This is a genomic window from Streptomyces sp. NPDC037421 (assembly GCF_055602105.1).
Genome location: NZ_JBVJWV010000027.1, coordinates 19,032 through 106,787, shown reverse-complemented (window position 1 = coordinate 106,787; position 87,756 = coordinate 19,032). Strand labels below are relative to the sequence as shown.

The 87,756-nt window shown below is 72.3% G+C and carries 78 protein-coding genes and 1 pseudogene; 53 read left to right on the top strand and 26 right to left on the bottom strand.

Annotated features, from left to right (window positions below; translation table 11 throughout):
* Positions 1–127: 127 nt before the first annotated feature.
* On the bottom strand, positions 128–991 hold the full coding sequence (locus ACZ7IF_RS29955; RefSeq protein ID WP_470977721.1) for a CAP domain-containing protein: 864 nt from the start codon (positions 989–991) through the stop codon (positions 128–130).
* Between the two features lie 132 nt (positions 992–1,123).
* Between ACZ7IF_RS29955 and ACZ7IF_RS29950 the strand changes: the two genes are divergently transcribed.
* From ACZ7IF_RS29950 to ACZ7IF_RS29935, 4 genes are all read left to right on the top strand, one after another.
* Entirely contained in the window at positions 1,124–1,405 is a 282-nt protein-coding gene (locus ACZ7IF_RS29950) for an acylphosphatase (RefSeq protein ID WP_470977718.1), read from the top strand.
* A 349-nt stretch (positions 1,406–1,754) separates the two neighbouring features.
* On the top strand, positions 1,755–1,970 hold the full coding sequence (locus ACZ7IF_RS29945) for a hypothetical protein (RefSeq protein ID WP_362457577.1): 216 nt from the start codon (positions 1,755–1,757) through the stop codon (positions 1,968–1,970).
* Between the two features lie 182 nt (positions 1,971–2,152).
* On the top strand, positions 2,153–5,872 hold the full coding sequence (locus ACZ7IF_RS29940) for an AAA family ATPase (RefSeq protein ID WP_470977715.1): 3,720 nt from the start codon (positions 2,153–2,155) through the stop codon (positions 5,870–5,872).
* 182 nt (positions 5,873–6,054) lie between these two features.
* Positions 6,055–7,488, top strand: coding sequence for a sugar porter family MFS transporter (locus ACZ7IF_RS29935; protein ID WP_470977713.1), 1,434 nt, complete (start codon positions 6,055–6,057; stop codon positions 7,486–7,488).
* Between the two features lie 44 nt (positions 7,489–7,532).
* On the opposite strand, the gene ACZ7IF_RS29930 is transcribed toward ACZ7IF_RS29935, so the two are convergent.
* Both ACZ7IF_RS29930 and ACZ7IF_RS29925 read right to left on the bottom strand, forming a co-directional pair.
* Positions 7,533–8,519, bottom strand: coding sequence for an LLM class flavin-dependent oxidoreductase (locus ACZ7IF_RS29930; protein ID WP_470977711.1), 987 nt, complete (start codon positions 8,517–8,519; stop codon positions 7,533–7,535).
* Positions 8,520–8,581: 62 nt separating this feature from the next.
* The gene (locus ACZ7IF_RS29925) at positions 8,582–10,069 is read right to left on the bottom strand and encodes a cytosine permease (protein ID WP_470977709.1); all 1,488 of its coding nucleotides are present in this window, start codon (positions 10,067–10,069) and stop codon (positions 8,582–8,584) included.
* 143 nt (positions 10,070–10,212) lie between these two features.
* Between ACZ7IF_RS29925 and ftsY the strand changes: the two genes are divergently transcribed.
* Positions 10,213–11,436, top strand: coding sequence for a signal recognition particle-docking protein FtsY (gene ftsY, locus ACZ7IF_RS29920; RefSeq protein ID WP_470977706.1), 1,224 nt, complete (start codon positions 10,213–10,215; stop codon positions 11,434–11,436).
* Positions 11,437–11,523: 87 nt separating this feature from the next.
* Here ftsY and ACZ7IF_RS29915 read toward each other — a convergent pair whose 3' ends face one another.
* Positions 11,524–12,192, bottom strand: a complete 669-nt coding sequence (locus ACZ7IF_RS29915; protein ID WP_470977703.1) for a bifunctional DNA primase/polymerase — start codon at positions 12,190–12,192, stop codon at positions 11,524–11,526.
* Positions 12,193–12,600: 408 nt separating this feature from the next.
* On the opposite strand from ACZ7IF_RS29915, the gene nsdA reads away from it, so the two are divergent.
* The 6 genes from nsdA to ftsH all read left to right on the top strand — a co-directional run bounded on the left by nsdA (position 12,601) and on the right by ftsH (position 22,224).
* The gene (nsdA, locus tag ACZ7IF_RS29910; protein ID WP_470977700.1) at positions 12,601–14,094 is read left to right on the top strand and encodes a transcriptional repressor NsdA; all 1,494 of its coding nucleotides are present in this window, start codon (positions 12,601–12,603) and stop codon (positions 14,092–14,094) included.
* A gap of 262 nt (positions 14,095–14,356) precedes the next feature.
* A complete protein-coding gene (locus ACZ7IF_RS29905) occupies positions 14,357–15,700 on the top strand; it encodes an ammonium transporter (RefSeq protein ID WP_470977697.1) in 1,344 nt (447 codons plus the stop codon).
* A complete protein-coding gene (locus ACZ7IF_RS29900) occupies positions 15,697–16,035 on the top strand; it encodes a P-II family nitrogen regulator (RefSeq protein ID WP_361610247.1) in 339 nt (112 codons plus the stop codon). The genes ACZ7IF_RS29905 and ACZ7IF_RS29900 overlap by 4 nt, the downstream gene beginning before the upstream one ends.
* A 16-nt stretch (positions 16,036–16,051) precedes the next feature.
* Positions 16,052–18,484, top strand: coding sequence for a [protein-PII] uridylyltransferase (locus ACZ7IF_RS29895; protein ID WP_470977695.1), 2,433 nt, complete (start codon positions 16,052–16,054; stop codon positions 18,482–18,484).
* Between the two features lie 89 nt (positions 18,485–18,573).
* Positions 18,574–20,148: a signal recognition particle protein gene (gene ffh, locus ACZ7IF_RS29890; RefSeq protein ID WP_470977693.1), complete on the top strand. Its 1,575-nt coding sequence runs from the start codon at positions 18,574–18,576 to the stop codon at positions 20,146–20,148.
* 153 nt (positions 20,149–20,301) lie between these two features.
* Positions 20,302–22,224 carry an ATP-dependent zinc metalloprotease FtsH gene (gene ftsH, locus ACZ7IF_RS29885; protein ID WP_470977690.1) on the top strand — a complete coding sequence of 641 codons (1,923 nt, stop codon included), beginning with the start codon at positions 20,302–20,304 and terminating at the stop codon, positions 22,222–22,224.
* Positions 22,225–22,236: 12 nt separating this feature from the next.
* On the opposite strand, the gene ACZ7IF_RS29880 is transcribed toward ftsH, so the two are convergent.
* Complete coding sequence (locus ACZ7IF_RS29880; RefSeq protein WP_470977687.1) at positions 22,237–22,917, bottom strand: methyltransferase type 11; 681 nt, start codon at positions 22,915–22,917, stop codon at positions 22,237–22,239.
* A 131-nt stretch (positions 22,918–23,048) separates the two neighbouring features.
* Here ACZ7IF_RS29880 and proS point away from each other — a divergent pair, with 131 nt between their 5' ends.
* The 18 genes and pseudogenes from proS (at position 23,049) to ACZ7IF_RS29790 (ending at position 37,560) form a co-directional block, all read left to right on the top strand.
* Positions 23,049–24,461: a proline--tRNA ligase gene (gene proS, locus ACZ7IF_RS29875; RefSeq protein ID WP_470977684.1), complete on the top strand. Its 1,413-nt coding sequence runs from the start codon at positions 23,049–23,051 to the stop codon at positions 24,459–24,461.
* A 203-nt stretch (positions 24,462–24,664) separates the two neighbouring features.
* Positions 24,665–25,261 carry a hypothetical protein gene (locus ACZ7IF_RS29870; protein WP_125594841.1) on the top strand — a complete coding sequence of 199 codons (597 nt, stop codon included), beginning with the start codon at positions 24,665–24,667 and terminating at the stop codon, positions 25,259–25,261.
* 225 nt (positions 25,262–25,486) lie between these two features.
* Positions 25,487–25,924 carry a 30S ribosomal protein S16 gene (gene rpsP, locus ACZ7IF_RS29865; RefSeq protein ID WP_125817063.1) on the top strand — a complete coding sequence of 146 codons (438 nt, stop codon included), beginning with the start codon at positions 25,487–25,489 and terminating at the stop codon, positions 25,922–25,924.
* 2 nt (positions 25,925–25,926) lie between these two features.
* Entirely contained in the window at positions 25,927–26,166 is a 240-nt protein-coding gene (locus ACZ7IF_RS29860) for an RNA-binding protein (protein WP_007266827.1), read from the top strand.
* Positions 26,167–26,244: 78 nt separating this feature from the next.
* On the top strand, positions 26,245–26,823 hold the full coding sequence (gene rimM, locus ACZ7IF_RS29855) for a ribosome maturation factor RimM (RefSeq protein ID WP_470977680.1): 579 nt from the start codon (positions 26,245–26,247) through the stop codon (positions 26,821–26,823).
* Positions 26,823–27,644, top strand: coding sequence for a tRNA (guanosine(37)-N1)-methyltransferase TrmD (gene trmD, locus ACZ7IF_RS29850; RefSeq protein ID WP_470977677.1), 822 nt, complete (start codon positions 26,823–26,825; stop codon positions 27,642–27,644). Before rimM ends, trmD begins: the two co-directional genes overlap by 1 nt.
* A 133-nt stretch (positions 27,645–27,777) precedes the next feature.
* The gene (gene rplS / locus ACZ7IF_RS29845) at positions 27,778–28,128 is read left to right on the top strand and encodes a 50S ribosomal protein L19 (protein ID WP_030227407.1); all 351 of its coding nucleotides are present in this window, start codon (positions 27,778–27,780) and stop codon (positions 28,126–28,128) included.
* A 44-nt stretch (positions 28,129–28,172) separates the two neighbouring features.
* Positions 28,173–28,913, top strand: coding sequence for a signal peptidase I (gene lepB / locus ACZ7IF_RS29840; RefSeq protein WP_470977674.1), 741 nt, complete (start codon positions 28,173–28,175; stop codon positions 28,911–28,913).
* Positions 28,906–30,012, top strand: a pseudogene (gene lepB / locus ACZ7IF_RS29835) (signal peptidase I); the annotation flags it as partial. The gene lepB (ACZ7IF_RS29840) and the pseudogene lepB (ACZ7IF_RS29835), both read left to right, overlap by 8 nt.
* Positions 29,984–30,883 (top strand): signal peptidase I, encoded by a 900-nt coding sequence (gene lepB, locus ACZ7IF_RS29830; RefSeq protein ID WP_470977672.1) that lies wholly within the window; start codon positions 29,984–29,986, stop codon positions 30,881–30,883. The pseudogene lepB (ACZ7IF_RS29835) and the gene lepB (ACZ7IF_RS29830), both read left to right, overlap by 29 nt.
* Positions 30,884–30,927: 44 nt before the next feature.
* Entirely contained in the window at positions 30,928–31,686 is a 759-nt protein-coding gene (gene lepB / locus ACZ7IF_RS29825) for a signal peptidase I (protein WP_470977669.1), read from the top strand.
* A complete protein-coding gene (locus tag ACZ7IF_RS29820; protein WP_470977666.1) occupies positions 31,676–32,176 on the top strand; it encodes an NUDIX hydrolase in 501 nt (166 codons plus the stop codon). Before lepB (ACZ7IF_RS29825) ends, ACZ7IF_RS29820 begins: the two co-directional genes overlap by 11 nt.
* 55 nt (positions 32,177–32,231) lie before the next feature.
* The gene (locus tag ACZ7IF_RS29815; protein WP_007266836.1) at positions 32,232–32,552 is read left to right on the top strand and encodes a DUF2469 domain-containing protein; all 321 of its coding nucleotides are present in this window, start codon (positions 32,232–32,234) and stop codon (positions 32,550–32,552) included.
* Positions 32,553–32,703: 151 nt separating this feature from the next.
* A complete protein-coding gene (locus ACZ7IF_RS29810; RefSeq protein WP_470977663.1) occupies positions 32,704–33,075 on the top strand; it encodes a YraN family protein in 372 nt (123 codons plus the stop codon).
* Positions 33,075–34,697, top strand: coding sequence for a YifB family Mg chelatase-like AAA ATPase (locus tag ACZ7IF_RS29805; RefSeq protein ID WP_470977661.1), 1,623 nt, complete (start codon positions 33,075–33,077; stop codon positions 34,695–34,697). The genes ACZ7IF_RS29810 and ACZ7IF_RS29805 overlap by 1 nt, the downstream gene beginning before the upstream one ends.
* Entirely contained in the window at positions 34,694–35,875 is a 1,182-nt protein-coding gene (dprA, locus tag ACZ7IF_RS29800) for a DNA-processing protein DprA (RefSeq protein ID WP_470977658.1), read from the top strand. Before ACZ7IF_RS29805 ends, dprA begins: the two co-directional genes overlap by 4 nt.
* A gap of 209 nt (positions 35,876–36,084) precedes the next feature.
* A complete protein-coding gene (whiG, locus tag ACZ7IF_RS29795; protein WP_470977655.1) occupies positions 36,085–36,921 on the top strand; it encodes an RNA polymerase sigma factor WhiG in 837 nt (278 codons plus the stop codon).
* An 81-nt stretch (positions 36,922–37,002) separates the two neighbouring features.
* Positions 37,003–37,560 carry a TetR/AcrR family transcriptional regulator gene (locus ACZ7IF_RS29790; protein ID WP_470977729.1) on the top strand — a complete coding sequence of 186 codons (558 nt, stop codon included), beginning with the start codon at positions 37,003–37,005 and terminating at the stop codon, positions 37,558–37,560.
* Positions 37,561–37,575: 15 nt separating this feature from the next.
* Here the strand turns inward: ACZ7IF_RS29790 and ACZ7IF_RS29785 are convergent, their stop codons facing one another.
* Entirely contained in the window at positions 37,576–38,127 is a 552-nt protein-coding gene (locus tag ACZ7IF_RS29785; RefSeq protein WP_470977652.1) for a M23 family metallopeptidase, read from the bottom strand.
* Positions 38,128–38,377: 250 nt separating this feature from the next.
* On the opposite strand from ACZ7IF_RS29785, the gene rpsB reads away from it, so the two are divergent.
* From rpsB to ACZ7IF_RS29740, 9 genes are all read left to right on the top strand, one after another.
* On the top strand, positions 38,378–39,262 hold the full coding sequence (gene rpsB, locus ACZ7IF_RS29780) for a 30S ribosomal protein S2 (protein ID WP_470977649.1): 885 nt from the start codon (positions 38,378–38,380) through the stop codon (positions 39,260–39,262).
* Between the two features lie 134 nt (positions 39,263–39,396).
* Entirely contained in the window at positions 39,397–40,233 is an 837-nt protein-coding gene (tsf, locus tag ACZ7IF_RS29775; protein WP_470977646.1) for a translation elongation factor Ts, read from the top strand.
* Positions 40,234–40,395: 162 nt separating this feature from the next.
* Positions 40,396–41,175 carry a UMP kinase gene (gene pyrH / locus ACZ7IF_RS29770; protein WP_470977643.1) on the top strand — a complete coding sequence of 260 codons (780 nt, stop codon included), beginning with the start codon at positions 40,396–40,398 and terminating at the stop codon, positions 41,173–41,175.
* Between the two features lie 94 nt (positions 41,176–41,269).
* A complete protein-coding gene (gene frr, locus ACZ7IF_RS29765) occupies positions 41,270–41,827 on the top strand; it encodes a ribosome recycling factor (protein ID WP_365156621.1) in 558 nt (185 codons plus the stop codon).
* Complete coding sequence (locus tag ACZ7IF_RS29760; RefSeq protein ID WP_470977640.1) at positions 41,827–42,903, top strand: phosphatidate cytidylyltransferase; 1,077 nt, start codon at positions 41,827–41,829, stop codon at positions 42,901–42,903. Before frr ends, ACZ7IF_RS29760 begins: the two co-directional genes overlap by 1 nt.
* Before the next feature lie 181 nt (positions 42,904–43,084).
* Positions 43,085–44,200: a dual-specificity RNA methyltransferase RlmN gene (rlmN, locus tag ACZ7IF_RS29755; protein WP_007266848.1), complete on the top strand. Its 1,116-nt coding sequence runs from the start codon at positions 43,085–43,087 to the stop codon at positions 44,198–44,200.
* A 253-nt stretch (positions 44,201–44,453) separates the two neighbouring features.
* On the top strand, positions 44,454–45,554 hold the full coding sequence (locus tag ACZ7IF_RS29750; protein WP_470977637.1) for a thiamine ABC transporter substrate-binding protein: 1,101 nt from the start codon (positions 44,454–44,456) through the stop codon (positions 45,552–45,554).
* Positions 45,555–45,604: 50 nt separating this feature from the next.
* Positions 45,605–47,221 carry an ABC transporter permease gene (locus ACZ7IF_RS29745; RefSeq protein ID WP_470977634.1) on the top strand — a complete coding sequence of 539 codons (1,617 nt, stop codon included), beginning with the start codon at positions 45,605–45,607 and terminating at the stop codon, positions 47,219–47,221.
* Positions 47,221–48,249, top strand: coding sequence for an ABC transporter ATP-binding protein (locus tag ACZ7IF_RS29740; protein ID WP_470977631.1), 1,029 nt, complete (start codon positions 47,221–47,223; stop codon positions 48,247–48,249). Before ACZ7IF_RS29745 ends, ACZ7IF_RS29740 begins: the two co-directional genes overlap by 1 nt.
* Before the next feature lie 10 nt (positions 48,250–48,259).
* Here the strand turns inward: ACZ7IF_RS29740 and ACZ7IF_RS29735 are convergent, their stop codons facing one another.
* The 10 genes from ACZ7IF_RS29735 to ACZ7IF_RS29690 form a co-directional block, all read right to left on the bottom strand.
* The gene (locus ACZ7IF_RS29735; protein WP_470977629.1) at positions 48,260–49,513 is read right to left on the bottom strand and encodes a cytochrome P450; all 1,254 of its coding nucleotides are present in this window, start codon (positions 49,511–49,513) and stop codon (positions 48,260–48,262) included.
* Positions 49,514–49,528: 15 nt separating this feature from the next.
* Entirely contained in the window at positions 49,529–50,923 is a 1,395-nt protein-coding gene (locus ACZ7IF_RS29730; RefSeq protein ID WP_470977626.1) for an NAD(P)/FAD-dependent oxidoreductase, read from the bottom strand.
* Positions 50,913–51,143 carry a ferredoxin gene (locus ACZ7IF_RS29725; protein WP_470977623.1) on the bottom strand — a complete coding sequence of 77 codons (231 nt, stop codon included), beginning with the start codon at positions 51,141–51,143 and terminating at the stop codon, positions 50,913–50,915. Before ACZ7IF_RS29725 ends, ACZ7IF_RS29730 begins: the two co-directional genes overlap by 11 nt.
* Before the next feature lie 115 nt (positions 51,144–51,258).
* Positions 51,259–51,876: a hypothetical protein gene (locus ACZ7IF_RS29720; RefSeq protein WP_470977620.1), complete on the bottom strand. Its 618-nt coding sequence runs from the start codon at positions 51,874–51,876 to the stop codon at positions 51,259–51,261.
* Between the two features lie 94 nt (positions 51,877–51,970).
* On the bottom strand, positions 51,971–52,876 hold the full coding sequence (locus tag ACZ7IF_RS29715; protein ID WP_470977617.1) for a DMT family protein: 906 nt from the start codon (positions 52,874–52,876) through the stop codon (positions 51,971–51,973).
* 115 nt (positions 52,877–52,991) lie between these two features.
* A complete protein-coding gene (locus ACZ7IF_RS29710) occupies positions 52,992–54,083 on the bottom strand; it encodes an LOG family protein (protein WP_470977614.1) in 1,092 nt (363 codons plus the stop codon).
* A gap of 26 nt (positions 54,084–54,109) precedes the next feature.
* Positions 54,110–55,192 carry a hypothetical protein gene (locus ACZ7IF_RS29705; protein ID WP_470977611.1) on the bottom strand — a complete coding sequence of 361 codons (1,083 nt, stop codon included), beginning with the start codon at positions 55,190–55,192 and terminating at the stop codon, positions 54,110–54,112.
* Positions 55,174–55,941, bottom strand: a complete 768-nt coding sequence (locus tag ACZ7IF_RS29700) for an ABC transporter ATP-binding protein (protein WP_470977608.1) — start codon at positions 55,939–55,941, stop codon at positions 55,174–55,176. Before ACZ7IF_RS29700 ends, ACZ7IF_RS29705 begins: the two co-directional genes overlap by 19 nt.
* 172 nt (positions 55,942–56,113) lie before the next feature.
* Positions 56,114–57,475, bottom strand: coding sequence for an aspartate aminotransferase family protein (locus tag ACZ7IF_RS29695; RefSeq protein ID WP_007266858.1), 1,362 nt, complete (start codon positions 57,473–57,475; stop codon positions 56,114–56,116).
* A gap of 3 nt (positions 57,476–57,478) precedes the next feature.
* Entirely contained in the window at positions 57,479–57,982 is a 504-nt protein-coding gene (locus ACZ7IF_RS29690; RefSeq protein ID WP_037686641.1) for an Lrp/AsnC family transcriptional regulator, read from the bottom strand.
* A gap of 170 nt (positions 57,983–58,152) precedes the next feature.
* Between ACZ7IF_RS29690 and ACZ7IF_RS29685 the strand changes: the two genes are divergently transcribed.
* The 3 genes from ACZ7IF_RS29685 to ACZ7IF_RS29675 all read left to right on the top strand — a co-directional run bounded on the left by ACZ7IF_RS29685 (position 58,153) and on the right by ACZ7IF_RS29675 (position 61,464).
* The gene (locus ACZ7IF_RS29685; protein ID WP_470977605.1) at positions 58,153–59,592 is read left to right on the top strand and encodes a gamma-aminobutyraldehyde dehydrogenase; all 1,440 of its coding nucleotides are present in this window, start codon (positions 58,153–58,155) and stop codon (positions 59,590–59,592) included.
* Between the two features lie 109 nt (positions 59,593–59,701).
* Positions 59,702–60,877: a polyamine ABC transporter substrate-binding protein gene (locus ACZ7IF_RS29680; protein WP_470977602.1), complete on the top strand. Its 1,176-nt coding sequence runs from the start codon at positions 59,702–59,704 to the stop codon at positions 60,875–60,877.
* A gap of 77 nt (positions 60,878–60,954) precedes the next feature.
* A complete protein-coding gene (locus ACZ7IF_RS29675; RefSeq protein ID WP_470977599.1) occupies positions 60,955–61,464 on the top strand; it encodes a hypothetical protein in 510 nt (169 codons plus the stop codon).
* Here the strand turns inward: ACZ7IF_RS29675 and ACZ7IF_RS29670 are convergent.
* The 5 genes from ACZ7IF_RS29670 to ACZ7IF_RS29650 all read right to left on the bottom strand — a co-directional run bounded on the left by ACZ7IF_RS29670 (position 61,431) and on the right by ACZ7IF_RS29650 (position 66,431).
* Positions 61,431–62,633 (bottom strand): serine hydrolase domain-containing protein, encoded by a 1,203-nt coding sequence (locus tag ACZ7IF_RS29670; protein WP_470977596.1) that lies wholly within the window; start codon positions 62,631–62,633, stop codon positions 61,431–61,433. The two genes, ACZ7IF_RS29675 and ACZ7IF_RS29670, sit on opposite strands and share 34 nt — an antisense overlap.
* A gap of 148 nt (positions 62,634–62,781) precedes the next feature.
* The gene (locus tag ACZ7IF_RS29665; protein WP_470977593.1) at positions 62,782–63,513 is read right to left on the bottom strand and encodes a response regulator; all 732 of its coding nucleotides are present in this window, start codon (positions 63,511–63,513) and stop codon (positions 62,782–62,784) included.
* A complete protein-coding gene (locus ACZ7IF_RS29660) occupies positions 63,510–64,679 on the bottom strand; it encodes a sensor histidine kinase (RefSeq protein ID WP_470977727.1) in 1,170 nt (389 codons plus the stop codon). The genes ACZ7IF_RS29665 and ACZ7IF_RS29660 overlap by 4 nt, the downstream gene beginning before the upstream one ends.
* Entirely contained in the window at positions 64,679–65,377 is a 699-nt protein-coding gene (locus ACZ7IF_RS29655; protein WP_470977590.1) for a glycerophosphodiester phosphodiesterase, read from the bottom strand. The genes ACZ7IF_RS29660 and ACZ7IF_RS29655 overlap by 1 nt, the downstream gene beginning before the upstream one ends.
* A gap of 28 nt (positions 65,378–65,405) precedes the next feature.
* Complete coding sequence (locus ACZ7IF_RS29650; RefSeq protein WP_470977587.1) at positions 65,406–66,431, bottom strand: adenosine deaminase; 1,026 nt, start codon at positions 66,429–66,431, stop codon at positions 65,406–65,408.
* 109 nt (positions 66,432–66,540) lie between these two features.
* Here ACZ7IF_RS29650 and ACZ7IF_RS29645 point away from each other — a divergent pair, with 109 nt between their 5' ends.
* Entirely contained in the window at positions 66,541–67,278 is a 738-nt protein-coding gene (locus ACZ7IF_RS29645) for a DUF4190 domain-containing protein (protein ID WP_470977584.1), read from the top strand.
* 28 nt (positions 67,279–67,306) lie between these two features.
* Here the strand turns inward: ACZ7IF_RS29645 and ACZ7IF_RS29640 are convergent, their stop codons facing one another.
* A complete protein-coding gene (locus ACZ7IF_RS29640; protein WP_470977582.1) occupies positions 67,307–67,720 on the bottom strand; it encodes an NUDIX domain-containing protein in 414 nt (137 codons plus the stop codon).
* Entirely contained in the window at positions 67,717–68,271 is a 555-nt protein-coding gene (locus ACZ7IF_RS29635) for an NADAR family protein (RefSeq protein ID WP_470977579.1), read from the bottom strand. Before ACZ7IF_RS29635 ends, ACZ7IF_RS29640 begins: the two co-directional genes overlap by 4 nt.
* Positions 68,272–68,451: 180 nt before the next feature.
* On the opposite strand from ACZ7IF_RS29635, the gene ACZ7IF_RS29630 reads away from it, so the two are divergent.
* The 7 genes from ACZ7IF_RS29630 to ACZ7IF_RS29600 all read left to right on the top strand — a co-directional run bounded on the left by ACZ7IF_RS29630 (position 68,452) and on the right by ACZ7IF_RS29600 (position 76,297).
* Positions 68,452–69,966 (top strand): gamma-aminobutyraldehyde dehydrogenase, encoded by a 1,515-nt coding sequence (locus ACZ7IF_RS29630; protein ID WP_470977576.1) that lies wholly within the window; start codon positions 68,452–68,454, stop codon positions 69,964–69,966.
* Positions 69,967–70,039: 73 nt separating this feature from the next.
* Positions 70,040–71,287, top strand: a complete 1,248-nt coding sequence (locus ACZ7IF_RS29625; protein ID WP_470977573.1) for a polyamine ABC transporter substrate-binding protein — start codon at positions 70,040–70,042, stop codon at positions 71,285–71,287.
* 73 nt (positions 71,288–71,360) lie between these two features.
* Positions 71,361–72,509, top strand: coding sequence for an ABC transporter ATP-binding protein (locus ACZ7IF_RS29620; RefSeq protein ID WP_470977570.1), 1,149 nt, complete (start codon positions 71,361–71,363; stop codon positions 72,507–72,509).
* Positions 72,506–73,438, top strand: a complete 933-nt coding sequence (locus ACZ7IF_RS29615; RefSeq protein ID WP_470977567.1) for an ABC transporter permease — start codon at positions 72,506–72,508, stop codon at positions 73,436–73,438. Before ACZ7IF_RS29620 ends, ACZ7IF_RS29615 begins: the two co-directional genes overlap by 4 nt.
* Positions 73,438–74,232, top strand: coding sequence for an ABC transporter permease (locus ACZ7IF_RS29610; protein ID WP_405978354.1), 795 nt, complete (start codon positions 73,438–73,440; stop codon positions 74,230–74,232). The genes ACZ7IF_RS29615 and ACZ7IF_RS29610 overlap by 1 nt, the downstream gene beginning before the upstream one ends.
* 22 nt (positions 74,233–74,254) lie before the next feature.
* Positions 74,255–75,673 (top strand): NAD(P)/FAD-dependent oxidoreductase, encoded by a 1,419-nt coding sequence (locus ACZ7IF_RS29605; RefSeq protein ID WP_470977564.1) that lies wholly within the window; start codon positions 74,255–74,257, stop codon positions 75,671–75,673.
* A 147-nt stretch (positions 75,674–75,820) separates the two neighbouring features.
* Entirely contained in the window at positions 75,821–76,297 is a 477-nt protein-coding gene (locus tag ACZ7IF_RS29600) for a hypothetical protein (RefSeq protein ID WP_470977562.1), read from the top strand.
* A gap of 62 nt (positions 76,298–76,359) precedes the next feature.
* On the opposite strand, the gene ACZ7IF_RS29595 is transcribed toward ACZ7IF_RS29600, so the two are convergent.
* Positions 76,360–76,920 (bottom strand): phosphatase PAP2 family protein, encoded by a 561-nt coding sequence (locus ACZ7IF_RS29595; protein WP_470977560.1) that lies wholly within the window; start codon positions 76,918–76,920, stop codon positions 76,360–76,362.
* Positions 76,921–77,282: 362 nt separating this feature from the next.
* On the bottom strand, positions 77,283–78,617 hold the full coding sequence (gene gabT / locus ACZ7IF_RS29590; RefSeq protein ID WP_470977557.1) for a 4-aminobutyrate--2-oxoglutarate transaminase: 1,335 nt from the start codon (positions 78,615–78,617) through the stop codon (positions 77,283–77,285).
* A gap of 239 nt (positions 78,618–78,856) precedes the next feature.
* On the opposite strand from gabT, the gene ACZ7IF_RS29585 reads away from it, so the two are divergent.
* The 3 genes from ACZ7IF_RS29585 to ACZ7IF_RS29575 all read left to right on the top strand — a co-directional run bounded on the left by ACZ7IF_RS29585 (position 78,857) and on the right by ACZ7IF_RS29575 (position 84,630).
* The gene (locus tag ACZ7IF_RS29585) at positions 78,857–81,238 is read left to right on the top strand and encodes an ATP/GTP-binding protein (RefSeq protein WP_470977554.1); all 2,382 of its coding nucleotides are present in this window, start codon (positions 78,857–78,859) and stop codon (positions 81,236–81,238) included.
* Positions 81,239–81,350: 112 nt separating this feature from the next.
* Positions 81,351–82,934 (top strand): PucR family transcriptional regulator, encoded by a 1,584-nt coding sequence (locus tag ACZ7IF_RS29580; RefSeq protein ID WP_470977724.1) that lies wholly within the window; start codon positions 81,351–81,353, stop codon positions 82,932–82,934.
* Positions 82,935–83,184: 250 nt separating this feature from the next.
* Entirely contained in the window at positions 83,185–84,630 is a 1,446-nt protein-coding gene (locus ACZ7IF_RS29575) for an aldehyde dehydrogenase family protein (protein ID WP_470977551.1), read from the top strand.
* A 75-nt stretch (positions 84,631–84,705) separates the two neighbouring features.
* Here the strand turns inward: ACZ7IF_RS29575 and ACZ7IF_RS29570 are convergent, their stop codons facing one another.
* Positions 84,706–85,347, bottom strand: a complete 642-nt coding sequence (locus tag ACZ7IF_RS29570; RefSeq protein WP_470977548.1) for a hypothetical protein — start codon at positions 85,345–85,347, stop codon at positions 84,706–84,708.
* Positions 85,348–85,572: 225 nt separating this feature from the next.
* On the opposite strand from ACZ7IF_RS29570, the gene ACZ7IF_RS29565 reads away from it, so the two are divergent.
* Complete coding sequence (locus ACZ7IF_RS29565; RefSeq protein WP_470977545.1) at positions 85,573–87,522, top strand: acyl-CoA dehydrogenase family protein; 1,950 nt, start codon at positions 85,573–85,575, stop codon at positions 87,520–87,522.
* Positions 87,523–87,756 lie beyond the last annotated feature (234 nt).

Below are 87,756 nucleotides of genomic sequence, written 5' to 3'. Positions count from 1 at the left end.
CCCCCCCCCCCCCCCCCCCCCCCCCCCCCCCCCCCCCCCCCCCCCCCCCCCACCCACCCCCCCCCCCCCCCCCCCCCCCCCCCCCCCCCCCAGGTCCGCGCGGGTCCGCGTAGGTCCGCCCGGTGCGTCAGAAGCCGAAGTCCTGGGTCCACCAGGGGCCGCCGGAGCCGAAGTGGACGCCGACGCCGAGGGTGCGGAATTCGCAGTTGAGGATGTTCGCCTTGTGGCCCGGGCTGTTCATCCAGGCCTGCATCACGGACTTCGCGTCCCCCTGGCCGCGCGCGATGTTCTCGCCGCCCATGCCGGAGATCCCCGCGTTCTGGGCCCGCTGCCAGGGGGAGTTCCCGTCCGGGTCGGTGTGGTCGAAGAAGCCCCGGACGGCCATGTCCTTGCTGAAGGCGCCGGCCAGCGCCGCGAGCGGCGGGTTCGCCCGTACCGGTACGCACCCGGCCTGGGCGCGCTCCTGGTTCACGAGTGCGAGCACCTCGGCCTCCTCGGCGGACTGCCCGTCGGCGGCCGTCGGGGCAGCGGGCTTGGGGGCCGCGGGCGGCTTGGGGGCGGCCGGCTTGGGGGCGGCCGGCTTCGGGGCGGCGCTCTTCTCCGGAGCCTGCGTGGGGGCCGCCGGCGACGGGGACGCCGAGGGCGACCCGGAGGGGGAGGGGGAGGCCGACGGGGAGGGCGAGGCCGAGGGGGTGCCGGGGGAGGCGCTGGCCTGCGGGGCGGCGGCGGAAGCCCGGCCCGACAGGTTGGCCAGGCCGTTCGGCTGCTCCACCGGCTTGCGGGAGGCCGTGGCGGAGGGCTCGGACCGGGCCTCCGTCTTCTCCCCGGCGCCCGTGCCGACGTACGGGAAGGAGCCGCCGACCGGGACGAAGCCGGTCGTCACGGCCGCCGTACCGAGGGCCACGGCCACGGACGCGCCGAGCAGCCCGGTGCGCACGGCGGTGCGCTTGGCGCCGCGCCGAGGTGCGGCGTGGAGTCGGTGGCGTCCCATGGGTGCCGTGCCTTCCCTTTGCAAGATCAACGTTTGCTCACCCGAAAGGGTGAGTCATTGGTGGGGGACTGTAGCCCATGAGGCAAGGGGGGCGATGGGCTCCGGAACCGTTTGCCCGGTTAGCGTTCATGCATGAACGAAGACGTGCGCATGACCGCCTGGGTGCGCGGCCGTGTACAGGGAGTGGGCTTCCGCTGGTTCACCAGGGCCAATGCCCTGGAGATCGGAGGGATGGCCGGCTTCGCGCTCAACCTCGACGACGGCCGAGTCCAGGTCGTGGCGGAAGGTCAACGTGAGAATTGCCACCGGCTGCTGGACTGGCTCCGCTCCGCCGACACGCCCGGACGGGTGGACGGGGTGACAGAGATCTGGGGCACACCGCGCGGTGGCTACGACGGCTTCGAGATCCGGTGACCAATCGACTGATCATGGACTGATCGGATCCCCGGAACGCCCGTACCTGGTCGGATCTGCGCATTCGCCGCCGACGCGTTGCCGCGGAGGCCGATCCGTGGAAGGCTCGGAGACGAGGTTGATCTCTCCGCCCCTTGCGCGGACCGGGCCGCCCGCCGATACGGGGCGTGATCGTGTTGACCGTCAAACTTTTTGGTGAGACGCTGGAAGCCCCGCGCACCTGAGCTGTTTGGCAGTGGTGGCACTAGTAAGCGCAGTGACTGACTGTCGCTGCCGGACATCCGCGGGTGCGATTCCCTCACGACCCACACCGCTTCGGTCGGTCACTCAGTGTGGAGGACCATCCATCATGGCAAAGGCGCTTCTCGGTTACGTCGGCGGTTCCGACCCGCGACTCCTCGCCGAGATGCGACGGCTTCAGCAGCGCGTCCAGGACCTCGAGTCCGAGCTCGGACGGATCCAGTCCGAGAACGACGCTCTGACGGCGGCCGCCGCTCAGCACGGAGACTCGCTGCTCGACAGCATCGAGATCGACGTACCCCAGGCGGAGCCTGCGCTCACCTGATCCGCGCTCACTCGTCGTTCGACTCCAGCCCCGAATGATCTGCAAGGGACGCCTCGGCGTCCCTTCTTTCTTTCCGCCCGCGCGTTGCGCATTGGGCCAGGTGGGGGGCTGATCCCTTTAACGTCTGATGTGCCCTGCACCTTCATGGGTGAAACCGAACGTGAAAGGTAGAGTCCGGCGGCGTGCACCTCAAGTCCCTGACCCTGCGTGGCTTCAAATCCTTCGCCTCCGCCACCACCTTGCGCTTCGAACCCGGGATCACCTGCGTCGTCGGCCCGAACGGATCGGGCAAGTCCAACGTGGTGGACGCGCTGTCCTGGGTCATGGGGGAACAGGGAGCCAAATCCCTGCGCGGCGGGAAGATGGAGGACGTCATCTTCGCGGGCACCACGGGACGCCCGCCGCTGGGACGGGCCGAGGTCTCCCTCACCATCGACAACTCCGACGGCGCGCTGCCCATCGACTACGCCGAGGTCACCATCACCCGGATCATGTTCCGCGGTGGCAGCAGCGAATACCAGATCAACGGTGACACCTGCCGGCTCCTCGACATCCAGGAGCTGCTCTCCGACTCCGGCATCGGCCGCGAGATGCACGTCATCGTCGGACAGGGGCAGCTCGACTCCGTCCTGCACGCCGACCCGGCGGGCCGCCGCGCCTTCATCGAGGAGGCCGCGGGCGTACTGAAGCACCGCAAGCGCAAGGAGAAGGCGCTGCGCAAACTCGACGCGATGCAGGCCAACCTCGCGCGGGTGCAGGACCTGGCCGATGAACTGCGCCGCCAGCTCAAGCCCCTGGGCCGGCAGGCGGCGGTGGCCCGCCGGGCCGCCGTGATCCAGGCCGACCTGCGCGACGCGAAGCTGCGGCTGCTCGCCGACGACCTGGTGGGGCTGCGGGGCGCGCTGGACGCGGAGATCGCGGACGAGGCCGCGCTCAAGGAGCGCAAGGAGTCCGCGGAACGGGACCTCGCGGACGCGCTGCGCCGGGAGGCCGAGCTGGAGGAATCGGTACGCCGCCTCGCGCCGCGGCTCCAGCGGGCCCAGCAGACCTGGTACGAGCTGTCGCAGCTCGCCGAGCGGGTGCGCGGTACCGCGTCGCTGGCCGAGGCCCGGGTCAAGAGCGCGTCCGCGCCGGCGGAGGAGGAGCGGCGCGGCCGCGACCCCGAGGAGACGGAGCGGGAGGCCGCGCGGATCCGGGAGCAGGAGGCGGAGCTGACGGCCGCGCTGGAGGCGGCCGAGCGGGCCCTGGAGGACACCGCCGCGCACCGGGCCGGGCTGGAGCGGGCCCTCGCGGAGGAGGAGCGGCGGCTGCGGGACGCCGCGCGGGCCATCGCCGACCGGCGTGAGGAGCTGGCCCGGCTGACCGGGCGGCTGGGGGCGGCCCGGTCGCGGGCGGGCGCGGCGCAGGCGGAGATCGAGCGGCTCGTGGCGGCCCGGGACGAGGCCGAGGCCCGGGCGGTGGCGGCCCGGGAGGAGTACGAGGAACTGGCCGGGGAGGTCGGCGGGCTCGAGGACCCTTCGGTGGAGGGGGAGTACGAGGCGGCGAAGGCCGAGCTGACCGGGGCGGAGGCCGCGCTGGGCGCCGCCCGGGAGGCGCTGGGCTCGGCGGAACGGTCCCGCGCGGCGGTGTCGGCGCGGCGGGAGGCGCTCGCGCTGGGGCTGCGGCGCAAGGACGGGACCGGGGAGCTGCTCGCGGTGCGGGAGCGGCTGGCGGGGGTGCTGGGGCCGGCGGCGGAGCGGGTGACGGTGGTGCCGGGGTACGAGGTCGCGGTGGCCGCCGCGCTGGGCTCCGCCGCGGATGCCGTGGCCGTGGCCTCGGCGGGGGCGGCCGCCCTTGCCATCCGGCACCTGCGGGACGCCGATGCGGGGCGGGCCACGTTCCTGATCGCGCCGTTGGCCGCCGCCGCTTCCGCTGTGATTCCGGGGCAGGGCCCCGCGGGCCCGGGCGGTGCCGGGCTGCCCGGGCAGGCCCAGGGCCCGGGAGACTTCCCCCACCCCGCCCCTTCCCACGGTGCCGATCAGCGGCTCCGCCGCGGGTGGGGCTCCGCCCCGGACCCCGCGCCTCAGTCGCCGCCCGGGCCGGAAGTGGCCGTTGCGGCCGCATACCTGGAGGCGGCTTCGCTCGTCCGAGGGGACGAGGAGGTGCGGCGGGCCGTGGGATGGGTGCTGCGGGAGCACGTCGTGGTCGGGAGCCTGGAGGAGGCCGAGGCGGTCGTCGCCGCGCGGCCGGACCTGGTCGCGGTGACCGCCGACGGGGACGTGCTCGGCGCCCGCCTCGCGCACGGCGGCTCGGCCGGCGCGCCCAGCCTGATCGAGGTGCGGGCCGCCGTCGACGAGGCGGCGGCGGAACTGGAGCGGCTGGACGGCGAGTGCCGGGAGCTGGCCGGGGCGAAGGAGGCCGCCCAGGGCCGCCGTGCCGAGGCGGCGGCCCGCGTCGAGGAGCTGGCGGAGCGCCGCCGGGCCGGGGAGCGGGCCCGGGCCGGGGCCGCCCAGCAGCTCGGCCGGCTCGCCGGGCAGGCGAAGGGCGCCCTGGGCGAGGCCGAGCGCAGCGCCCGGGCGGCGGCCACCGCCCAGGAGGCGCTCGAACGCGCGCGGGCCGACGTGGAGGAGTGCGCGGAGCGGCTCGCGGTCGCGGAGGAGATGCCGCTGGCGGAGGAGCCCGACACCTCGGCCCGGGACCGGCTCTCCGCCGACGGGGCGAACGCGCGGCAGACCGAGATGGAGGCCCGCCTCCAGCTGCGTACGCACGAGGAGCGGGTGAAGGGCCTGGCCGGCCGGGCGGACGCGCTCGACCGGGGCGCCCGCGCCGAGCGCGAGGCCCGGGCCCGCGCGGAGCGGCGCCGGCAGCGCCGGCGGTACGAGGCCGAGGTGGGCCGGGCCGTGGCCGACGGGGCCCGGCAGCTGCTGGCGCACCTGGAGGTGTCGATCGGCCGGGCGGAGCTGGAGCGGACGGCCGCCGAGCACGCCAAGGGGCTGCGCGAGCAGGAGCTCGGCGAGGCCCGTGGCCGGGGCCGCGACCTCAAGGGCGAGCTCGACAAGCTGACCGACTCCGTGCACCGGGGCGAGGTGCTCGGCGCCGAGAAGCGGCTGCGGATCGAGCAGCTGGAGGCGCGGGCGCTGGAGGAGCTGGGCATGGAGCCCGCCGCCCTGGTGGCCGAGTACGGGCCGGACCAGCCGGTTCCCCCGTCCCCGCCGGCCGAGGGCGAGGTCCTCCCGGAGGACCCAGAGCACCCCCGCAACCGGCCCGGCCCCTTCGACCGGGCCCGGCAGGAGAAGCGGCTCAAGGCGGCGGAGCGGGCCTACCAGCAGCTCGGCAAGGTCAACCCGCTGGCGCTGGAGGAGTTCGCGGCGCTGGAGGAGCGCCACCAGTTCCTCAGCGAACAGCTGGCGGACCTACGCAAGACCCGTACCGACCTCCTTCAAGTGGTGAAGGAGGTGGACCAGCGGGTCGAGCAGGTCTTCACCGAGGCCTACCGGGACACCGCCCGGGAGTTCGAGGGTGTGTTCGCGCGGCTGTTCCCCGGCGGCGAGGGCCGTCTGGTGCTCACCGACCCGGACGACATGCTGGCCACCGGCGTGGACGTCGAGGCCCGTCCGCCGGGCAAGAAGGTCAAGCGGCTGTCGCTGCTGTCCGGCGGCGAGCGGTCGCTGACGGCCGTGGCGCTGCTCGTGTCCATCTTCAAGGCGAGGCCCAGTCCGTTCTACGTGATGGACGAGGTCGAGGCGGCACTCGACGACACCAACCTCCAGCGGCTGATCCGCATCATGGAGGAGCTCCAGGAGAGCTCGCAGCTGATCGTCATCACGCACCAGAAGCGGACGATGGAGGTCGCGGACGCCCTGTACGGCGTCTCGATGCAGGGCGACGGGGTCTCGAAGGTCATCAGCCAGCGGCTCCGCTGAGGCCTACTGCTTCAAGAAGTGAAATCAAGGCCCCGACTCTGAACTTAATCCGACCTTCACATCACCTATTGACTTCAGGAAATGAACACATAGGCTCTGTGCTGCCTCCCGCCTTCCGGTGGTGCCCGATCTTGACCTGTGCGCCACTGGGAGAACGGACAGAACCCCCCACGGAGCACACCTTGACCAGCAGCACTGCGCAGGCACCGGCGCCCGGCGGCGGACGCGCGTCCCAGCCCGACCACCTCGGGCACGTCATCTTCATCACCGCGGCCGCCGCGATGGGCGGATTCCTCTTCGGCTACGACAGCTCCGTCATCAACGGCGCCGTCGTGGCCATCCGCGACCGCTTCGACATCGGTTCGGCCGCGCTCGCCCAGGTGATCGCCGCCGCGCTGATCGGCTGCGCGCTCGGCGCCGCCACCGCGGGCCGCATCGCCGACCGGATCGGCCGCATCCGCTGCATGCAGATCGCCGCCGTGCTCTTCACGGCGAGCGCCGTCGGCTCGGCCCTCCCGTTCGCGCTCTGGGACCTCGCCGCGTGGCGCGTCATCGGCGGCTTCGGCATCGGCATGGCGTCCGTCATCGGTCCCGCCTACATCGCCGAGGTGTCCCCGCCCGCCTACCGGGGCCGGCTGGCCTCCTTCCAGCAGGCCGCCATCGTCATCGGCATCGCCATCTCGCAGCTGGTCAACTGGGGCATCCTGAACCTCGCCGACGGCGACCAGCGCGGGAAGGTCGGCGGGCTCGAAGCCTGGCAGTGGATGCTCGGCGTGATGGTGGTCCCGGCCGTGCTCTACGGGCTGATGTCCTTCGTCATCCCCGAGTCGCCCCGCTTCCTGATCTCCGCCGGCCGCACCGAGGAGGCCCGCAAGGTGCTGGCCGAGGTCGAGGGGAGCCGGGTCGACCTGGACGGGCGCGTCGCCGAGATCGAGGCGGCCATGCGCTCCGAGCACAAGTCCACCTTCAAGGACCTGCTCGGCGGCCGCTTCGGCCTGATGCCCATCGTCTGGATCGGCATCGGCCTCTCGGTCTTCCAGCAGCTCGTCGGCATCAACGTGATCTTCTACTACAGCTCCTCGCTGTGGCAGTCCGTCGGCATCGACCCGACCAGCTCGTTCCTGTACTCCTTCACCACGTCGATCATCAACATCATCGGCACGGTGATCGCGATGATCTTCGTCGACCGGCTCGGCCGCAAGCCGCTCGCGCTGATCGGCTCGGCGGGCATGGCCGTCTCCCTCGGCCTCTGCGCGTGGGCGTTCTCGTACAAGAGCGACGTCGCCGGCGAGATCTCCATGCCCGAGGCGCAGGGCACGGTCGCGCTGATCGCCGCGCACGCCTTCGTCCTCTTCTTCGCCCTCTCCTGGGGCGTGGTGGTCTGGGTGCTGCTCGGCGAGATGTTCCCCAACCGGATCCGCGCCGCCGCGCTCGGCGTCGCCGCCGCGGCCCAGTGGGTCGCCAACTGGGTCATCACCGTCACGTTCCCGACCCTGTCGGACTGGAACCTGTCCGGCGCGTACGTCATCTACACGGTCTTCGCCGTGCTCTCGATCCCGTTCATCCTCAAGTGGGTGCCGGAGACCAAGGGCAAGGCGTTGGAGGAGATGGGGTAACAACTCCCCGCCACCACCCCTCTCCTCCGCGGTGCTGCCCCGGCTCAGTCCCTGAGCCGGGGCAGCACCTTTTCGCACAGCAGCCGGAGGCTGCGCCGGCCCTCGTCCAGCGGCATCCCGCCGCACAGCGGGTGCAGCACGAGGTTCCCCGCCTCACTGGCTCCGCGCGCGTACGCCACCGCCTCCTCCGGGTCGAGGATCCGGTAGACCCCCTCGGCCCGCAGCTCCTCGACCGTGCGCGCCCCGGACCGCACCGCCGAACGGATGTCCTTGGACTGCCACGAGGCGTACGTGCCGGCCTCGTGCAGGAAGTGCTTCCCGTAGAGCGCCCACGCCCGGTCCGGGTCCTCCGCGACGTGCAGCAGCGGGGTTTCCCGGGCCGGCATCATGCAGAAGCCCTCGGTGCCGTACTCCGCGAGCCGCTCCGCGTAGTACGCCTCCAGCTCCGGCAGGTGCGCGCTCGGGAAGAACGGCAGCCCCAGCCGGGCCGCCCGCCGCGCCGCCGCCTTCGAACTCCCGCCCACCAGCAGCATCGGGTGCGGCCGGGTGAAGGGCACCGGGGTCACCTTCACGGTGCGGCCGCGGAACTCGAAGGGTTCGCCGGTCCAGGCCTTCAGCAGGGTCTCCAGCAGCTCGTCCTGGAGCCTGCCGCGCCGCCCCCACTCCACCCCGTGCTGCTCGTACTCCTCGGGCCGGTAGCCGATGCCCGCCACGGTCACCAGCCGCCCGCCGCCGATGAGGTCCAGTACGGCGATGTCCTCGGCCACCTTCAGCGGGTCGTGCAGCGGACCGATGATCGCCGAGACGGTGACCGCGATCCGCCGGGTGGCGCCGAGGACGGCGCCGGCGAAGGCGAAGGGGGAGGGCAGCCAGTTGTTGTCGGTGCCGTGGTGCTCCTCGGTCTGGATCGTGTCGATCCCGTGCTCGTCGGCGTACCGGGCCATCTCCACCGCCGCCTGGTAGCGGGCGGCCAGCGTCTCGGGGGTGCCGTCGGGGTCGATCAGGTTGAACCGGGCCACGGTGATGGGCATGGGAAGTCCCCCTTCGCCGGATGCGGACGGGCGGGCGAGGGGGGACGTTAGCTGACGCAGCGTCAGTTGGACAGGGCTCCTGCGGCCTCCGGCTCCCGGGCGGACTCCGGGGCCGCCGGTGCGGGGGTGCGCGGGAGTACGGCGTACAGCGCGGCGGAGACCAGGATGCCGGTCACCCAGCCGAGACCGTTCTCGCCGATCCAGGTGGAGGCGAGCGGCCCGCTGAACCAGTCCACCTTGGTGAACAGCAGCCCCGCCACCAGGGCCGCGCCCCAGGCCGTCATCGCCTGCCAGGCGAAACCGCCCCGGTACCAGTAGGCGCCGGCCGGCGTGGTGTCCAGCAGCGCGGCGCCGTCGTAGGCGGGGCGGCGCAGCATGTCCACGCCGAAGACGCCGATCCACGCGGAGAAGGCCACGGCCAGCAGGGTCAGGAAGGAGATGAACGAGCCGAAGAAGCTGGTCGCGACCACCATCAGCAGGAATCCGAAGACCAGGCTGATGACGGCGTTGACGCTGACCGCCCAGGCGCGCGGCACCTTGATGCCCAGGGTCTGCGCGGTGAAGCCGGCCGAGTACATCGACATCGAGTTGATCAGCAGCATCCCGATCAGGGCGATCAGCAGGTAGGGCACCGCGATCCAGGTCGGCAGCAGCTCGCCGATGAAGGAGACCGGGTCCTGCGCGCTCGCCAGGTCCGGCGTGCCGACCGCCATCACCGCGCCCATCAGCACCATCGGCAGGACCACCACGCCCGCGCCGCCGATCGTCGCGCCGACCATCCCCTTGGCGGAGGCGGTGCGCGGCAGGTAGCGGGTGAAGTCCGGCCCGGACGGCACCCAGCTGATGCCGCCGGCCGCGATGGTGCCGATGCCCGCGACCATCATCGCCGTGGAGCCGGCCGGCTTGGCGAACACGGCCGACCAGTCGGTGGTGAAGAGCAGGTAGCCGAGGACGAGCACGCTGAAGCCGCCGAAGAGGTACGTCGACCACTTCGAGCAGACGCGCAGCGCGTTGATGCCCAGCCCCGAGACCACGAAGGTGCAGCCCACGAAGAAGAGCAGGGTGACGACGATGAGCGCGGTGTTGCTCTTCACGCCGAAGAGCAGGTCCAGGACGGTCAGCACGGCGTAGGCGCCGCTGACCGCGTTGATGGTCTCCCAGCCCCAGCGCGCCACCCAGATCAGGGCGCCGGGGAAGAGGTTGCCGCGCTGGCCGAAGACGGCCCGCGAGAGCGCCATGCCCGGTGCGCCGCCGCGCTTGCCCGCGATGGAGATCAGGCCGACGATCCCGTACGAGACGACGGGCGCGGCGAGCGCGACGACCAGCACCTGCCAGATGTTGAGCTTGTTGAAGATCACCAGCCCCGCGCCCATGGTGAGCAGCAGCACGCTGATGTTCGCGGCGACCCAGGTCGGGACCAGTTCGCGGACCCGGCCGGTGCGCTCGGCGTCCGGTACGGGCTCCAGCCCGCGGGTCTCGGCGGCGGTCTTGCCGGTGGCCTGGGCTGCGGTCTCGGCCGGTATTGCGCCGGTGGCGGGCTCGGCGGGCATGCGGTTGCTCCGTGGGGCGTGCGAGGACGGGAAGTCGTCCATCATCGTAGATTTGCGCTGAATTGCACAAATAGGGGCTTAGGGCCCGGTACGGGCGCCGAGGTCCGGGCTCCGGGGCCGCCGTGGCGGATACTGGGAGGGTTATGGAAATCCTCATCCTTGCCGTAGTCATCGCCCTGGTCGCGGTCGGCGCGATCAGCGGGCTCGTGGTCAGCAGCCGCAAGAAGAAGCAGCTGCCCCCCACGGCGCCGCCGAGCACGCCGACCATCACTGCCCCGCCCGCCGAACCGCAGGTGGGGGAGGACTCCGCACCGACGGTCGAAGAGCCGCGCCGGACCATCGAGGAGGTCGTGCTCCCCGAGGCGGAGGCCGCGGCCCCCGAGGCCGTCGAAGCGCCCGTCGCCGAGCCGGAGGCCCCGGCCGCGCCCGAGATCGAGGTGCCCGAGCCCACCGCCGGCCGCCTGGTCCGGCTCCGCGCGCGGCTCGCCCGTTCGCAGAACTCGCTCGGCAAGGGGCTGCTCACGCTGCTCTCGCGCGAGCACCTCGACGAGGACACCTGGGAGGAGATCGAGGAGACCCTCCTCATCGCCGACGTCGGTGTCGCGCCGACCCAGGAACTGGTGGAGCGCCTCCGCGAGCGGGTCAAGGTGCTCGGCACCCGCACCCCCGCCGAGCTGCGCACCCTGCTGAAGGAGGAGCTGCTGACCCTGGTCGGCACCGACTTCGACCGCGCCGTGAAGACCGAGAGCGGCACCGACACCCCGGGCGTCGTGATGGTCGTCGGCGTCAACGGCACCGGCAAGACCACCACCACCGGCAAGCTCGCCCGGGTGCTCGTCGCCGACGGCCGCAGCGTGGTGCTCGGCGCAGCCGACACCTTCCGCGCCGCCGCCGCCGACCAGCTCCAGACCTGGGGCGAGCGCGTGGGCGCCCGTACCGTCCGCGGCCCCGAGGGCGGCGACCCGGCCTCCATCGCCTACGACGCGGTCAAGGAGGGCATCGCCGAGGGCGCCGACGTGGTGCTCATCGACACCGCCGGCCGGCTGCACACCAAGACCGGCCTCATGGACGAGCTCGGCAAGGTCAAGCGCGTCGTGGAGAAGCACGGCCCGCTGGACGAGGTGCTGCTGGTCCTGGACGCCACCACCGGCCAGAACGGCCTGACCCAGGCGCGCGTCTTCGCCGAGGTCGTGGACATCACCGGCATCGTGCTCACCAAGCTCGACGGCACCGCCAAGGGCGGCATCGTCGTCGCCGTCCAGCGCGAGCTGGGCGTCCCGGTCAAGCTCGTCGGCCTCGGCGAGGGCCCGGACGACCTGGCCCCCTTCGAGCCGGAGGCGTTCGTGGACGCCCTCATCGGCGACTGAGCCACCGGGACCTCACCGAAGGATCTACGCAGACCAGTGCCCCCGTGTCCGTCCAGGACCCGGGGGCACTGCCGTGGGCGGGGGCCGTCAGCGGCGGAAGCGGTGACAGGTGTAGGCCAGGGTGCCGAGCAGCAGCCGGGCCTGCGGGGGGCCGCCCGCACTGTCCAGCGCGGGCCCGCGCAGCCAGGAGGCCGGGCCCAGGCCCGCGTGGTCGCAGGGCGGGGCGGTCAGGAAGGCGCCGCGGCCCAGGGCGCGCAGGTCCAGATCGGCGTCGTCCCAGCCCATCCGGTACAGCAGCTCCGGCAGCTCGGCGGCGGCCCCCGGGGCGACGAAGAACTGCGCCCGGCCGTCCGGGGTGGCCGTCACGGGCCCCAGCGGCAGGCCCATCCGCTCCAGCCGGACCAGGGCGCGCCGCCCGGCCTCGGCGGAGACCTCGATGACGTCGAAGGAGCGGCCGACCGGGAGCAGGACCGCCGCGCCCGGGTACTCGCCCCAGATCTCGGAGACCTCGTCCAGGGTGGCGCCTCCCGGGACGGTCGGAGCGAAGTCCAGCGGGTGCGCCCCCGGCGCACCGCAGTTCGTATGACCGCAGGAGCAGTCGCGGCCCGGACCCGCGGCACGGGCCCCGGGGACCGCGTCCCAGCCCCAGAGCCCGGTGTACTCCGCCACCGTCGTGCACTCCGAGGTCCGTCCGCGGCGCCGGACGCCGGAACGGAACTCCTTGGTGCTGCGGCTGCCGCCGATCGTGAAGCCCATGCCCATGCCCCCTCCAACGGGTCGGACGCGCCGGTGGTTACGACGTCGGCGAGACCTGTCGGAGGCCGGTCGGAGCTCGCCGTCCACCGGAGCCGCCCGGCGCACTCCTCGCCGCGCGCGCCCCGAGCGCACTCCCGTCCAACCACTGCCGTTTCGCCTTGGTGTCAAGTGAATCGCGCCTGGCCGGTGGCGAGTTCATTCGAAGGGGTGGCGAATGGTGGCGTTTCTGGAATCGACCTCGCCGACGGGGTGATCGTAGGATTACTTTCGGTGCACGAACCCGGACGGCGGACCCCAACCGTGGGTATGCCGGAGGCAATCGGTGGAGGACCTGTGAAGGTCCCAGGCGGAGTCGGCCGCCCCGGCCAGGGTTCCGTGTGAAGAGGCGATGCGGATGGGGGCGTTCCAGTGAGCGGCAACGGCGCAAGCGGAACGAGCGGCGACTCCGCTGTCCGGAACGAACAGCTGACCTCGTGGTTCGTCCGCAGCGGCTGGTCCAAGGGCGAACTCGCCCGCCAGGTCAACCGCCGCGCGCGCCAGATGGGCGCCCACCACATCAGCACCGACACCTCCCGCGTGCGCCGCTGGCTCGACGGCGAACAGCCCCGCGAACCCGTCCCGCGCATCCTCTCGGAGCTCTTCTCCGAACGCTTCGGCTCCGTCGTCGCCATCGAACAGCTCGGCCTGCGCACCGCCCACCAGACCCCCTCCGTCTCCGGCGTCGACCTGCCCTGGGCGGGCCCGCAGACCGTTGAACTGCTCAGCGAGTTCTCCCGCAGCGACCTGATGCTCGCCCGCCGGGGCTTCCTCGGGACCTCGCTCGCCCTCTCCGCCGGCCCCGCCCTCATCGAGCCCATGCAGCGCTGGCTCGTCCCGTCCCCGGCCGCCGACCTTGGACCGCGCCCCGAGACCGGGCCGTCGGGCGCGCTCGGCGGACACCGGCCGCCCCGGCTGTCCGAGCCGGAGCTCGACCTCCTCGAAGCCACCACCGTGATGTTCCGCCAGTGGGACGCCCAGTGCGGCGGCGGCCTGCGCCGCAAGGCCGTCGTCGGCCAGCTCCACGAGGTCACCGACCTGCTCCAGGAGAGCCACCCGGCCCCGGTCATGAAGCGGCTGTTCAAGGTCGCCGCCGAACTCGCCGAACTCGCCGGCTGGATGAGCTACGACATCGGCCTGCACCCCACCGCGCAGAAGTACTTCGTCCTCGCGCTGCACGCCGCGAAGGAGGCCGGTGACAAGCCGCTGGGCTCGTACATCCTGTCCGGCATGAGCCGCCAGATGATCCACCTGGGCCGCCCCGAGGACGCCCTGGAGCTCATCCACCTCGCCCAGTACGGCAGCCGCGACTGCGCCGGACCGCGCACCCAGGCCATGCTGTACGCGATGGAGGCCCGGGCCTACGCCAACATGGGCCAGCCCAGCCGCTGCAAGCGGGCCGTGCGGATGGCCGAGGACACCTTCTGCGACGTCGGCTTCGACTCCGAGCCCGAGCCCGACTGGATCCGCTTCTTCTCCGAGGCCGAGCTCAACGGCGAGAACTCGCACTCCTACCGCGACCTGGCCTACGTCGCCGGGCGCAGCCCCACCTACGCCTCCCTCGCCGAACCGGTGATGGAACGGGCCGTGGAACTCTTCGCCAAGGACGAGGAACACCAGCGCTCGTACGCCCTGAACCTCATCGGCATGGCCACCGTCCACCTGCTCCAGCGCGAGCCGGAACAGGCCACCGTCCTCGTGGACCAGGCCCTCGACGTGGCGAGAAAGGTACGGTCCGAACGGGTGAACACCCGGCTCCGCAAGACCGTCGACACCGCCGCCCGTGAATACGGGGACGTGGCCGAGGTGGTCCGGCTGACCGACCTCCTCGCCTCCCGGCTGCCCGAGGCCGCCGAGGCCGTCTGAGCCGCCCCGCGGCCCGGTCGCGCGCCTGACGTGCGCCCGACCCCGGCCTGACCCTCACATGACCCGGACCGGACCCGTACCTCACCGGTTCATGGAGGCGTAACACGCACGACCTCTTCGTCATCGGCGCGAAACACCCAGCGGCGCCGCCGGAAACCGTCCTGCGCGAATCTCAGGGCCAATAACCGGCCAGACCTTACGCCGCCGCTCAGGTTTCCCACGATCGCCCGCACGCGAACGTACCGACGACGAGGAGACGCCGATGGCATCAGCCATCACGACCCTCGCAGCAGACGCCCCGACCCTGTCTGCCGCGAACACCGGGTTCATGCTCATCTGCTCCGCCCTGGTCATGCTGATGACCCCGGGACTCGCCTTCTTCTACGGAGGCATGGTCCGCGTCAAGAGCAGCCTCAACATGCTGATGATGAGCTTCATCAGCCTCGGGATCGTCACGATCCTCTGGGTCCTCTACGGCTTCAGCCTCGCCTTCGGCACCGACTCGGGCTCGCTGATCGGCTGGAACTCCGACTACGTCGGCCTCAGCGGCATCGGCCTCACCGAGCTGTGGGACGGCTACACCATCCCCGTCTACGTCTTCGCCGTCTTCCAGCTGATGTTCGCCGTCATCACCCCCGCCCTGATCAGCGGCGCCCTCGCCGACCGCGTCAAGTTCAGCGCCTGGGTGCTCTTCACCGCCCTGTGGGTCACCGTCGTCTACTTCCCCGTCGCCCACTGGGTGTGGGGCGCCGGCGGCTGGCTCTTCGAGCTCGGCGTCATCGACTTCGCCGGCGGCACCGCCGTCCACATCAACGCGGGCGCCGCCGCCCTCGGCGTCATCCTGGTGATCGGCAAGCGCGTCGGCTTCAAGAAGGACCCGATGCGCCCGCACAGCCTTCCCCTGGTCATGCTCGGCGCGGGCCTGCTGTGGTTCGGCTGGTTCGGCTTCAACGCCGGCTCCTGGCTCGGCAACGACGACGGCATCGGCGCCGTCATGTTCGTCAACACCCAGGTCGCCACCGCCGCCGCCATGCTCGCCTGGCTCGGCTACGAGAAGCTGCGCCACGGCTCCTTCACCACCCTCGGAGCCGCCTCCGGCGCCGTCGCCGGCCTCGTCGCCATCACCCCCGCCGGCGGCTCCGTCAGCCCGCTCGGCGCGATCGCCGTCGGTGCCATCGCCGGTGTGCTGTGCGCCATGGCCGTCGGCCTGAAGTACAAGTTCGGCTACGACGACTCCCTCGACGTGGTCGGCGTCCACCTGGTCGGCGGCATCGCCGGCTCCCTGCTCGTCGGCTTCTTCGCCACCGGCGGCGTCCAGTCCGAGGCCAAGGGCCTCTTCTACGGCGGCGGCCTGGAACAGCTCGGCAAGCAGGCCGTGGGTGTCTTCGCCGTCCTCGCCTACTCCCTCGTCGTATCCGCGATCATGGCCTTCCTCCTCGACAAGACCATCGGCATGCGGGTCGCGGAGGACGTGGAGGTGTCCGGCATCGACCAGGTCGAGCACGCCGAGACCGCCTACGACTTCAGCGGCGCCGGCGGCGGGATCTCCGCACGGACCACCACCGCACCCGCCCCCGCCGCCGCGAGCAAGAAGGTCGACGCATGAAGCTGATCACCGCCATCGTCAAGCCCTACAAGCTGGACGAGATCAAGGAAGCCCTCCACGCCTTCGGGGTCCAGGGCCTCACCGTCTCCGAGGCCAGCGGATACGGACGCCAGCGCGGCCACACCGAGGTCTACCGCGGCGCCGAGTACACCGTGGACCTCGTACCGAAGATCCGCATCGAGGTGCTCGTCGAGGACGAGGAGGCCGAAGAGCTCATCTCCGTCATCGTCAGCGCCGCCCGGACCGAGAAGATCGGCGACGGCAAGGTGTGGAGCGTCCCCGTGGACTCGGTCGTCCGGGTCCGCACCGGCGAGCGCGGCGCCGACGCGCTCTAGAAGACGGGAGCCCCGGGTGACGAGCGTCGAACAGACCACGCAGGACGACCCGGCCGGCTCCGGACCCGGCGGCTACGCCGAGGCCCGGCTGCGACTCCTCCAGGAGGAGTCGCGGTCCGGGCCTTCCCGGCGTTCCGCCCTGTCCGGGCTGACCGACCAATGGCTGAACGCACAGTTCGCGCGGGCGGCGCGGGAGACCGGCGTACGGGGCGCCGCCCTCGTCGCCGTCGGCGGCTACGGCCGCGCCGACCTCTCCCCGCGCAGCGACCTCGACCTGCTGCTGCTCCACGACGGCAAGGCCCGGCCCGCCGACCTGAAGGCGCTCGCCGACCGCCTCTGGTACCCCGTGTGGGACCTCGGCCTGGCCCTGGACCACTCCGTGCGCACCCCCGCCGAGGCCCGCAAGACCGCCGCCGAGGACCTCAAGGCCCACCTCGGACTGCTCGACGCGCGGCTCGTCTCCGGCGACGCCGGACTGCTCGCCGGGCTGCGCACCTCGGTGCTCGCCGACTGGCGAAACCAGGCCGCGAAACGCCTCCCGGAGCTGCACGCCCTGTGCCGGGAGCGGGCCGAGCGGGCCGGGGAGCTGCGCTTCCTGCTGGAACCCGACCTCAAGGAGGCTCGCGGCGGGCTCCGCGACGCCACCGTCCTGCGGGCCGTCGCCGCGTCCTGGCTCGCCGACGCCCCGCGCGAGGGGCTCGCCGAGGCCCGGCGGCGGCTGCTGGACGCGCGCGACGCGCTGCACCTGGTCACCGGCCGGGCCACCGACCGGCTCTCCCTCCAGGAGCAGCCCCAGGTCGCCGCCCGGCTGGGGCTGCTCGACGCCGACGCGCTGCTGCGCGAGGTGTACGAGGCCGCGCGGGTGGTCGCGTACGCCGGCGACGTCACCTGGCGGGAGGTCGGGCGGGTGCTGCGCGCCCGGGCCGCCCGGCCGAGGCTGCGCGGACTGCTCGGGACCCGGGGCACGGCCGCCCCCGAGCGGGCGCCGCTGGCCGAGGGGGTGGTGGAGTCCGACGGGGAGGCGGTGCTCGCGCTCGCCGCCCGGCCCGACCGGGACCCCGTACTGCCCCTGCGCTTCGGCGCCGCCGCCGCGCAGGCGGGCCTGCCCGTCTCGCTGCACGCCGTACGCCGCCTCGCCGCGCAGGCCCGGCCGCTGCCCGTGCCGTGGCCGGCGGAGGCACGGGAGCAGCTGCTGACCCTGCTGGGCGCGGGCGAGCCGATGGTGGGGGTGTGGGAGGCGCTGGAGGCCGAGGGCCTGATCAGCAGGCTGCTGCCCGACTGGGAGCGGGTGCGCTGCCGCCCCCAGCACAACCCGGTGCACACCTGGACGGTGGACCGGCACCTGATCGAGACGGCCGTACGGGCCTCGGCGCTGACCCGCCGGGTGGGCCGCCCCGACCTGCTGCTGATGGCCGCCCTGCTGCACGACATCGGCAAGGGCTGGCCCGGCGACCACTCCGTCGTCGGCGAGACCATCGCCCGCGACATGGCCGCGCGGGTGGGCTTCGACGCCGAGGACACCGCCGTGCTGGGCACGCTCGTACGCCATCACCTGCTGCTCGTGGACACCGCCACCCGCCGGGACCTCGACGACCCGGCGACCGTACGGGCCGTCGCGGACGCCGTCGGCTCCCCCTCCACCCTGGAGATCCTGCACGCCCTGACCGAGGCCGACGCCCTGGCGACCGGCCCGGCCGCCTGGAGCACCTGGCGGGGCTCCCTGGTCGCCGACCTGGTGGCCCGGGCCGCCGCGGTGCTCCGCGGCACCCCGCCCGCCGCCACCGAGCCGGAGATCCCGACCACCGAACAGGAACGCCTGTCGGTCGAGGCGCTGCGCACGGGCGAGCCGGTGCTCGCGCTGCACGCGCGCCAGGAGGAGGACGACGCCGTCGGGGTGGAGCTGGTCGTCGCCGTCCCGGACCAGCCCGGGGTGCTCCCGGCCGTGTCCGGGGTGCTGGCCCTGCACCGGCTGACCGTACGGGCCGCCGACCTGCGCTTCCTGGAGCTGGCGGAGCTGCCGGGCGAGGTGCTGGTGCTGCGCTGGCGGGTGGCGGCGGAGTACGGGGCCCTGCCGCAGGCCGCCCGGCTGCGCACCGATCTGGTGCGGGCGCTGGACGGCACCCTGGACGTCCCGGCGAAGCTGGCCGGCCGCGAGGCGGCGTACCCGCGGCGGCGGGGCGTGGTCCCGCCGCCGCCCCGGGTCACCGTGGTCCCGGAGGTCTCCTCCCTGGCCACCGTCCTGGAGGTGCGGGCCCCCGACGCGGTGGGGCTGCTGCACCGGATCGGGCGCGCCCTGGAGTCTGCGGGCGTCCGCGTCCGCAGCGCGCACGTGTCCACGCTGGGCGCGAACGCGGTGGACACGGTCTACGTGGTGGACCCGGACGGCAAACCCCTGCCGCCCGAGGCCGCCGCCGCTCTGGCCACCCGGATCCAGTCGGCCCTTTCGTAGCTCTCCCCGGCCCCGCCCACGGGGGGTGGCGGGGCCGGATACCCTGGGGGACGACCGTCACGCCCCCGACCCGAGGAATCGCGACCACCGTGTTCGATACGCTTTCCGACCGCCTCAGCGCGACCTTCAAGTCCCTCCGGGGCAAAGGCCGCCTCTCCGAGCAGGACATCGACGCTGCGGCGCGGGAAATCCGTATCGCCCTCCTCGAGGCCGACGTCGCCCTCCCCGTCGTCCGCTCCTTCATCGCGAACGTCAAGGAAAGGGCCCGCGGCGAGGAGGTCAGCAAGGCGCTGAACCCCGGCCAGCAGGTCCTGAAGATCGTCAACGACGAGCTGGTCTCCATCCTCGGCGGCGAGACCCGGCGGCTGCGTTTCGCGAAGACCGCGCCCACCGTGATCATGCTGGCCGGTCTCCAGGGTGCCGGTAAGACCACCCTCGCCGGAAAGCTCGGCTTCTGGCTGAAGGGGCAGGGCCACGCCCCGCTCCTCGTCGCCTGCGACCTCCAGCGCCCCAACGCCGTCAACCAGCTCAGCGTCGTCGCCGACCGCGCCGGCGTCGCGGTCTACGCGCCCCAGCCCGGCAACGGCGTCGGCGACCCGGTCCAGGTGGCCAAGGACTCCGTCGAGTACGCCCGGACCAAGCAGCACGACATCGTCATCGTCGACACCGCCGGCCGCCTCGGCATCGACCAGGAGCTGATGCAGCAGGCCGCGGACATCCGCGACGCCGTCAGCCCCGACGAGATCCTCTTCGTCGTCGACGCCATGATCGGCCAGGACGCGGTCAACACCGCCGAGGCCTTCCGCGACGGCGTCGGCTTCGACGGCGTGGTGCTGTCCAAGCTCGACGGCGACGCCCGCGGTGGTGCCGCGCTCTCCATCGCGCACGTCACCGGCAAGCAGATCATGTTCGCCTCGAACGGCGAGAAGCTCGACGACTTCGACGCCTTCCACCCCGACCGCATGGCGGGCCGGATCCTCGACATGGGTGACATGCTCACCCTCATCGAGCAGGCCGAGAAGACCTTCAGCCAGGCCGAGGCCGAGAAGATGGCGGCCAAGCTGGCGAAGGGGCCGAAGGAGTTCACGCTCGACGACTTCCTGGCCCAGATGGAGCAGGTCCGCAAGATGGGCTCCATCTCCAAGCTCCTCGGCATGCTGCCGGGCATGGGCCAGATCAAGGACCAGATCAACAACATCGACGAGCGCGACGTGGACCGCACCGCCGCGATCATCAAGTCGATGACCCCGGCCGAGCGCCAGGACCCGCACATCATCAACGGCTCGCGCCGCGCCCGTATCGCCAAGGGTTCCGGTGTCGAGGTCAGCGCCGTGAAGTCGCTCGTGGAGCGCTTCTTCGAGGCCCGCAAGATGATGTCCCGCATGGCCCAGGGCGGTGGCATGCCCGGCATGCCCGGCATCCCGGGCATGGGCGGCGGCCCCGGCCGGCAGAAGAAGCAGATCAAGCAGGCCAAGGGCAAGCGCAAGAGCGGCAACCCGATGAAGCGCAAGGAAGAGGAGGCCGCGGCCGCGGCCCGCCGCGAGCAGGGCGCGCAGCCCGGAGCTCCGGCCGCGGGCGGCAACCCGTTCGGGCTCCCCGCCGGCGGCGGCCAGCCGGGTCAGGACTTCGACCTGCCGGACGAGTTCAAGAAGTTCATGAAGTAGCAGGTCGGAAAGCGGATGTGGAAGGGCCCCGGGCGCGTCATGCGGCCGGGGCCCTTCCGCGTCTGCGGCGGCAGTGGGCCGATTTGTCGCTTATGGTCGGCCGGGAGGACGGCATGACGGCATGACGGCATGACGGCATAAGGAGGCGCCCACGTGCCCAGCCCCACCCCCGTACCGCCGCGCGACCGGGCCGACACCCCCTGGCGCTCGGAGGGCGCCCCGCCCGCCCCGCCCGCCAAACGGAAGCTGCCCGGCGGGGGCTGGCGCGGACTGGTCCTCGCCGCCCTGATCGTCTTCCTGCTCACCAACCTCGTGCTGTCCTTCTTCAACGAGGGCGACGAGCCGACGATCTCCTACACGGAGTTCAGCAAGCAGGTCGCCGACGGAAACGTCTCCAAGATCTACTCCAAGGGCGACGCCATCCAGGGCCAGCTCAAGAGCAAGCAGCCCGTCCCCGGCGGCAAGGGCGACTACACCAAGTTCGTCACCCAGCGCCCCGCCTTCGCCGACGACCAGCTGTGGTCCAGCCTTGCCGCCAAGGGCGTGACCGTCACCGCCTCCCCGGTGGTCGAACAGCGCAGCTTCCTGGCCAACCTGCTGATCTCCCTCGCCCCGATGCTGCTCCTCGTCGGCCTGTGGCTGCTCATCGCCCGCCGGATGGGCTCGGCCATGGGCGGGATGGGGGCCCTCGGCCGCAAGGGTCCGCCCAAACCCGTGGAACTGGAGGCGGGCGCCCCGCGCACCACCTTCGACGACGTCGCCGGCATCGACGAGGTCGAGGGCGAGCTCAACGACGTCGTCGACTTCCTCAAGAACCCCCAGCAGTACCGCGACATGGGCGCCCGGATGCCCGGCGGCGTCCTCCTCGCCGGTCCGCCCGGCACCGGCAAGACCCTCCTCGCGCGGGCCGTCGCGGGCGAGGCCGGGGTGCCGTTCTTCTCCGCGTCCGCCTCCGAGTTCATCGAGATGATCGTCGGCGTCGGCGCCTCCAGGGTCAGGGAGCTCTTCGCCGAGGCGCGCAAGGTGGCCCCCGCGATCGTGTTCATCGACGAGATCGACACCATCGGCAGGGTGCGCGGCGGCGGCGCGGCCATGGGCGGCCACGACGAGCGCGAGCAGACCCTCAACCAGATCCTCACCGAGATGGACGGCTTCTCCGGCTCCGAGGGCGTCGTCGTCCTCGCCGCCACCAACCGGGCGGACGTCCTCGACCCCGCCCTGACCCGCCCCGGCCGCTTCGACCGCACGGTCGTGGTCGCCCCGCCCGACCGGGACGGCCGCGAGGCCATCCTGCGCATCCACACCCGCGACATCCCGCTCGCCGCCGGCGTCGACCTCGCCCAGGTGGCCCGTACCACCCCCGGCATGACCGGGGCCGAACTCGCCAACCTGGCCAACGAGGCCGCGCTGCTCGCCGTCAAGCGCAAGCAGCGCCAGGTCACCCAGGCGGACCTCTCCGACGCCCTGGAGAAGGTCCAGCTCGGCGCGGAACGCCCCCTGGTGATGCCGCTGGAGGAGCGCCGCCGCACCGCCTACCACGAGAGCGGCCACGCCCTGCTGGGCATGCTCCAGCCGGGCGCCGACCCCGTACGCAAGATCACCATCGTGCCCCGCGGCCGGGCGCTCGGCGTCACCCTCTCCACCCCCGACGCGGACCGGTACGCGTACACGGAGCAGTACCTCCGGGGCCGCATCATCGGCGCGCTCGGCGGCATGGCGGCCGAGCAGACCGTCTACGACGTGATCACCACCGGCGCCGAGAACGACCTCGAACAGGTCACCAACATCGTCCGCGGGATGGTCGCCCGCTGGGGCATGAGCGAGCGCGTCGGCAAGCTCACCGCCGTCCCCTCCGACGGGCAGGGCCCGTACGGCCTAGCCGCCGCCCCCACCACGCTCGACACGGTGGACCACGAGATGCGGCGGATCGTGGACGAGTGCTACGAGGAGGCCTGCCGCCTGCTGCGCGAGCACCGGCCGAAGCTCGACGCCCTCGCCGAGGCCCTCCTGGAGGCCGAGACCCTGGACGAGCAGGCGGCGTACGCGGCGGCCGGCATCCCCCGGCTCGCCAAATAGCCCGCCCTCCCGTTACGCCACCCGGGCGACGACGTACCGGAAGATGTTCGGCAGCCAGACGGCTCCGTCGGCCCGCTCGTACGGGTGAAGGGCCTCCGACAGCTCCTTCTCCGCCTGGGCGGGGTCCGCCGCACCGCCGTACAGCCCCGTCGACAGCAGGCCCCGTACCGCGCTGTCCACGTCCGCGTACCCGAACGGGCAGAACACCCGCCCCGACCCGTCGGGCACCAGCCCCGCCCGCGCCGCCAGCGCGTCCAGGTCCAGGGCCGCCGGGCCGCCGCCCAGCACCGTCGGCACCGTGCAGCGCTCCGGCGGACCCCAGCCGGCCAGCACCACCGCCCCGCCCCGCCGGACCGCCGGCAGGGCCGCCGCCAGGGCGCCCGGGGAGGGCGCGAAGGCGAGCAGCACGTCGTAGGGCCGCGCGGCGGGCACCGGGGGAGCCGCCACCACCTCCAGCAGCCGTTCCCGGGCCAGCGCCCGGCGGGCCGGATCCGCCTCCACGCCGGTGGCGGCGGCACCCCGCCCGCCGGCCAGCAGCAGGGCCAGCCCGGCCCCGCAGTCGAGGCCCAGCAGCCGGTCACCCGGCCCGATCTCCAGCCGGTCGTAGACCGCTTCGTACAGCGGTACCAGCATCCGTTCCTGGATCTCCGCCCAGTCCCGGGCGACGAGCGTCGCCGTCGGCGTCGGTGTCATCGAAAGAGCGCTCCTGATTCCGTGTCGCCCCCTTGCCCCCGTTGCCAGGGAACTCCCCATTCGCCCCCGCGTCCAGAGGAGCGCGCCACCCGATTCACGCTCGACCCGCCCGGCGCCGTACCATTCGCGCCATGGCAAAGGCACCCGTTCTCACCCCGCAGGCGGAGGATTTCCCCCGCTGGTACCAGGATCTGATCAACAAGGCCGAGCTGGCCGACAACGGTCCGGTCCGCGGCACCATGGTCATCCGCCCGTACGGCTACGGCCTGTGGGAGCGGATGCAGCAGGAGATGGACGCCCGCATCAAGGACGCCGGCGCCCAGAACGCGTACTTCCCGCTGTTCATCCCGCAGTCGTACCTGACGAAGGAAGCCGAGCACGTCGAGGGCTTCGCCCCCGAGCTCGCGGTCGTCACCCACGGCGGCGGCAAGGAGCTGGAGGAGCCGGTCGTCGTCCGGCCCACCTCCGAGACGATCATCAACGACTACTTCTCCAAGTGGGTCCAGAGCTACCGGGACCTGCCGCTGCTGATCAACCAGTGGGCCAACGTGGTCCGCTGGGAGATGCGCCCCCGCGTGTTCCTCCGTACGAGCGAGTTCCTCTGGCAGGAGGGCCACACCGCCCACGCCACGTACGAGGACGCCCGCGACTACGCGGCCCGCATCCACCGCGACGTCTACGGCGACTTCATGACGAACGTGCTCGGCATCGACGTCGTGCTCGGCCGCAAGACCGCCAAGGAGCGCTTCGCCGGCGCCATCAACACCCTCACCCTCGAGGGCATGATGGGCGACGGCAAGGCCCTGCAGATGGGCACGAGCCACGAGCTCGGCACCAACTTCGCCAAGGCCTTCAACACCCAGTACCTGTCGAAGGAGGGCCAGCAGGAGCTGGTCTGGCAGACCTCGTGGGGCGTCTCGACCCGCATGGTCGGCGGTCTGATCATGTCCCACGGCGACGACAACGGCCTGCGGGTGCCGCCGCGCCTGGCCAACGTCCAGGTCGTCGTGATGGCGATCAAGGGCGACGAGGCCGTGGCGAAGGTGCGCGAGCTGGGCGACCGGCTCAAGGCCGCGGGCATCCGCGTCCACGTCGACGACCGCGTCGACACCCCCTTCGGCCGCCGCGCCGTCGACTGGGAGCTCAAGGGCGTACCGGTCCGCATCGAGATCGGCCCCCGCGACCTGGAGGCCGGCACCGCGATGCTGGCCCGCCGCATCCCGGGCGGGAAGACCCCGGTGCAGATCGACGCCCTCGCCGACCTGCTGCCCAAGGTCCTCGACGAGGACCAGGCGCAGCTGCTGCGCGAGTCCCGCGAGCGCCGCGAGGCCCGTACGAGCGACGTCGCCACCATCGCGGAGGCCGCCGAGGCCGCCATCGCGGGCGGCTGGGCGCGCATCCCGTGGGCCGACCTGGGCCCCGAGGGCGAGGCCAAGCTGGGCGAGCAGGCCGTCTCGGTGCGCTGCCTGGTGGCCGAGGACGGGTCGGTCCCGGTGGCCGACGACGCCCCCGGTACGCTCGCGATCGTCGCGCGCTCCTACTGATTTCCCCATGGCGCCCCTGGCGTGCGGCTTCGGCCGCGCGCCGGGGGCGTCGGCGTCGATAGCCCTCGTTACGTACCGACTCCTCCTGGGATATGCGCACCCGTCCTCGTCAGGACGCATCAGAGTGAACTGACTGGTACGTGCAAAAAATTTGGAATGGCCCGGAATCGGAACACCGGGGCACCCCGGCTCGTTGTCACGACGTGAGCACGACACCACCTGTTCTCGCCGCAGAGCTGGCGCAGGCGTGGGCCGACATTCAGCGGTACCACCCCGAGCTGCCTGACCTTGCCGCGCCCGAGTCCCTGATCGGAGAGTCCTCGTCCGCCTGTGGCGCCGAGCTCTCCTTCGAGCGACTGCTGCACGAGGCAGTCCACGGCATCGCCGCCGCCCGCGGAGTGCGTGACACCTCGCGCGCCGGCCGCTACCACAACCGCAGATTCCTCGCGATCGCCGAGGAGATGGGGCTGGACCACTCCGAGGAGCCGCACGCCAGCAGCGGGTTCTCCCTGGTCACCCTCAATCCCGAGGCCAAGAAGCGCTACCGCCCCACCATCGAGCGGCTCCAGCGCGCCCTCAAGGCGCATACGGCGGCCACCGCGGCCGACACCAAGCGCAGCTTCCGCGGTCCGGCCGCCCGGCACGGCTCCTCGGGCGGCGGCGTACGGGTCAAGGCGGTCTGCGACTGCGGGCGCAACGTCCGGGTGGTCCCCTCCGTGCTGGCGCAGGCGCCGATCGTCTGCGGCGGCTGCATGAAGCCCTTCCGGATCCCCGAGGTCGCCACCGCGGCCGCCTCCTGACCGTGACCGCGCAGGGGCGTGGTGTGCGGCCTCCGCCGGGCGGTCGGGGTCATCCCTGCCGCTCGGAAGGGCCGCAGGCGTGTGGCACAATGGGCAGCTGTACTCGACAGTCGCATAGGACCCCTCTCTCCTCCGGCTGACGCGTCCATCGGGCATCCGAGTACCGCAACCCCACGTGGCATCTCAAAGTGCCCAACCACGTCAAGTTCAGGAGACACCACTCCAGTGGCAGTCAAGATCAAGCTCAAGCGCCTCGGTAAGATCCGCTCCCCGCACTACCGCATCGTCGTCGCCGACGCCCGCACCCGCCGGGACGGTCGCGCGATCGAGGAGATCGGCATCTACCAGCCGACGTACAACCCCTCGCGCATCGAGGTCAACGCCGAGCGCGCGCAGTACTGGCTGTCCGTGGGCGCCCAGCCCACCGAGGCCGTTCTCGCCATCCTGAAGCTCACCGGTGACTGGCAGGCGCACAAGGGCCTCCCGGCCCCGGCGCCGCTGCTGCAGCCGGCGACGAAGGAAGACAAGCGTCGTTCCTTCGACGAGTTCGCCAAGGCCCTCGAGGGCATCGGCGAGGGCAAGGGCGAGGCCATCACCCAGAAGAAGAAGGCCGACAAGAAGGCGGACGAGGCTGAGGCCGCCGCCGAGTCGACCGAGGCCTGAGCATGCTCGAGGAGGCTCTTGAGCACCTCGTGAAGGGCATTGTGGACAACCCCGACGACGTGCAGGTCGCCTCGCGCAACCTGCGCCGCGGGCAGGTGCTGGAGGTCCGGGTGCACCCCGACGACCTCGGCAAGGTGATCGGCCGCAACGGCCGCACCGCTCGTGCCCTGCGCACCGTCGTGGGCGCCATCGGCGGCCGGGGGATCCGCGTCGACCTCGTCGACGTGGACCAGGTCCGCTGAGCAGTTGAACACCGGCACGGGCCGGGGAGGGCAAATGTGCCCGCCCCGGCCCGTTGTCGTCCGAACAGGAGATACAAGGTGGAGCTGGTAGTCGCGCGGGTCGGCCGCGCCCACGGGATCAAGGGTGAGGTCACCGTCGAGGTGCGGACCGACGAGCCGGAGCTGCGGCTCTCGCCCGGCGCCGTGCTGCGGACCGAACCGGCGTCGGCGGGTCCGCTGACCATCGAGACGGGCCGGGTGCACAGCGGCCGGCTCCTGCTCCGCTTCGAGGGCGTCAAGGACCGCACCGCCGCCGAAGGGCTGCGCAACACCCTCCTGATCGCGGACGTCGATCCGGCGGAGCTGCCCGAGGAGGAGGACGAGTACTACGACCACCAGCTCATGGACCTGGACGTCGTGCTCGAGGACGGCACCGAGATCGGCCGGATCACCGAGATCTCGCACCTGCCCTCGCAGGACCTCTTCATCGTCGAGCGCCCGGACGGCACCGAGGTCATGATCCCCTTCGTCGAGGAGATCGTCGCCGAGATCGACCTGGAGGAGCAGCGCTGCGTCATCACCCCGCCGCCCGGGCTGATCGACGACCGCGCCGAGATCGCCTCCACGCGTGACGCCGAGGCTTCCCCGGAGGCCGAGAAGTCCGGGGACGACGCCTGATGCGGCTCGACGTCGTCACGATCTTCCCCGAGTACCTGGAGCCGCTGAACGTCTCCCTCGTCGGCAAGGCGCGGGCGCGCGGGCAGCTCGACGTACACGTGCACGACCTGCGGGAGTGGACGTACGACCGGCACAACACCGTCGACGACACCCCGTACGGCGGCGGCCCCGGCATGGTCATGAAGACCGACCCCTGGGGCGAGGCCCTGGACTCGGCGCTGGCCGACGGCTACGAGTCCGGCGCGCACGGCCCGGTCATGGTCGTGCCCACGCCCAGCGGCCGGCCCTTCACCCAGGAACTGGCCGTCGAGCTCTCCGGGCGGCCCTGGCTGATCTTCACCCCGGCCCGGTACGAGGGCATCGACCGCCGCGTCATGGACGAGTACGCGACGCGGATGCCGGTCTACGAGGTCTCCATCGGCGACTACGTCCTCGCGGGCGGGGAGGCGGCCGTGCTGGTCGTCACCGAGGCCGTGGCCCGGCTGCTGCCCGGGGTGCTCGGCAACGCCGAATCGCACCGCGACGACTCCTTCGCCCCCGGCGAGATGGCCAACCTGCTCGAAGGCCCCGTCTACACCAAGCCCCCGCAGTGGCGCGGCCGCGGCATCCCCGAGGTGCTGCTCAGCGGCCACCACGGCAAGATCGCCCGCTGGCGCCGCGACGAGGCCTTCCGCCGCACCGCGCAGAACCGCCCGGACCTGATCGAGCGCTGCGAGGCCTCCGCCTTCGACAAGAAGGACCGCGAGATCCTCAGCATCCTGGGCTGGAAGCCGTCCGGAGACGGCCGATTTTGGCGCAGGCCGCAGGCCGTGGAAGAATAGGCGGCTGCTGTGTGCTTCCGTACGCTCCTGCCACAGGGGGATCGCCGTACGGGGAGTGGCACGGCTCCCGAATTCTCTACGGAAACCCGCACCGGCGACCTGTGGCGTCGTGCGAAGAAAGCAGACGAACAACATGTCTCACCTGCTCGATGGCGTCAACGCCGCCTCCCTGCGCACGGACGTCCCGGCCTTCCGCCCGGGTGACACGATCAACGTGCACGTCCGCGTGATCGAGGGCAACCGCTCCCGTATCCAGCAGTTCAAGGGCGTTGTCATCCGTCGCCAGGGCTCTGGCGTCTCCGAGACCTTCACCGTTCGCAAGGTCTCCTTCAGCGTCGGCGTGGAGCGCACCTTCCCGGTCCACTCCCCGATCTTCGAGAAGATCGAGCTCGTCACCCGCGGTGACGTGCGTCGCGCCAAGCTGTACTTCCTCCGTGAGCTCCGCGGCAAGGCCGCGAAGATCAAGGAGAAGCGCGACCGCTGATCTCCTCTCCGGGTCCCGGGGGCGGGCGGATAGGCTCGCACCCGATGGACACCGAAGCAGAGCTCACACAGCGCGGCCACTCCTCCCCCGAACAGGGGGAGGGGCGGCCGCGTTCTGCTTTTTCCGGGTCCTGGCTGTCCGGCTCCTGGCGGCGGGCCGGACTGGTCGGCGTGCTCTGCGCCGTCTTCCTGCTGGTGCTGGCCAACTTCGTCGTCCAGCCCTTCCAGATCCCGAGCCGTTCCATGGAGCCGACCCTGCAGGTGGGGGACCGCGTCCTGGTCAACAAGCTGGCGTACCGTTTCGGCGCCCAGCCCCGGCGGGGCGACGTGGTGGTCTTCGACGGCACCGGGTCCTTCGTGCTCGAGTCCGCCGGCGGCAACCCGGTGGGTGACGCCGTGCACGGCGCGTTCTCGGCGCTCGGGCTCGCGGAGCCCTCCGACACCGACTTCGTGAAGCGGGTCGTGGGCGTCGGCGGGGACGACGTGGTGTGCTGCGACCAGGGCGGCCGGATCCAGGTCAACGGGGTCCCGGTGGAGGAGCCCTACCTGTACGCCGGGGACTCGGCCTCGAAGGTGCCCTTCCGGATCGTCGTTCCGCTGGGGACCCTGTGGGTCATGGGCGACCACCGCTCCCAGTCCCGGGACTCCCGGGACCACCTGGGGGAGCCTGGCGGGGGGATGGTGCCGGTGGAGAAGGTGATCGGGCGGGCCGACTGGATCGGCTGGCCGGTGTCGCGCTGGGGTTCGGTGCCCGGGGCGGGCACCGGGGACGGCCCCCATGGGTAGCCGCGGGCGCCCGCGGGGTGCGGGCCGCCCGGAGCCGGCGCGGGGGAGCGAACCGGAACGGCCCCGGCGGAGCCCGGAGCCGGGGCCCCGGCCCGCGCGGGAGCCCGCCGGAGCCGTCGCGCCGGAACCGCCGACCGGGGACGCCGGGGGTGGCGAGGGCGTGGAGCCCGTGGAGCCCGGAGGGCGGGCCGAGCGGCGACGGCTGGCGCGCAAGGTCCGCCGGCGCAGGCGTACCCGCCGCGTGGGCGAGCTGCCGCTGCTGGTGGCGGTCGCGCTGTGCATAGCCCTGGTGCTCAAGACCTTCCTGGTGCAGGCCTTCTTCATCCCGTCCGGCTCCATGGAGCAGACGATCCGGATCGGGGACCGGGTGCTGGTCGACAAGCTGACCCCGTGGTTCGGCTCGAAGGTCCAGCGGGGCGACGTCGTCGTGTTCAAGGATCCGGGCGGCTGGCTCAAGGGCGAGGCCGCGAGGTCCGAACCGGACCCGGCGGGCCTCAAGCAGATCAAGCAGGCCCTGACCTTCATCGGCCTGCTGCCCTCGGCGGACGAGCAGGACCTGATCAAGCGGGTCATCGGCGTCGGCGGGGACACCGTGAAGTGCTGCGACGCCCGGGGCCGGGTGACCGTCAACGGAGCGCCGCTCGATGAGCCTTACGTGTCACCCGGCAACGCCCCTTCCGAAATCCGATTCGAGGTGCGCGTACCGGCGGGGCGGATCTTCGTGATGGGCGACCACCGCGCCAATTCGGCCGATTCCCGTTACCACCTCGACGAGGCCTTCGAGGGCACCATCGACGTGAAGGGCGTGGTCGGGCAGGCTGTGGTGATCGCCTGGCCCTACGACCACTGGCGCGGACTCGACCAGCCGGCGACCTTCCTGTCCGTGCCGGACCCCGTACGGGGCGGTAGGCGGCGCGGGCCCCGTCGGCGCCGTCCGGGCACGCCGTTCGCATAGTGTGGCCCTGGTCTCCCGCGCCTTAGGGAACTCCCGCTCGTTAGGGGAGGGGAGGGCCCGTTCCTGATCCCGGTACGGGCAGCGGTTTTCCGAGTGAGGAGTGGATGTGGGGGACGTGGCGGTAGGCGCACGATCCGGACGCGATGAGGGCGAGGAGCGGCCGGACGACGCCGTCGGGCACGAGACCGAGGAGGAGGGCGCCGAGGCGGAGAAGCCGCAGCGTTCCTTCTGGAAGGAGCTCCCGCTCCTCATCGGTATCGCCCTGCTGCTGGCCCTGCTGATCAAGACCTTCCTGGTGCAGGCGTTCTCGATCCCGTCCGACTCGATGCAGAACACCCTGCAGCGCGGCGACCGGGTGCTGGTGGACAAGCTGACCCCGTGGTTCGGCTCGGAGCCCGAGCGCGGCGAGGTCGTGGTCTTCCACGACCCCGCGAACTGGCTGGCCGGGGAGCCCACCCCGGAGCCCAACATCGCGCAGACGATCCTGAGCAAGATCGGCCTGATGCCGTCCGCCGACGAGAAGGACCTGATCAAGCGGACCATCGCCATCGGCGGGGACACCGTGGAGTGCAAGAAGGGCGGACCGGTCGTCGTCAACGGCAAGGCGCTGGACGAGCCGTACATCTTCCCCGGCAACAGCGCGTGCGACGACTTCCCCTTCGGCCCGATCACCGTGCCCAAGGGCAAGATCTGGGTGATGGGCGACCACCGGCAGAACTCCCAGGACTCCCGTTACCACCAGCAGGACTCCACCCAGGGCTTCGTCCCGGTCAAGGACGTCGTCGGGCGGGCCGTGGTGGTGGCCTGGCCCATCACCCGCTGGTCCACGCTCCCCGTCCCGGACACCTTCGACCAGCCGGGCATCGGCAACCAGCCCCCGGCGCCGCTGCACTCGCCGCAGGCGAGCGGACCGGGCACGGCGGGGGTCACCCCGGCCGCGCTGGGGCTCGTCGGGGCCGTTCCCCTGGTGATGTGGCGCAGGCGGAGGCTGACCAAGGGGCGTACCGCCCGGTAGGGTGCCGCCCAGGTCGACGATCTCCGAGGCATGGGGGCGCTGCAATGGGCGGAACGCAGGCAATACGCGCGCGCAGGGATGGCCGCGGCGGCCTCGGCAACACGTTGTCGGGGATCGCCGTGGCCATCGGCTTCGTGCTCTTCCTCGGCGGCTTCGTCTGGGGTGCCGTGGTGTACCAGCCGTACACGGTGCCGACGGACTCGATGGTGCCGACGGTGCAGCCCGGTGACCGGGTGCTGGCGCAGCGGATCGACGGCGGTGAGGTGCGGCGCGGTGACGTGGTCGTCTTCACCGACACCGTGTGGAGCAACTCGCCCATGGTCAAGCGGGTCGTGGCGGTCGGCGGCGACACCGTCTCCTGCTGCGGCCAGGGCGGCCGGGTGACCGTGAACGGCGAGCCGCTGGACGAGCCGTACCTGGACCACGAGGGCAGCGGCGCGGCCGCCGCGGGCACGACGCCGTTCGAGGTGAAGGTGCCCGAGGGCAATCTCTTCCTGATGGGCGACCGGCGCGGCGGCTCGCTGGACTCCCGGTCGCACCTCCAGGACGCCGGCCAGGGGACGGTGCCCCGGTCGGCGGTCTCGGCCCGGGTCGACGCCCTCGCGTGGCCGTCCGTGAAGATGCTGGACCGGCCGCAGGTCTTCGCCGCCCTGCCCGGCGGGATCTCCGCTCCCGGACCGCTGCGGCTCCAGGTGACGGCGGTGCTGGCCGGCGCGGCCCTGGTGGTGCTGGGCGGCGCCTACGGGCCGCTCGCGCGGCTCCTGGGACGCGGGCGCGGGAGGGCGGGCACCGATGGCCGCTGAGCCGTCCGGGACGCCGCGGAAGGTCTCGCGGGTGATCCTGCTCGACCCCGAGGACCGGATCCTGCTGCTGCACGGCTTCGAGCCGGACGATCCCGCCGACGACTGGTGGTTCACCCCCGGCGGGGGCCTGGAGGGCACCGAGAGCCGGGAGCAGGCCGCGCTGCGGGAACTCGCCGAGGAGACCGGGATCACAGAGGTGGAGCTGGGGCCGGTGCTGTGGCACCGGTACTGCTCCTTCCCCTTCGACGGCAGGCGCTGGGAGCAGGACGAGTGGTACTTCCTGGCCCGTACCGCCCAGACCGGCACCGAGATGGGCGGCCTCACCGAGCTGGAGCGGCGCAGCGTCACGGGGGCCAGGTGGTGGACCTCCGAGGAACTTCTCGCGGCCCGTGAGACGGTGTACCCGACCAGACTGGCCGAGCTGCTCCGGACGCTGCTCGACGACGGTCCTCCGGGCGCTCCGGTGGTCCTCGCCCCGGAAATCGTTTAGGGGCGTACGGCGCTGGCGCACAATAGGGGGACGCACGGCTGAAGGGGAACATGCCATGAGCGCCGAGGACCTCGAGAAGTACGAGACCGAGATGGAGCTGAAGCTCTATCGGGAGTACCGCGACGTCGTCGGGCTGTTCAAGTACGTGATCGAGACCGAACGACGTTTCTACCTCACCAACGACTACGAGATGCAGGTGCACTCGGTCCAGGGCGAGGTCTTCTTCGAGGTCTCGATGGCCGACGCGTGGGTCTGGGACATGTACCGGCCGGCCCGCTTCGTCAAGCAGGTCCGCGTGCTGACCTTCAAGGACGTGAACATCGAGGAGCTCAACAAGAGCGACCTCGAACTGCCGGGCGCCGACCTGCCGGGCTGATCCGCCTTCCGCCGCACGGGCCCGCCGCCCGCTGACCCCTGGACCGGTTCACCCTCAGGGGTGAGCCGGCTGTCCACAGTGCCCTGGTTTTCCACCAAGATCCACTCGGTGCGCCGGAACGCGGGACCGTCGGCGGCGGAGGTGGTGCCGGATGAACGCGAAGGGCGTGGCACAGCAGGCATTGGGGCGGTACGGCGAGGAGCTCGCCGCGCGGAGGCTGACCGAGTCCGGGATGACGGTGATCGCCAGGAACTGGCGGTGCCGCGCCGGGGAGGTCGACATCGTGGCCCGCGACGGGGACGCCCTCGTCGTGTGCGAGGTCAAGACGCGCCGCGGGGGCGACTTCGAACACCCCATGGCCGCCGTCCGGGCCGGCAAGGCCGAGCGGCTGCGCCGGCTCGCCGGGCGGTGGCTCGCCGACCACGGGGGCCCGCCGCCGGGCGGGGTGCGGATCGACCTCGTCGCGGTCCTGCTGCCCCGGCGCGGGGCACCCGTGGTGGAGCACGTCAGGGGGGTGGCCTGATGGGATTCGCGCGGGCCTGCTCGGTGGCCCTGGTGGGCGTCGAGGGCGTACTGGTGGAGGTGCAGGCCGACCTGGAACCGGGGGTGGCGGCCTTCACCCTGGTGGGGCTGCCGGACAAGACCCTGGTCGAGAGCCGCGACCGGGTACGGGCGGCGGTGGCGAACTCGGGCGCCCCCTGGCCGCAGAAGAAGCTCACGGTCGGACTCAGCCCGGCGTCCGTACCGAAGGCCGGCGCCCATTTCGACCTGGCCGTCGCCGCGGCGGTGCTGGGCGCCGCCGAGGTCGTCGACCCCGGCAGGATCGCCGACCTCGTGCTCATCGGGGAGCTGGGCCTCGACGGCCGGGTGCGCCCGGTGCGGGGGATCCTGCCGGCCGTGCTCGCCGCCGCCGAGGCCGGGTACCGGCAGGTGGTGGTGCCGCAGCAGTGCGCTGCCGAGGCGACCCTGGTCCCGGACGTCTCGGTGCTGGGCGTGCGCAGCCTGCGGCAGCTGATCGCGGTGCTGACCGACGGGGAGGTGCCCGAGGAGGACCCCCCGCCGGAGGCCGGGCGCCCCGATCCGATGCTCGCCGGGCTGGTCGTGCCCGGCGCCGGGCTCGGGACGGGCCTCTCGGGCCGGGGCGACGCCGGGGACTTCCCCGACCTCGCCGACGTCGCCGGGCAGCACGGCGCCCGCCGGGCCCTGGAGGTGGCGGCCTCGGGGGGCCACCACCTCTTCCTCAGCGGGCCCCCGGGCGCGGGCAAGACGATGCTCGCCGAGCGGCTGCCCTGGCTGCTGCCGCCGCTCACCCGACAGGACTCCCTGGAGGTGACGGCCGTCCACTCGGTCGCGGGAATCCTGCCGCCCGGCGAACCGCTGGTCGGCAGGGCGCCTTACTGCGCCCCGCACCACTCCGCGACCATGCAGTCGCTGGTCGGCGGCGGGGCCGGGATCCCCAGGCCGGGTGCGGTCTCCCTGGCCCACAAGGGGGTGCTCTTCCTGGACGAGGCCGCGGAGTTCAGCGGCAAGGTGCTGGACGCCCTGCGGCAGCCCCTCGAAGCCGGGCACGTGGTCATCGCCAGGGCCGCCGGGGTGGTACGGCTGCCCGCCCGCTTCCTGATGGTCCTCGCGGCGAACCCCTGCCCCTGCGGCCGCCACACCCTGACCGGGTCCGGCTGCGAATGCCCCTCCTCGGTGATCCGGCGCTACCAGGCCCGGCTGTCCGGGCCCCTGCTCGACCGGGTCGACCTGCGGGTCGAGGTGGAGCCGGTCACCCGCTCCGACCTCCTCGGCCACGGCGGCCGCGGAGAGGCCACCGCCGCCGTCGCCGACCGGGTCCGCGAGGCCCGCGACCGGGCCGCCGCCCGGCTCGCCGACACCCCGTGGCGGCTCAACTCCGAGGTGCCCGGGCACGAGCTGCGCACCCGCTGGCCCGCCGGCCCCGGAGCCCTGGCCCTGGCCGAGCGGGACATGGAGCGCGGACTGCTCACCGCGCGGGGGCTGGACCGGGTGCTGCGGGTCGCCTGGACCGTGGCCGACCTGCGGGGCCGCGACCGCCCCGACGCGCTGGACGCGGCCGTCGCGCTGGAGCTGCGCACCGGGATCGCCCGGGGCGCCGCCCAGGCCGTGGGGGCGGGGTCGTGAGCGCGGAGGGGCGGCCCGATCCGGAGGTCCTGGCCCGGGCCGCGCTGACCAGGGTGCTGGAGCCGGGGGACGAGCACGGCGGGCGCTGGATCCGGGAGCTCGGGGCCACCACGGTCATGCGGCTCCTGACCGGCCCCGGCCCGGAGGCCGGGCCGCTGACCGGGGCGGGGCCCGAGCGGCTCGCCGGGTACCGCAGACGGGCCGCCGTCGCGGAGCCCCTGCGGGACCTGGAGAGCGCCGCCTGCTCGGGCGTCCGCTTCGTGTGCCCCGGCTCGGCGGAGTGGCCGACCCAGCTGGACGACCTCGGCGACGCCCGGCCCGTCGGGCTCTGGTTGCGGGGCCGCCCCCACCTGCGGACCTGGGCCCTGCGCTCGGTCGCCGTGGTCGGGGCCCGGGCGTGTACCCCGTACGGGGCCCACATGGCGCAGACCCTGGCCGCCGGGCTCACCGAGCGCGGCTGGGTGGTCGTCTCCGGGGCGGCGTACGGCATCGACGGCGCCGCCCACCGCGGGGCCCTCGCCTCGGGCGGAGCCACGGCGGCCGTACTGGCCTGCGGGGTGGACACGGTCTACCCGCGCGGCCACGCCGGACTCCTGGGCCGGATCACCCGTCAGGGGCTGGTGCTGGGCGAACTGCCGCCCGGGACCCACCCCACCCCGAGCCGGTTCGTGCTGCGCAACCGGGTCATCGCCGCCCTCACCCGGGGGACGGTGGTCGTGGAGGCCGCCCACCGCAGCGGCTCCCTGGTCACCGCCCGCCGCGCCCAGGAGCTGGGCCGCCTCACCATGGGCGTACCCGGCCCGGCCACCAGCGGCCTCTCGGCCGGGGTGCACGAGCTGCTGCGCGGCGAGGCGGTGCTCGTCACGGACGCCGACGAGATCGTCGAACTCGTCGGCGACATGGGCGAACTGGCCCCCGCCCGGCGCGGCCCGGTCCACGCCCGGGACCTGCTGGCCCCCGGCGCCGCGCGGGTACTTGAAGCGCTCCCCGCGGGCCGGGCGGCGAGCCTCGACGAGATCGCCCTCGCCGCGGCCGCCGGCACCGATGAAGTCATCGGCAGACTGTACGAACTTCACTCTCTGGGGTTCGTCGAACGGCAGGGCGACGGCTGGCGGTTGACCCCGCGGACGTCGCGAGAGGGGGTGCAATCCGGAGCCGACCGGCGAGGCGGTCGTTGACCTGGGGCGTTCCGGTGAAAGAGTGACGGCGATGACATACGCGGTCCTCCCGGTGGCAGTCGCCGGGACCGTGCGCGAGGCGCCGGTCCCGGGGCGCCCGCGCGAGGGCGGACGCCCCTGGGCCTCCGTGCCATCCCGTACTCTTCGCGCACCGCGACACTTCCGTCACGCTACGCTCCCAAGGAATCCCGCTCCGGCAAAGGCGAAGCATGCCCCAGCACACCTCAGGGTCCGACCGCGCTGCGGTGCCCCCCGCTGCCCGTGGCGGCGTGCGGTCCACCGCGCCCTCGTCCCTGGAGGTGCTCTGGCGCTCATACAAGGACTCGGGCGACGAGCGGCTGCGGGAGCAGCTGATCCTGCACTACTCGCCCCTGGTGAAATACGTGGCGGGCCGGGTCAGCGTGGGCCTGCCACCCAACGTGGAGCAGGCCGACTTCGTCTCCTCCGGCGTCTTCGGACTGATCGACGCGATCGAGAAGTTCGACATCGAACGCTCCATCAAGTTCGAGACGTACGCCATCACCCGGATCCGCGGCGCGATGATCGACGAGCTGCGCGCGCTGGACTGGATCCCGCGCTCCGTGCGCCAGAAGGCGCGCGCCGTCGAGCGCGCCTACGCGACGCTGGAGGCCCAGCTGCGGCGCACCCCGACGGAGGGTGAGGTCGCCGGGGAGATGGGCATCGCGGTGGAGGAACTCCACACGGTCTTCAGCCAGTTGTCCCTGGCCAACGTGGTCGCCCTGGAAGAGCTGCTGCACGTGGGCGGGGAGGGCGGGGACCGCCTCTCCCTGATGGACACCCTGGAGGACACCGCCGCCGACAACCCGGTCGAGGTGGCCGAGGACCGGGAGCTGCGCAGGCTGCTCGCCCGGGCCATCAACACCCTCCCGGAGCGGGAGAAGACCGTGGTGACCCTCTACTACTACGAGGGCCTGACCCTCGCCGAGATCGGCAACGTACTGGGCGTCACCGAGAGCCGGGTCAGCCAGATCCACACCAAATCCGTGCTCCAGCTGCGGGCCAAGCTCGCCGACGTCGGCCGCTGAGCCGGCGGCGGTCCCGGCGGGGCCGACACCCCTTGCGGGCCTCCGTACAGTGGTGACGTGCCCAGGATTCGAGCGGCCTCCGTGGCCGAGCACCGGTCGATGCAGCGCGGCGCCCTGTTGGACGCCGCACGTTCCCTGTTGTCCGAAGGCGGGACGGAAGCCCTGACCTTCCCCGCCCTCGCGGAGCGGACCGGGCTCGCCCGGTCGTCCGTGTACGAGTACTTCCGGTCCCGCGCGGCCGTCGTCGAAGAGCTGTGCGCGGTGGACTTCCCCGTCTGGGCCGCCGAGATCGAGGCGGCGATGGAGCAGGCGCCCACGCCGGAGGCGAAGATCGAGGCCTACGTCCGCACCCAGCTGGGGCTGGTGGGGGACCGGCGCCACCGCGCGGTGGTGGCGATCTCCGCCGGCGAGCTGGACGCCGGCGCGCGGGAGAAGATCCGCGCAGCGCACGGCGGCCTGGTGGCGATGATCGTCGAGGCCCTGGGGGTCCTCGGGCTGCCGGAGCCCCGGCTGTCCGCGATGCTGCTCCAGGGCGTCGTGGACGCGGCGGCCCGCCGGATCGAGCTCGGCGCCGCCGAGGACCCGGCCGTGATCACCGAGACCGCCGTCTCCATGGCGCTGCGGGGCGTCACCGCCTGATCCGCAGGACGCGGCCTAAGGAGCCGCCGGCAGCAGCCGGGGCGTGGGCGCGGGGAGCAGGGCCAGCGGGTTCAGGTAGGCGTCCTCGCCCGCCAGCAGGCCCCAGTGCAGGCAGGGGCCCGGGCAGTGGGAGCCCTCCGTGAGCACCGCCACCACCTGCCCCGCCGCGACCGCCTCCCCCTGCGCCACCAGCGGCCGCACCGGCTCGTACGTCGTGCGCAGGCCGCCCGGGAGGGTGAGCGAGAGCACCCCGCGCCCCGCCACCCGCCCCGCGTAGTGCACCCGCCCGGGCCCCACGGCCCGTACCTCCGCCCCGGCCGGCGCCGACAGGTCCACACCGCGGTGGCCGGCCGCGTACGGGGTCGGCTGAGGATCCCACCAGCGCGCCACGGACAGCGGCGCGGGCAGGGGGCGCGCGCCCCGCACCCCGCGCGCCGCGCCCCCGCCGCGCACCGGTGCGACGGGCGCCGAGGAGGCGGGTTCCGGGGCCGCGGGCCCGGGCGCGGGCGGCGGGCCGGGCAGCGGCCGGGGCAGTGCCAGGAGCAGGATGAGCAGCAGTTTCGTCATGCCCGGCAGGATCCCGCGCGGGCGGCCCGCCCGGTCCGCGCCTGTGGACGGCCGAAAGGGTGTGGACAACGGCGTCACCCGGCATACCGCCGGGTCCCGTACACTTCTTGTGGCGATCCGGGTCACCGGGTCGACTTCGCACGCCCCAGCGCCGACCGGTTCCGGTCAGGTGAATGCGTCTCTCGGTCCCTCAAGGGGCAGGGCGCGGCGGGGCGTCAGGAACCAAAACCGAGAAACCAAGGAGATGGCCATGGCCGTCGTAACGATGCGGGAGCTGCTGGAGAGCGGCGTCCACTTCGGTCACCAGACCCGTCGCTGGAACCCGAAGATGAAGCGCTTCATCTTCACCGAGCGCAACGGCATCTACATCATCGACCTGCTCCAGTCGCTGTCGTACATCGACCGCGCCTACGAGTTCGTGAAGGAGACCGTCGCGCACGGTGGCTCCATCATGTTCGTCGGTACGAAGAAGCAGGCGCAGGAGGCCATCGCCGAGCAGGCGACCCGCGTCGGCATGCCGTACGTCAACCAGCGCTGGCTGGGCGGCATGCTCACCAACTTCTCCACCGTCTACAAGCGCCTCCAGCGCCTGAAGGAGCTTGAGGCGATCGACTTCGAGGACGTCGCCGCCTCGGGTCTCACCAAGAAGGAGCTCCTGGTCCTCTCCCGCGAGAAGGCCAAGCTGGAGAAGACCCTCGGTGGTATCCGCGAGATGTCGAAGGTTCCCAGCGCCGTCTGGATCGTCGACACCAAGAAGGAGCACATCGCCGTCGGTGAGGCGCGCAAGCTGCACATCCCGGTCGTCGCGATCCTCGACACCAACTGCGACCCCGACGAGGTCGACTACAAGATCCCGGGCAACGACGACGCGATCCGCTCCGTCACCCTGCTCACCCGCGTGATCGCCGACGCCGTCGCCGAGGGCCTCATCGCCCGCTCCGGCGCCGCGACCGGCGACTCGAAGCCGGGCGAGAAGGCCGCCGCCGAGCCCCTCGCCGAGTGGGAGCGCGACCTGCTCGAGGGCGAGAAGAAGGCTGACGCCGAGGCCCCCGCGGCCGAGGCCCCGGCTGCCGAGGCCCCCGCGGCCGAGGCTGCGGCCGTCGAGGCTCCGGCCGCCGACGCCGAGCAGGCCTGACCCACTGAGAGCGCCCGGCGTTCACGCGCCGGGCACTCGCAGCACGGACGATGACGGCGGGGGAGCCGCGCCACGAGCGCGCTCTCCCGCCGTTCACCCGTAGATCTACGACTTCGAGAGAGAATCACAGACTCATGGCGAACTACACCGCCGCTGACGTCAAGAAGCTCCGCGAGCTCACCGGCGCCGGCATGCTGGACTGCAAGAACGCGCTCGTCGAGGCCGACGGTGACGTCACCAAGGCCAACGAGATCCTGCGCGTCAAGGGCCTGAAGGGTGTCGCCAAGCGCGAGGGCCGTTCCGCCGAGAACGGTGCCGTCACCTCCCTGATCGCCGCCGACGCCACCTCCGGCGTGCTGCTCGAGCTCAAGTGCGAGACCGACTTCGTCGCCAAGAGCCCGAAGTTCCTGGCCGTCGCCGACCAGCTCGCCGCCCACGTGGCCGCCACCACCCCGGCGGACATCGAGGCCCTGCTGGCGTCCGAGATCGAGGCCGGCAAGACCGTCCAGGCGTTCGTGGACGAGGCCAACGCCAACCTCGGTGAGAAGATCGTCCTCGACCGCTTCGCGCAGTACGAGGGCGCCTTCGTCGCCTCCTACATGCACCGCACCATGCCCGACCTGCCCCCGCAGATCGGTGTCCTGGTCGAGCTGGACAAGGCCGACGCCGACCTGGCCAAGGGCATCGCCCAGCACATCGCCGCCTTCGCGCCGAAGTACCTGACCGCCGAGGACGTTCCGGCCGAGGTCGTCGAGTCCGAGCGCCGCGTCGCCGAAGAGGTCACCCGCGCCGAGGGCAAGCCCGAGGCCGCGATCGCCAAGATCGTCGAGGGTCGCGTCAACGGCTTCTTCAAGGACGTCACGCTGCTCGGCCAGCCGTACGCGCTGGACAACAAGAAGTCCGTCCAGAAGGTTCTGGACGAGGCCGGTGTCACCCTGAAGCGCTTCGCCCGCATCAAGGTCGGCATCTGAGTCCGTCCGTACGCGACGGACACCGGACCCCGATAGGGTCTGAAGCAGTCGTCCGCGCTTGCGCAGGACGACCGCAGATCTGACGAGGAGGCCATTGCCGCAGAGGGAACCGCGAGGACCCACCGGCAATGGCCTTCTTCGTATGTGCACGAGGAGATCTCCATGAATCAGGGCGTGGACCCCCACACCGCATCCGACGACAAGAGCGACCACGAGCAGAAGGGTCGCCGCTTCATGCTGAAGCTGTCCGGCGAAGCCTTCTCCGGCGGCGGCGGACTGGGTGTCGACCCCGACGTCGTGCACGCCATCGCCCGCGAGATCGCGGCCGTTGTCCGCGACGGCGCCGAGATCGCGGTCGTCATCGGCGGCGGCAACTTCTTCCGCGGCGCGGAGCTTCAGCAGCGCGGCATGGACCGGGCCCGGTCCGACTACATGGGCATGCTCGGCACCGTCATGAACTGCCTCGCCCTCCAGGACTTCCTGGAGAAGGAAGGCATCGACAGCCGAGTCCAGACCGCCATCACCATGGGGCAGGTCGCGGAGCCGTACATCCCGCTGCGCGCCGTGCGCCACCTGGAGAAGGGCCGCGTCGTCATCTTCGGCGCCGGCATGGGCATGCCGTACTTCTCCACCGACACCACGGCCGCCCAGCGTGCCCTGGAAATCGACGCCGAAGCCCTCCTCATGGGCAAGAACGGTGTCGACGGGGTCTACGACTCCGACCCGAAGACCAACCCGGACGCGGTGAAGTTCGACGCGCTGGAGTACAGCGAGGTGCTGTCCCGGGACCTCAAGGTCGCCGACGCCACGGCCATCACGCTGTGCCGCGACAACCGGCTGCCGATCCTGGTCTTCGAGCTGCTCGCCGAAGGCAATATCGCCCGCGCCGTCAAGGGTGAGAAGATCGGCACGCTCGTGAGCGACCAGGGCACCCGGGCCTGAGCCCACCGAGCCGGGCCCGCAAGGGCCCGGTCCGGGCGGCCCGGACCGCCCGCGCCCGCCTGAACCATCCATATCTGACATGCAGGAGCACGTGGTGATCGAAGAAATCCTCCTCGAGGCCGAGGAGAAGATGGAGAAGGCCGTCGTCGTCGCCAAGGAAGACTTTGCCGCGATCCGCACGGGCCGTGCGCACCCGGCGATGTTCAACAAGATCGTGGCGGACTACTACGGTGCCATCACGCCCATCAACCAGCTCGCCTCCTTCGCCGTGCCCGAGCCGCGCATGGCGATCGTGACGCCGTTCGACGCCTCCGCGCTGCGCAACATCGAGCAGGCGATCCGCGACTCCGACCTCGGTGTCAACCCGAGCAACGACGGCCGCATCATCCGGGTGACCTTCCCGGAGCTGACGCAGGACCGCCGCAAGGAGTTCATCAAGGTCGCCAAGACCAAGGCCGAGGACTCCAAGGTCTCCATCCGCTCCGTGCGCCGCAAGGCCAAGGACGCCCTCGACAAGCTGGTCAAGGACAAGGAGGCCGGCGAGGACGAGGTGCGCCGCGCCGAGAAGGAGCTCGACGACACCACCGCGAAGTACGTCGCGCAGGTGGACGAGCTGCTCAAGCACAAGGAAGCCGAGCTCCTCGAGGTCTGATGAACGACTCTCCCTGGGCCGCTGAGCCGGTTCCGGCGGGTCCCGCATACGATGCGCTGGTGGGCCCGCAGACTGCGCCCATGTCCATCGTGCCCGATGCCGCCGGCCGTGCCTTCGACGACCGGGAAGCACGCGATCGGGGGGCCGCCTTCGTCGGCGGCCCCCCGTTCCGCGCCGAGACGCCGTTGCAGGAGCCCATGCCCAGCCCCCCGCCTCCGCCTCCGCAGGCCCCGCAGGACGCCTCGCCCCCGCCGCAGAAGAAGCGCGCGGGGCGGGATCTGCGTGCCGCCATAGGGGTCGGCGTCGGCCTCGGCGCGGTGATCTTCGCTTCGCTGTTCATCGTCAAGGCCGTCTTCGTCGGCGTCATCGTCGTCGCGGTCGTGGTCGGCCTGTGGGAGCTCACCTCCCGGCTCCAGGAGAAGAAGGGCATCAAGGCCCCGCTGGTCCCGCTCGCGGTCGGCGGCGCGGCGATGATCATCGCCGGGTACGTCCGCGGGGCCGAGGGCGCCTGGGTGGCGATGGCGCTCACCGCGCTGGCCGTTCTCGTGTGGCGGATGACCGAGCCTCCCGAGGACTACCTCAAGGACGTCACGGCCGGCGTCTTCGCGGCGTTCTACGTGCCCTTCCTGGCGACCTTCGTCGCGATGCTGCTGACCCCCGCCGACGGTCCGCAGCGCGTGGTGACCTTCCTGGTCCTGACCGTGGTCAGCGACACCGGGGCCTACGCCGTGGGCTGGCGCTTCGGCAAGACCAAGCTCGCCCCGCGCATCAGCCCCGGCAAGACCCGCGAGGGGCTCTTCGGAGCGGTGGCCTTCGCGATGGCGGCCGGCGCACTGTGCATGGAGTTCCTGATCGACGGCGGCGCCTGGTGGCAGGGCCTGCTGCTGGGCCTCGCGGTCGCGGTCTCCGCCACCCTGGGCGACCTCGGCGAGTCGATGATCAAGCGTGACCTGGGCATCAAGGACATGGGCACGCTGCTCCCGGGCCACGGCGGCATCATGGACCGACTGGACTCGCTGCTGCCGACCGCTCCGGTGGTCTGGCTGCTGCTGGCGGCGTTCGTCGGTACCGGCTGAGCCGTTGCTCCCGGGCCCTGAGGCCCTGGAGCGGAGCACCGGCTGACGGGTCGGGGCCGGGTTATCCTGGAGGGCGCGCCGTGTTCACGCGGCGCGCCCTTTCCGTCCGGCGGCCGAGTCGCCGCGGACCGGCCCTGCACGCGCGGGGTGACCCCCACCCCGTCGTACCGAGGAGTACCGCATGGCCCCCCGTCCCGTTCCGGGTGAGCTCACCTTCGTCGCGCCCCGCGGAGCGAAGAAGCCGCCCCGGCACCTCGCCGACCTCACCCCGGCCGAGCGCCGCGAGGCGGTGGCCGCGATCGGCGAGAAGCCGTTCCGGGCCAAGCAGCTCTCCCAGCACTACTTCGCCCGCTACGCGCACGACCCGGCCGAGTGGACCGACATCCCGGCGGCCTCGCGCGAGAAGCTCCAGCAGGAGCTGCTGCCGGAGCTGATGAACGTCGTGCGGCACATCAGCTGTGACAACGACACCACCCGCAAGACCCTGTGGAAGCTGCACGACGGCACGCTCGTCGAGTCCGTGCTGATGCGCTACCCCGACCGGGTGACGATGTGCATCTCCTCGCAGGCCGGCTGCGGCATGAACTGCCCGTTCTGCGCCACCGGCCAGGCCGGCCTGGACCGCAACCTCTCCACCGCCGAGATCGTGCACCAGATCGTCGACGGCATGCGCGCCCTGCGCGACGGCGAGGTCCCCGGCGGCCCGGCCCGGCTGTCCAACATCGTCTTCATGGGCATGGGCGAGCCGCTCGCGAACTACAAGCGCGTCGTCGGCGCCATCCGCCGCCTCACCGACCCGGAGCCCGACGGCCTGGGCCTGTCGCAGCGCGGCATCACCGTCTCCACCGTCGGCCTGGTCCCGGCGATGCTGCGGTTCGCCGACGAGGGCTTCAAGTGCCGCCTCGCGGTCTCCCTGCACGCCCCGGACGACGAGCTGCGCGACACCCTCGTCCCGGTGAACACCCGCTGGAAGGTCCGCGAGGTCCTCGACGCGGCCTGGGAGTACGCGGAGAAGTCCGGCCGCCGGATCTCCATCGAGTACGCCCTGATCCGCGACATCAACGACCAGGCCTGGCGCGGCGACCTGCTCGGTCGCCTGCTCAAGGGCAAGCGCGTGCACGTCAACCTGATCCCGCTGAACCCGACGCCGGGCTCGAAGTGGACCGCCTCGCGCCCCGAGGACGAGAAGGCCTTCGTCGAGGCGATCGCCCGCCACGGGGTGCCCGTGACCGTCCGTGACACCCGCGGCCAGGAGATCGACGGCGCGTGTGGCCAGCTCGCCGCCTCGGAACGCTAGATTCCGGTCACGGGCCGGCGTAAATCGGCCGCGGGGTACCCTGTGGCCGAACCAATTGCATATTCCGACAGGGGAGCGCCACAGCGCTGAGAGTGCGGTATCCGTCATCCGCAGACCCTCTGAACCTCGCCCCGGTCATTCGGGGTAGGAAGTTCGGTCACCACTCAAGCTGTTGCGCCCTGCCCGGCGTCCGCTCCCACAGAGCGCCGGGCGGGGCCGCGTCTTCTCCTGGTCATCCCAGGAGGAATCACCAGTGAGCACCACCAAGAAGATCGCGGGCGCGGCGCTCGCGGCCGCGCTCGGCGTCACCACGCTCGGCGCCTGTGGCGGCGGCGAGGCCAAGGACAAGCCCGCGGGCGCGACCGACGCCCCGAAGTCCAAGACGGTCACGCTCGTCTCCCACGACTCCTTCAACGTGACCGACACGGTCCTCAAGGAGTTCGAGCAGCAGAGCGGCTACACCGTCAAGGTGCTGAAGTCCGGCGACGCCGGCGCCGCCCTCAACCAGGAGATCCTCACCAAGGGCTCCCCGCGCGGCGACGTCTTCTTCGGCGTCGACAACACCCTGCTCTCGCGGGCCCTCGACAACGGAGTCTTCACCCCGTACCAGGCCAAGGGCCTGGACACGGTGAAGCCCGAGTTCGTCCTCGACAAGCAGCACCGCGTCACCCCGGTCGACTCCGGCGACATCTGCGTCAACTACGACAAGGCCTACTTCGCCGACAAGAAGATCGCCCCGCCGCAGACGCTGGACGACCTGGTCAAGCCGGAGTACAAGAACCTGCTGGTCACCGAGAACGCCGCGACCTCCTCGCCCGGCCTCGGCTTCCTCCTCGCCTCCGTCGGCAAGTACGGCGAGGAGGGCTGGAAGGACTACTGGAGCAAGCTCAAGGCCAACGGCGTCGAGGTCGTCGACGGGTGGGAGCAGGCCTACAACGAGCGCTTCTCCGGCTCCGCCGGCGGCAAGAAGGCCAAGGGCGACCGCCCGCTGGTCGTCTCCTACGCCTCCAGCCCGCCGGTCGAGGTCCTCTACGGCGAGCCGCAGCCGGCCGAGGCGCCCACGGGCGTGGCCACCGGCACCTGCTTCCGCCAGATCGAGTTCGCGGGCCTGCTCAAGGGCGCGAAGAACGATGAGGGCGGCAAGGCCCTCATCGACTTCCTGGTCTCCAAGAAGTTCCAGGAGGACATGCCGCTCCAGATGTTCGTGAACCCGGTGGTCAAGGACGCGAAGCTGCCGGAGCTGTTCACGAAGCACGGTGTCGTGGTCGACAAGCCGGAGAACGTCGCTCCGGAGGCCATCGCCAAGAACCGTGAGCAGTGGGTCAAGACGTGGTCCTCGCTCGTCGTGAAGTAGAGCGCCTTCCCGCGGGGGGCGGGCGCGCCACGGCCGTCAGACTCGCTCTGATGGCCGTGCCGCTCGCCTTCTTCGGACTGTTCTTCGCCTACCCCGTCGCCGCGATCGTCGGCCGCGGGCTCAAGACGGACGAGGGCTGGCAGTTCGGCCGGATCGGCGAGGTCCTCGCCCGGCCCGACATCGCCGGCGTGCTGTGGTTCACCACCTGGCAGGCGCTCGCCTCGACCGCCCTCACCCTGCTCCTGGCGCTGCCCGGCGCCTACGTCTTCGCGCGCCTGGAGTTCCCCGGCAAGCAGCTGCTGCGCGCGCTGGTCACCGTTCCCTTCGTACTGCCGACCGTGGTCGTCGGCAGTGCCTTCCTGGCGCTGGTCGGGCGGGGCGGGCTGCTCGACGAGCTGTGGGGCGTCCGGCTGGACACCACCGTGTGGGCGATCCTGCTCGCCCACGTCTTCTTCAACTACGCCGTCGTGGTGCGGACGGTCGGCGGCCTGTGGGCGCAGCTGGACCCGCGCCAGGAGGAGGCCGCCCGGGTGCTGGGCGCCGGGCGGTTCGCGGCGTGGCGGCGGGTGACGCTGCCCGCGCTCGCGCCGGCCGTGGCCGCGGCCTCCCTGATGGTGTTCCTGTTCACGTTCAGTTCCTTCGGCGTCGTGCAGATCCTGGGCGGGCCCGCGTACGCCACTCTGGAGGTGGAGGTCTACCGGCAGACGGCACAGCTGCTGGACCTGCCGACCGCCGCCGTGCTGACGATGGTGCAGTTCGCGGCCATCGCCGCCGTCCTCGCCGTGCACGCGTGGACCGTGCGCCGGCGGGAGACCGCGCTGCGCCTCGTCGACCCCTCGCGCACCGCGCGTCCGCCGCGCGGCCGGGCGCAGCGCGGCCTGCTGGGCGGGGTGCTGGTGTCGGTGGCGCTGCTGGTCGTGGCGCCGCTGGCGGTGCTGGTGGAGCGGTCCTTCGACGCGCCGGGCGGTTACGGCTTCGGCTTCTACCGGGCGCTGCAGGACGCGGGCGCCGGGGGCGGAACGTTTCTGGTGCCGCCGCTGGAGGCCATCTGGAACTCCCTCCAGTACGCGCTCGCCGCCACCGCCATCGCCCTGGCCGTCGGGGCTCTCGCGGCCGCCGCCCTGACCCGGCGCGGTGGCCGCTTCGTACGCGGCTTCGACGCGCTGCTGATGCTGCCGCTCGGGGTGTCCGCCGTGACCGTGGGCTTCGGGTTCCTGATCACCCTGGACGAGCCGCCGCTCGACCTGCGGACCTCGTGGATCCTGGTGCCGCTCGCGCAGGCGCTGGTCGGGGTGCCGTTCGTGGTACGGACCATGCTGCCGGTGCTGCGGGCCGTCGACGGCCGGCTGCGGGAGGCGGCGGCCGTGCTCGGGGCCTCGCCGCTGCGGGCCTGGCGGGAGGTGGACCTGCCGCTGGTGCGGCGGGCGCTGCTGATCGCGGCGGGCTTCGCCTTCGCGGTCTCGCTGGGCGAGTTCGGCGCGACCGTCTTCATCGCCCGGCCGGACCACCCGACGCTGCCGGTGGCCGTGGCGCGGCTGCTGGGGCGGGCCGGGGAGATGAACTACGGGCAGGCCATGGCCCTGAGCACGATTCTGATGCTGGTGTGCGCGGTGTCCCTGCTGGTGCTGGAGCGACTGCGACCCGACAAGACCTCGGGAGAGTTCTGATGACCCTGCTCCGGCTCGAAGGGGTGTCGGTCCGCTTCGGCGACCGGGCGGTCGTGGACGCGGTCGACCTGGAGGTCGCCGAGCACGAGACCGTGTGCGTGCTCGGCCCCAGCGGCAGCGGCAAGTCCACCCTGCTGCGGGTGGTGGCCGGGCTCCAGCCGGTGTCCGGGGGGCGGGTGCTGCTCGGCGGGGCCGACCAGGCCGGCGTGCCGGTGCACCGGCGCGGGGTGGGCCTGATGTTCCAGGACCACCAGCTCTTCCCGCACCGGGACGTCGCCGGGAACGTCTCCTTCGGCCTGCGCATGAAGCGATCCCGTTCGCGGAAGGGATCGTACGAGGCACAGGTCGCGGAACTGCTGGAGCTGGTCGGGCTCCCGGGAGCCCAGGGCCGGGCCGTCTCCTCGCTGTCCGGCGGGGAGCAGCAGCGGGTGGCCCTCGCCCGGGCACTGGCCCCCTCGCCCCGGCTGCTGATGCTGGACGAGCCGCTCGGCCAGCTGGACCGGGGGCTGCGCGAGCGGCTGGTGGTCGAGCTCCAGGGGCTGTTCTCCCGGCTGGGCACCACCGTCCTGGCCGTCACCCACGACCAGGGCGAGGCCTTCGCGCTGGCCGACCGGGTGGTGGTGATGCGGGACGGGCGGATCGCGCAGGCCGGGACCCCACTGGAGGTGTGGCAGCGGCCCGCGTCGGAGTTCGTGGCCCGCTTCCTCGGCTTCGAGAACGTGGTTCCGGGGACGGTGGCGGGTACCGCCGCCGCCACCGCGTGGGGCAGGGTGCCGGTCCCGGCCGGGACGCCCGAGGGGGAGCGGCGGCTGTTGGTCCGTCCCGCCGGGGTGGTGCTGTGCGAGGCCGGGCTGGGCTGCGTGGTGGAGTCCCGGACCTTCCGCGGCACGCACGTGGCCCTGCGGCTGAAACCCGCGTCGGGGCCCGTACTGGAGGCCGAATGCGAGCTGGCCACCGCGCCGGCCGTGGGGGACCGGGTCGCGGTGGCGTTCAGCCCGTCGGAGGTCGTCGTCCTCCCGGAAGACTGATCCCGGAAGGCTAGTCCCGGATGCCGTCGCAGGCGATCGGCAGGTGGCGCGGGCCGCGCAGGACCGCGTTCTGCCGGTAGGGCGGCGGGTCCTCCAGCAGCCGGGGGTTCTCCAGCCTGCGGGCCAGCTCGCTCAGCGCCAAGGCCGCCTCCAGCCGGGCCAGCGGCGCCCCGAAGCAGCTGTGGATGCCGCTGCCGAGGCCCAGGTGCTGGACGTCCGCGCGGTCCGGGTCGAAGCGGTCCGGGTCCGCGAACCGCTTCGGGTCGCGGTTCGCGGAGGCCAGGATCAGCCAGAGCGAGGAGCCCTTGGGGATGGTCACCCCCGCCACATCGATGTCTGCGAGCGTGCTGCGCTGCGGCAGCAGCTGCACCGGCGGCTCGTAGCGCAGCAGCTCCTCCACGATCGGTACGGCCAGGTTCGGCTCGGCGCGCAGCCGGGCCAGGTGCTCCGGATGCCGCAGCAGGGTGAGCATGCCGTTCGTGATCAGGTTGACGGTGGTCTCGTGCCCCGCGATCAGCAGCAGCGCCGCCGTGCTGAGCACCTCCATCGTGGTCATGGTGCCGTCCGGCCCCTGCCCGGTCGCCAGCTCCGACAGCATGTCCCCGGTGGGGCTCTTGCGCCGCTCCTCGATCAGCCCGGCCAGGTACATGCCGAGCTCCATCCGCGCGTCCGCCGTCTTCTTGGCGCGCTCGCCCGCATCGGCGTCGGGATCGGGGTCCAGACTCGCGGCGAGGGTGTCGGCCCAGACGTGGAAGCGCGCCTCGTCCTCGCCCGGCACGCCCAGCAGCCGGCAGATCACCGTGACCGGGAACGGGTACGAGAACTCCTCGACCAGGTCGATCCGCCCGGGGTCGCCCTCCTTGGCGATGGTGTCGACCAGCCCGGTGACGATGCCGCCCAGCTCACCGCGCATCTGCTCGACGCGGCGCGGGGAGTGCGGCGGCCCGAACGGGCGGTTCGTCATCCGGCGCAGCCGGTCGTGGTCGGGCGGGTCCAGCTTCAGGAAGGAGGGCGGCAGGACCCCGCCCTCCGCCTCCTCCTCGCCCGCCTCGCTCAGCGGGTCGCCGGCGGCCGCCGTCAGGTTGCGGGAGTCGGAACTGATCCGCGGATCGTGCAGCAGGCCCTTGATCTCGTGGTACGTGCTGAGGACGTACGGACCGTCCCCGTCGTGGAACACCGGGGTCTTGCGGAGCTCCGCGTACAGGGGGTACGGATTGGCCCGGCTCGAGTAGTCGAGGATCTGCCGCAGGATGCCTTCAGTCATGAGAGGTCCTCGTGCTCAGTTGTGCGCCGGCGTGAACGTCATCCGCCGGTCGGCCGGCGAGTAGCCGCTCAGGGTGATCGTCGGGCCGTGCGTGGGCACCGACGGGTCGGGGAAGTCCGCGTCCAGCGGCCTGTTCCCCTCGGGCCTGCGGTCCACCGTCTGGTAGGGCGGCGGGAACGGCGCGGTCTGCTCGATCTGCTGCTCGTAGAAGTCCAGCCAGCGGCACTGGTCGAAGGTGACGGCGCCGATGACCCGCCCCTGGTAGCCGTAGACGCCGACGAAGCGGCGCTCGGCGCGCGAGCCCTGCGTGATGACGATCTCGGTCCCCATCGAGGGGACCCCGACCGACTTGATGTTCACGCCGAACTGCGACGACCAGAAGGCCGGGACCCATACGTGCGGGCGGCGATCCGCGCTCTCGCTGAGCATGTTGTGCGCGGCCGTCCCGGCCTGGGCGACGGCATTGCCCCAGTGCTCCAGGGACAGGAACTGGTAGCCGAAGAGGGCGTGCGGCGAGCGGGCCACGTCGCCGGCCACGTAGATGTCGTCGGTGACGATGCCCCAGATGTCGAAGGCCCGGCAGCCCGCGTCGCAGGCGATGCCGCGCGGACCCGCGCCGAGTCCGGACCCGGCCAGCCACTCGGTGTTGCGCTGGGCGCCGAGCGAGACGACCACGACCTCCGCCTCCAGCGTGGTGCCGTCGGAGAGGTGCGCGGCGCGGACCCTGCCGGAGGAGTCGCCCTCCAGGCCCGTCACCGTGATCCCGGTGCGCAGGTCCACCCCGTTCTCGCGGTGCATCTCGGCCGCGACCGCGCCGACCACCCCGCCGAGCGCTCCGACCAGGGGCGCGTCACCGCGTTCCGCCACGGTGACGGCCAGGCCGCGTTCCCGGCACGCGGAGGCGATCTCGGAGCCGGTGAACCCGGCACCGATGACGAGCACCCTGCCGGGCCCGGAGGCGAGCGCGCGCTCCAGTGCCGCGCCGTCTTCCCGGGTGCGCAGGACGAAGACCCCGTCGAGGGCGCCCTCGTCGGGGTTCGGCCACGGCCGGGCGCGCACGCCGGTGGCGATCAGCAGCCGGTCGTACTCCACCTCGTCCCCGTCGGCGAGGCGGACCCGGCGGGCCGCCATGTCCAGACCGGCGGCCGGCACGCCGAGCCGCCACTTGGCGTCGATGTCCCGGCGGCGGGGGAGGGCCGTGCGGTCCGCGGTCGCCTTGCCGAGCAGGACCTGTTTGGACAGCGGGGGACGGTCGTACGGCTCGTGGGGTTCGTCGCCGATCATCGTCAGGGATCCGGTGAACCCCTTCTCGCGCAGGGTTTCGGCGGCCCGCAGGCCGGCCAGGGAGGCTCCCACGACGACGATGCGGCCTTCGCGCTTGAGCCGCTCCAGGGCTGCGTCACCGCTCACCACGCGCCTCCGCGGTCGAAAGGGACCCGTTCACGGCATCCAGCAGGATGGCCCGGACGGGGCAGGCGTGGACGGCGCGGACGACGTTCTCGCGGTGCTCCTCGTCGGGCTCCGGGTCGTAGAGCAGGGACTCGTCGCCGTGCATGGCGAAGACGTCCGGTGCGAGGAACGCGCACTGCGCGTAGCCCTGGCACCGGTTGAGGTCCACGACAAGCCTCATGGGGCATCAGCCTTTCCGTGACCTGTTGACCCCCACGGACCCCCGACACCCTCCCGACCTCCAGCATGCGCGCGAGACCCGCGCGCCGCCTGCGGGGAAGGACGGGGCCGGGGGCTCAGGCCGTCCGCCGCAGGTTGGTGCGCAGGACGTGCAGGCTGACGACGAGCACCCAGAACGGGAAGACCATCTCGGACCAGGGCACCCCGGATCCGAGGACGAGCAGCACCAGCCCGGTGGCGAAGCCCAGCGCGACCAGCGGGCGCGGGAAGAAGCCCAGGCGGTGCCCGATGGTGGAGGTCACGAAGACGAAGACGGCCGCCATGCGCATCGCGTACGTGGTGAGCACGGTGTACGCGAAGGGGCGGCCGAATCCGGACGGCGGGACGGCCTCCTGGAGCACGGTGCCGGCCGCGGCGGCGGCGACGAACAGGGTCCCGACGAAGACGTAGCCGCTGCCGAGGAAGACCGCCGCGACGAACCGGTCCTCGCCCCCGCCGGAGTGCGCGCGCAGGGCTCCCATGAACCAGAGGAAGAAGATCCCGGCGAAGGGGACGATCTCCAGGGCCAGCCGGACCGCCCAGCGGTCGGCGTCGGCCACGGGGGCGTCCGAGGGGCTCCCGGAGGGGACGGCGAGCCTCATCAGCACGATCGCCACCGCGAGCAGTACGGCGAAGACAAGCCCGGCCGTCCCGGCGGCCCGTGGCGTGCGCATCCGCGTGGTGGTCGACTCCATGCCTTCAGCAGGCGGCACCCGCAGGGCCCCCGCCACCGGGGGGACCCCACGGGAGTGAATCCGCGGCCCGGCACGCCGGGACCGCGGACCCGGGTCAGGCCACCGGTGCCGGAACCGGCTCCTCGGCGGGTTCCCCCGCCCCGTCGTGGTTGCCGAACCAGGCCACCGCGACGGCGCCGGCGACCGCCAGCACGAAGCCGGTCACCGCGAGCCAGGCCAGGCCCGGGCGGGAGGCGTCGCCGAGCCACAGGACGCCGATCGCGCCCGGCAGCACCGTCTCGCCGACCACCAGGGCGGCGGTGGCACCGTTCACCGAGCCGATCTGCAGGGCCACCGTGTGCAGGTACATGCCGCCGAAGCCCGCGATGAGGATGGCGTACAGCGCCGGGTCCGTGGCGAACGTGACCGGGTCGAAGGGGTCCACGCCGTCGAGGATGCGCACGCCGACGCCCAGCGCGCCGAACGCCAGGCCCGACAGCAGGCCCGCCAGGATCGCGGCCCGGGCGCCGAGGAAGCGTACGGCCACCGTGCCGCCGACGATGATCACCAGAGTCACGGCCAGCAGCCACCAGTGGGTGGACATCGGGGCGTGGTGGTCGCCCTCGTGGCCGGCGGCGGTCGCCAGCAGCACCAGCGCCGCGCAGACGACCCCGATCGAGGTCCATTCCTTGCGGGTCAGCCGGATGCCCAGCATCTTCACGCTGAGGACGGCGGTGATCACCAGGTTGGCGCTGATCACCGTCTGGGAGAGGAACAGGGGCAGCATGCGGGCCGCCAGCGCGCCCAGTCCGAAGCCCACGAAGTCCAGGATGGTGCCGACGATGAACTCCCAGGTCATCGCGGCCTTGGCGGTGGAGGTCAGGTTCGGTCCGCCGTGGGCGGTCACGCCGGCGGCGGCCGGGGACATCCGGGCGGCGCGGCGCGAGCCCACGGCTTGCAGGACAGAGCCCGTGCCGTAGCAGATGGACGCCGCGACAGCGGTCAGCAGGCCTATGAGCACAGAAGGCTCCGTTCAACGTCTGGCAGGTAAGGCGGTACCTCTGCCAGACGTCATAACGGGCCGGGAAGTTGCCTCCACAAGGGAGTTCGTTGACCGGTTCTTTGCCCTCGGGCGTTCAGACCATGGCCGCGAGCGCGTCCGGGACCTCTTCCACCGAGTCCACCAGCGCGATCCGCGACTCCATCGCCCGGCCCGAGGCCAGCGCCCGCAACAGCGGCCAGACCGGCAGACGCTCGGTCCAGTGGACGCGGCCGACCAGCACCATCGGGGTCGGCTCGGACCACGACTGGTAGTAGTTCGGCGTCGCGTTGTCGAAGACCTCCTGCACGGTGCCCGCCGCGCCCGGCAGGAAGACCACGCCCGCGTTGGACCGGGCGAGCAGCCCGTCCTCGCGGGTGGCGTTCGCGAAGTACTTGGCGATCTGCCCCGCGAAGGCGTTCGGCGGCTCGTGGCCGTAGAACCAGGTGGGGATCCCGACCGAGTCCCTGCCCCGGGGCCAGTGCTCCCGCACGGCGAAGGCCGCGCGCGCCCAGTCGGAGACGGACGGGCTGAAGGAGGGCACCTTCGCCAGCAGTTCCAGCGCCTCGGGCAGGGCATCGTCCGGCGCGGGCGCCAGGTAGGCGCCGAGGTTGGCGGCCTCCATGGCGCCGGGGCCGCCGCCGGTGGCGACCGTCAGCCCGGACCGGGACAGGGTCCGTCCCAGTTCTGCCGCGCCACGGTAGTCCGTACCGCCCCGGGCCATGGCGTGGCCGCCCATGACGCCGATGACGCGGGCACCCGCGAGGTGTTCGTCGAGGGCCTCGGAGATGGCGTCGTCGTGGATGGAGCGGAGCATCGAGGAGAAGACGTCGCCGTCGGACCTGGTCTCCTGGAACCAGGCGTAGGCCTGGGCGTCCGGAGTGGTTTCGTACCCTTCGGCCAGACCGGTGAAGAGCTCCTCGGCCGTGTACAGCAGACCCCGGTACGGGTTGAACGGCAGGTCCGGTACCGGCGGGAAGACGAGCGCGCCGTCCGCGCGGACCTTCACCGAGGCGTCGGGCTCCATCGCACAGCCCAGGAACACGGCCGCGGAGGTGTCGGCGGACAGCAGGGCGAAGGTCCGCTCCAGGAGGTTGACCGACTGGATCCGGTAGCCGCTCAGGGAGCCGCGGGCGACGACCCGGTCGAACTCCGCGAGAGTCTCGATCTCGATGTCTGCGTTGACCATTCGGCCCACCCTAAGGGCTGGCCGTCTCAGCGGGTCAGCGCCAGCGACGTCAGCTGCCCCACACCCCATCCGAGCCCCGCCGCGGCCGCGAGCAGCGCCGCCGCCCGCAGGGCCGCGGCCGTACGCAGCACCGTGCCCGGAGCGCCGAGGCCGTCCAGCGCCTCCCGGGAGGCGGAGCGGGCCTGCCGGGACTCGACGGCCGAGGTGAGCAGGGTGCCGGCCGCGCACAGGGCCACCAGGGCGGCGGCGGGGCCGGTCAGCGGCCCGAGCGGGGTGAGGGGGCCGCCCTGGCCGTGCGGGGAGAGGGCGGTGAGGGCGGCGGCGCCGACGGCGGCCAGCACCCCGAGCGGCCGTCCCAGCCGGGTTGCCTCCTCCTGGAGGCCGCGCCCGGCCAGCAGCCGCAGCAGGCCCGGCCGGACGGCCTGCACCAGGGTCCCGCAGGCATAGGCGAGTCCCGGACCGGCGAGGGCCAGCCCGATCGCGATCAGCGCGCAGCCGGCCGGCATGGCGGCTCCGCCGGGCCGCGCGTACGCCAGGGCGGCGAGCCCGCAGGCGGCCAGCGCCACCCCCCAGGGCACGCCGGTCTGCGGGGCCAGTCCGGCGTGCGGCGGGCGGGGGCGCAGGGCGAGGGCGGTGGCGGCGGCGGCCGTCAGCGGGACCAGGGCCAGCAGGGTGAGGGCGGCGGCCACCGGCAGGGGGCGGCCGGCGTGCAGCAGGCGGGCGCCGGCGCCGTCGAAGGGCAGTCCGGCGAGGTCGCCCCGCAGGTGGAGGAAGGCGGCCAGGGCGAGGGCGCTGCCGAGGGCGCACGCGACGGCGGTGGAGACCGCCGCGACCAGGGTGAGCCGTACGGGACCGAGCCCGGCGGCGTCGAGCCCGTCGCGGGGCCGGGTCGCGGGGTCGGTGCGGGCGACGGCCACCGCGAACTGGGCGGTGGCGGCGAGCGGGACCAGCGCCCACAGCAGCCGGGGGAACGATCCGGCGGGCCGGGCCGTCGCGTCCGCGAGGACGTACAGCAGGAGGAACCCGCTGCCGGCGGAGGCGGCCGCGACCAGCAGCCGGCGCAGCTGGACCAGGGGGCGGGAGCCGCGGACTAGGCGGAGAGCGAGCACGCGGCCTGGTCCTCCGTGGTGAGGGCGGAGGCGGCGGCCGCGGCGCCGGCCGGGCGGCCGTCGAGCAGGGCCAGCGCCCGGTCGGCGCCGGCCGCGGTCTCCTCGTCGTGGGTGGCCAGCAGGACCGTGATGCCGTGGGAGCGGGCGGCCGTGGTCAGGGTGCGCAGCAGCAGTGCGCGTTCGGCGCGGTGCAGCGGGGCGGTCGGCTCGTCGGCGAAGAGCACCGCGGGCTCCGCGACCAGGGCGCGGGCCAGGGCGACCCGCTGGGCCTCGGCGCGGTTGAGGGCGCCGGGGCGCTTGCCGGCGAAGCGGTCGAGGTCGAGGCGCTCCAGCCATTCGAGGGCGGCCCGGCGGGCGGCGCGGTGCGGGGCGCCGCCGATCAGCAGGGGCAGGGCAGCGTTCTCCCAGACCTTGAGCTCGGGCAGCAGCTGCGGTTCGGGACCGATCCAGGCGAACCGGTCGCGGCGCAGACGTTCGCGGGCGGCGGCGCCCAGGGTGTGGACGGGGACGCTGTTGAACCAGACCTCGCCCTGTTCGGGGAGCAGCCGCCCGGCCAGACAGCGCAGCAGGGTGCTCTTCCCGCAGCCGCGCGGGCCGGTCACGGCGAGGATCTCACCCTGGCGGACTCCGGCGGAGACCCCGATCAGGCCGGGCGTACCGCTGTGGGAGTAGTGCAGGGACCGGGCCCAGAGCAGGTCGTCCTGCGGCGGGGCATGGTCGGGCCGGGCCTTGTCCGGTGGAGCCACCATGGCGTACACCTCCGTCCGGGGGAACGAAGCGGAGCCCTTTCGGTCACTGGCACCGCAATGAGATGTAAAGAGATGAACGTCTTGGATGCTGACAGCACACGGCCCGGACCCCCGCGTTCTACTCGAACGGAGGATCCGGGCCGTGTGGTCGGGCCGGTGTGGCCGGGACCGGTTAGAGCTTGGTCCACGCCTCGGTGAGCACCGAGCGCAGGATGCCTTCGATCTCGTCGAAGGTGCCCTGGTCGGCGATCAGCGGCGGGGCCAGCTGGATGACCGGGTCCCCGCGGTCGTCGGCGCGGCAGTACAGGCCGTTGTCGAAGAGCGCCTTGGAGAGGAAGCCGTAGAGCACGCGCTCGGTCTCCTCGTCCGTGAAGGACTCCTTGGTGACCTTGTCCTTGACGAGCTCGATGCCGTAGAAGAAGCCGTTGCCGCGGACGTCGCCGACGATCGGAAGGTCGTGCAGCTTCTTCAGGGTGTTGAAGAAGTTGCCCTCCTGGTCCAGCACGTGCTGGTTCAGGCCTTCCTTGTCGAAGATGTCGAGGTTGGCGATGGCCACCGCGGAGGACACCGGGTGTCCGCCGAAGGTGTAGCCGTGCAGGAAGGTGTTGTCGCCCTTGTAGAAGGGCTCCGCGATGCGGTCCGAGACGATGCAGGCACCGATCGGGGAGTAGCCCGAGGTCATGCCCTTGGCGCAGGTGATCATGTCCGGCACGTAGCCGAACTTGTCACAGGCGAACATCGTGCCGAGGCGGCCGAACGCACAGATGGTCTCGTCGGAGACGAGCAGCACGTCGTAGGTGTCGCAGATCTCGCGGACGCGCTGGAAGTACCCGGGCGGGGGCGGGAAGCAGCCGCCGGCGTTCTGCACGGGCTCCAGGAAGACCGCCGCGACGGTGTCGGGGCCCTCGAAGAGGATCTGCTGCTCGATCTGGTCGGCGGCCCAGCGGCCGAAGGCCTCGGGGTCGTCGCCGTGGATCGGCGCGCGGTAGATGTTGGTGTTGGGCACCTTGTGCGCGCCGGGGACCAGCGGCTCGAAGGGGGCCTTCAGCGCCGGCAGGCCGGTGATGGACAGCGCGCCCTGCGGGGTGCCGTGGTAGGCCACCGCGCGCGAGATGACCTTGTACTTGGTGTGCTTGCCCTGCAGCTTGAAGTACTGCTTGGCGAGCTTCCAGGCGGTCTCGACGGCCTCGCCGCCACCGGTGGTGAAGAAGACCTTGTTCAGGTCGCCCGGGGCGTAGTCGGCGAGGCGCTCGGCGAGCTCGACGGCCTTGGGGTGCGCGTACGACCACACGGGGAAGAACGCGAGCTCCTGTGCCTGCTTGTACGCGACCTCGGCCAGCTCCTTGCGGCCGTGACCGGCGTTGACCACGAACAGTCCGGCGAGACCGTCCAGGTAGCGCTTGCCCTTGTCGTCGAAGATGTAGGTGCCCTCACCCCGCACGATGGTGGGGACGGGCGCGTTCTCGTACGACGACATGCGGGTGAAGTGCATCCACAGGTGGTCGTACGCGGTTTTGGAGAGGTCCTGGCTCACGGGCTATCGAGTTCCCCACATGTAGGTCTGCTTCTTCAGCTTCAGATAAACGAAGCTTTCGGTTGATCGCACGCCGGGGAGCGTGCGGATCTTCTTGTTGATCGTTTCGAGCAGGTGGTCGTCGTCCTCGCAGACGATCTCCACCATCAGGTCGAACGACCCCGCGGTCATCACGACGTACTCGCACTCGGCCATGGCGGTCAGTGCGTCGGCCACCGGGTCGAGGTCTCCCTCGACGTTGATGCCGACCATCGCCTGGCGCCGCAGGCCCACGGTGAGCGGGTCGGTGACGGCGACGATCTGCATGACGCCCTGGTCGAGCAGCTTCTGTACGCGCTGGCGCACCGCCGCTTCGGAGAGGCCCACGGCCTTGCCGATCGATGCATACGGACGGCGACCGTCCTCTTGCAGTTGCTCGATGATCGCCAGGGACACAGCATCGACCGAAGGGGACGGTTGTCTGTTCCTGGAATCTGCGCTTCGACTGACCACGACCTCACTCTGCACGAGGAGTCGTCTGTTCCGCAACCCGTAATCGATGAAATCCGTTGTCGAGCGTCTCCGATTGCACGGATTTCGTAGTTGGCCGGGTCTGGCTCTGTCGAAAGCGTCACCGGAGGGGCTAGGCTTGGCTGGTCGTCTCAATCATTGGACATGTGATCAGGAGAGTGGCTGTAGTGACCACCGAACTGCGTCGTCTGCGCAACTACATCGGCGGGGAGTTCAAGGACGCCGCCGACGGGCGGACCACCGACGTGGTCAACCCCGCGACCGGCGAGGTGTACGCCACCGCCCCGCTCTCGGGCCAGGCCGACGTCGACGCCGCCATGGCCGCCGCCGCGGCGGCCTTCCCGGGCTGGCGTGACACCACGCCCTCGGAGCGCCAGAAGGCGCTGCTGAAGATCGCGGACGCCTTCGAGGCGCGCGCCGAGGAGCTGGTCGCCGCCGAGTCGGAGAACACCGGCAAGCCGCTGGGTCTGACGGCCAGCGAGGAGCTCCCGCCGATGGTGGACCAGATCCGCTTCTTCGCGGGCGCCGCGCGCCTGCTGGAGGGCCGCTCGGCCGGCGAGTACATGGAGGGGATGACCTCGATCATCCGCCGTGAGCCGGTCGGCGTCTGCGCCCAGGTGGCGCCGTGGAACTACCCGATGATGATGGCCGTGTGGAAGTTCGCCCCGGCGATCGCCGCGGGCAACACCGTCGTACTCAAGCCCTCGGACACCACCCCGGCCTCGACCGTCCTGATGGCCGAGATCATCGACTCCGTCCTGCCCAAGGGCGTCTTCAACGTCGTCTGCGGCGACCGCGAGACCGGCAAGGCCATGGTCGAGCACTCCACCCCGGCGATGGCTTCCATCACCGGCTCGGTGCGCGCCGGCATGCAGGTCGCCGAGAGCGCCTCCAAGGACGTCAAGCGCGTCCACCTGGAGCTCGGCGGCAAGGCCCCCGTCGTGGTCTTCGAGGACGCCGACCTGGCCAAGGCCGTCGAGGACATCGCGGTCGCCGGCTACTTCAACGCCGGCCAGGACTGTACGGCCGCCACCCGCGTGCTCGTGCACGAGTCGATCCACGACGAGTTCGTGGCCGCGCTGGCCAAGGCCGCCGCGGAGACCAAGACCGGCCAGCCGGACGACGAGGACGTGCTGTACGGCCCGCTGAACAACCCGAACCAGCTGGCGCAGGTCGCGGGCTTCGTCGAGCGCCTCCCCGCCCACGCCAAGGTCGAGGCGGGCGGCCACCGCGTCGGCGAGAAGGGCTACTTCTACGCCCCGACCGTCGTCTCCGGCCTGAAGCAGGACGACGAGATCATCCAGAACGAGGTCTTCGGACCCGTCATCACCGTCCAGTCCTTCACCGACGAGGCCCAGGCCCTGGAGTTCGCGAACGGCGTCGAGTTCGCCCTCGCGTCCTCCGTGTGGACCAAGGACCACGCCCGCGCGATGCGCATGTCCAAGAACCTCGACTTCGGCTGCGTGTGGATCAACACCCACATCCCGCTCGTCGCCGAGATGCCGCACGGCGGCTTCAAGAAGTCCGGCTACGGCAAGGACCTCTCCGCCTACGGCTTCGAGGACTACACCCGCATCAAGCACGTGATGACCTCGCTCGACGCCTGATCCGCGGCCGTCGCCCGGGCGGCGCACTGATCACCGAAGGGCCCTGACGGGGCGGGCGGTAGACATCTTGTCTATTGCCCGCCCCTTCGCGTTGTCCGAGGCTTTGGCCATGCCTGAACTCGTCTCCCGTCGCGCGGCGCTGCGCGGCCTCGGTGCCGCGGGCCTGCTCGCCGCCCTCGCCGGCTGCGGCGTGCCCGCCGCGTACGTCCCGGAGGACCGGCGGCAGGCCCGGGACCTCTCGGACCGCGACCGCGCTCTCGCCTTCTCCAACTGGCCGCTCTACATCGACACCGACGACCAGGACGAGGAGAGCCGTCCGACCCTGGAAGCCTTCACCCGCAAGACCGGCATCCAGGTCCGCTACACCGAGGAGATCAACGACAACGACGAGTTCTTCGGCAAGGTCAGCCCGGCCCTGATGAACCGCCAGGCGACCGGCCACGACCTGGTCGTGGTCAGCGACTGGATGGCCGCCCGCTTCGTCCACCTGGGCTGGGCCCAGAAGATGGACCGCTCGGCGCAGTCCAACGTCGCCAAGTACCTCGACCCGCAGCTGCGTTCGCCCGCCTTCGACGAGGGCCGGCTGCACACCGTCCCCTGGCAGTCCGGGATCACCGGCATCGCCTACAACCGCAGGGCGCTGGGCCGGGAGATCAAGTCCGTCAAGGACCTCTGGCAGCCGGACCTGGCGGGCAAGGTGACCCTCTTCTCGGGCCTCGACGAGTCCTGCTCCCTGCTGATGCAGGGCAATGGCGCCGACGTCACCCGCTGGACAGAATCGGACTTCCACCGGATGTGCGACCAGGTCGAGAACATGGTGCGCAAGAAGCACATCCGCCGCTTCACCGGCAACGACTACACCTCCGATCTCGGCAAGGGCGACGTCCTGGCCTGCCAGGCCTACTCGGGCGACGTCATCCAGCTCCGGGCCGACAACCCCGACATCGAGTTCGTGGTTCCCGAGGAGGGTGCCGAGCTGTGGGCCGAGAGCCTGCTCGTCCCCAACCTCGCGCGGCACAAGGCCAATGCCGAGGCGCTCGTCGACCACTACTACGACCCGGCGGTGGCGGCGGAGCTGGCGGCGGCGGTGAACTACGTCTGCCCGGTGCCCGCCGCCCGCGAGGTGCTGGCCGCCTCGCCGAACAAGGAGACCGCCCGGCTGGCGGAGAATCCGCTGATCTTCCCCGACGACGCGATGCGCGGGCGCCTCGCGGTGGCCCGGGACATCTCCTCGGCCGAACGCCCCTCCTTCGCCAAGCGCTGGAACGCCATCGTCGGGCTGTGATCACGATCTCGCGATAGGACTGAACATGTTCAGGAAATTTGCTGAACGTGTTCAGTTCCGTGTGTAGGCTCCCTTCCATGAGCGAGAGAAACGCCCTCCAGCGGCGGATCCGTACCTGGCTGGCGCTGTTCCTGGTCTGCCTGGTCCTCAGCGGACTCACCGCCTTCCCCCTGGTCACCGAACTCCACTGGGCCAACGAGCTGGTCTCCAACGACTGGCTGCGCCGGGTGGGTGACGGACTGGACCGGGCCGACTCCGAATACCCCTTCCTCCTCTACGGCACCGACTGGCTCGCCTTCGCCCACCTGGTGATCGCGGTCTTCTTCTACGGAGTCCACCGCGACCCGGTCCGCAACATCTGGATCGTTGAGGCCGGCATGGTCGCCTGCGTCGGCGTCATCCCCCTCGCCCTGCTCAGCGCGCCGGTCCGGGGGATCCCCGGCTGGTGGTCGGTCATCGACATGTCCTTCGGGGTCTTCGGCATCCTCCCCCTGATCGCGCTGCGCCGCCTGATCAAGCGGCTGGAGGCGCTGGAAGGAGCGGAGGGCGCCGGCTACCCGGCGAAGGCCGCCCCGATGATGCCGTAGGCCACCGGGTTCATGTCCCACCCCTTGGCATCGGTGGAGTTCACCGAGTACACGAGGGTGCGGGACAGGTCGCGGGTACCGCCGATGACCGTGCTGTAGCCGTGCCGCGAGCCCGTCTTGCCGTAGAGCTTCGTACCGTCCGCGAGCGCGAACTCCTTCAAGCCGGCCGTCTGCACCGCGCGCGCTCCGGTCTTGCTCGCGGCGTCCGGAACGTCGGGCACCGTGAACATCTCCTCCAGCTGCGCCTTCGGGACGACCATGCCGCCGAACAGCGCCACCGTGAAGCGCTCCAGGTCCGCCGTGGTCGATATCAGGTCCCCCGCGGCCCAGTTGGACGAGGAGTTCCACTCCGACACGTCCACCAGCGAGCGGCTCCCGTCGGCCCCCTTCACCGCCTGGTAGCCGTGGTTGTACGGGCCCGGTATGCGGTTCTGGGTACGCGACGGGAACGAGGTGTGGCGCAGGCCCAACGGCTTGATGACCCGGTCCGCGACCGCCTTCTCGTACGCCGTCCCCGTCACCTTCTCGATCAGCACGCCCAGCACCGTGTAGTGGATGTTGCTGTAGCGCTGCTTCTCGCCCGGCCCGAACTCCGGCCCCTTCGCGACCGCGTGGGCGATCAGGGCGCGCGGATCGACCACGTCGAAACGGTGGGCGTACTCGTCCTCGAAGGCGTCCCCGGGGCCGTCGGCGGACTTCAGGCCGCTCGTGTAGTTCAGCAGCTGCCGCACCTTCACCGGCTGGAAACCGGGCAGCAGCCCCGGAAGGTAGTCCTGCACCGGCCGGTCCAGCTCCACCCTGCCCTCGGCCGCCAGCTGGAGCACCACCGCCGCCGTGAAGGCCTTCGTCACCGACCCGGCCCGGAAGCGGGCGTCCTCCATCGCCGCGCGCCCGCTGCGGACGTCCGCGACACCCGCGCTCCCGCGCCAGGCGCCGCTCGTACCGCCCACCCGGACCAGCGCGGCCGTCGCGTCCTCGTTCCGCGCCCCGACGCCCGCGATCGCCTTCTCCAGCGCCGCCGCGTCCGGCGGCGTCGTGAAGACCGGCGGAGCCGGTACCCGGGACGAGACGGCTGCCGGCGCGGGAGCGGCCTGGGCCGCGGCCACCGGACCGGCGACGACCCCCAGGACCAGAGCGGCGGCGATGAGCGTGCGCGTACGTGCCTTCATGACGGTTCCCCCTGTGTGCGACCGCGGGGCCCGCTGCCCCCCGATGACCTCAATGCTCCAGGTCAGAGGGGTAGTTGCGGATCACCAACAAGAGGGGTCTTCAGCGGTACGACAACTCACCGGCGCGGGGGATCCGACACGCCGCCCCTCACCCTCCAGAGGGAGAAACCCCCGAGGGATCCGCCGAGCCCGCCGCGATCGAGCCCGCGGCGATCGAGCCCGCCGCGATCAGGCCCGTCTCGTACGCGCAGATCACCGCCTGGATCCGGTCCCTCAGCCCCAGCTTCGACAGCACGTTCCCCACGTGCGACTTCACCGTGTGCTCGCTCACCACCAGCGCCGCCGCGATCTCCGCGTTCGACAGCCCCCGCCCCAGGTGCAGCAGCGTCTCCCGCTCCCGGGCCGTCAGAACCTCCAGCCGCTCCGCCGTCAGGGAGTCCGGCACGGAGGGCCGGGCCGTCGCCGCCGTGTACTCCTCGATCAGCCGCCGCGCCACCGAGGGTGCCAGCAGCGACTCGCCCGCCGCCACCACCCGCACCGCGTGCACCAGGTCGTCCCGCCGCACGTCCTTCAGCAGGAACCCGCTCGCCCCCGCGTGCAGCGCCTCGTAGACGTACTCGTCCGAGTCGAAGGTCGTCAGCATCACCGTCCGGCACGCGCTCCGCGCCGAGATCACCCGGCAGGCCTCGATCCCGTCCAGCACCGGCATCCGGATGTCCAGCAGCGCCACGTCCGGGGAGAGCCGCTCGACCGCCGACACCGCGGCCGCGCCGTCCCCGACCTCCGCCACGACCTCGATGTCCTCCTGCACGTCCAGGATCATCGCGAACCCGCTGCGCACGAGCTCCTGGTCGTCGGCCACCACCACACGGATCGTCACTTCCCCACCTCCAGTGGCGAGGTTACAAGCACGGTGAAGCCGCGCCCGTCCGCGCCCGGCCCGGTCCATGCCGTCCCGCCGTGGGCCGCCGCCCGCTCGCGGATCCCGATCAGCCCGTGCCCGCCCGCAGCACCGCCGGCCGGGCCCCGTCCGTCGTCCGTGACCCGCACCGCGAGCTCCCGGGGCCCGTACTCCAGGCGCACGTCCACCGCCGAGGCCCCCGCGTGCTTCACCACGTTGGTCAGCGCCTCCTGCACCACCCGGTGCACCGTCGCCTCCAGCGCGGCCGGCAGCTCGCGCACCTCGCCCGTCCGCTCGTACGACACCGCGAGCCCGCTCGCCCGCACCCGGTCCACCAGCGCCGGAAGCGATCCGATCCCCGGCTGCGGCGCACGCGGAGCCGCCTCCTGCGCCCGCAGCACCCCCAGCATCGTCCGCAGCTGCGCCATCGCGTCCCGGCCCGTCTCGGCGATCGCCTCGAAGGCCGCCTCCGCACGCTCCGGAGCCCGGCGCACCGCCACCGGACCGGCCTCCGCCTGCACGATCATGATGCTGACGGCGTGCGAGAGGATGTCGTGCATCTCCCGCGCGATGCGCGCCCGTTCACGCGCCGCCGCCTGCTCCGCCTCGATCCGGTTCGCCCGCTCCAGCTGCGCCGCCCGGTCCAGGGCCGCCTCCGTGTACGCCTGCCGCGTGGCCTGGAGCCGCCCGAGGGCGAACGCCGCCCCGAACACGAACAGCGAGAACAACAGCTCCCTGGCCGTACCGGTGTTGAGCGCCACGGACACGGCGATCACCGCGACCAGGGCCGTCCCGATGACCAGCCGCACCCGCGACGTCCCCAGGAGCGCGATCGAGTAGACGCAGACCAGCGCGGCGTACGGCAGCGGCTGCCCCGGGCCGTCCAGAGCCAGCTGGTAGGCCGAACCGGCCGCGATCACCCCGAGGAGCGCCGCCACGGGCGCCCGGCGCCGCCACACCAGCGGCGCGTTGCCCAGCGTCGTCACCAGGTACGCCGCCCAGGTGGCCGGCGAGTCCGCCGGGTCGCGGGGCACCACGAAGGGGATGGTCGTCGCCACCTGCACCAGCAGCGTCAGCCCCACGTCCCGCCAGCGCGGATCGGCCCGCAGGACCCACCCGCGCAGGCGTTCGCCCGGCCCGCGCATCACCGCCCGAGCTCGGCCCGTACCGCGGCCAGCGCGTCCAGCCTGTTGGTGGTGACGGAGTCCACGCGGGCCCGGACGACGGCGCGCATCGACCGCTTGGTGTCCGGCGTCCAGGCCGACACCAGCAGCCCGTCCCGGTGCAGGGCGTCCGTCAGCTCCGGGGTGACCAGCCCGAAGCGGTAGTTGAGCCAGCGCGGGGACACCGCGTCGATCAGCACGCGGCGCGGCGGCGAGAGGGTGGTCCAGGTCAGCGCGATCTCCGCGCCCGGGTCTGCGGCGCGGACCGCGAGCATGGTGTTCGGCCCCGCGCAGTAGTACGCGCGGTCGCGCGCCCCGCACTCGCGCACCAGGTCCACGACGGTCTTCACGGCCTCGTACGTCGCACCCGGCAGGTCGATCATCAGCCGGCCGGCCCCGGCCTCCGTCAGCGCCTCGCGCAGGGTCGGGACCCGGCCGTCCGTCAGCTCCTTCAACTGCGGGGCCGTGACGGCGTCGAGCCGCACGTCGTGCCCCCACAGCCGCTCCAGCGTCTCGTCGTGGAGCAGGACCGGAACCCCGTCGCGGGTCAGCCGTACGTCGACCTCCACCGCGTCCGCTCCGCGCGCGAAGGCGGAGCGGACGGAGGCGAGGGTGTTCTCACGGAACCGGTAGGGATCGCCGCGGTGGCCGACGGCAGTCAGATTGCTCATGCACCCCATTCTCGGGGGCGCCGGCGATCAAGGGGAGTCAGCGGGCGAGCCATTCGGCGGTGTACGCGTCGATCTCCGCCATGAGCTTCGCCTTGCCGGCCTCGTCCAGGAAGGAGGCCTCGACGGCGTTCTTGGCCAGCTGAGCGAGACCCCGCTCGTCGAGGTCGAGGAGCCGGGCGGCGACCGCGTACTCGTTGTTGAGGTCGGTGCCGAACATCGGCGGGTCGTCGCTGTTGATGGTGACGAGCACGCCCGCCGCCACCATCTCCTTGACGGGGTGCCGGTCGAGGTCGGTCACCACGCGGGTGGCGATGTTGGAGGTCGGGCAGACCTCCAGCGCGATCCGGTTCTCGGCGAGGTACTTCAGCAGCTCGGGGTCCTGGGTGGCGCTGGTGCCGTGGCCGATGCGCTCGGCGCCCAGCTCGCGGATGGCGTCCCAGATGGTCTCCGGCCCGGTGCTCTCGCCGGCGTGCGGCACGCTGTGCAGGCCGGCGGCGCGGGCCGCGTCGAAGTACGGCTTGAACTGCGGGCGCGGGACGCCGATCTCGGGGCCGCCCAGGCCGAAGGAAACCAGGCCCTCGGGGTGCAGGTCGACCGCGAGGCGGGCGGTCTCGGCGGCGGCGTCGGGGCCGGCCTCGCCGGGGATGTCGAAGCACCAGCGCAGGATGACGCCGAGCTCGGTCTCGGCGGCCTTGCGGGCGTCCTCGATGGCCTCCATGAAGGCCTTCTCGTCGATGCCCCGGCGGGTCGAGGAGTAGGGGGTGATGGTCAGTTCGGCATAGCGGATGTTCTGCCGGGCCATGTCGCGGGCGACTTCGAAGGTCAGCGTGCGCACGTCGTCCGGGGTGCGGACCAGGTCGACGACCGACAGGTAGACGTCGATGAAGTGGGCGAAGTCGGTGAAGGTGAAGTAGTCGGCCAGCGCCTCGGGGTCGGTGGGGACCTTCGAGTCGGGGTGGCGGGAGGCCAGTTCGGCCACGATGCGGGGGGACGCCGAGCCTACGTGGTGGACGTGGAGTTCGGCCTTGGGCAGCCCCGCGATGAAGGGGTGCAGGTCGGGCATGGGGGCCTCCGGGAGGACACGGGTGCGGGCGGGTCGGCTTCATCGTAGGCAGGCCCGGCCGTGTCGGTGGCAGCGCTTAGCATGGCCGTACGAGAGAGGGGGGCGCCGCATGACCGACCACAGCCCTGAACCGAGGGACCCGTGGGCGCCGCCCGAGCGGCCGCCGGCCGACCAGGGAAAGCCGCAGGGGGCGCAGCCGGCCCCGCCGGTGCCGCCGGTGCACGAGCAGCCGACGATGGTGGGCATGCCCGGAGTGCCGCCCGCGCCCGCGCCGTCCGGGTACCCGCCGCCCCAGCCCGCCCCGCCGTACCCGCAGCCCCCGGCTCCCGGGTCCGCCTACGGGTACCCGGCGCAGCCGGCTCCGGGCGCGTACGCCTACCCCGGCCCGCCGGTGCCCCCGGGCCAGCCCGGGTATCCGGGCCAGCCCGGCTACCCGGGCCAGGCCGGCCACCCCGGCTACCCGGGATATCCCGGATACCCCGGGCATCCGGGCCGGCCGGGGTATCCGTACCCGTACGCGACACCGCCCGCGAGCAACGGCTTCGGGGTCACGGCCCTCGTGCTCGGCATCCTGTCGGTGTTCGCCTGCGCCACGATGTTCGGCGCCATCGCCCTCGGCATCGCCGCGGTCGTCTTCGGGGTGCTGGGCAGGGGCAAGGCCACCCGGGGTGAGGCCACCAACGGCGGCGTGGCCCTGGCCGGCACCATCCTCGGCGCGGTCGGGATGGTGCTGGGCATAGGCATGACCCTGCTGATCTTCCTCGTCCCCGAGTTCGACGACTCCGACGGCGGCAGCGACTCCCCGTCCTCGGTGTCCCAGGTCGACGCGCCGCGCGAGCGGGTCTGAGCGACCCGCCGGCTGCGGCGCGCCCCGGTCAGAGCGGGGCGGCCGACAGGAGGGTGGGGACCATCCAGGGTCCGTCCGGGGCTGCGCGGGGGACCGGGACCCAGGTCAGCCCCACCATCCGGGGGCACGCGCAGTCCAGGTCCCCGTCCACCCCCAGCACGGGCTCGCCGGGCGCGACCTCCACCCGGAAGCAGGTGGTCCACCCCGCGGGGTACGGCGACTCGTACGCGTACCGCACCTCCAGGGCGCGCAGCCCCGTCTCCTCGGCCACCTCCCGCCGGACAGCCGCCTCCAGGTCCTCCCCGGGCTCCACGCCGCCGCCCGGAAGCGTCCAGTACTCGGCCCCGTCGTGGAGCCCAGACGGCCCCCGGTGCCGCTCGCGCACCATCAGGACGCTGCCGTCGCGCACGATGACGGCGGCCACCCGGCGCCGCCCGGTCACGCCGCCTCCGCGCGCAGCCGCTCCCGGGCCTCCATCAGGGCGAAGCCCAGCAGGTTCAGGCCACGCCAGCTGTCCGGCCGGAGCGCCCGCTCGTCGTCGGCGGCGAGCCCGATGCCCCAGATCCGGTCCACGGGGCTCGCCTCGACCAGCACCCGCGATCCCGTGCCCAGCAGGTAGGAGCGCAGCGCCGGGTCGGAGCCGAACTTGTGCACGCTGCCCGCCACGACCAGCGCGAACCGCTCCCGCCGCCAGACCTCCTCGTCGAACCGGCGCACCAGCCGCCCGGCCTTCTTGGCCGCCGCCGGACTGCGCGCCTCCAGCGCGGCGCGCTCGGCTTCGGCGTCCCCGAACAGGCGTGCCTTCCCGGCCATCATCCAGTGCTCCGCCGTGGCGTAGCGGACGTCACCCACAGTGAAGGGAGAGGGCCACCACTGGCTGAGACAGCTCGGTCCGAGGCTTCCGTCCGGCTGCGGCCGGTGCCCCCAGAAGGGCAGGTACTTCACCCGCTCACCACGGCTGACCTGCTCGATCAACTTGTCGATCATCTCCATGCACGCGAGTCTTGCAGTCACCACTGACATTCCGTACGGGATTTCGGGGATGCCTCGACACATGGTCGACCGATTCCGTCGCGTAATCAAAAGGCAACAACGGAATCACTTGGCGGAGGAGAACGCCTCTGCCAGGATCGGCACTCAATTCGAGCTGTAGCTACGGAGAGCGTGAGAGCGATGGGTAACCGCTTCCAGGTCAAGGACCGCTTCGCAGACGGCGCGCAGTACATCGACGGCCGGCTCCGCTCCGGCACCTCGGGGCGGTCGCACACCGTCGTCGACCCCGCCACCGGCGAGGAGGTGCTCACCTACGAGCTGGCCGGACCGGCCGACGTGGACGAGGCCGTGGCCGCCGCCAAGCGGGCCTTCCCCGCGTGGTCGGCCGCCACCGCGGGCGAGCGCTCGGACGCCCTGCACCGGCTGGCCGCCGTACTGGCCGAGCAGGCCGGGGACTTCGCGTACGCCGAGTCCCTCCAGTGCGGCAAGCCCCTCAAGCTGTCGACGGAGTTCGACGTGCCGGGGACCATCGACAACACCGCGTTCTTCGCGGGCGCGGCCCGCCACCTCCAGGGCCAGGCGGCCGGCGAGTACTCGGGGGACCACACCTCCTACGTACGCCGCGAGGCCATCGGCGTCGTCGGCTCCATCGCACCCTGGAACTACCCCCTCCAGATGGCCGCCTGGAAGATCCTCCCGGCCATCGCCGCGGGCAACACGATCGTCCTCAAGCCCGCCGAGCTCACCCCGCTGACCTCCCTGATGTTCGCCCAGGCGGCCAAGGAGGCGGGCATCCCCGACGGCGTGGTCAACATCGTCACGGGCGCCGGACGGGACGCCGGCGAGCACCTGGTCGGCCACCCCGACGTGGTGATGACCTCCTTCACCGGCTCCACCGCCGTCGGCAAGAGGGTCGCCGAGATCGCGACCTCCACCGTCAAGCGGCTCCACCTGGAGCTCGGCGGCAAGGCGCCCTTCGTCGTCTTCGACGACGCCGACGTGGAGGCCGCCGCCCACGGCGCGGTCGCCGCCTCGCTCATCAACACCGGCCAGGACTGCACCGCCGCCACCCGCGCCTACGTGCAGCGCCCGCTCCACGACGCGTTCACCGCCCGGGTCGCGGAGCTGATGGAGACCGTCCGCCTGGGCGACCCCTTCGCGCCCACCACCGACCTCGGCCCGCTCGTCTCGCACGCCCAGCGCGACCGGGTCGCCGCGTTCGTCGAGCGCGCCCGCTCGTACGCCACCGTCGTCACCGGCGGCGAGATCCCCGGCGGGGACCTCGCGGAGGGCGCCTACTACCGGCCCACCCTGATCTCCGGCGCCGCGCAGGACAGCGAGGTCGTCCAGTCCGAGATCTTCGGCCCGGTCCTGGTCGTGCTGCCCTTCGACACCGATGACGAGGGCCTGGCCCTGGCCAACGACACCCCGTACGGGCTCGCGGCCTCCGCCTGGACACGCGACCTCTACCGGGCGAACCGCGCCACCCGCGAGCTCAAGGCCGGCTGCGTCTGGGTCAACGACCACATCCCGATCATCAGCGAGATGCCGCACGGCGGATACAAGGCGAGCGGCTTCGGGAAGGACATGAGCGCCTACTCGTTCGAGGAATACACGCAGGTCAAGCATGTGATGTTCGACAATACTGCGGTGGCCGCGAAGGACTGGCACCGCACGATCTTCGGGGACCGGTAAGCAACGACAAGCGGCTACCGCCGCGTGGCCGCGCCGCCTGACCAGCGGCCCTCCTCCCGAAAGGGCAACGCGCATGGAGCAGTTCGAGCCCGACCGCCTCTCGGCGGCGCAGACCGCCGCGATGCGGCGAAGCCTCACCAGCGGGCGCGGCGCCCTCACCCGCCGCTCGCTGCTGCGCGCCTCCGGAGTCGGGGCGCTCACCCTGGGCGGCCTCTCCGCCCTCACCGCCTGCGGCATCCCGCCCGCCAAGCGCGAGGGCGGAGCCGTGGCGTCCGACGACCACTCGGACCGGGAGAAGGAGATCAACTTCTCCAACTGGACCGAGTACATGGACACCAGCGACGACGAGAAGACCCGTCCCACGCTGGAGGAGTTCACCAAGCGGACCGGGATCCAGGTCAAGTACACCGAGGACATCAACGACAACGTCGAGTTCTTCGGCAAGATCCGCCCGCAGCTCGCCGCCGGCCAGGACACCGGCCGCGACCTGATCGTCGTCACCGACTGGCTCGCAGCCCGCATCATCCGCCTCGGCTGGGCGCAGAAGCTCGACCCCTCCCACCTCCCGCACGCCTATGCCAATCTGATCCCGCAGTTCCGCAACCCCGACTGGGACCCGGGCCGCGCCCACAGCTACCCGTGGACCGGCATCGACACCGTCATCGCCTACAACTCCAAGGCCACCGACGGGAAGAAGGTCGACTCCGTCACGCAGCTCCTCGACGACCCCTCCCTCAAGGGCCGCGTCGGCTTCCTCACCGAGATGCGCGACAGCGTCGGCATGACCCTGCTCGACCAGGGCAAGAACCCGGCGAACTTCACCACCGCGGACTACGACGCGGCGATCGGCCGGCTCCAGAAGGGCGTGGACACCAAGCAGATCCGCCGCTTCACCGGCAACGACTACACCGCCGACCTCGACAAGGGCGACCTGGCGGCCTGTCTCGCCTGGGCGGGCGACGTCATCCAGCTCCAGGCCGGCAACCCGGACATCAAGTACGCGATCCCGGCCGCCGGATACATCACCTCCAGCGACAACCTGCTCGTCCCCGTCAAGGCCCGGCACAAGGCCAACGCCGAGAAGCTCATCGACTACTACTACGAGCCCGAGGTCGCGGCCCAGCTCGCCGCGTTCATCAGCTACGTCTGCCCGGTCGAAGGCGTCAGGGAAGAACTCGCCAAGATCGACCCGGCACTCGCGGACAACCCGCTGATCGTCCCGGACAAGGAGATGGCCGCCAAGGCCCACGCCTTCCGCTCCCTCACCAGCGAGGAAGAGACGGCGTACGAGGAGAAGTTCGCCAAGCTCATCGGCGCCTGACCGGACCCACGCACCGGCACCCCCACCCGCGCCCCGTCCCCTTCCCACGACACACCACCGAAGGCCCAGGCCCATGACCGACAAGACCGCGAGCGGCGACGTCCGCCTCGCCGGGATCAGCAAGCACTACGGCTCCTTCACCGCGGTGCACCCGCTGGACCTCACCATCCCCCAGGGCTCCTTCTTCGCCCTGCTCGGCGCCTCGGGCTGCGGGAAGACCACCACCCTGCGCATGATCGCCGGCCTGGAGGAGCCCTCCACCGGCACGGTCGGCCTCGGTGACCGCGAGGTCACCCACCTCCCGCCGTACAAGCGCCCGGTGAACACCGTCTTCCAGAGCTACGCGCTGTTCCCGCACATGGACATCTTCGAGAACATCGCCTTCGGCCTGCGCCGCCGCGGCATCAAGTCGGTCAAGAAGCAGGTCGACGAGATGATCGACCTGGTCCAGCTCGGCGAGCACGCCCGCAAGAAGCCCCACCAGCTCTCCGGCGGCCAGCAGCAGCGCGTGGCCGTAGCCCGCGCCCTCATCAACCACCCCCAGGTACTGCTGCTCGACGAGCCGCTCGGTGCCCTCGACCTCAAGCTGCGCCGCCAGATGCAGCTGGAGCTCAAGCGGATCCAGACCGAGGTCGGCATCACCTTCGTGCACGTCACGCACGACCAGGAGGAGGCCATGACCATGGCCGACACGGTCGCGGTGATGAACGGCGGCCGCGTCGAGCAGCTGGGCGCCCCCGCCGAGCTGTACGAGAACCCGCGCACCACCTTCGTCGCCAACTTCCTCGGCACCTCCAACCTCATCGAGGCCTCCGTCGAGTCCACCGGCTCCGACGTGACCGTCTCGGCCTCCGGAACCACCCTGCGGCTGCCCGCCGCCCGATGTTCGACCACGCCCCGCGCGGGCGGAAAGCTCCTCGTCGGCGTGCGCCCGGAGAAGATCTCCCTGGTCCCGGCGGCCGATGAGCACACCATCGCGGCCGGCCGGAACAAGGTCGCGGGCAAGATCGCCGACTCCTCCTTCATCGGCGTCTCCACGCAGTTCGTCATCGACAGCCGGGTCTGCCCCGAGCTGGAGGTGTACGTCCAGAACATCGAGCGGGACGCCCGCCTCGTCCCCGGCGCCGACGTGGTCCTGCACTGGAACCCCGAGCACACCTTCGGCCTGGACGCCGCACAGGACATCGAGGCCGGCATCGAGACGGTCGAGGAGAGCGCGTGACCGCCACCGCCGCGCCCCCCGGGGCCCCCGCACCCGCCGCCGGGCCACCGGTGCACAAGGCGTCCCTGAAGAAGCGCCTGGTCCCGTACTGGCTGCTGCTCCCCGGCATCCTGTGGCTGCTCGTCTTCTTCGTGCTGCCGATGATCTACCAGGCCTCCACCTCGGTGCAGACCGGCTCGCTCGAAGAGGGCTTCGAGGTCACCTGGCACTTCCAGACCTACTGGGACGCCCTGACCGAGTACCTCCCGCAGTTCCTGCGCTCCCTGCTCTACGCGGGCACCGCGACCGCGCTGTGCCTGCTGCTCGGCTACCCGCTGGCCTACCTGATCGCCTTCAAGGCGGGCCGCTGGCGCAACCTCCTGCTGGTCCTGGTCATCGCCCCCTTCTTCACCAGCTTCCTGATCCGCACGCTGGCCTGGAAGACGATCCTGGCCGACGGCGGACCGGTGGTCGGCGCCCTCAACGCCGTCGGCTTCCTCGACGTCACCAGCTGGCTCGGCATGACCGAGGGGGACCGGGTCCTGGCCACGCCGCTCGCGGTGGTCTGCGGTCTGACGTACAACTTCCTCCCCTTCATGATCCTGCCGCTCTACACCTCGCTGGAGCGCATCGACACCCGCCTCCACGAGGCCGCCGGCGACCTCTACGCCACCCCCGCCACCGTGTTCCGCAAGGTGACCTTCCCGCTCTCGATGCCGGGCGTGGTCTCCGGGACCCTGCTCACCTTCATCCCGGCGAGCGGCGACTACGTCAACGCCGAACTGCTCGGCTCCACCGACACCCGGATGATCGGCAACGTCATCCAGTCGCAGTACCTGCGGATCCTCGACTACCCGACAGCGGCCGCGCTGTCCTTCATCCTCATGGCCATCGTGCTGATCATGGTCACCATCTACATCCGCCGAGCGGGGACGGAGGACCTGGTCTGATGCGTTGGCTCCGCCGCAATCTCGTGGTCATCGCGGGCCTCGCCACGCTCGCGTACATGATCCTGCCGAACGTCGTCGTGACGGTGTTCTCCTTCAACAACCCCACCGGGCGGTTCAACTACGCCTGGCAGGAGTTCTCCCTCGACGCCTGGAAGGACCCCTGCGGGGTCGCCGACATGTGCGGCTCCCTCGCCCTGTCCCTCCAGATCGCCCTGTGGGCCACCATCGGCGCCACGGTCCTCGGCACCGCCATAGCCTTCGCGCTGGTCCGCTACCGGTTCCGGGCGCGCGGCGCGGTGAACTCGCTGATCTTCCTGCCGATGGCCATGCCCGAGATCGTGATGGCGGCCTCGCTGCTCGCCCTCTTCCTCAACATGGGCATCCAGCTGGGCTTCTGGACGATCCTCATCGCCCACGTGATGTTCTGCCTCAGCTTCGTCGTCGCCGCCGTCAAGGCACGCGTCCTGTCCATGGACCCGCGCCTGGAGGAGGCCGCCCGCGACCTCTACGCCGGACCGGTGCAGACCTTCCTCAGGGTCACCCTGCCGATCGCGGCCCCCGGTATCGCGGCGGGCGCGCTGCTGTCCTTCGCGCTCTCCTTCGACGACTTCATCATCACCAACTTCAACTCGGGCAACACCGTCACCTTCCCCATGTTCGTGTGGGGATCGGCCCAGCGCGGTACGCCCGTCCAGATCAACGTCATCGGCACGGCGATGTTCGTCATCGCGGTGCTGGTGGTCCTCGCCGGCCAATGGGCCGGCAACCGCCGCAAGAAGGCACAACCGAAGTAGACCCCGTAGGGAGTTGGAAGCCATGGCCCCAGTCGCCATGCGTAGTGTTGCGAAATCCCTTTCCGAAGCGAAGCCGGTGTCGTACTGGCTGGACGACCCCGGCCGCCCGGCGCCGCAGCCGGCCCTCACCTCCGACGAGCGCTGCGACCTGCTGGTCGTCGGAGGCGGCTACAGCGGCCTGTGGACCGCGCTGATCGCCAAGGAGCGCGACCCCGGCCGGGACGTCGTACTGATCGAGAGCAAGGAGGCGGGCTGGGCCGCCTCCGGCCGCAACGGGGGATTCTGCGCGGCCTCCCTCACCCACGGCCTGGCCAACGGCATGGCCCGCTGGCCCGGCGAGCTGGCCAGGCTGGAGGAGCTGGGCGCCCGCAACCTCGACGCCATCGAGGAGGCCGTCGCCCGCTACGGCATCGACTGCGACTTCGAGCGCACCGGCGAGATCGACGTGGCCACCGAGCCGCACCAGGTCGAGGAGCTGCGGGAACTGCACGAGGAGGCCGTCAAGCTCGGCCTCGGCGACGGCTCCGAATGGCTGGAGGGCGAGGCCCTGCGCGCGGAGGTGAACTCGCCGACCTTCCTCGCGGGCCTGTGGGACCGCGACGGCGTCGCCATGCTCAACCCCGCCAGGCTGGCCTGGGGCCTGAAGCGGGCCTGCCTGGAGCAGGGCGTGCGGATCTACGAGAACACGCGCGGCCTGAAGATGGCGCAGGCCGGCGCGGGGATGACGGTGGAGACCCCCTATGGCACGATCCTCGCCCGCCGGGTCGCCCTGGGCACCAACATCTTCCCGTCGCTGGTCCGCCGGATCCGCCCCTTCACCGTCCCGGTCTACGACTACGCGCTGATGACCGAGCCGCTGGACGAGGAGCAGCTGGCCTCGATCGGCTGGAAGAACCGCCAGGGGCTCGGCGACAGCGCCAACCAGTTCCACTACTTCCGGATCACCAAGGACAACCGGATCCTGTGGGGCGGCTACGACGCGATCTACCCCTACCGGGGCAAGCTCGATTCGGAGTACGACCACCGCCCCGAGACCTACCTCAAGCTCGCCGAGCACTTCTTCACCGCCTTCCCGCAGCTGGAGGGGGTGCGCTTCAGCCACGCCTGGGGCGGGGCCATCGACACCTGCTCCCGCTTCTCCGCCTTCTTCGGCACCGCGCACCGCGGCAGGGTGGCCTACGCCACCGGGTACACCGGGCTCGGCGTGGGCGCCACCCGCTTCGGCGCCGAGGTGATGCTGGACCTGCTCGACGGCCTGTCCACCGAGCGCACCCGGCTGGAGATGGTGAAGTCCAAGCCCATGCCGTTCCCGCCCGAGCCGTTCGCCTGGACCGGGATCGCCCTCACCAAGTGGTCGCTGGCGCGCGCCGACGCCCGGGGCGGCCACCGCAACCTGTGGCTCAAGACCCTGGACCGCCTCGGGCTCGGCTTCGACAGCTGACGCCCGTACGCCCCGGCGCACGCCCGCACTCCGCCCCGCGACCCGCTTCACCTCCATGGAGTAGCGCAACCCGCGTCATGACCCCGCCCGGCCCCGCTCTCTCCCGGTGAGGACCCTCACCGCGACGAGACGAACGGAGGCCGGGCGATGACGCTCCCGGGAGCGAGGACCGCAGTGGAATGGCTGGTCGCGGCGGCGCCGGATCCGGACGCCTGCCGGTGGGAGTGGGAGCGCAGCCCCCTCGGGGTCGCCCTGCTGCCCGCCGGCCGCCACTGGGACGTGCTGATCGTGCCCGGAGAGCTGGGGCAGGCCGCCCTCGGCGTACTGAACCTGCTGCCCGGCCCGCCCGGCCCGGTGCTCGCCGGGTTCGGCGACGCCCGGGTGGGCTTCTTTGTGCCCCCGGGCACGGCCTCCCGCTGGATCGGCACCGGCGTACGGGGAGCAGGGCGCGGAAGCTGGATCGCCGTCCCGTACCCCGGCCGGGCCACGGGCGGTCCGCGCTGGCTCGAACTCCCGGACGGCCGGGGCACCCTCACCGACCCGGCACTGCTGGAGCTCGCACTCCACGAGGCGGCGGCGAGGGCCCTGACGGGGGAGGGGCGAGGGGCCCGGGCGAAGCCCTGACAAAGGGATTGGTCCGGACGGTCCTGGTCGCCGTCGTGCCCGTTCAGCCGGAACTTCGACCCCTACTGCGGCCGCTGACGGCCGCCGGCCACCCGGCGGACCCCCAGCAGCAGCGGTACGCACAACAGGACGCTGGCCAGCACGTCGAGCGGCCAGTGGAAGCCGCGCAGCACCAGGCCCGTGGCCGTCGCCGCCGAGAGCACCAGGGCGGCGGCCATCGGCCAGGGGCGGCGGGTGTACGGGGCGAGCAGCAGGGCCGCGCCCACGTACGCCGTCAGGGCCGTCGCCGTATGGCCCGAGGGGTAGTAGCCGGCCGCCCAGGGCTCCAGCGGGCCCGGGCGGGCGGTCCAGGCCTTGAGGGGGACGATCAGCGCCGGCACCAGGGCCATCGCCAGCCCGGCCGCGAGCGCCGCGAGGCGCCGCCCGCGCCAGGCGGCGTACGCCATGGCCAGCGCGAGGACGGGTACGGCGACCGGGACGTTGCCCAGGTCCGCGAGGCGCTCGGTGACGGCGTCGGGCACGGTGCGCACGAGGGCGCGGCTGAGGGCGTGGTCCGGGACCAGGAGCGGCCCCGACACCAGGACCTGCCAGGTGATCAGGGCGAAGAGGACGGGGCACAGCACCGTCGGGAGGATGGCCGGCCGTCCCGGAACAGGGGGGATGGTTCCGGGGCGGCCGCCCGGATCGGGTTGCCGTGCGCCCCGGGGGGTTTGGGGCGGACGGCCGTCCGATCTGAGAGGAGTGTGCGCGAACGCATGACCAGTACGGCGCTGGGGAAGCCCGGTACCGGTGTCGCCCCCGGTCGCCCGGGAACGGTCTGTCTCACTCATCTGCAGAAACCGTACGCCAGCGGAAGGGGGACCGACAGCGGGAACGCGCTCCCGCCATCGGCCCCCCACAGCTTCTTCACAGCGCCCGACCGTTACCGGTGGTAGAGGGCGGGCGCCGCGTGCAAGCGTTCCAGTCCTTCGAACTGGACGTTCGGTCAGATGCCCGCGAACGCGGCCTCGATGACGTCCAGACCCTCGTTCAGCAGGTCCTCGCCGATGACGATCGGCGGGAGGAAGCGGAGCACGTTGCCGTAGGTGCCGCAGGTGAGGACGATGACGCCCTCGGCGTGGCAGGCCTTGGCCAGCGCGCCGGCCGCCTCCGGGTTCGGGGTCTTGGACTCCGGGTCCTTGACGAGCTCGATGGCGATCATCGCACCGCGGCCGCGGATGTCGCCGATGATCTCGTACTTCTCCTGCATCGCGGACAGGCGCGACTTCATGATGGACTCGATCTTCTTCGCCTTGGCGTTGAGGTCGAGCTCCTTCATCGTCTCGATGGAGCCCAGCGCACCGGCGCAGGCCACCGGGTTGCCGCCGTAGGTGCCGCCCAGGCCGCCCGCGTGCGGGGCGTCCATGATCTCGGCGCGGCCGGTCACGGCGGCCAGAGGCAGACCGCCGGCGATGCCCTTGGCGGTGGTGATCAGGTCCGGGACGATGCCCTCGTCCTCACACGCGAACCACTGGCCGGTGCGGCAGAAGCCGGACTGGATCTCGTCCGCGACGAAGACGATGCCGTTGTCGTTGGCGAACTTCACGATCGCCGGCAGGAAGCCCTTGGCCGGCTCGATGAAGCCGCCCTCGCCGAGGACCGGCTCGATGATGATCGCGGCGACGTTCTCGGCGCCGATCTGCTTGGTGATCTGGTCGATCGCCTGGGCGGCGGCCTCGGGGCCGCAGTTCTCGGCACCGGTGGGCCAGCGGTAGCCGTAGGCGACCGGGACGCGGTAGACCTCGGGGGCGAACGGACCGAAGCCCTGCTTGTACGGCATGTTCTTCGCCGTCAGAGCCATCGTGAGGTTCGTACGGCCGTGGTAGCCGTGGTCGAAGACGACGACGGCCTGGCGCTTGGTGTACGCACGGGCGATCTTGACGGCGTTCTCGACGGCCTCGGCACCGGAGTTGAACAGGGCCGACTTCTTGGCGTGGTCACCCGGGGTCAGCTCGGCCAGCGCCTCGCAGACCTCGACGTAGCCCTCGTACGGCGTGACCATGAAGCAGGTGTGGGTGAAGTCGGCGAGCTGCGCGGTGGCACGGCGCACGACGGCCTCGGCGGAGCCGCCGACCGAGGTCACGGCGATGCCGGAGCCGAAGTCGATCATGCGGTTGCCGTCGACGTCCTCGAGGATGCCGCCGTCCAGGCGCTGCGTGAAGACGGGGAGCACGGAGCCCACGCCGCCGGCCACCGTGTCCAGGCGGCGGGCCTGCAGCTCCTGCGACTTGGGGCCGGGGATCGCGGTGACGAGCTTGCGCTCCTGCGGGAGAGCAGTCATGGAAGGCTCCTGGGGGGTGTTTTCGGACGCACTTGTGTCTTTGTCCGCAGGCTAGGCCCGGGGGAGGGGGTAAGGCATGCTCCGTTCGGGAGTGGTGCCCGCGTGTCCTTGTCCGTGACGGCCATAGGAAGCAACCGGCGCGTGTCCCGTGGATCACCGCGGGGTGCGGGGCGGAGGGCCTGACCGGGCACTAGATTGAGCGCCGCGGCGCGTTGGAACGGGCAGGGGGCAGGGGTTTCATGAACACCGAGGGCACGCACGACGGACAGTCGACCCGAGGGGGTCACGTCCCCCGGCCGGCGGGCCCGCCGCCACCCCTCGGGACCCCGCCGAAGCCACAGCACGCGCCGGCGGTCGGGGCCCCCTTCACGGACTGGCTGCGCACCCCGCGGCCGCAGGCCGAACCGGGCACCTGGCGCTTCGGGCACGTGCCGCGTGCCGAGAAGGAGCCCGAGCAGGGATCTGACCGGTCCCTGATCCGCGGCGCCGCCCTCTCCGCCATCGCCTGCGTGCTCGTCTGGTCGCTGATGCGCAACGGCTACATCCCGTACTGGACCATGCCGCTGAAGCTCTTCGCCCCGGACGAATGGTGGGCTCCACTCACCGGTGAACCCGTCAAGGGGACCGGCGGCGAGGTGGCCCAGCCGCTTTACGAGCTCCTCTTCGACGCCGCCCTGCTCTACGGATTCGGGCGCCTGGGCGCCTGGGCGACGGCGTGGCGGCGTGTGGTCGTCGCGCGCGGCCGGATGGTCCAGGCTGGTGTGGCTGCCGGCGCCTGCCTGATCATGCTCTGGCTGGTGGCGCAGCTGTCCCTGCCGCTCAGGCTCGTGGTGTATCCGTTCCTGCCCCTCGTCCCCGGCGACGTGAACGGCAACGAGTCCACCATGGCCCAGGCTGACACGGTCATCACCGTACTGATCGTGCTCGCCTTCCTGTGGCCCGCGCTGCACCGACCTGCCGCCACCGCCACACCGACACCCCGGGGCTCCCGGTCCACCGAACAGCGCCCCGTCGAGCCAAGCTCGCCCGCCGACCCCGCCCGCTGGCCCGAGCTGCGGGACGCCGGGCTCGGGGAGGTGGCCGAGCGGCTCGCGGGGGAGGCTGGGGGCGGGCGGATGAACGATGTGGACTTCGCGCGGATCCGGCGGGCCTGGGAGTCCGTGCGGGCCGACCCGACCCGGCTGCGCGCCTTCGACACCGCCGTACGGGACAAGGGCGCCGCCGCCTGCGTCCACCCCTCCGGCGACCGCGACCTGCCGGTCCGCGCCGCCCGCCACGACCTGCTCACCCGGCAGGTGCTGCTCGGCACCGTCGAGGACGGGGAGCGCAACCCCTACGCCCGCCGCGGCACCGGGCTCGCCCTCGACCCCGGCGTGCTCGGGACCTCCCTGCTGGCCGTCGGCCCCTCCGGCACCGGCAAGACGGCCCGCCTCGTGCGGCCCGTCGTCGAATCGCTCGCGCTCCAGGCGCTGGCCGGGCAGGCCGCCGTCGTCGCCGTCGGCGCGGCCGGCTCCCAGCTCGGCCCCGACAGCGCCTACGACATCGTCGTGCGCGTCGGCGACCCCGCCTCCGTCCACGACCTCGACCTCTACGGCGGCACCGCCGACCCCGACGAGGCCGCCGGCCTCCTCGCCGAGGCCTTCGTCGGAGACGTCCCCGGCATCGACGTACGCCGGGCCGCGACCACCCTCGCCCAGCTGATCGGCCCCTTCCGCGAGGCGTACGGCCGCTTCCCCGCCGTACCCGAGCTGCGCGAGCTCCTCGACGGGGTGCCCTCCGCCCTCACCTCGCTCCGCCAGGCACTGGAGGGCACCGGGCGGCAGGCCATGCTCCGCGAGCTCGACGCGCGCCTGCGCCAGCAGGGGGCCCCCGGCGACCCCGGCCCGGCCCTCGCCGACCGCGCCGCCCTGCTCGACCGGCCGGCGTTCAGCGGCTTCTTCGACGTCGGGGCGGTCGTCGGCGGCTCCGAACGGCGCGGGCGCCCCTTCTCGCTGCGCGCCCTCGAACACCCCGTCCGGGTCCGCGTCGACCTCCCCGAGCGTGCGCACGCCGACGCCTCCCGGATGCTGGCCCGGCTGCTCCTCGCCCAGTTCAACGCCGCCGCCGCGGCCCGCGCCGACCGCTCGCTGTTCGCCTTCCTCGCCCTCGACGACGCCTCGCACGCCCTCACCCCGGAGACCGTCCGGGGCGTGCAGCGGCTGCGCTCGGCCAACGCCGGCGTGCTGCTGACCCTGCGCACCCTGGACGACGTACCGGAGCCCCTGCGCACGCCGCTGCTGGGCGCGGTCGGCTGCCGGATGGCCTTCTCGGGGGTCACCACCTGGGACGGGCAGCGCTTCGCCGAGGCCTGGGGCACCGAGTGGGTCGAGACCCGGGACGTCACCCACCGGACGGTCTTCGCCGACCAGCCGCTCACCCGGGCCATCCACGCCTTCCGCAAGCTGGTCACCGGCAAGGCCGTGACCACCGACGCCGTCACCGTGCGCCAGGTCGAGCGCGAGCGCTGGTCCGCCTCCGAGCTGGCGCACGCCGTGCCGCCCGGCTGCGCGGTGCTGTCGCTGACCTCCGTCCGGGGGGAACGCGCCGCTCCGCTGCTGTTGCGGCTGTCGGGAACCGGCTGAGGACCGGCTGAGAGGACCCGTACGGGGTGGCAGAATCGAAAGGGGCCGTTCATACGACATGGCGAAAACCCGTGCCGAGCCCCCCTCTCCCGCCCTCCCCGTCTGGAAACCGATGCCGCTCACCCTCGCCTCGCTCGTCCAGCACTCGGCGCTGAAGCTCACCGTCCGGGCCGGGGAGGACCGCCTCGACACCCCCGTGCGCTGGGCCCACGTCAGCGAGCTCGCCGACCCCGTGCCGTACATGGAGGGCGGCGAGCTGCTGCTCGTCACCGCGATGAAGCTGGACGCGGACGACCCCGACGAGATGCGCCGCTACGTACGGCGGCTGGCCGCCGCCGGGGTCGTCGGCATCGGCTTCGCCGTCGGGGTCAACTACGAGGCCATCCCCGAAGCGCTGCTCCAGGCCGCCCGCGAGGAGGGCCTGCCGCTGCTGGAGGTGCCCCGGCGGACCCCGTTCCTCGCCATCAGCAAGGCCGTCTCCGCCGCCCTGGCCGCCGACCAGTACCGGGCCGTGACCGCCGGCTTCGAGGCGCAGCGGGAGCTGACCCGGGCCGCGCTCTCCGCCGACGGTCCGGCCGACCTGCTGGCGAAGCTGGCGGCCCACGTGCACGGCTGGGCCGCGCTGTACGACACCTCCGGCGCCGTCGTCGCCGCCGCCCCCGACTGGGCGGCGCGCCGGGCCGCCCGGCTCACCCCCGACGTGGAGCGGCTGCGGGAGCGGCCCGCGCCGGCGAGCGCGGTGGTGGGCGGCGCCGCGGACCGGGTCGAACTCCAGTCCCTCGGCACCGGGCGGCGGGCCCGGGGCGCCCTCGCGGTCGGGACGGCGGCCCCGCTGGGCACCGCCGAGCGGTACGCGGTGCACTCGGCCGTCGCGCTGCTGACCCTGACCACCGAGCGCTCCCGGTCGCTGCACGACGCGGAGTCCCGGCTGGGCGCGGCCGTGCTGCGGATGCTGCTGGAGGGCGAGCCGGAGCACGCCCGGGCCGTGGCCGGGGACCTGTACGGGGCGCTGCTGGAGGCGCCGTTCCGGATCATCGTCGCCGAGCCGGCGCTGCCGGGCACGGCCCAGCCGGAGGGGCTGGCGCTGCTGGCCGACGCGGTGGAGTCGGCGGCGGCGCGGACCGGGGAGACGCTGCTGGTGGTCCCGGAGCCGGGCCGGCTGGTGGTGCTGGCCGCCGACGGGGGCGCGGCGGTGCAGGCGTGCGCGGACCACGCGGAGGCCCTGGAGTCCCGGCGCGGCCGGGAGGCCGCCGGGCCGGAGCCCGACGAACTGGTGGTCGGCCTGTCGGCGGCGGCCGGCCCGGCGGGGGTGGCGGCGGCCTTCAAGCAGGCCGACCAGGCCCTCGCCGTGGCCCGGCGGCGGGGCCGGGCACTGGTCGAGCACGAGGACCTCGCGGCGGGCTCGGTCCTGCCGCTGCTCGCCGACGACGCCGTACGGGCCTTCGCGGACGGAACCCTGCGGGCCCTGCGCGAGCACGACGCGACCGGCCGCGGCGACCTGGTGGCCTCCCTCCAGGCGTGGCTCTCCCGCCACGGCCAGTGGGACGCCGCCGCCGCCGACCTCGGCGTACACCGCCACACGCTGCGCTACCGCATGAAGCGCGTCGAGGAGATCCTCGGCCGCTCCCTGGACGACCCGGACGTCCGCATGGAGCTGTGGCTGGCCCTGAAGGCGAGCCCGGTCGCCGATTCCTGACGCGGCCCCCCCACCGCTCGGCCCCGGGCGGCCTTCCGGGCCCGCCGGACGGAGTCCGGCGCAGCGGCGCGAAGCCGGGGAGGCCGGCCACGGCCGGGCAGCGCGAGCGGCGCGTCGAAAAGGGAACAGTGACAAAGCGGCGCAGGCCCGCGTGGAGGTTCTCCAACGCGGCTAAACGCCGAAAGCCCGGCGGAGACCTACCGTGGTGGAGACAACGACCCACCGCACACTCCGAAGGGCCGGGATTCGCATGACTTCCACCCACGCCTTCTGGCTCGCCGGCCGCCAGGCCACCGGCGAGGACAGCTTCGACGTCCACAACCCGTGGGACGGCCGGCTGGTCGGCACCGTCAGCGTGCCCACCGACGCCCAGGTCGAAGAGGCCGTGGCCGCGGCGTACGCCGTGACGGCGGAGTTCTCCGCGACCCCCGCCCACGTGCGTGCCGCCGCCCTGGACCACGTGTCCAAGCGGCTCGCCGAGCGCACCGAGGAGATCGCCCAGCTGATCTCCGCGGAGAACGGCAAGCCCGTCAAGTGGGCCCGCGGTGAGGTCGGCCGTGCGGTGTCCGTGTTCCGCTTCGCCGCGGAAGAGGCCCGCCGCTTCAACGGCGGAGAGGCCCAGCGCCTGGACACCGACGCCGGCGGCGTCGGCCGCCTGGCCCTGACCCGCCGCTTCGTCAAGGGCCCGGTCCTCGGCATCGCGCCGTTCAACTTCCCGCTGAACCTGTGCGCCCACAAGGTGGCCCCGGCCATCGCCGTCGGCGCGCCGATCATCCTGAAGCCGGCCCCGGCCACCCCGCTCTCCGGCCTGATCCTGGGCGAGCTGCTCGCCGAGACCGACCTGCCGGCCGGCTCCTGGTCCGTGCTGCCCGTCGCCAACGACAAGATGCCGGCCCTGGTCAAGGACGACCGCCTCCCGGTCATCTCCTTCACCGGCTCCGACACCGTCGGCTACGCCATCCAGCAGTCGGTGCCCCACAAGCACTGCACCCTGGAGCTCGGCGGCAACGCCGCGGCCGTGGTCCTCGCCGACTGGTCCTCCGACGCCGACCTCGACTGGGCCGCGACCCGTATCGCGACCTTCTCGAACTACCAGGCCGGCCAGTCCTGCATCTCCGTGCAGCGCGTGATCGCCGACGCCTCCGTGTACGACCGCCTCCTCGAGAAGGTCGTCGCGAAGGTCCAGGCCCAGGTCACCGGCGACCCGTCCGACGACGCCACCGACGTCGGCCCGCTGGTCTCCGAGGACGCCGCCAAGCGCGTCGAGTCCTGGGTGGACGAGGCCGTCTCCGCCGGTGCCAAGCTGCTCACGGGCGGCAAGCGCGACGGCGCCACGGTCGAGCCGACCGTCCTCGCGGACGTCCCGGCCGGCGTGAAGCTCGCCACCGAGGAGGTCTTCGGCCCGGTCCTGACACTGACGAAGGTCGAGAACACCGACGAGGCCTTCGCCGCCGTCAACGACTCGAAGTTCGGCCTGCAGACCGGCGTCTTCACCCGCGACGTCCAGGTCGCCTTCCGCGCCCACCGCGAGCTGGAGGTCGGCGGTGTGATCATCGGCGACGCGCCGTCCTACCGCGCCGACCAGATGCCGTACGGCGGCGTCAAGCAGTCCGGCGTGGGCCGCGAGGGCGTCCGCTACGCGATGGACGACTACACGTACGAGCGCGTCCTGGTCCTCACGGGCCTCGACATCTGACCGACTCGTACGGTCACAGACCGACGGCCGGAGCCTACTGTGCGGGGGCTCCGGCCGTCCCCCTTTTGTGCCCCGTCAGCCCGTGCAGCCCACGACGGCGGGGACGCTGCCGGTGCAGTGGTGACCGTGGTGTTCGACAGGGTCGCGGTGCCGAAGGTGGCCAGGCCCCCGGCGTTGTTGGTGGAGTTGTTGAAACTCACCGTGCTGTTGCGGAGGGTCAGGGTGCCGCTGCTCCTGATGCCTCCGCCGACGCCGGAGATCAGCGACTGGTTCCTGGTGACCTCCACCGAGTTCAGGGTCAGCTCCCCGCCCGCGTTCCGGATGCCCCGCCGCCCGCGCCGCCGGACGCCGACCGGCCGTCACGCTGGTGAGGTTGTTCAGGGTGAGGTCCGCGTTCGGGCCGTTGAGCGCGAAGATCCGGAAGTTCACCGTCGTCGAGGCGCGCCGGATGGTGCTCCGGTTGCCGAGGACGTTGATCTCGCTGGTGACGACCGGCAGGCCGTTCCCGGGCTTGTCCTCCACGGTGAGGTTGTAGGTGCAGCCGAAGGCCGGGAAGAGCGTGATGGGCCCGGGAGCCGCGTTCGCCTGGGCGATGGCGTTCCTGAGCGCCGTCGCGCTGCCCGGTACGAACTGCTGGGCGTGGGCGGTGGTGGGCACGGCGACGACGGTCACGGCCGCGGCGGCCGCGGTGCCGATGAGGGCTCTGAGCTTGCGCATGCGCGGCAACGTACGAACCCCGCGGAGCGGCCGGGCCGGGACACGCGAGGGCCCCGGCAGGTCGCGGCGTACGCGCCGACGGTGTGGGCCGCCCGGGGGCCGACGCCGTGCGGGCGGGGGAGTCCCCCTTTTGCAGGCGCTCGTATTTTCCCGGGCGCCCGGAGCGGGTACGACTGACAGGTAGCACCGATCGGTAGGTCCCCGATGCGGCGAGGTGAGTCCCGGATGTCGGCAACACGGCCCGTACAGCCCAAGGTGACCGAGCGCGAGGCGCGGCAGGTCGCGGAAGCGGCCCGCGAGCAGGACTGGCGCAAACCCAGCTTCGCCAAGGAGCTCTTCCTCGGCCGCTTCCGGCTCGACCTGATCCACCCCCACCCGACCCCCGCCGACGAGGACGTCCGGCGCGGCGAGGCCTTCCTGGCCCGGCTGCGGGACTTCTGCGAGAGCGAGATCGACGGGCAGCGCATCGAGCGCGAGGCGCGCATCCCCGACGAGACGGTGCGCGGGCTCAAGGAGCTCGGCGCCCTCGGCATGAAGATCGGCACCGAGTACGGGGGCCTCGGCCTCACCCAGGTCTACTACAACAAGGCGCTCGCCCTCGTCGGCTCCGTCAGCCCGGCCATCGGCGCCCTGCTCTCCGCCCACCAGTCGATCGGCGTGCCGCAGCCGCTGAAGATGTTCGGCACGAAGGAGCAGAAGGACGCCTACCTGCCGCGCTGCGCCACCACCGCGATCAGCGCCTTCCTGCTCACCGAGCCGGACGTGGGCTCCGACCCGGCGCGGCTGGCCACCACCGCCGTGCCCGACCCCGAGGACGACGACACGTACGTCCTCGACGGGGTGAAGCTCTGGACCACCAACGGGGTGGTGGCAGACCTGCTCGTGGTCATGGCCCGGGTCCCCCGGAGCGAGAACCACCGTGGCGGGATCACCGCCTTCGTCGTCGAGGCCGACTCGCCCGGCATCACCGTCGAGCACCGCAACGCCTTCATGGGCCTGCGCGGCCTGGAGAACGGCGTCACCCGCTTCCACCGGGTACGGGTGCCCGCCGCCCAGCGGATCGGCGCCGAGGGAGCCGGGCTCAAGATCGCGCTGACCACCCTGAACACCGGGCGGCTGTCCCTGCCCGCCATGTGCGTCGGCGCCGGCAAGTGGTGCCTGAAGATCGCCCGGGAGTGGTCCGGGGTGCGCGAGCAGTGGGGCCGCCCCGTCGCCCGGCACGAGGCCGTCGGCGCCAAGATCTCCTTCATCGCCGCCACCACCTTCGCCCTGGAGGCCGTGGTGGACCTCGCCTCCCAGATGGCCGACGAGGACCGCAACGACATCCGCATCGAGGCCGCCCTCGCCAAGCTCTACGGCTCCGAGATGGCCTGCCTGATGGCCGACGAACTGGTCCAGATCCGCGGCGGACGCGGCTTCGAGACCGCCGAGTCCCTCGCCGCCCGCGGCGAACGCGCCGTCCCCGCCGAGCAGCTGCTGCGCGACCTGCGCATCAACCGGATCTTCGAGGGCTCCACCGAGATCATGCACCTGCTGATCGCCCGCGAGGCCGTCGACGCCCACCTCTCCGTCGCCGGCGACCTCATCGACCCCGAGAAGGCCCTCGGCGACAAGGCCAGGGCAGGAGCCCGCGCGGCCGGCTTCTACGCCCGCTGGCTCCCCAAGCTCGCCACCGGCCCCGGCCAGGTCCCCGGCACCTACCGGGAATTCCACCCGGCCGGCCACCCCGACCTCGCCACCCACCTGCGCTACGTCGAGCGCGGTGCCCGCAAACTCGCCCGCTCGACCTTCTACGCCATGTCCCGCTGGCAGGGCCGCATGGAGACCAAGCAGGGCTTCCTCGGCCGGATCGTCGACATCGGCGCCGAGCTCTTCGCGATGAGCGCGGCCTGCGTGCGCGCCGAGCACCTGCGCGAGAGCGGCGACCACGGCCGCGAGGCCTACCAGCTCGCCGACGCCTTCTGCCGGCAGTCCCGGCTGCGCGTCGAGGAGCTCTTCGGCCGCCTGTGGGCCAACACCGACGACCTCGACCGCAAGGTCGTCGAAGGGGTCCTCGGCGGCACCTACACCTGGCTGGAGGAAGGCGTCATCGATCCCTCCGGGGACGGCCCGTGGATCGCGGACGCCGCCCCCGGCCCCTCCACCCGCAAAAACGTTCACCGTCCCCTGCGCTGACCTGCCATCATCGGCAGCAGATCGGACGGATGTACGAGTACGGGCGTACGGGCACGAGCACCGGTACCGGCACGAGCGCGAGGCGGGCGAGGACGATGGCGACGGCCGAGGAGGACCGGACCTGCCGGCGGCTGGCCTGGGGGGGGGGGGGGGGGGGGGGGGGGGGGGGGGGGGGGGGGGGGGGGGGGGGGGGGGGAGGGAGGGGGGGGGGGGAGCGACGAACCACACAGGGAC

Excerpts from the sequence above, each read along its gene's own strand:
- ACZ7IF_RS29955 (WP_470977721.1), bottom strand. The coding sequence starts at position 991 with ATGGGACGCCACCGACTCCACGCCGCACCTCGGCGCGGCGCCAAGCGC.
- ACZ7IF_RS29950 (WP_470977718.1), top strand. The coding sequence starts at position 1,124 with ATGAACGAAGACGTGCGCATGACCGCCTGGGTGCGCGGCCGTGTACAG.
- ACZ7IF_RS29945 (WP_362457577.1), top strand. The coding sequence starts at position 1,755 with ATGGCAAAGGCGCTTCTCGGTTACGTCGGCGGTTCCGACCCGCGACTC.
- ACZ7IF_RS29930 (WP_470977711.1), bottom strand. The coding sequence starts at position 8,519 with ATGCCCATCACCGTGGCCCGGTTCAACCTGATCGACCCCGACGGCACC.
- ACZ7IF_RS29925 (WP_470977709.1), bottom strand. The coding sequence starts at position 10,069 with ATGCCCGCCGAGCCCGCCACCGGCGCAATACCGGCCGAGACCGCAGCC.
- ftsY (WP_470977706.1), top strand. The coding sequence starts at position 10,213 with ATGGAAATCCTCATCCTTGCCGTAGTCATCGCCCTGGTCGCGGTCGGC.
- ACZ7IF_RS29915 (WP_470977703.1), bottom strand. The coding sequence starts at position 12,192 with ATGGGCTTCACGATCGGCGGCAGCCGCAGCACCAAGGAGTTCCGTTCC.
- ACZ7IF_RS29905 (WP_470977697.1), top strand. The coding sequence starts at position 14,357 with ATGGCATCAGCCATCACGACCCTCGCAGCAGACGCCCCGACCCTGTCT.
- ACZ7IF_RS29900 (WP_361610247.1), top strand. The coding sequence starts at position 15,697 with ATGAAGCTGATCACCGCCATCGTCAAGCCCTACAAGCTGGACGAGATC.
- ACZ7IF_RS29880 (WP_470977687.1), bottom strand. The coding sequence starts at position 22,917 with ATGACACCGACGCCGACGGCGACGCTCGTCGCCCGGGACTGGGCGGAG.
- proS (WP_470977684.1), top strand. The coding sequence starts at position 23,049 with ATGGCAAAGGCACCCGTTCTCACCCCGCAGGCGGAGGATTTCCCCCGC.
- ACZ7IF_RS29860 (WP_007266827.1), top strand. The coding sequence starts at position 25,927 with ATGCTCGAGGAGGCTCTTGAGCACCTCGTGAAGGGCATTGTGGACAAC.
- trmD (WP_470977677.1), top strand. The coding sequence starts at position 26,823 with ATGCGGCTCGACGTCGTCACGATCTTCCCCGAGTACCTGGAGCCGCTG.
- rplS (WP_030227407.1), top strand. The coding sequence starts at position 27,778 with ATGTCTCACCTGCTCGATGGCGTCAACGCCGCCTCCCTGCGCACGGAC.
- lepB (WP_470977674.1), top strand. The coding sequence starts at position 28,173 with ATGGACACCGAAGCAGAGCTCACACAGCGCGGCCACTCCTCCCCCGAA.
- lepB (WP_470977669.1), top strand. The coding sequence starts at position 30,928 with ATGGGCGGAACGCAGGCAATACGCGCGCGCAGGGATGGCCGCGGCGGC.
- ACZ7IF_RS29820 (WP_470977666.1), top strand. The coding sequence starts at position 31,676 with ATGGCCGCTGAGCCGTCCGGGACGCCGCGGAAGGTCTCGCGGGTGATC.
- ACZ7IF_RS29815 (WP_007266836.1), top strand. The coding sequence starts at position 32,232 with ATGAGCGCCGAGGACCTCGAGAAGTACGAGACCGAGATGGAGCTGAAG.
- ACZ7IF_RS29810 (WP_470977663.1), top strand. The coding sequence starts at position 32,704 with ATGAACGCGAAGGGCGTGGCACAGCAGGCATTGGGGCGGTACGGCGAG.
- ACZ7IF_RS29805 (WP_470977661.1), top strand. The coding sequence starts at position 33,075 with ATGGGATTCGCGCGGGCCTGCTCGGTGGCCCTGGTGGGCGTCGAGGGC.
- whiG (WP_470977655.1), top strand. The coding sequence starts at position 36,085 with ATGCCCCAGCACACCTCAGGGTCCGACCGCGCTGCGGTGCCCCCCGCT.
- ACZ7IF_RS29785 (WP_470977652.1), bottom strand. The coding sequence starts at position 38,127 with ATGACGAAACTGCTGCTCATCCTGCTCCTGGCACTGCCCCGGCCGCTG.
- rpsB (WP_470977649.1), top strand. The coding sequence starts at position 38,378 with ATGGCCGTCGTAACGATGCGGGAGCTGCTGGAGAGCGGCGTCCACTTC.
- tsf (WP_470977646.1), top strand. The coding sequence starts at position 39,397 with ATGGCGAACTACACCGCCGCTGACGTCAAGAAGCTCCGCGAGCTCACC.
- pyrH (WP_470977643.1), top strand. The coding sequence starts at position 40,396 with ATGAATCAGGGCGTGGACCCCCACACCGCATCCGACGACAAGAGCGAC.
- ACZ7IF_RS29760 (WP_470977640.1), top strand. The coding sequence starts at position 41,827 with ATGAACGACTCTCCCTGGGCCGCTGAGCCGGTTCCGGCGGGTCCCGCA.
- rlmN (WP_007266848.1), top strand. The coding sequence starts at position 43,085 with ATGGCCCCCCGTCCCGTTCCGGGTGAGCTCACCTTCGTCGCGCCCCGC.
- ACZ7IF_RS29745 (WP_470977634.1), top strand. The coding sequence starts at position 45,605 with ATGGCCGTGCCGCTCGCCTTCTTCGGACTGTTCTTCGCCTACCCCGTC.
- ACZ7IF_RS29740 (WP_470977631.1), top strand. The coding sequence starts at position 47,221 with ATGACCCTGCTCCGGCTCGAAGGGGTGTCGGTCCGCTTCGGCGACCGG.
- ACZ7IF_RS29735 (WP_470977629.1), bottom strand. The coding sequence starts at position 49,513 with ATGACTGAAGGCATCCTGCGGCAGATCCTCGACTACTCGAGCCGGGCC.
- ACZ7IF_RS29725 (WP_470977623.1), bottom strand. The coding sequence starts at position 51,143 with ATGAGGCTTGTCGTGGACCTCAACCGGTGCCAGGGCTACGCGCAGTGC.
- ACZ7IF_RS29720 (WP_470977620.1), bottom strand. The coding sequence starts at position 51,876 with ATGGAGTCGACCACCACGCGGATGCGCACGCCACGGGCCGCCGGGACG.
- ACZ7IF_RS29710 (WP_470977614.1), bottom strand. The coding sequence starts at position 54,083 with ATGGTCAACGCAGACATCGAGATCGAGACTCTCGCGGAGTTCGACCGG.
- ACZ7IF_RS29700 (WP_470977608.1), bottom strand. The coding sequence starts at position 55,941 with ATGGTGGCTCCACCGGACAAGGCCCGGCCCGACCATGCCCCGCCGCAG.
- ACZ7IF_RS29680 (WP_470977602.1), top strand. The coding sequence starts at position 59,702 with ATGCCTGAACTCGTCTCCCGTCGCGCGGCGCTGCGCGGCCTCGGTGCC.
- ACZ7IF_RS29675 (WP_470977599.1), top strand. The coding sequence starts at position 60,955 with ATGAGCGAGAGAAACGCCCTCCAGCGGCGGATCCGTACCTGGCTGGCG.
- ACZ7IF_RS29670 (WP_470977596.1), bottom strand. The coding sequence starts at position 62,633 with ATGAAGGCACGTACGCGCACGCTCATCGCCGCCGCTCTGGTCCTGGGG.
- ACZ7IF_RS29660 (WP_470977727.1), bottom strand. The coding sequence starts at position 64,679 with ATGCGCGGGCCGGGCGAACGCCTGCGCGGGTGGGTCCTGCGGGCCGAT.
- ACZ7IF_RS29655 (WP_470977590.1), bottom strand. The coding sequence starts at position 65,377 with ATGGGGTGCATGAGCAATCTGACTGCCGTCGGCCACCGCGGCGATCCC.
- ACZ7IF_RS29650 (WP_470977587.1), bottom strand. The coding sequence starts at position 66,431 with ATGCCCGACCTGCACCCCTTCATCGCGGGGCTGCCCAAGGCCGAACTC.
- ACZ7IF_RS29645 (WP_470977584.1), top strand. The coding sequence starts at position 66,541 with ATGACCGACCACAGCCCTGAACCGAGGGACCCGTGGGCGCCGCCCGAG.
- ACZ7IF_RS29635 (WP_470977579.1), bottom strand. The coding sequence starts at position 68,271 with ATGGAGATGATCGACAAGTTGATCGAGCAGGTCAGCCGTGGTGAGCGG.
- ACZ7IF_RS29630 (WP_470977576.1), top strand. The coding sequence starts at position 68,452 with ATGGGTAACCGCTTCCAGGTCAAGGACCGCTTCGCAGACGGCGCGCAG.
- ACZ7IF_RS29625 (WP_470977573.1), top strand. The coding sequence starts at position 70,040 with ATGGAGCAGTTCGAGCCCGACCGCCTCTCGGCGGCGCAGACCGCCGCG.
- ACZ7IF_RS29620 (WP_470977570.1), top strand. The coding sequence starts at position 71,361 with ATGACCGACAAGACCGCGAGCGGCGACGTCCGCCTCGCCGGGATCAGC.
- ACZ7IF_RS29610 (WP_405978354.1), top strand. The coding sequence starts at position 73,438 with ATGCGTTGGCTCCGCCGCAATCTCGTGGTCATCGCGGGCCTCGCCACG.
- ACZ7IF_RS29605 (WP_470977564.1), top strand. The coding sequence starts at position 74,255 with ATGGCCCCAGTCGCCATGCGTAGTGTTGCGAAATCCCTTTCCGAAGCG.
- ACZ7IF_RS29600 (WP_470977562.1), top strand. The coding sequence starts at position 75,821 with ATGACGCTCCCGGGAGCGAGGACCGCAGTGGAATGGCTGGTCGCGGCG.
- gabT (WP_470977557.1), bottom strand. The coding sequence starts at position 78,617 with ATGACTGCTCTCCCGCAGGAGCGCAAGCTCGTCACCGCGATCCCCGGC.
- ACZ7IF_RS29585 (WP_470977554.1), top strand. The coding sequence starts at position 78,857 with ATGAACACCGAGGGCACGCACGACGGACAGTCGACCCGAGGGGGTCAC.
- ACZ7IF_RS29580 (WP_470977724.1), top strand. The coding sequence starts at position 81,351 with ATGCCGCTCACCCTCGCCTCGCTCGTCCAGCACTCGGCGCTGAAGCTC.
- ACZ7IF_RS29575 (WP_470977551.1), top strand. The coding sequence starts at position 83,185 with ATGACTTCCACCCACGCCTTCTGGCTCGCCGGCCGCCAGGCCACCGGC.
- ACZ7IF_RS29570 (WP_470977548.1), bottom strand. The coding sequence starts at position 85,347 with ATGCGCAAGCTCAGAGCCCTCATCGGCACCGCGGCCGCCGCGGCCGTG.
- ACZ7IF_RS29565 (WP_470977545.1), top strand. The coding sequence starts at position 85,573 with ATGTCGGCAACACGGCCCGTACAGCCCAAGGTGACCGAGCGCGAGGCG.